At 71.8% G+C, this 114333-nt stretch carries 102 protein-coding genes and 4 pseudogenes (2 of these 106 cut by a window edge); 45 read left to right on the forward strand and 61 right to left on the reverse strand.

Annotated elements, in window-relative coordinates:
• Together BR98_RS14450 and BR98_RS14455 are read right to left on the reverse strand one after the other, a co-directional pair.
• On the reverse strand, window positions 1-1450 hold the 5' portion of the coding sequence (locus BR98_RS14450) for an RICIN domain-containing protein (RefSeq protein ID WP_035844954.1). 215 nt of this gene lie to the left of the window's left edge; 1450 of the gene's 1665 nt are visible here — the first part of the coding sequence; its start codon is at window positions 1448-1450; its stop codon lies off the left edge, out of view.
• Between the two features lie 65 nt (window positions 1451-1515).
• Window positions 1516-4056, reverse strand: a complete 2541-nt coding sequence (locus BR98_RS14455) for an RICIN domain-containing protein (protein ID WP_232247419.1) — start codon at window positions 4054-4056, stop codon at window positions 1516-1518.
• Window positions 4057-4795: 739 nt separating this feature from the next.
• Between BR98_RS14455 and BR98_RS41280 the strand changes: the two genes are divergently transcribed.
• Together BR98_RS41280 and BR98_RS37950 are read left to right on the forward strand one after the other, a co-directional pair.
• A complete protein-coding gene (locus BR98_RS41280; RefSeq protein ID WP_157537771.1) occupies window positions 4796-5572 on the forward strand; it encodes a hypothetical protein in 777 nt (258 codons plus the stop codon).
• Window positions 5509-6102: a ricin-type beta-trefoil lectin domain protein gene (locus BR98_RS37950; RefSeq protein ID WP_035844959.1), complete on the forward strand. Its 594-nt coding sequence runs from the start codon at window positions 5509-5511 to the stop codon at window positions 6100-6102. Before BR98_RS41280 ends, BR98_RS37950 begins: the two co-directional genes overlap by 64 nt.
• A gap of 34 nt (window positions 6103-6136) precedes the next feature.
• On the opposite strand, the gene BR98_RS14470 is transcribed toward BR98_RS37950, so the two are convergent.
• Window positions 6137-6745 (reverse strand): TetR/AcrR family transcriptional regulator, encoded by a 609-nt coding sequence (locus BR98_RS14470; RefSeq protein WP_232247420.1) that lies wholly within the window; start codon window positions 6743-6745, stop codon window positions 6137-6139.
• Window positions 6746-7114: 369 nt separating this feature from the next.
• On the opposite strand from BR98_RS14470, the gene BR98_RS42020 reads away from it, so the two are divergent.
• The 7 genes from BR98_RS42020 to BR98_RS14500 all read left to right on the forward strand — a co-directional run bounded on the left by BR98_RS42020 (window position 7115) and on the right by BR98_RS14500 (window position 13496).
• On the forward strand, window positions 7115-7249 hold the full coding sequence (locus tag BR98_RS42020; protein WP_267886067.1) for a hypothetical protein: 135 nt from the start codon (window positions 7115-7117) through the stop codon (window positions 7247-7249).
• Between the two features lie 56 nt (window positions 7250-7305).
• Window positions 7306-8775 (forward strand): radical SAM/SPASM domain-containing protein, encoded by a 1470-nt coding sequence (locus tag BR98_RS14475; RefSeq protein WP_157537776.1) that lies wholly within the window; start codon window positions 7306-7308, stop codon window positions 8773-8775.
• Window positions 8776-8786: 11 nt separating this feature from the next.
• Complete coding sequence (locus tag BR98_RS14480; RefSeq protein WP_051969766.1) at window positions 8787-10097, forward strand: YcaO-like family protein; 1311 nt, start codon at window positions 8787-8789, stop codon at window positions 10095-10097.
• A 2-nt stretch (window positions 10098-10099) separates the two neighbouring features.
• On the forward strand, window positions 10100-10891 hold the full coding sequence (locus BR98_RS36320) for a TfuA-like protein (RefSeq protein WP_051969767.1): 792 nt from the start codon (window positions 10100-10102) through the stop codon (window positions 10889-10891).
• A 5-nt stretch (window positions 10892-10896) separates the two neighbouring features.
• Entirely contained in the window at window positions 10897-12165 is a 1269-nt protein-coding gene (locus BR98_RS14490; RefSeq protein ID WP_035844964.1) for an MFS transporter, read from the forward strand.
• Window positions 12166-12168: 3 nt separating this feature from the next.
• Window positions 12169-12900 carry a JmjC domain-containing protein gene (locus BR98_RS14495; RefSeq protein ID WP_035844966.1) on the forward strand — a complete coding sequence of 244 codons (732 nt, stop codon included), beginning with the start codon at window positions 12169-12171 and terminating at the stop codon, window positions 12898-12900.
• Window positions 12901-12995: 95 nt separating this feature from the next.
• Entirely contained in the window at window positions 12996-13496 is a 501-nt protein-coding gene (locus BR98_RS14500) for a hypothetical protein (RefSeq protein ID WP_035844968.1), read from the forward strand.
• On the opposite strand, the gene BR98_RS14505 is transcribed toward BR98_RS14500, so the two are convergent.
• Both BR98_RS14505 and BR98_RS14510 read right to left on the reverse strand, forming a co-directional pair.
• Window positions 13459-14013 (reverse strand): GNAT family N-acetyltransferase, encoded by a 555-nt coding sequence (locus BR98_RS14505; protein WP_035844971.1) that lies wholly within the window; start codon window positions 14011-14013, stop codon window positions 13459-13461. The two genes, BR98_RS14500 and BR98_RS14505, sit on opposite strands and share 38 nt — an antisense overlap.
• A gap of 162 nt (window positions 14014-14175) precedes the next feature.
• On the reverse strand, window positions 14176-14757 hold the full coding sequence (locus tag BR98_RS14510) for a TIGR03086 family metal-binding protein (protein ID WP_035844973.1): 582 nt from the start codon (window positions 14755-14757) through the stop codon (window positions 14176-14178).
• Between the two features lie 103 nt (window positions 14758-14860).
• On the opposite strand from BR98_RS14510, the gene BR98_RS14515 reads away from it, so the two are divergent.
• Window positions 14861-15814, forward strand: a complete 954-nt coding sequence (locus tag BR98_RS14515) for a helix-turn-helix transcriptional regulator (RefSeq protein ID WP_035844975.1) — start codon at window positions 14861-14863, stop codon at window positions 15812-15814.
• A 67-nt stretch (window positions 15815-15881) separates the two neighbouring features.
• On the opposite strand, the gene BR98_RS14520 is transcribed toward BR98_RS14515, so the two are convergent.
• Both BR98_RS14520 and BR98_RS14525 read right to left on the reverse strand, forming a co-directional pair.
• A complete protein-coding gene (locus tag BR98_RS14520) occupies window positions 15882-16520 on the reverse strand; it encodes a hypothetical protein (protein WP_035844977.1) in 639 nt (212 codons plus the stop codon).
• Between the two features lie 225 nt (window positions 16521-16745).
• Entirely contained in the window at window positions 16746-17084 is a 339-nt protein-coding gene (locus BR98_RS14525) for a cupin domain-containing protein (RefSeq protein WP_035844979.1), read from the reverse strand.
• Window positions 17085-17321: 237 nt separating this feature from the next.
• On the opposite strand from BR98_RS14525, the gene BR98_RS14530 reads away from it, so the two are divergent.
• Together BR98_RS14530 and BR98_RS14535 are read left to right on the forward strand one after the other, a co-directional pair.
• Complete coding sequence (locus BR98_RS14530) at window positions 17322-18536, forward strand: IS110 family RNA-guided transposase (RefSeq protein WP_035844981.1); 1215 nt, start codon at window positions 17322-17324, stop codon at window positions 18534-18536.
• 316 nt (window positions 18537-18852) lie between these two features.
• A complete protein-coding gene (locus BR98_RS14535) occupies window positions 18853-20094 on the forward strand; it encodes a cation:proton antiporter (protein WP_035844983.1) in 1242 nt (413 codons plus the stop codon).
• A 29-nt stretch (window positions 20095-20123) separates the two neighbouring features.
• Here the strand turns inward: BR98_RS14535 and BR98_RS14540 are convergent, their stop codons facing one another.
• Window positions 20124-20585 (reverse strand): MarR family winged helix-turn-helix transcriptional regulator, encoded by a 462-nt coding sequence (locus BR98_RS14540; RefSeq protein ID WP_232247421.1) that lies wholly within the window; start codon window positions 20583-20585, stop codon window positions 20124-20126.
• A gap of 110 nt (window positions 20586-20695) precedes the next feature.
• Between BR98_RS14540 and BR98_RS14545 the strand changes: the two genes are divergently transcribed.
• Entirely contained in the window at window positions 20696-22006 is a 1311-nt protein-coding gene (locus BR98_RS14545; RefSeq protein WP_035844985.1) for an aldehyde dehydrogenase family protein, read from the forward strand.
• A 14-nt stretch (window positions 22007-22020) separates the two neighbouring features.
• Window positions 22021-22824 carry a maleylpyruvate isomerase family mycothiol-dependent enzyme gene (locus BR98_RS14550; protein WP_035844987.1) on the forward strand — a complete coding sequence of 268 codons (804 nt, stop codon included), beginning with the start codon at window positions 22021-22023 and terminating at the stop codon, window positions 22822-22824.
• 25 nt (window positions 22825-22849) lie between these two features.
• Here the strand turns inward: BR98_RS14550 and BR98_RS14555 are convergent, their stop codons facing one another.
• From BR98_RS14555 to BR98_RS14565, 3 genes are all read right to left on the reverse strand, one after another.
• Window positions 22850-23698 carry an S-methyl-5'-thioadenosine phosphorylase gene (locus BR98_RS14555; protein ID WP_407639450.1) on the reverse strand — a complete coding sequence of 283 codons (849 nt, stop codon included), beginning with the start codon at window positions 23696-23698 and terminating at the stop codon, window positions 22850-22852.
• Between the two features lie 62 nt (window positions 23699-23760).
• Window positions 23761-24303 carry a DUF4383 domain-containing protein gene (locus BR98_RS14560; RefSeq protein WP_083976577.1) on the reverse strand — a complete coding sequence of 181 codons (543 nt, stop codon included), beginning with the start codon at window positions 24301-24303 and terminating at the stop codon, window positions 23761-23763.
• A gap of 316 nt (window positions 24304-24619) precedes the next feature.
• Window positions 24620-24799, reverse strand: coding sequence for a hypothetical protein (locus tag BR98_RS14565; RefSeq protein WP_035844991.1), 180 nt, complete (start codon window positions 24797-24799; stop codon window positions 24620-24622).
• Window positions 24800-24922: 123 nt separating this feature from the next.
• Here BR98_RS14565 and BR98_RS39365 point away from each other — a divergent pair, with 123 nt between their 5' ends.
• From BR98_RS39365 to BR98_RS14575, 3 genes are all read left to right on the forward strand, one after another.
• The gene (locus BR98_RS39365; RefSeq protein WP_157537778.1) at window positions 24923-25063 is read left to right on the forward strand and encodes a hypothetical protein; all 141 of its coding nucleotides are present in this window, start codon (window positions 24923-24925) and stop codon (window positions 25061-25063) included.
• A gap of 92 nt (window positions 25064-25155) precedes the next feature.
• On the forward strand, window positions 25156-28608 hold the full coding sequence (locus BR98_RS14570) for an AfsR/SARP family transcriptional regulator (RefSeq protein ID WP_051969768.1): 3453 nt from the start codon (window positions 25156-25158) through the stop codon (window positions 28606-28608).
• Between the two features lie 109 nt (window positions 28609-28717).
• Window positions 28718-29113: an RDD family protein gene (locus BR98_RS14575; protein WP_051969769.1), complete on the forward strand. Its 396-nt coding sequence runs from the start codon at window positions 28718-28720 to the stop codon at window positions 29111-29113.
• Between the two features lie 19 nt (window positions 29114-29132).
• Here BR98_RS14575 and BR98_RS14580 read toward each other — a convergent pair whose 3' ends face one another.
• Window positions 29133-30260: a hypothetical protein gene (locus BR98_RS14580; RefSeq protein ID WP_157537779.1), complete on the reverse strand. Its 1128-nt coding sequence runs from the start codon at window positions 30258-30260 to the stop codon at window positions 29133-29135.
• A 232-nt stretch (window positions 30261-30492) separates the two neighbouring features.
• Here BR98_RS14580 and BR98_RS14585 point away from each other — a divergent pair, with 232 nt between their 5' ends.
• Window positions 30493-31377 carry an alkaline phosphatase family protein gene (locus tag BR98_RS14585; RefSeq protein ID WP_035844993.1) on the forward strand — a complete coding sequence of 295 codons (885 nt, stop codon included), beginning with the start codon at window positions 30493-30495 and terminating at the stop codon, window positions 31375-31377.
• Window positions 31378-31404: 27 nt separating this feature from the next.
• On the opposite strand, the gene BR98_RS14590 is transcribed toward BR98_RS14585, so the two are convergent.
• Window positions 31405-31947, reverse strand: a complete 543-nt coding sequence (locus BR98_RS14590; RefSeq protein ID WP_035844994.1) for a GNAT family N-acetyltransferase — start codon at window positions 31945-31947, stop codon at window positions 31405-31407.
• Window positions 31948-32103: 156 nt separating this feature from the next.
• Between BR98_RS14590 and BR98_RS14595 the strand changes: the two genes are divergently transcribed.
• From BR98_RS14595 to BR98_RS14620, 6 genes are all read left to right on the forward strand, one after another.
• Complete coding sequence (locus tag BR98_RS14595; protein WP_035844995.1) at window positions 32104-33231, forward strand: hypothetical protein; 1128 nt, start codon at window positions 32104-32106, stop codon at window positions 33229-33231.
• A 33-nt stretch (window positions 33232-33264) separates the two neighbouring features.
• Complete coding sequence (locus BR98_RS14600; RefSeq protein ID WP_051969771.1) at window positions 33265-34704, forward strand: pyridoxal phosphate-dependent decarboxylase family protein; 1440 nt, start codon at window positions 33265-33267, stop codon at window positions 34702-34704.
• 93 nt (window positions 34705-34797) lie between these two features.
• Window positions 34798-36210 carry a GNAT family N-acetyltransferase gene (locus BR98_RS14605; protein ID WP_083976579.1) on the forward strand — a complete coding sequence of 471 codons (1413 nt, stop codon included), beginning with the start codon at window positions 34798-34800 and terminating at the stop codon, window positions 36208-36210.
• Between the two features lie 243 nt (window positions 36211-36453).
• Entirely contained in the window at window positions 36454-37725 is a 1272-nt protein-coding gene (locus tag BR98_RS14610) for a MurT ligase domain-containing protein (RefSeq protein WP_051969772.1), read from the forward strand.
• 224 nt (window positions 37726-37949) lie between these two features.
• Entirely contained in the window at window positions 37950-38678 is a 729-nt protein-coding gene (locus BR98_RS14615; RefSeq protein ID WP_035844998.1) for a type 1 glutamine amidotransferase, read from the forward strand.
• Window positions 38679-38972: 294 nt separating this feature from the next.
• The gene (locus BR98_RS14620) at window positions 38973-39998 is read left to right on the forward strand and encodes a 6-phosphofructokinase (RefSeq protein ID WP_035845000.1); all 1026 of its coding nucleotides are present in this window, start codon (window positions 38973-38975) and stop codon (window positions 39996-39998) included.
• Window positions 39999-40058: 60 nt separating this feature from the next.
• Here the strand turns inward: BR98_RS14620 and BR98_RS14625 are convergent, their stop codons facing one another.
• Together BR98_RS14625 and BR98_RS14630 are read right to left on the reverse strand one after the other, a co-directional pair.
• Window positions 40059-40556 carry a peptidylprolyl isomerase gene (locus tag BR98_RS14625; protein ID WP_035845002.1) on the reverse strand — a complete coding sequence of 166 codons (498 nt, stop codon included), beginning with the start codon at window positions 40554-40556 and terminating at the stop codon, window positions 40059-40061.
• Window positions 40557-40624: 68 nt separating this feature from the next.
• The gene (locus BR98_RS14630; protein ID WP_035845004.1) at window positions 40625-41524 is read right to left on the reverse strand and encodes an NAD-dependent epimerase/dehydratase family protein; all 900 of its coding nucleotides are present in this window, start codon (window positions 41522-41524) and stop codon (window positions 40625-40627) included.
• Window positions 41525-41594: 70 nt separating this feature from the next.
• Between BR98_RS14630 and BR98_RS14635 the strand changes: the two genes are divergently transcribed.
• On the forward strand, window positions 41595-42125 hold the full coding sequence (locus BR98_RS14635) for an Lrp/AsnC family transcriptional regulator (RefSeq protein WP_083977448.1): 531 nt from the start codon (window positions 41595-41597) through the stop codon (window positions 42123-42125).
• Here BR98_RS14635 and BR98_RS14640 read toward each other — a convergent pair.
• Genes BR98_RS14640 through BR98_RS36325 form a run of 5 tightly spaced genes read right to left on the reverse strand, consistent with a single transcriptional unit; the run spans window position 42115 to window position 50612 of the window.
• Window positions 42115-46674 carry a NaeI family type II restriction endonuclease gene (locus BR98_RS14640; RefSeq protein ID WP_035845007.1) on the reverse strand — a complete coding sequence of 1520 codons (4560 nt, stop codon included), beginning with the start codon at window positions 46672-46674 and terminating at the stop codon, window positions 42115-42117. The two genes, BR98_RS14635 and BR98_RS14640, sit on opposite strands and share 11 nt — an antisense overlap.
• Window positions 46675-46680: 6 nt before the next feature.
• A complete protein-coding gene (locus BR98_RS14645) occupies window positions 46681-47718 on the reverse strand; it encodes an AAA family ATPase (RefSeq protein ID WP_035845009.1) in 1038 nt (345 codons plus the stop codon).
• Window positions 47719-47729: 11 nt separating this feature from the next.
• Complete coding sequence (locus tag BR98_RS14650) at window positions 47730-49274, reverse strand: VMAP-C domain-containing protein (RefSeq protein WP_035845011.1); 1545 nt, start codon at window positions 49272-49274, stop codon at window positions 47730-47732.
• A 4-nt stretch (window positions 49275-49278) separates the two neighbouring features.
• Window positions 49279-50208: a trypsin-like peptidase domain-containing protein gene (locus tag BR98_RS14655; RefSeq protein ID WP_035845013.1), complete on the reverse strand. Its 930-nt coding sequence runs from the start codon at window positions 50206-50208 to the stop codon at window positions 49279-49281.
• On the reverse strand, window positions 50205-50612 hold the full coding sequence (locus tag BR98_RS36325) for a CU044_2847 family protein (RefSeq protein ID WP_157537781.1): 408 nt from the start codon (window positions 50610-50612) through the stop codon (window positions 50205-50207). Before BR98_RS36325 ends, BR98_RS14655 begins: the two co-directional genes overlap by 4 nt.
• Before the next feature lie 412 nt (window positions 50613-51024).
• On the opposite strand from BR98_RS36325, the gene BR98_RS41290 reads away from it, so the two are divergent.
• Window positions 51025-52929, forward strand: a complete 1905-nt coding sequence (locus BR98_RS41290; protein WP_232247422.1) for a putative Ig domain-containing protein — start codon at window positions 51025-51027, stop codon at window positions 52927-52929.
• 199 nt (window positions 52930-53128) lie between these two features.
• Complete coding sequence (locus BR98_RS14675; protein ID WP_035845015.1) at window positions 53129-54091, forward strand: cytochrome c oxidase assembly protein; 963 nt, start codon at window positions 53129-53131, stop codon at window positions 54089-54091.
• Window positions 54092-54099: 8 nt separating this feature from the next.
• On the opposite strand, the gene BR98_RS14680 is transcribed toward BR98_RS14675, so the two are convergent.
• From BR98_RS14680 to BR98_RS14705, 6 genes are all read right to left on the reverse strand, one after another.
• On the reverse strand, window positions 54100-54981 hold the full coding sequence (locus BR98_RS14680; RefSeq protein ID WP_407639451.1) for an urease accessory protein UreD: 882 nt from the start codon (window positions 54979-54981) through the stop codon (window positions 54100-54102).
• A complete protein-coding gene (ureG, locus tag BR98_RS14685) occupies window positions 54978-55652 on the reverse strand; it encodes an urease accessory protein UreG (protein WP_035845017.1) in 675 nt (224 codons plus the stop codon). The genes BR98_RS14680 and ureG overlap by 4 nt, the downstream gene beginning before the upstream one ends.
• A complete protein-coding gene (locus BR98_RS14690; RefSeq protein WP_035845019.1) occupies window positions 55642-56340 on the reverse strand; it encodes an urease accessory protein UreF in 699 nt (232 codons plus the stop codon). Before BR98_RS14690 ends, ureG begins: the two co-directional genes overlap by 11 nt.
• A gap of 10 nt (window positions 56341-56350) precedes the next feature.
• Window positions 56351-58102, reverse strand: coding sequence for an urease subunit alpha (locus BR98_RS14695; protein ID WP_051969774.1), 1752 nt, complete (start codon window positions 58100-58102; stop codon window positions 56351-56353).
• The gene (locus BR98_RS14700) at window positions 58095-58406 is read right to left on the reverse strand and encodes an urease subunit beta (RefSeq protein WP_035852230.1); all 312 of its coding nucleotides are present in this window, start codon (window positions 58404-58406) and stop codon (window positions 58095-58097) included. The genes BR98_RS14695 and BR98_RS14700 overlap by 8 nt, the downstream gene beginning before the upstream one ends.
• Before the next feature lie 71 nt (window positions 58407-58477).
• The gene (locus BR98_RS14705) at window positions 58478-58780 is read right to left on the reverse strand and encodes an urease subunit gamma (RefSeq protein ID WP_035845021.1); all 303 of its coding nucleotides are present in this window, start codon (window positions 58778-58780) and stop codon (window positions 58478-58480) included.
• 218 nt (window positions 58781-58998) lie between these two features.
• Between BR98_RS14705 and BR98_RS14710 the strand changes: the two genes are divergently transcribed.
• Window positions 58999-59673, forward strand: a complete 675-nt coding sequence (locus tag BR98_RS14710) for a phosphoribosyltransferase (protein ID WP_051969775.1) — start codon at window positions 58999-59001, stop codon at window positions 59671-59673.
• A 132-nt stretch (window positions 59674-59805) separates the two neighbouring features.
• On the opposite strand, the gene BR98_RS14715 is transcribed toward BR98_RS14710, so the two are convergent.
• Window positions 59806-60513, reverse strand: coding sequence for a GNAT family N-acetyltransferase (locus BR98_RS14715; RefSeq protein ID WP_035845023.1), 708 nt, complete (start codon window positions 60511-60513; stop codon window positions 59806-59808).
• Window positions 60503-60934, reverse strand: a complete 432-nt coding sequence (locus tag BR98_RS14720; RefSeq protein WP_035845025.1) for a GNAT family N-acetyltransferase — start codon at window positions 60932-60934, stop codon at window positions 60503-60505. The genes BR98_RS14715 and BR98_RS14720 overlap by 11 nt, the downstream gene beginning before the upstream one ends.
• A gap of 360 nt (window positions 60935-61294) precedes the next feature.
• Between BR98_RS14720 and BR98_RS14725 the strand changes: the two genes are divergently transcribed.
• The gene (locus tag BR98_RS14725; RefSeq protein ID WP_407639452.1) at window positions 61295-63151 is read left to right on the forward strand and encodes an endonuclease/exonuclease/phosphatase family protein; all 1857 of its coding nucleotides are present in this window, start codon (window positions 61295-61297) and stop codon (window positions 63149-63151) included.
• A 20-nt stretch (window positions 63152-63171) separates the two neighbouring features.
• Here BR98_RS14725 and BR98_RS14730 read toward each other — a convergent pair whose 3' ends face one another.
• The 4 genes from BR98_RS14730 to BR98_RS36335 form a co-directional block, all read right to left on the reverse strand.
• Complete coding sequence (locus BR98_RS14730) at window positions 63172-64344, reverse strand: PP2C family protein-serine/threonine phosphatase (RefSeq protein WP_051969776.1); 1173 nt, start codon at window positions 64342-64344, stop codon at window positions 63172-63174.
• A 156-nt stretch (window positions 64345-64500) separates the two neighbouring features.
• The gene (locus BR98_RS14735; RefSeq protein WP_035845026.1) at window positions 64501-65517 is read right to left on the reverse strand and encodes a substrate-binding domain-containing protein; all 1017 of its coding nucleotides are present in this window, start codon (window positions 65515-65517) and stop codon (window positions 64501-64503) included.
• The gene (locus tag BR98_RS14740; protein ID WP_035845027.1) at window positions 65517-67595 is read right to left on the reverse strand and encodes an alpha-galactosidase; all 2079 of its coding nucleotides are present in this window, start codon (window positions 67593-67595) and stop codon (window positions 65517-65519) included. The genes BR98_RS14735 and BR98_RS14740 overlap by 1 nt, the downstream gene beginning before the upstream one ends.
• A gap of 182 nt (window positions 67596-67777) precedes the next feature.
• Window positions 67778-69775, reverse strand: a complete 1998-nt coding sequence (locus BR98_RS36335) for an Ig domain-containing protein (RefSeq protein WP_157537783.1) — start codon at window positions 69773-69775, stop codon at window positions 67778-67780.
• A 302-nt stretch (window positions 69776-70077) separates the two neighbouring features.
• Between BR98_RS36335 and BR98_RS14755 the strand changes: the two genes are divergently transcribed.
• The 6 genes from BR98_RS14755 (at window position 70078) to BR98_RS14780 (ending at window position 75255) form a co-directional block, all read left to right on the forward strand.
• Window positions 70078-70989 (forward strand): pseudouridine-5'-phosphate glycosidase, encoded by a 912-nt coding sequence (locus BR98_RS14755; protein ID WP_035845028.1) that lies wholly within the window; start codon window positions 70078-70080, stop codon window positions 70987-70989.
• Window positions 70986-71906: a carbohydrate kinase family protein gene (locus BR98_RS14760; RefSeq protein WP_035845029.1), complete on the forward strand. Its 921-nt coding sequence runs from the start codon at window positions 70986-70988 to the stop codon at window positions 71904-71906. The genes BR98_RS14755 and BR98_RS14760 overlap by 4 nt, the downstream gene beginning before the upstream one ends.
• Before the next feature lie 149 nt (window positions 71907-72055).
• Window positions 72056-72484: a hypothetical protein gene (locus BR98_RS14765; protein ID WP_035845031.1), complete on the forward strand. Its 429-nt coding sequence runs from the start codon at window positions 72056-72058 to the stop codon at window positions 72482-72484.
• On the forward strand, window positions 72478-72711 hold the full coding sequence (locus BR98_RS14770; RefSeq protein WP_035845033.1) for a helix-turn-helix transcriptional regulator: 234 nt from the start codon (window positions 72478-72480) through the stop codon (window positions 72709-72711). Before BR98_RS14765 ends, BR98_RS14770 begins: the two co-directional genes overlap by 7 nt.
• The gene (locus tag BR98_RS14775) at window positions 72708-73679 is read left to right on the forward strand and encodes an NAD(P)-dependent alcohol dehydrogenase (protein WP_035845035.1); all 972 of its coding nucleotides are present in this window, start codon (window positions 72708-72710) and stop codon (window positions 73677-73679) included. The genes BR98_RS14770 and BR98_RS14775 overlap by 4 nt, the downstream gene beginning before the upstream one ends.
• Before the next feature lie 85 nt (window positions 73680-73764).
• Complete coding sequence (locus tag BR98_RS14780; RefSeq protein WP_035845037.1) at window positions 73765-75255, forward strand: amidase; 1491 nt, start codon at window positions 73765-73767, stop codon at window positions 75253-75255.
• 33 nt (window positions 75256-75288) lie between these two features.
• On the opposite strand, the gene BR98_RS42560 is transcribed toward BR98_RS14780, so the two are convergent.
• The 3 genes and pseudogenes from BR98_RS42560 to BR98_RS14790 all read right to left on the reverse strand — a co-directional run.
• Entirely contained in the window at window positions 75289-75438 is a 150-nt protein-coding gene (locus BR98_RS42560; protein WP_407639453.1) for a hypothetical protein, read from the reverse strand.
• 152 nt (window positions 75439-75590) lie between these two features.
• Window positions 75591-75920, reverse strand: a pseudogene (locus BR98_RS42565) (Na+:solute symporter); the annotation flags it as partial.
• A 109-nt stretch (window positions 75921-76029) separates the two neighbouring features.
• Window positions 76030-76200: pseudogene (locus BR98_RS14790) on the reverse strand (aldehyde dehydrogenase (NADP(+))); the annotation flags it as partial.
• 166 nt (window positions 76201-76366) lie between these two features.
• Here BR98_RS14790 and BR98_RS14795 point away from each other — a divergent pair.
• Window positions 76367-77152 carry an IclR family transcriptional regulator gene (locus BR98_RS14795; protein WP_035845043.1) on the forward strand — a complete coding sequence of 262 codons (786 nt, stop codon included), beginning with the start codon at window positions 76367-76369 and terminating at the stop codon, window positions 77150-77152.
• A 135-nt stretch (window positions 77153-77287) separates the two neighbouring features.
• On the opposite strand, the pseudogene BR98_RS14800 reads toward BR98_RS14795, so the two are convergent.
• Both BR98_RS14800 and BR98_RS14805 read right to left on the reverse strand, forming a co-directional pair.
• A pseudogene (locus tag BR98_RS14800) lies at window positions 77288-77767 on the reverse strand (hypothetical protein); the annotation flags it as partial.
• Between the two features lie 20 nt (window positions 77768-77787).
• The gene (locus tag BR98_RS14805; protein WP_035845045.1) at window positions 77788-78711 is read right to left on the reverse strand and encodes a 5-dehydro-4-deoxyglucarate dehydratase; all 924 of its coding nucleotides are present in this window, start codon (window positions 78709-78711) and stop codon (window positions 77788-77790) included.
• Between the two features lie 198 nt (window positions 78712-78909).
• On the opposite strand from BR98_RS14805, the gene BR98_RS14810 reads away from it, so the two are divergent.
• The gene (locus BR98_RS14810) at window positions 78910-79710 is read left to right on the forward strand and encodes an NAD-dependent epimerase/dehydratase family protein (protein ID WP_035845046.1); all 801 of its coding nucleotides are present in this window, start codon (window positions 78910-78912) and stop codon (window positions 79708-79710) included.
• Window positions 79707-80987 (forward strand): enolase C-terminal domain-like protein, encoded by a 1281-nt coding sequence (locus tag BR98_RS14815; protein WP_035845048.1) that lies wholly within the window; start codon window positions 79707-79709, stop codon window positions 80985-80987. Before BR98_RS14810 ends, BR98_RS14815 begins: the two co-directional genes overlap by 4 nt.
• Window positions 80988-81018: 31 nt before the next feature.
• On the opposite strand, the pseudogene BR98_RS14820 reads toward BR98_RS14815, so the two are convergent.
• A pseudogene (locus BR98_RS14820) lies at window positions 81019-81453 on the reverse strand (sugar kinase); the annotation flags it as partial.
• A gap of 124 nt (window positions 81454-81577) precedes the next feature.
• Here BR98_RS14820 and BR98_RS14825 point away from each other — a divergent pair.
• Together BR98_RS14825 and BR98_RS14830 are read left to right on the forward strand one after the other, a co-directional pair.
• Window positions 81578-82453 carry an AAA family ATPase gene (locus BR98_RS14825; RefSeq protein ID WP_035845050.1) on the forward strand — a complete coding sequence of 292 codons (876 nt, stop codon included), beginning with the start codon at window positions 81578-81580 and terminating at the stop codon, window positions 82451-82453.
• A complete protein-coding gene (locus tag BR98_RS14830; protein ID WP_198042225.1) occupies window positions 82450-83763 on the forward strand; it encodes a vWA domain-containing protein in 1314 nt (437 codons plus the stop codon). Before BR98_RS14825 ends, BR98_RS14830 begins: the two co-directional genes overlap by 4 nt.
• Before the next feature lie 16 nt (window positions 83764-83779).
• On the opposite strand, the gene BR98_RS14835 is transcribed toward BR98_RS14830, so the two are convergent.
• The 21 genes from BR98_RS14835 to BR98_RS14935 all read right to left on the reverse strand — a co-directional run bounded on the left by BR98_RS14835 (window position 83780) and on the right by BR98_RS14935 (window position 106557).
• Window positions 83780-85048, reverse strand: a complete 1269-nt coding sequence (locus BR98_RS14835) for a sugar ABC transporter permease (protein ID WP_051971065.1) — start codon at window positions 85046-85048, stop codon at window positions 83780-83782.
• A gap of 77 nt (window positions 85049-85125) precedes the next feature.
• A complete protein-coding gene (locus BR98_RS14840; protein WP_035845051.1) occupies window positions 85126-85905 on the reverse strand; it encodes an ATP-binding cassette domain-containing protein in 780 nt (259 codons plus the stop codon).
• A 13-nt stretch (window positions 85906-85918) separates the two neighbouring features.
• Window positions 85919-87025, reverse strand: coding sequence for a sugar ABC transporter substrate-binding protein (locus tag BR98_RS14845; protein ID WP_035845052.1), 1107 nt, complete (start codon window positions 87023-87025; stop codon window positions 85919-85921).
• Between the two features lie 141 nt (window positions 87026-87166).
• Window positions 87167-87388, reverse strand: a complete 222-nt coding sequence (locus BR98_RS14850) for a hypothetical protein (protein ID WP_035845054.1) — start codon at window positions 87386-87388, stop codon at window positions 87167-87169.
• On the reverse strand, window positions 87385-89352 hold the full coding sequence (locus BR98_RS14855; RefSeq protein WP_035845056.1) for a hypothetical protein: 1968 nt from the start codon (window positions 89350-89352) through the stop codon (window positions 87385-87387). Before BR98_RS14855 ends, BR98_RS14850 begins: the two co-directional genes overlap by 4 nt.
• Before the next feature lie 86 nt (window positions 89353-89438).
• Window positions 89439-91103, reverse strand: a complete 1665-nt coding sequence (locus BR98_RS36340; RefSeq protein WP_051969779.1) for a phage tail protein — start codon at window positions 91101-91103, stop codon at window positions 89439-89441.
• Window positions 91104-91132: 29 nt separating this feature from the next.
• The gene (locus tag BR98_RS14865) at window positions 91133-93349 is read right to left on the reverse strand and encodes a putative baseplate assembly protein (RefSeq protein ID WP_035845060.1); all 2217 of its coding nucleotides are present in this window, start codon (window positions 93347-93349) and stop codon (window positions 91133-91135) included.
• Entirely contained in the window at window positions 93346-93735 is a 390-nt protein-coding gene (locus BR98_RS14870; RefSeq protein WP_035845062.1) for a GPW/gp25 family protein, read from the reverse strand. Before BR98_RS14870 ends, BR98_RS14865 begins: the two co-directional genes overlap by 4 nt.
• 9 nt (window positions 93736-93744) lie before the next feature.
• Entirely contained in the window at window positions 93745-94104 is a 360-nt protein-coding gene (locus tag BR98_RS14875; RefSeq protein ID WP_157537785.1) for a hypothetical protein, read from the reverse strand.
• A 17-nt stretch (window positions 94105-94121) separates the two neighbouring features.
• Entirely contained in the window at window positions 94122-95771 is a 1650-nt protein-coding gene (locus BR98_RS14880; RefSeq protein ID WP_035845065.1) for a phage baseplate assembly protein V, read from the reverse strand.
• Window positions 95768-96502, reverse strand: coding sequence for a CIS tube protein (locus BR98_RS14885; RefSeq protein WP_051969780.1), 735 nt, complete (start codon window positions 96500-96502; stop codon window positions 95768-95770). The genes BR98_RS14880 and BR98_RS14885 overlap by 4 nt, the downstream gene beginning before the upstream one ends.
• A gap of 54 nt (window positions 96503-96556) precedes the next feature.
• Window positions 96557-97483, reverse strand: a complete 927-nt coding sequence (locus tag BR98_RS14890) for an eCIS core domain-containing protein (RefSeq protein WP_035845067.1) — start codon at window positions 97481-97483, stop codon at window positions 96557-96559.
• A 2-nt stretch (window positions 97484-97485) separates the two neighbouring features.
• Window positions 97486-97623: a DUF6760 family protein gene (locus tag BR98_RS37965; protein WP_198042407.1), complete on the reverse strand. Its 138-nt coding sequence runs from the start codon at window positions 97621-97623 to the stop codon at window positions 97486-97488.
• A gap of 11 nt (window positions 97624-97634) precedes the next feature.
• Complete coding sequence (locus BR98_RS14900; protein WP_035845069.1) at window positions 97635-98018, reverse strand: hypothetical protein; 384 nt, start codon at window positions 98016-98018, stop codon at window positions 97635-97637.
• Window positions 98015-98455, reverse strand: a complete 441-nt coding sequence (locus BR98_RS14905) for a phage tail protein (RefSeq protein ID WP_035845070.1) — start codon at window positions 98453-98455, stop codon at window positions 98015-98017. The genes BR98_RS14900 and BR98_RS14905 overlap by 4 nt, the downstream gene beginning before the upstream one ends.
• Window positions 98456-98496: 41 nt before the next feature.
• The gene (locus tag BR98_RS14910) at window positions 98497-99642 is read right to left on the reverse strand and encodes a phage tail sheath family protein (RefSeq protein WP_035845072.1); all 1146 of its coding nucleotides are present in this window, start codon (window positions 99640-99642) and stop codon (window positions 98497-98499) included.
• A 52-nt stretch (window positions 99643-99694) separates the two neighbouring features.
• Window positions 99695-100519 carry a Pvc16 family protein gene (locus BR98_RS36345; protein ID WP_051969781.1) on the reverse strand — a complete coding sequence of 275 codons (825 nt, stop codon included), beginning with the start codon at window positions 100517-100519 and terminating at the stop codon, window positions 99695-99697.
• A 58-nt stretch (window positions 100520-100577) separates the two neighbouring features.
• The gene (locus BR98_RS14920) at window positions 100578-102800 is read right to left on the reverse strand and encodes an AAA family ATPase (RefSeq protein WP_051969782.1); all 2223 of its coding nucleotides are present in this window, start codon (window positions 102798-102800) and stop codon (window positions 100578-100580) included.
• A gap of 200 nt (window positions 102801-103000) precedes the next feature.
• Window positions 103001-103753 (reverse strand): hypothetical protein, encoded by a 753-nt coding sequence (locus tag BR98_RS14925; RefSeq protein ID WP_157537787.1) that lies wholly within the window; start codon window positions 103751-103753, stop codon window positions 103001-103003.
• A 134-nt stretch (window positions 103754-103887) separates the two neighbouring features.
• Entirely contained in the window at window positions 103888-105702 is a 1815-nt protein-coding gene (locus BR98_RS41295; RefSeq protein WP_051969783.1) for an eCIS core domain-containing protein, read from the reverse strand.
• A 159-nt stretch (window positions 105703-105861) separates the two neighbouring features.
• Complete coding sequence (locus BR98_RS14935) at window positions 105862-106557, reverse strand: transglycosylase SLT domain-containing protein (RefSeq protein ID WP_157537790.1); 696 nt, start codon at window positions 106555-106557, stop codon at window positions 105862-105864.
• A gap of 68 nt (window positions 106558-106625) precedes the next feature.
• Between BR98_RS14935 and BR98_RS14940 the strand changes: the two genes are divergently transcribed.
• A complete protein-coding gene (locus BR98_RS14940) occupies window positions 106626-107447 on the forward strand; it encodes a methyltransferase domain-containing protein (RefSeq protein WP_051969784.1) in 822 nt (273 codons plus the stop codon).
• Here BR98_RS14940 and BR98_RS14945 read toward each other — a convergent pair.
• Together BR98_RS14945 and BR98_RS14950 are read right to left on the reverse strand one after the other, a co-directional pair.
• Window positions 107416-108498, reverse strand: coding sequence for a monodechloroaminopyrrolnitrin synthase PrnB family protein (locus tag BR98_RS14945; protein ID WP_035845076.1), 1083 nt, complete (start codon window positions 108496-108498; stop codon window positions 107416-107418). The two genes, BR98_RS14940 and BR98_RS14945, sit on opposite strands and share 32 nt — an antisense overlap.
• A 249-nt stretch (window positions 108499-108747) precedes the next feature.
• The gene (locus BR98_RS14950; protein WP_051969786.1) at window positions 108748-110070 is read right to left on the reverse strand and encodes a serine hydrolase domain-containing protein; all 1323 of its coding nucleotides are present in this window, start codon (window positions 110068-110070) and stop codon (window positions 108748-108750) included.
• Window positions 110071-110587: 517 nt separating this feature from the next.
• Here BR98_RS14950 and BR98_RS14955 point away from each other — a divergent pair.
• From BR98_RS14955 to BR98_RS14970, 4 genes are all read left to right on the forward strand, one after another.
• Window positions 110588-111157, forward strand: a complete 570-nt coding sequence (locus BR98_RS14955) for a YceI family protein (protein ID WP_035845078.1) — start codon at window positions 110588-110590, stop codon at window positions 111155-111157.
• 119 nt (window positions 111158-111276) lie between these two features.
• Window positions 111277-111816, forward strand: a complete 540-nt coding sequence (locus BR98_RS36355) for a DUF3515 family protein (RefSeq protein ID WP_051969787.1) — start codon at window positions 111277-111279, stop codon at window positions 111814-111816.
• Window positions 111817-112082: 266 nt separating this feature from the next.
• Window positions 112083-114110: a glycoside hydrolase family 6 protein gene (locus BR98_RS42025; protein ID WP_324606673.1), complete on the forward strand. Its 2028-nt coding sequence runs from the start codon at window positions 112083-112085 to the stop codon at window positions 114108-114110.
• 66 nt (window positions 114111-114176) lie between these two features.
• Window positions 114177-114333 carry the start of a cellulase family glycosylhydrolase gene (locus BR98_RS14970; protein ID WP_157537791.1) on the forward strand. 1346 nt of this gene lie beyond the right edge of the window, so 157 of the gene's 1503 nt are visible here — the first part of the coding sequence; its start codon is at window positions 114177-114179; its stop codon lies off the right edge, out of view.

The following is a 114333-nucleotide window of genomic DNA, read 5'->3' on the forward strand; positions in this document are numbered from 1 at the left end:
TGTAGTAGCCGGCGCCGTTGTAGGGAAGGATCGTGCCGCCGAAGATCTTCACGCCGGCCGCGTTGGCCTTGTCGATCACCTTCAGCATGCCGTCCTCGAGGTCCGCGGCGGTCAGGGGGGTGGATCCGTTGGAGCCGGTGTTGCCGCCGATGTCGTTGATGCCCTCGAGCAGGATCACGTCCTTGACGTTGGGCTGGCCGAGCACGTCGTGGTCGAATCGGCTCACGAGGGAGGGGTTGGTGCCGCCGACGGCTGTCAGGACGCGGTTGGAGCCGATACCGGCCTCCACCACGCCGAGGGCGGGGCCGCTGGGGGCGGAGTTCATGCGCCGGGCGAGGTAGTCGGGCCAGCGGTGGTTGGCGTTCCAGGTGGAATGGGCGCCGTCGGTTATGGAGTCCCCGACGCACACCAGGGTTCCGGCGGCGGTCCGGGAGGTGACGTCGAGGCCCTCGAGGAAGTACCAGGATCCCCGCTGGTTCGGGTAGTTGCCGGTACCGTCGTCGGTGACGTGGTTGCCGGCGGTGGAGACCCAGGTGGTTTGCGCGGCCTCGGAGTGCCAGGTGGTGCCGGTGGGCGTGCCCGGCAGGTGGACGCTGACCAGCTGGTCCGCGTCCGCCGCCACCACCATCGGGATCGGGTCGCTGGAGAAGTCCTTCCCGGCGGGGATGGTGACGGAGGTGCTGCCGTTGAAGGTGGCGGTGTGGTGGGTGCCGGCGACGGCGGTGCCGGGGGTGCCGCTCTGCTGGGCGATGTCGACGGCATCGAAGGTCAGCGGTCCGGTGCCGTAGAGGTTGCTCAGTCGGATGCTGAGCATGGAACCTGCGACGGTGGTGTGCGCGACCATGCGGATGCTCTGGTTGGTGAAGGAAGGTCCGCCGTACATCAGGCCGGCCGCGTAGGTGCCGACCCGGGTGAGCTGGGTGAGCCTCCAGCGCTGGTTGGCGCTGCCGCCGTTGCTCGGCCACTGGATGATCGGGTTGGCATCGGCCGTCGACGACCTGGTGTCGTCGGCGAGCAGGCCGGTGGCCACGTTGGCAAGGGTGTAGGTGCCGGAGCCGTCGTTGACGGGCTGGATGTTCCACTGCTGGTCGGCGGTGCCGTTGCAGGGGTTCTGGACGAGCTGGGCGGAGGTCTGCGGGTTCGGGGCGGAGTTCAGACACAGGCCGCTCTTGGCGCTCCTGATGGTGTACGCCCCGGAGCTGGTCCGGGTCAGTAACCATTCCTGATTGGCGCCGTTGTTCGAGTGGTACTGGATGACGGGCGCGCCGGGGGCGGTCGAGCCGAACTGAACGTCCATCAGCTCGTCGCTGCTCGCGGCGTTCGCCAGGGTGTAGACGTTGCCGGACACGGGGGCCGCCGTGGCCGCGTGGGCCGTAGCCGTGGTCCCGGCGAGAGCACAGGCCGCAAGGCCCAGGGCGACCGGAACGGCGAGGGGTCGGAAGGTTCGCATGGGCACTTCTTCCCTTGAGCATGTGTCGGACGAAGGGGGCGGGCGCAGGCGTGGTGGGCGGTCCCTCAGCTGATGGTCCAGTGCTGCAGGGAGGAGCCGGTGTCCGGCTGCTGCGTGAGCGCTGCGCCGTTGGAGGTGGACGCGGTGGTCAGGAGGTGTCCGGAGTGGAGGTTGGTGATGGTGTAGGCGCCGGAGGGCAGTTGGGTGATGTTCCACTTCTGGTTGTCCCGGTCGCCGCAGTCGTACTGGATCACGCGGGCGCCGGCTTGCAGGCTCTGCAGCTCGTCGTCGGCGCACTGGTTCGAGTAGGCGTTCTTGACCGTGTAGGAGCCGTCGGGCTGCTGGCTGAGGACCCAGTTCTGGTTCTGGCCGTGGTTGCTCGGCCAGGTGTCGAGCTGCGGGTGTGCGGTGGAGAAGTCGGGGTCGTCGAGAGCCTGGCCGGAGATGGTCAGCAGATGGGTGCCGTTGAGGGTGGCGGGGGTGGTCGCGGTGAAGGTGAGGGTCTGTGCGGAGGCGGGGCGGGTGTCGCCGCTGGTGCCGGCGTTGTCCCAGCCTCGCTGGGGGGAGGTTGCCGCGGGCAGGCTGCCGCCGGTGAGGCTGAGAGCGAGGTCGCTGTAGCGGTTGACCAGGCGGTACGTGCCCGCGGGGGTGGAGGCCCCGCTGGTCCGAGGGCTTTGGACGATGGTCTGGATGGACCACTGCTGTCCGACCGCAGGGGTGGCGCCGAGGGTTCCCAGGCCGACGGAGGCACCCCAGGACCGGGCGCTGTCGCCGGTGCCGACACCGAGTGCCTGGCCGGAGGAGAAGTTGGTGATCGTGTAGAAGCCGTCGCCGGTGGGGGTGAACGTCCACAACTGCGAGGTGGCGTTGCCGTCGGCGCTGGTCGTGGTGAGGCTGGAGCCGCTCTGGGCCAGGTGTTGTCCGTTGCCGGCGGCGATCTGGTACGTGGTACCGGTGACCGGAGTCGGCAGCGACGTCGAGGTGATGGTGACGGGGGTGTACTGGGAGTCGTTCGGGCGGCAGTCGACGGCGCAGTAGGTGCGGAAGGTCTTGCCGACGATGGTGGAGCTGGTGAGGTTTCCGGAGTCGAGCAGCCACCGGTACCAGGAGGACTGGGCGTTGCCGGTGGAGCCGATGTCGGTCCACTGCTCGGTGGCGAGGTCGTCGGTGACGTAGAAGTGCTGGGGCTGGTCCGCGCCCGTCTCGTTCTCCGGCGTACCGATGTACTTGCCCAGGTAGGCGTCCCAGGCGATGTTCATGACGGACAGCTGGGAGGACGGCGGAGTGCGGCCTGCGGCTATCTGGCTGCTGATGCTGCCGGTGGTGTTCGGCGAGTAGTCGTCGCCCGGGGCGATGTAGCCGGGGCCGACCCCGTTGGAGGGGATGATGTCGCTCTCGGCGCCTGCCGCACCGGCCGTCGACCAGGAGCCGTCGTACCACTTCGTCCATGACGCGGGTGCCATCTTCTGCGAGATGGGCGCCCGGGCGACATGCTCGGAGAACCCTCCCCAGGTACCGGCCTTGTCCACCAGTCGTGCCAGGTAGAAGACGTAGAAGTAGCCGGACCGGTAGTCGACGAACAGCCGCGGGTCGCCGTCACCGTAGTAGTACGTCTGGTTGGGGAACTGGCCCGTGTCGCCGCGCTTGGTGCTGTACGGGGAGGTGATGGCGTGGTCCTGGATGGTCCACGTCGCACCCTTGTCCTTGGAGACGGCGTAGTCGATGGCGTCGTAGTGGTAGCCGTCGCCGAACGGTTCGGGTGTGAACTCGTTGTGGACCAGGCCGTACCACCAGCCGGTGTCCGGGTCGACCCAGACGCCGACCAGGTCGCAGAAGTTGCGCTGGGAGTGCTGGGACCGGGAGGGAGCGTAGCTGGCGTCCACGCCGGTCGGGCTGTTGTTGCACAAGGCGGTGGTGTCGGGGTTGGTTCCGCTGTTGCTGATGGACGCCTTGGTCGCCGTGTCGAAGTTCGTGCCGGTGAAGAAGTTCCAGTGGCGGGGCCCGGTCTGGAGGTAACCGCTGTTTGCCGACTGGTAGTTGAACCTCCCGTTCTGGTCGGTGTAGACCGTGGAGGGGGTGTCGTCGACGCGCTGGAAGTAGGCGGGTACCCCCGAGGTCAGGGTGTACGGCGAGGCCGGGGCGGGCGTGGCGTTCCACTGCTGGAGGCTGTTGGAGGTGTTGCACGGCTCCAGCCCGATCCCCGGGGGCGGGGTGGCGCCGAGGGCGCCTTGCACCTGCAGGCACTTTCCGGACTTCGCGCTGTAGATCGTGCCGTCCGGCAGCCGGCTGAACTTCTGGCCGGCGGCTTGGGAGTTGCAGCCGTTCAGCCCGACCGGTGAGCCGTTGGCGTTGGACGACCCGGCGATGTCCAGGCACCTGCCCAGGACCGTGACGCTGCCGTCGCCCTGCCAGCTGAAGTTCTGGTTCGCGCCGCCGTTGCAGCCGTAGATCTCAAGGGCGGTGCCGTCCGCCGTACTGAACGCGGGGTCGTCCAGGCACTTGCCGCCGATGGTGATCGTCCCGCCGGCCGCGCTGTCGGCGTGGGCGTGCGAAGGCCCGGTCACCAGCGACACACACGTCGCCGCCACCAGTGCCAGGGTGGTCACGAGGGCACCCGACCTCCCAGCGGTTGTCCGTCCCATGAGAACGCCCTTCCTTCGGTTAACTCGGGATGTGGGGTGTTGCCGCCACGACGGCGGGGCGGCTTGATGAGTTCAACCTGCTTGCGAACCTGAGCAGACGCTCCCGTGGTGGGCGGCCTCGGCTTCGCGGCACAGCAAATCGCCCGGCATTGCAGGGAGTTCGGTTCTTCTGGATCAAGAGGTCGCAGCCCGGTTGCGTCACCCGGCTGCCTCTTTGGCAACGAGCACCCCGGCCCGCCTCGCCGCCGGGCCTTCAGGGGTTCACCCGACTCCGGCGCCGCGCTTCCCCGATCGCCGGCCGCGCCCAGTGCCGTAGTTCTACCGCGTCCCCACAGACGACTGTCAAGACCTCGACGAGTTAGTTCTGAACGAAACCGATCGCGATTGAACAACTCTCAACATCGAGGAGCGCCGCCGATCCCCTTGTCAGGCAGTGCCCGTGACGCTCCTTCAGTGACTGAATCCATGGCGCGGCGAAGTCGGGGGCGCTATTGTCACGCGGTAGAGCGACCGGTCTTCCTACCCTTGGCCGGCGCCATGGGCGACCACACCTCTGCCACGACCCTGAATCGGCCCACCCCCGACCGGCACACGCGTCAGCAACTCCTCGCCCAGTCAGCCGACTTGATCGACGATACCGACGAGCCAGGCGGCCCCGCCCGTGTCCACCCAGAGCTTGCACTTCGCTCACTGATGCTCAATCATGACTGAACATCCGGCATTTCGCTCAGAACAAGTCATCCTGCCGTGGTCCGGCTGCCATCCCTCCCCCACGGGTGTGACGAATGGACCTGCATCGACTCATGGCTGTGCCCCGATCAGCCATGACACGCAGGGCAGTTCACCGCGCCCGCGACAGCACCGCCAACCGGCATCACCACACGGCCACTCGTCGAGCCCCCCTTACCCCCTCAAGGACGCGAACCCCTACGAACGGATCGCCTACGAGATGAAAGCCAGACTGAAGCCACTGATCATCGTGTTGGCACTCGCGGCGCCGCCGGCGATCGCCGTGCCGACGGAAGCCCGCGCCGCGGGCTGCCCATGGGTCGGCTCGACAGCCACCGCGGACCGGCGGGCCGACCAGGTCATCGCGCAGATGAGCCTGACCGACGAGGTCAACCTGGTGAGCGGGAAGAACACCCGTGGCGAGCAGACGCCTTACACCGGCGAGATCGCCGCGAACCCGGCCCTGCGCATCCCCGCCCTCAACCTCATGGACGGACCGGGCGGCGTCGGCCACTCCTGGTCCGGGGTCACCCAACTGCCGGCCCCCGTGGCGGGCGCCGCGACATGGGACCCGTCGCTGGAGCAGCAGTACGGCACGGTCGTCGGTCAGGAGGTGGCCGGCAAGGGAGGCAATGTCTCGCTGGGTACCTGGGTTCGCCGTCCGCCAGCGGGGAGCAGGCACTGCGGATGCGCGGGTTCTCCAAGCTCACCCTCCAGCCCGGGCAGTCCACCGCGGTCACCTTCGCGCTGACCCCCTCCGACCTGGCGGTGTGGAGCACCGCCGACAAGAACTGGACCACCCCGGGCGGCACTTACCAGGTCTTCGTCGGGGACTCCGCCCGCCGCAGCGACCTCCCGCTGCACGCAACGTTCACCCTCAGCGGCGCCGACCCGACCGGCGAGACCGTCGCGGGCGTCGCCGCCAACCTCTGCGTCGACAACAAGTGGGGATCCACCCAGGACGGGAACCCCATCACCCTCCACGCCTGCAACGGCACCGACGCTCAGAAGGTGGCGGCGAGCAGCGACGGCACGCTCCGCATCCAGGGCAAGTGCATCGACGTCGTCGACGGCGGCACCGACAACAAGACCCTGGTGCAACTGTGGAGTTGCACCACCGACAACCCCGATCAGCAGTGGGTGCCACAACCCAACGGCGCACTGCGCAACCCCCGGTCGAACAGGTGCCTGGACGACCCGGGCGCGACCCTGACGCAGGGAACCCGACTGCAGATCTACGACTGCAACGGTTCCGCCGCGCAACGCTGGCGCATCCCCTGACCACGTAGCGCGGACTGCCAACCAGGCAGGGGACTCAGCCGTCCGATCGGATCAGCCGGACCGCGTTCAGCAGGGTCTTGCGGGCGGCCTTCGAGTCGTCCAGGTAGCCGGCGGCCATCGCGCCGTCGTACAGCATCAGCAGCGCACCGGCTGCCGACTCCGGGTCGGCGTGGCCGAGCCGGGTGAGCAGGTCCTGGAAGAGGGCGCGGATCCAGTCCCGGTGGGACGCGACCAGGCCACGCACCGGGTGGCCGGCGTCCGGGTACTCCGCGGCCGCGTTCATGAACGGCGATCCGCGGAAGCCGCGTTCGCGGGCGTGCTCGGCGATCGCCTCGAAGATCAGGTCGATCGCCTCCGCGGGCGGGTGCGCGGCGGCCAGCGGTTCGGCCACCGCCTTGTAGTAGGTGTCCTTGGTCAGCAGATAGGCCACGACCAGGTCGTCCTTGGCGGCGAAGTGCCGGTAGAAGGTGGCCTTCGTCACGCCGGCCTCGGCGATCAGCCGCTCCACACCGACCGCGCGTACGCCCTCGTAGTAGAACAGCCGCGAGGCGGCCCGGACCAGGCGCTCGCGAGGTGGCAGGTCCGCCTCGACCGTGGTCACCTGATCGTCGGCATTCATCGTCTTCTGCTGAGTAGCGCTCACGTCCCCATTCTGCCCCTGGCCCGGCGCTGAGCAGCCTCCCCCCAGTACGGCGCCACCCTCAGGACGATCTCCTGGACCGGGCAGTGCAGTGGTGGCTGCTCGAGCGAGCGTGGCCGCCGCGGGAAGGGAGCATGCTGCTCCGACCATCCAATCTCCGCGCACGGTCCATCGACTGCATAAGAGCGTGGATGCATTCCGCTTCTGTTGGTCCGATGCGTCGGATGTGGGAGAGATGTCGCTCATTTCCTCTCTTGACCAATCCTCGAAAATTCGGGCATTTCGCCAGCAACACGGACCATTGATCGGCATGCGTTTGCGTGCGAAACAGCCCGGGTAGGTCGGTTGGCGAACCGAGGAGGTGAACCAACTATGTCCGCAGCAGTGACCACCGCAGAGATCATCGAGCAGGACGTCGAGCTCGTTGACCTGAGCAACCTCGTCGAGGAGCTGTACGCCGAGGATCAGGCCGAGCGTCCTGGGATCATTTGCGAGATCGCCACCTGATATTCGGGCTGATATCTCGCTGACAAACCCCCGGGTTCGCACGGCACCGTTCCCGATTGCGGACCCGGGGGCTCATCGGAGATCTACTTTCACTCTCGAAAGGTTCCCTGGTCGACATGGCCACCGATAAAGCTGTGGTTCTCCCCAACGCAGACGGCTCGCGTGCCACGCTCTATGATCCGGACCGAATGTCGTTCGCCACGCTTCCGCCCCATCTCGTGGAGCGGGCCCGGCGGTTCGCGGCAGCCAGCCATGGAGCCGGCGATCTGACCGCCGACGAGCGCCGGGAATGGGACGAGTTGACCCGGATCATCTCCGCCCCCTCCTTCCCGGTCCCGGCGGACAACAACAGCACCACGATCAACCAACTGGTGATCGGCAACACCTACCACTGCAACATGGGCTGCACCTACTGCTACAACGAGCTCGAGACCAAGGAGAAGAAGGGCTCCGAGGTGCCGCAGGGGATGGCCTGGGAGACCGCCCGCAGCAGCATCCAACAGGTCCTCGACCAGGCGGACCCGAGCAAGCCGGTCCGGATCTTCTTCATCGGCGGCGAGCCGCTGCTGGAACGCGAGATCCTGGAACGCAGCGTGGAGTACGCGGAAGCGTATGCCGCACCGCTGGGCGTCAAGGTGCGCTTCAACGTCTATACGAATGGCACGCTTCTCACTGCCAAGGTCCTCGACTGGTGCGAGGCGCACAAGATATCGCTGATCATCAGCCTGGACGGGCCGCCGGCTCTGAACAGCGAACGGGTCCTGCTCTCCGGACGACCGACCAGCAGGGTCGTCCTGCGCAATATCCGGCGCATCATGGATTCCCAGACCTCACCGATGCGCCGAGTGCGCGCGGTCGGCCGTCCAGGGACTCCGCTGGTCGCCCTGCACAAATACCTGGTCGCGCTGGGGTTCAACGAGGTCCACGTGCAGCCGATGTACAACAACGAGGGAATCACCGCCACCAACGAGTCCGAGATGATCGAACTCCTGGACTGGTGGACGGGCAATCTGGAGAACGGTGTCATTCTTGACATCATGCCGTTCGGCTCGTTCTTCCAGAAGATTCTCCACCAGGGGCGGGCGGTCAGCTCCTGGTATCCATGCCAGGCCGCGCGAAATGCTGTCACCGTCGGACCCGACGGCCGGGTCTACTCGTGCCATCATGCGATCGAGGAGCCGGCTTTCGAGCTGGGCCACATCACCAAGGGCCTGCCGATCGTGGAAATCCGCAGCCGGCATTTCAAGCGTGTCGACGAGCGCGAACCGTGCCGCAACTGCTGGGCGAAGCACATTTGCGGCGGCGAGTGCTACCACCGGTCCCTGTCCGCGGGTGCGGGCGAGTTCGGCACGCTCCCGGCCGCCTGCCAGGAACGAAAGGCCCTGATCGGCTTCGCCCTGGATGCCTTCGCCCGGATCGCCAGGACGAACCCGCAGGCGCTGCGCCGGCTGGCCCTCGGAGACCTGTCCCGCCCCGAGCCCCAGGAATCGGCTTATGAAGCGGCCGACCTCCGCGACTTCGTGTGAGGTACCACCGCATGACCACGACGGCAGCCCTCGACAGCCTGTTACCGGATGCGGATGCGATCCTGGCCGACCCGGATCCGCGCTGCGACCACGACCTCTACCCCACGACCGGACGCCACCGGTCCCTGGACGACAGCATCCGGGCCGCCTGGAACATGCGCGTGGTCTCCGGCGTCTCCCGCGTCGCCGACATCACCGGCCTCGACCGGCTCGGCATCCCCGTCTTCAACACCTACCGGACCACCGCGGCCCCCGGGAACCTGACCGTGACCTGCGGCAAGGGCCGTACCCGCAAGGCCGCCCTGGCTTCCGCCCTGATGGAGGCTCACGAGCGCTTCTGCGGTGAGCAGCAGGGCCGGCACGGCCCGGTGCTCACCGTGGCCCAGGCCCGGGATCGGTTCGCGGAGGTCCTGGACCCCCGCGACCTCGTCCTCGACACCAGGACCAGGTGGGAGCCGGACGCCCCGCTGGAGTGGGTTCCCACCCGGGACCTGGTGAGCGGCGCTGTGGTCCAGGTCCCGGCCGACGCCGTGTTCTCGCCCTATGAAGCACACGGTGCACGTCTCTTCGCCAACCACTCGGACGGCCTCGCCTCCGGCAACTGCCTCGCCGAGGCGGTCCTGCACGCGCTCTACGAACTGGTCGAGCGCGACGGCCGTTCCTTCGGCGAGGTGCTCCGGCTGGGCCATCAAGTCGCGCTCGACTCCCTGCCGCCGGACCTGCGCCAACTCGGCCGGACCTTCGAGGAAGCCGGTGTCTCGGTCTCGCTGTTCGCCTTCCGGTCCTCGCTGGAGATCACCAGCTTCTTCGCCCTCGGCGACGACCGCCTGGCCGAGAACCCGATGCTGGTGAACGCCGGAGCCGGCTGCCATCTGGATCCTCTGGTCGGTGTTTCCCGAGCGCTGACCGAGCTGGCGCAGTCCCGACTGAGCGTCATTTCCGGCGCCCGCGAGGACTTCAGCACCCGCTACCGCGATCGCCGGGAGGAGACCTATCAGGCAGCGCACGAGCGGGCGGCCCGGTGGTCGCGCGGATGGCAGCGAATCGACTTCGACGAGATCCCGAACCGTTCGGCAGGCGATCTGCGGACCGATCTGGAAACGGTGCGCCGGAGTCTGTGCGGAGCCGGCCTGCGACGCATCCTCGTGGCCGACCTGACCTTGGCCGGCCCGGCCCGGCCCGGTGGCAGGCAGGAGGTCGGCGACGGCCTTCCACGCGTCGTGAAAGTCATCGTCCCCGGGCTGGAGTTCGCCGCCAACGAGCCCTCCCGGATCGGCAGCCGTTTCTACCGGTTCTACAAGCAAGCCCGAGGAGCGCGCTAGGCATGCACGGAGTACCACAGCTCGAGGACCCCGACCTGCGTGGTGTCCTCGCCGGGCTCGACCGAACGGATCTGGTCGTGTTCGCCGGACCGAGCCTGGTCGGCTCTCCGCTTGCCGAACTCGGGGGGCACCTGATCCTCCCGCCGGTACGGGACGGCGACCTGACCGCGGTGATGGGCCGCCCCGACCCGCCCGCTGCCGCCCTCGTGATCGACGGCTACTTCGGCGCCGGCCAGGCGGTGAACCTGACGGAGATTCAGGCAGTGCTGCGCCAGGGGGTCCGCCTCTACGGCTGCAGCAGCATGGGGGCACTGCGGGCGGTGGAGGCCCGCCCCTGGGGGATGATCGGCCTCGGCGCGATCTTCCTCGACTACTTGACCGGCTCGCGGACCTCGGACGAGAACGTCGTCCTCATGCACGACGACCGGTTCCGCGCGTTGACCGTGCCCATGGTCAATGTTGACGCGCTGTGTACCCTGCTGGAGTCCCACGGTGTCGACCCGGCACGCTGCGGGGCCTACCGTCGCCGCTTGGGCGAGCTCTACTTCGGCGACCGGAGCTTCTCGGCGCTTCGCGTCCTGGCGAAGGAACTCCTCAGCGCCGAGGGGGAAGGGTCGGAGCTGGGTCTTGCTCTGCACTACCTGGCTCCCGCCCGGCACGCGGCCTGGGACGCGAAGCGACGCGACGCGGAAGCCGCCTTCTGTGACATCGTCCTTGGGCGGGCGCCGCTGCAGGTGCCGACCAGACTCGTCCCGGTGCCCGAGGACGTCAGTGCGCTCCTGGCACAGGAGTAGCCGACGTGGTTCGCACTTACGGGTCCCGGTTCGAGAAGCTCCACGCCGCGGCGGTGGGCACCCGGCTCGGTGACTCCGCCCGGACCTCGGCGGTCGCCGTGCTGGGGGCGCAGCTGACCGCGAGCCCGACGATGCTCTCCCTGGTGTCAGCCATGTCGTTCGCGCCGTGGCTGGTCTTCGGGCTGCCTGCGGGAGCGCTGGTCGACCGGTGGGACAAGCGCCGGGCCTTTCTGCTGTCGGACAGCGTCCGCTGCGTGCTCGCGGCCGTTCTCGTCGTGGCAGCGCTAGCCGGCCAGGTCTCGATCCCGCTGCTGATCGTCTTCGTCTTCGCGCTCACCAGCCTCCAGACGGTCTCCGACAGCTGCTTCTCCAGCCTGCTGCCGTCCACCGTCCCCGAGCAGGACCTGGGGACCGCCAATGCTCGACTCAGCGCTTCCCAGTCCACCGTCGGGATCGTTGCGGCACCGCTGGGAAGCTACCTCGCGTCCGTCGGGAACGCGCTGCCGTTCCTGCTGAACGTCCTGACGTTCGGCGCGGCCGCCGGCTGGGTCACCGCGCTGCCGACCGACATCGACCGGAAGGCCGGCAGCTCCGAAGTGGCCGACGGTCCCGAACCGGCGACAGCGGCGACGCGCGGCATCCTCCGCGGCATCGTGCGTGACGTCCGCGAAGGGCTCGAGAGCGTGCGCGGCCACGGCCTCCTCACCCTCCTGCTGCTCTGCGTCACCGTCAACAACTTCTGCAACGGCCTCAACAGCGGTGTGCTGCCCCTGCTGGCGATCCGCGGTGTTGGTGTCCACCCCAGTGGTTACGGTCTCCTGACGGGTGCCAACGCCGCGAGCATGGTCCTGGGCAATCTGGCCGCGGGCAGGCTGGCGGCTCGTGACACTCCCCACCGCCATGTGGCCGGCCTGGCGATCGCCTTCAAGATCCCCGGATTCCTGCTGATCTTCTGGGCGCATTCGCTGACGGTCCTGGTCCTGGGAATGGCCGCACTCGGGCTGGCAGCGGGACTGTGGAACGTGCCGTCGTCCACACTCCTGATGACCTCCGCGCCACGGGCCACGATCGGCCGGACCATGGCGCTGTTCCGGACGCTCTCCGTCGCGGGCATGCCGCTGGGCGCCGTCGCGAGCGGACTGCTGGCCTCCGCTGCCGGTGTCCGGGCCGGCGCTTTGGCGGCCGCGTTCCTGACCGCAGCCGTCCTGGTCGGTTTTCTGCGACGGGCCCAGCGCCTGTCCCCGCTCCCTGTCGCCTCGCCTGGAAGGACCTGACCTGTGCTTTCCGTCCCGGCTGCGGCCCTGGACCGCATCTCGGAGTGCTGGAACGATCGCCACTGGATCGGCCGCGCAGCACTCTCACCCGAGATCAGCGCCGAAAGGGTCCTGAGCCTGCTCACCGATCCGAATCTCCACTGGCCCTACCTGACCCTGGTCCGCTCGAGCAGTCAGCCGGCCGTGAAGGAGTTCACCGACGCGGTTCCCGGATTCCGCCAGCGGGTGATCGATCCCGACCGGCTCAGGGAGCTGGTCGGGCAGGGGTACACCATGAAGTTCCAGCGGCTGGAGGACTTCGACGGCGCCGTCCGTGCCGAAGTCGCGGCGTTCCAGGCCCATTTCGGCCTGGCCACCACGGCCTACGCGTTCGTGACCCCGACTGAGTCACGGGGGTTGAGCTTCCACCGGGACGCCTCCCACGTGCTGGCCGTCCAGCTGGAGGGCCACAAGGAGTGGGAGATCGTCCGCCCGACGGCAGGCGCCAACCCGAACGCGGGACTGGAGCCCGATCCGCAGGGCGAGCGGTTCAGCTTCGTGCTGGCTCCGGGCGACATGTTGTACCTGCCTCACGGCTGGCCGCACCGGGCCCGCACCGCCTCGGACCGGTCGACGCACCTCACCTTCACGCTCTCCCGTCCCCACCCGTACGCCCTCGCCTCGCAGTTGCTCGGCTCGGGTGCTGTGGCTACGGAGACGATCGCAGCCGCCGCCACCGACCGACTGGGACTCTGACCATGACACAGTCCGACTTCGTGGAAGCAGTCGCAGGACTCCTGAGCGTCCCGAGGCTGGAGGGAAGCTTCCGGGTCCTGCAAGGTCGGCAGGACATGACGGACGAATACTCCGAGATGCGGTTCAAGGATCCGCGACTCGGCGGATACCTCGACCGGACCCGGGTCGAGCAACATCTGCTCGGCGCACCACTGACGGTCTGGATCCGCGGCGCGTGGGCGCAGCACCGGCAGGGCCTCGATGTCCCGCCGGATCGCAACCGCTGGATCGTCGTCCTCCCGCCCGGGGCACAGCTGACCGTGAGCAGCCCGCGGCGCTCGTTCGCCGTCGTGAAGGCGGTGGTCGGCAGCATGGAGAACGGCCGCCCGCTGTCCTCCAACGGCACTCTCGCAACGGGCCTGACGGTCGAGTTGACGGCTGCGCCGAGCGGTCTGATCCTCCAGCTCGACTGGCTCTGCGAGACCTCGGAGGTCAACCTGGCCCACGCCGCCGGCGCGGATCTCACGCACAGCCTGGAGGACTGGCACAGCGCGCCCTTGCCGGAGCTGGTCGAGCGGATCAGGCAGGCGGTGCCGGGGAGCGGTGGGCGCCCATGAGGATGCCCTCCCCGGCAGTGAAGGAGACTCCCTGGAAGCTGCCTCCGGTGCGCACCGGCGTGAAGCCGAGCGCGCTGTGCAGGTCGAGCGAGGCGCGGTTCTCCGTGGAGACGAAGCACCAGATGTCCCTGGCACGCTCCCATGCCCAGCCCATCCGCCACTGGGTGAGCAGTCGGCCCAGCCCCTGTCGCCGCCACGGGTGGTCCACCGTGACACCCGTCAGGTAGTAGCCGCCCGGTGCCCGGTCCACCGGATGCTCGGGCAGGAACGCGACGTTCGCATAGCCGGCAACCACCCCGTCGACCTGGCAGAGCACCACGGTGCCGCGCTCGCTGTCGAGTGCTTTCGCCAGGCGGGTCACCCATTCCCGCTCCTCGCCACCACGCACCCTCACCTGCACGGCGGCGAGCGCGGTGAGGTCCTCGGCTGACGCTTCGCGCAGAGCGGCGTCCACCGAAGTGCGGCGTTCGGCGAGGTGGGGCTGATACTCCGCGAACGGGTTGGTGTGATCCGACACCGCCTCATGGTACCGACGGACCGTCAGGCCGCCGGTCGGCCCGGCCCCGGGTGGGGGTCGGGCCGACCGGCACCCGCATCGGACCGCTGAGCAGCGCGAGTTCACCGCTGCGGCCGACCGCCGCCGCAGCTCCTACTGCTGCTGGAACAGGCCGATCCCGAATCACCGCCCGGCGAACGCCACCTCGCGGCCCAGCCAGCCCGCGAGCCGGGCGTATGCGCTCGCGTCGGCGGGCACCTCACGGGCCGGCCCGAACGGGAGCCCCTCGCGGCTGCGCTCGGCCGGCAGCGCCTGCTGGGCGATGCCCAGCGAGATCTGCGCCAGCTCCTCGTCCAGCGCCAGCCCCGGGGCGACCACCTGCACCAAGTCCCAGGTGTGGGTGGTGGCCTCCATCGCATAGCCGCCCAGCGCCATCGCCCCGGGCATCTCGCCCCACGGGACCTCGACGATCCGCTCCAGCTTGGCCTCGTCCGCCCAGGCGGCGGTCACCCGGACCCGGGCCCGGTCGAGCGCGCCGGGCCAGTCGGTGTCGTCCACCCGGTCGACCATCGGGGCGATGTCCAGCCCGCGCCCGCCCTCACCGATGTAGGCGATCCGATGGATTCCGCCGATCACGTGGCCGAGCAGCGCCCGCAGGTCGTACTCGGTGCACGGGGTGGGGCGGTCCAGGTCGGCGGGGGTGACGGCTGCGAAGACCTTCTCCAGCTGGTCGAGGGTGCGGGTGTAGAGCGAACGCGGGTCCATCGGAGCAACTCCTGGGGTGTGGCGGGATGTTCTGCCTTGCGTGCTTGCGAGGGACACTCTTCCGGCAATACCTGACAAGGAACGTCAGGTTTAATGGGATCCTGTGAAATCCGACCGCCTGCTGTCGATCCTGCTGCTGCTCCAGACCCGCGGTCAGGTGCCCGCCACCGAGTTGGCCGAGCGCCTTGAGGTCTCGGTCCGCACCATCTACCGGGACGTCGACGCCCTGTCGGCGGCCGGGATCCCGGTCTGGGCCGAACGCGGCCGGCACGGCGGGATCAACCTGCTGCCCGGCTACCGCACCGACGTCACCGGGCTGACCGGCGACGAGGCCCGCGCGCTCTTCGTACTCTCCACCCAGGCCTCGCACGAGGCGCTCGGCCTCGGCGACGCCCTCGCCTCGGCGCTGCGCAAGGTGATGGCCGCGCTGCCGGCCCCGCACCGCCCGGCCGCCGAGCGCACCAGCGAGCGGATCCTGATCGACCCGGCCCGCTGGATGCAGCAGCCGGTCGGGGCGAGCGCGCTGGGCGAGCTGCAGCAGGCCGTCTTCACCGACCGGCGAGTGCTGCTGACGTACCGGCACAGCGGCGCCGCGGAGGCCAACGAATACACGGTCGACCCGTACGGCCTGGTGAGCAAGGCCGGCGTCTGGTACCTGGCGGCCGACCTGGACGCCGCGCCCCGCCTCTTCCGGGTGGACCGGGTGCGGGCCGCCGCCATCGGCGAGGACCCGGTGCTCCGGCGGGCCGGCCAGACCCTCGCGAGCGTGTGGGCGGTGCTTCGCGAGCAGGTGGAGCGGGTGCCCGATGACGTGCTGCTCCGGGCTCGGGTGCGCCGCAGCCGACTCGACATGCTGCTGCGCATCCACGGGCCCCGGGTGTCCGAGCCGCCCGCCCCGGGTGACGGCGAGTGGGCCGAGCTGACCCTCGCGTTCCCGGTCGTCGCGGCTGCCCGGGCCCTGCTCAGCTTCGGCGCCGACCTGGAGATCCTCGCCCCGTCCGAGGCCCGCGCCGAACTGGCCCGCGCGGCGACGGAGGTGGCCGAGGTGTACCGCTAGGGCCTGTCCGGCCGATCTTGCCGGGCGCGCGACGCCGGACATCCAGGAGCAGAGGCGACCCCCGCGGTCAAGGCCGGCTCGGCACCCAGGGCGCTGCGGGGCCGGCCGATGGCATGTACCGGGCAGCGTGTTCCGCAAGCCGGCCGGCCGCCCGGCCGGGGTCCCCGCCGCTGAGCTCGACCAGCGCGTCGGCCGCCAGCCCGGCGCAGGCGACGACCAGCTCGAGAGTGTCCTGGCGGTGATGCCCGTCCCGGACGTATGCCTCGCAGCGCTCCTCGATCCGCCGGTAGTGCTCCGGCCCGCCGTCCTCGGCAAGCGCCCGTACGGCGTGCCAGAGCAGCGTGCAGGCCGTGGGCTCGGCCGGGTGCGCCGTCCCCTCCCGGCAGGCCTCCTCACGGGCCTCGGCCGCCCGCCGGCCCAGCGCCTCCAGGACGTCCGGCTCCTCGCCGTGGTGGACCGCGAGCAGCAGCTCCGCGGCCCGGCACAGGAGTGCCCGCAGCACCGTCCCGGCCGGCGCCCGCAGCCCCGGCGCCCACGAGTCCCCGAAGGCCAGCCATGCGTCCGCGAACGCCCGGGCCTGGGAGCGCCCGCCCGGGCCGGTCGCCGCCGCGTCGGGCTTCTCCTCCATTGCCAGCCGCACCAGACCGACGGCAGCGAGCTCCGCCGCGTCGCCGTCCAGCCCGACCAGCCATCCACTCCTCAGCACGCTGTACCCCCGGCAGAGCGACTCGTTTGACCGTGAGCGCACATCTCACCACATCGGAGCGTGGGCGAACCAGACGGGTGGCCGCCTTCGCCGGGATTGCCGTCCGGTCCCCCAGCGGTCCGGGGTCGTCCGAGCCGGACTTCTGCGCCCGGGCACACCCAGGCACACCTGGGCGCGCCCGACCGGTGTCCCGGGCAGCGCCGGGTCCGCCACCCCGAGATGTGGTCAGAGCTTGAAGATCGAGACGTACCGGACGGCCGTCTCAGCGACGAAGTCGGTGTGCGCGGACCCCGCGGCGGCCGCGAAGACGTCACCGACGGTCATGGTGCGCCCCTGGTTGCTGAGGGTGCCCTCGATGACGTAGAGGAACTCGGCGTGCTCGTGCACGTGCGGATCGGTCCGGTATCCGGGCTCGGCCTCCACGATGGCGACGTGGTAGCCGTCCGCCCGCGCGGCGATCCTGGCCCGCGCCTTGCCCTGCGAGCCCCAGGGTATCCAGGGCCGTTCGTCACCGCCGTCGACGCCGGCGATGTCCCAGCCTTCGAGCGAGGGGGTGGAGTCCATGCTTCCATACCTTTCATCGTGGGTTGATTCGGATCACTCGTAAGATCGGGACGCCCAGGGGTCCCTGGTGTGGCTTCCATGCTGTTGCCGCTGATGTGGCTTAGGAGGATTGGCCGCCGGGACCCCGCGACGACTCGGCCGCTGATTGGGATGCGCGGAACAAGATCGCTCGTATGGACACGTCGGCGAGGTCGTCTGCTGGGACCGTGAACACGCACGTCGAGCGAGGAGGACCGGGTGCCCGAACTGTGGGCCGGGACAGATGCGGGTAAGGGCGAGCACCACTGCACGGCGATCGACACGGACGGGAACAAGGTCCTCTCCCGGCGGGTGCCGAACAACGAGCCAGAACTGCTCGAACTGCTCGGCGACGTCCTGGAGTTGGCCGACGGAGGCCCCGTTACCTGGGCGGTCGACCTCAACTCCGGCGGCGCCGCCCTGTTGATCGCCCTCCTGGTCAGCCACGAGCAGAAGCTGCTCTACACCCCCGGCCGGACCGTGCACCACGCCTCGGCCGCCTACCGGGGCAGCGGGAAGACGGACGCGAAGGACGCCTTCGTCATCGCCGACACCGCCCGCATGCGGCGTGATCTGCAGCCGCTGACCGAGACGAGCGAGATCGCGGTGGACCTGCGGATCATGACGGCCCGCCGTATGGACCTGTCGGCCGACCGCACCCGCGCCATCAACCGGCTCCGCGCCCAGCTGCTGGAGTACTTCCCCGCCCTTGAGCGGGCGTTCGACTACAGCACCTCCAAGACCGCGCTCATCCTGCTGACCGGCTACCAGACGCCCTCCGCGCTGCGGCGGATCGGCCGGGCCCGGCTGACGACCTGGCTCAAGAACCACGGCGTCCGCACCGTCACCAACGCCAAGAGCGCCGCTAACACCGCGCTCACCGCCGCCGAGGCCCAGCACACCGTCGTGCCCGGTGAGAAGACCGCCGCCAGGATGGTCCGCACCCTTGCCATGGAGGTGATGGCCCTCGATGAGGAGATCGACCAGCTCAACACCCTCATCGAGGAACGGTTTCGCGAGCACCCCGACGCCGCAGTGATCACCAGCATGCCCGGCATCGGCGACACGCTCGGAGCCGAGTTCATCGCCGCCACGGGCGGCGACATGGCCGCCTTCGGCAGCCCCGACCGGCTCGCCGGCGTCGCCGGTCTCGCCCCGGTTCCCCGCGATTCGGGCAAGATCAGCGGCAACCTGCAACGCCCTCGCCGCTACAGCCGGCGCCTGCTGCGGATGTGCTACCTCGCCGCCCAGGCCGCCGCAATCCACTGTCCCGAGTCTCGGCGCTTCTACCAACGCAAACGGGCTGAGGGGAAGTCCCACAAGCAAGCCGTGCTGGCCCTGGCCCGCCGTCGTCTCAATGTGCTCTGGGCCCTCATACGCGACCACCGCACCTTCGAGACAGCCGCTGACCGGCAAGCAACTGCCGCAGCCTGATGCAGTCACCTGGAGTCACCACTCCGGCTTGACAACATCATTGGGAATCCTCCTGAACCACGGAGCAGGTCTGTTTGCACGAGTCACGCACCAGTATCCCTCTGTCGCAAGGCAGTTCGGGCCACCCGGCGCCAAGATGATCCAGCGATGTTCGCCGCACCCAGCCGCACCCAGTCGGCCCCTGACGGCCCCTGACGGCTCCTCAGGGCGGGACACGCGGGCAGCCCGGTCGCGCGACTCCCGGGTGCGGCGGAGCCTACGATCAGCAACGCCGGGTCAGCATCCGATCACGCTCCGGGGGAAGACAGGTGCACGGGTGATCGCGCTGGTCGTCAGCATGGGGACGCTGTTCGCCTGGGCCCTGGTGGCCGGGCGGCTGGCCCGCTGGAGCGTCACGGCGCCGGTGGCGATGACGGCGGCGGGCGTGGCGCTGACGGCCGGGCCGCATCCGCTGGTGCGGATCAGCCTGACCACCTCGGATGCCGAGCGGGCCGTCGAGATCATTCTCGCCGTCCTGCTGTTCACCGATGCCACCGACGTACCGGCCCGGGTGGTCCGGGAGCAGCGTCGCGTGTTGACGCGACTGCTGGTGCTCGCGTTGCCGATGACGCTGGCTGCCGGGACACTGCTGGGCCGCCTGCTGTTCCCGTCCGGCGGTTGGTGGTTGGCGGCACTGTTCGCCTCGGTGACGGTGCCGGTCGACCTGGCCCCGGCCGCCGAGCTGATCCGCGACTCCCGCCTGCCGTCCTGGCTGCGCGCGGTGCTCACGGTGGAGAGCGGGCTGAACGACGGCATCGTCGCGCCGGTCTTCCTGCTCTGCCTCGCGGGCGTCGAGGCGCGCGGGGCGGCCTCGGGGTCGGTCGGCGACGCGCTGCGCAGCGCGGTGGGGGCGCTGCTCTGGGCGGTCCTGGCGGGCGTCCTGGTCGGCAAGCCCGGTGGCTTGCTGCTGCGGCGCTCCTGGCTGGCCGGTTGGACCCGACCCGCCGCCGTCCGGCTCGGGATCCTCGCGCTGCCGTTGATGGCGTACGGGCTGGCGATCGTGCTGGGCGGCAGCGGCTTCATCGCCGCCTTCGTGGCCGGGCTGTGCTTCGCCCCGGACTCCCGGGCCCTGCCACCCAAGGCGCTGCGCCTGGTCGAGGACACCGGGACGCTGCTCTCGTTGGCGCTCTGGTTCGTCTTCGGCGAACTCGTCACCCAGGCGTTCACCGGTGACTTCGACGGCCGGGTGGTGGCCTACGGGGCCTTGGCGCTGACGGTTTTCCGGATCGTCCCCGTGCTGCTCAGCCTGGCCGGCAGCGGCCTGGGCCGCGGCGACCGGCTGCTACTGGCCTGGCTCGGGCCGCGGGGCCTGGCGACCATCGTCTTCGGCCTGCTCGCCTTCGTCACCCTCGCCCCCGCGCACCCGCACGCCGCCGATCTGATCGGCCAGGTGATGACGATGACCGTACTGATGAGCCTGCTGCTGCACGGACTGACGTACGGGCCGCTGGCGGCCTGGTACGCGTCGGCCCGGCAGCGGGCCGACGGCTGCCAGCGGCGGGCCGGGAACCCGTCCTGACCAACCGGTACCGTGCGTGTCCGCTCCGCCTACGCCGGGAAGACCTGCCCCAGCAGTCGCTGCAGCGCGCGCCGATCCCCCTCCTCCAGGCTCTCCAGGCCACTGAGCTCGGACATCAGCTCGGCGCGGATCTGCGCGACAGCCCGCTCCCCCTCCGCCGTGAGCAGCACCAGCTTGACCCGCCGGTCCGCAGGGTCGCTCTCGCGACGGAGCAGCCCGCGCGACTCCAGCCGGTCGACGATCCCGGTGACATTGGAGGCGTCGCACGCGAGCAGTTCGGCGAGGGTGCGCATCGGCATCGGCCGGCGGAGCAGGCTGAGCATCTTGCCCTGCATCAGGGTGAGGCCGCGCTGCGCCGCGACGGTCGCGAAGTTCCGGTAGTAGGCGGCCGCCGCCTGGGCGAGCTGGTCCATCAGCTGCGCCGGCGTCGGCGCGACGGCATCGGCGGCGGTGACGGCGGCGGTGATGGCTGCGGGCGGTGGCGAGGTCATGCGTCCAGCCTACGGGAGATTGCTTGACATCATTAACCATTGAGGTCTACCTTCAACACATTGGTTGACAACCTCAACCATCTATCACTTCAATCTCCCGGAGTACCACCATGGCCCCCACCGACCCCGGCACGGTCGTGGCACACCTGCGCGCCACCTTCGACACCGGCCGCACCAAGCCGCTCGACTGGCGCCTCGGCCAGTTGCAGGCGCTGCGCACCCTGCTCACCGAGCAGCAGGACGTCTTCCTGGCAGCGCTCCACGCCGACCTGGGCAAGGGGCCCGCCGAGGCGTACCGCACCGAGATCGGCTTCACCCTCAACGAGCTGGACCACACCGTGGCGCACCTGGCGGAGTGGCTGCGTCCCAAGCCTGCCGGCCTGCCCGACGCCTTCCTGCCCGCCGAAGCGCGGGTGGTCCGGGACCCGCTGGGCGTCGTGCTGGTGATCGCCCCGTGGAACTACCCGCTGCAGCTGGCCCTCGCCCCGCTGGTGGGCGCCCTGGCCGCCGGCAACACCGTGGTGCTCAAGCCCAGCGAGCTGGCCCCGGCCACCTCGGCGGCGATCGCCGAGCTGCTCCCCCGCTACCTCGACCCGCAGGCCGTCGCCGTGGTCGAGGGCGCGGTCCCGGAGACCACCGCGCTGCTGGAGCAGCGTTTCGACCACATCTTCTACACCGGCAACGGCGCGGTCGGCCGGATCGTCATGGCGGCCGCCGCCCGGTACCTCACCCCGGTCACCCTGGAGCTCGGCGGCAAGAGCCCGGTCGTGGTCGAGCCCGGCGTCGACCTGGCCGCCACCGCCCAGCGGCTGGTCCGCGGCAAGTTCCTCAACGCCGGTCAGACCTGCGTCGCCCCCGACTACGTGCTGGCCGTCGGCGACAGCGCCACCGAGTTGGAGGCGCAGTTGGCCGCCGCCGTCGAGGCGACCTACGGCGCGGACCCGGCGGCCGACCCGGAGTACGGACGGATCGTCAACGAGCGCCACTTCGACCGGCTCACCGCCCTGCTCGACAGCGGCCGGGTGGTCACCGGCGGCGGCCACGACCGCGCCACCCGCTACCTGGCTCCGACCGTGCTGGCCGACGTCTCGCCGGAGGCGCCGGTGATGCGGGAGGAGATCTTCGGCCCGATCCTGCCGATCATCGCGGTGCCCGACCTGGACGCGGCGATCGCCTTCATCAACGGGCGGGAGAAGCCGCTCGCGCTCTACGCCTTCACCGACTCCGAGCAGACCAAGCAGCGGCTGACCATCGAGACCTCCTCCGGCGCGCTCGCCTTCGGCCTGCCGGTCTCCCACCTGGCCGTTCCGGAGCTGCCGTTCGGTGGCGTCGGCGAGAGCGGCATGGGCCGCTACCACGGCGAGTACTCCATCGATACCTTCAGTCACGCGAAGGCCATCCTCGACAAGCCGGTCAGCTGAAAGGCCACCATCCAATGAACTCCCCCCACCTGCCCGACCACCGCGCGGCCGTCGCCGCCGAGACCGCCCGGTTCGCGGCCCTGGTCAAGGGCGCCGACCTGGCCACCCCGGTCCCCAGCTGCCCGGGCTGGACGCTGGCCGAGCTGGTCAAGCACGCCGGCAGCGTGCAGCGCTGGTTCTCCGTCCTGCTGCACGCGCGGATCCAGCAGCCGCCACGCAGCCGTGACGTGGACCTGCGGCTGCCGGCCGAGCAGGACGGCTACCCGGACTGGCTGGCCGAGAGCGCGAGTGTGGCGGCCGAGGCGTTCGCGGTCACCGAGCCCGACTTCCCGATGTGGGCCTGGGGCGCCGACCAGCACGCCCGGTTCTGGGCCCGCCGGATGCTCTTCGAGACCCTGCTGCACCGCGTCGACGCGGAGCTGGCCTTGGGTCTGCAGCCGCGGATCGACCGGACGCTCGCGCTGGACGGAGTCGACGAGTTCCTGGTCAACCTGCCCTTCGCCGCCTTCTTCGCGCCCAAGGTGGCCGAACTGCGCGGCACCGACCAGAGCATCCGGTTCCACGCCACCGACGCAGACCGGGACGGGGACGGGGACGGGGACTGGCTCATCCGGCTGCGGCCCGACGGCTTCGGGCTCGAGCCGGCCGCCGAGCTCGCCGCCGGGCTGCCGCACACCACCGCCGACGCGACGGTGCACGGCAGCGCGGCCGATCTGCTGCTCCTCGTCTACGGGCGACTGCCGTACGGCGCCGAGGTGTTCAGCACCGAGGGCGACCAGGACCTGCTGGCCCGCTGGTTCGCCAACTCGGCCTTCTGACTCAGGCCGCTGCGAACTACCCGGGCTACCCGGGCACTCCGGGGAGCCCGGTCGGCATCCCGTCCAGGGCGTGCGAGCAGACGCAGTCGCGGTCGGCCGGGAGCGACTCGACGGTCTTGAACAGCACGCCGCGCAGCCGGTCCACGTTGCGCGCGAAGACCTCCAGCACCTCGGCGTGGGTGACCCCCTCCCCGGTCTCCACCCCCGCGTCGAGGTCGGTCACCAGCGCCAGCGAGGTGTAGCACAGGCCCAGTTCGCGAGCGAGCACGGCCTCCGGATGGCCCGTCATGCCGACCACCGACCAGCCGTTGCCGCTGTACCAGCGGGACTCGGCCCGGGTGGAGAAGCGCGGGCCCTCGATCACCACCAGCGTGCCGCCGTCCACCGGCTCCCAGTCCTGGGCGCGGGCGGCGGCCAGTGCGGCGGCCCGTCCGGGCGGGCAGTAGGGGTCGGCGGCGGAGACGTGGACCACCTCGGGGATGCTGCCGTCGGGCAGCGGCAGGCCGTCGTAGTAGGTCTGCGCCCGGCCCGAGGTGCGGTCGACGAACTGGTCGGGGATCAGCAGGGTGCCGGGCCCGTACTCGGCGCGCAGTCCGCCGACCGCGCAGGGGGCGACCACCTGGCGGACCCCGAGCGCGTGCATCGCCCAGAGGTTGGCGCGGTAGTTGATCCGGTGCGGCGGGAGCTTGTGGCCGCGCCCGTGCCGGGGCAGGAAGGCGACCTTGCGGCCGGCGATCTCGCCGAGGAAGAGCGAGTCGCTGGGCGCGCCGTAGGGGGTGCCGACGGTGATCTCGGTGACCTCGTCCAGCAAGGCGTAGAGACCGGAGCCCCCGATCACTCCGATCTCGGCCCGCTGCTCAACGTGGGTATGCATCATGCCTCATGATGCACATACCGGCTGCCGTCCCCGATCACCTGCCCGGGGTCTGTCCGGCGCTAGTGACGGACGGTCGGGCGCAGCACGGTCTTGAAGGCCGGCACGTGCCAGCGTCCCGCGATCTCCTCCTCCTTCGCGCGCTCGCCGCTGTGCCGTTCGCGCCAGTACGGATTGTCGTGCGGCAGATGGCCGCTGACTCTGCCGTACATGCCGAAGGTGGCGATCACCAGACCGAAGACGAAGCTGAAGATCACGTTGGCCATCCGGAAGGCCAGGTGGTTCCAGCTGCTGTCGAGCGCGACGAGGCCCACGAAGCCCGCCACGAAGAAGATCAGGCCGACGGCCATGTTGAGCCAGGAGGCGAAGTTGCCGCCGATCACGGCGCCGATCATCAGAATTCCGCCGAAGACCACCGACAGCACGCTGAGCGCGCCGTTGCTGGACATGCCGGCGATGTTCTTGCCGTTGGTGGACAGGTAGCCGGGGTCGCCGGCCAGGCCGAAGCAGCCCCAGATCAGCAGCAACAGACCGGCCAGGCCCGCGCCGTACCGGTAGACCTGGGCCAGCCGGTGGTCGACCGGAAGTTCGTCCTGCAGTCTCATGACGACCTCCACTGGAGGAACGGGAGTGCCCGATCTGCACTCTCGATCCACGCTACGCCCGGCCGGTCGCAGTGGCGCTCCAGCGGAAGTGCCCGGGCGCCGGGCGATCTTCGGCCCTTTCCGTCATGCCCATGGCCTGCCGCGCCACCGCGTGCGTAGCGTCACGATCCGCATACGGAACGACATGGCCCCCTGACGATGACGGTGGAGCAGGACGGCGGCTGCTCGCCTCGCTCGGCTGCAGCGGCGCGGTCTACCGGCGAGATCTACCGGCGACGTCTACAACAGTGCCCGCGCCGGCCTGCGTCTGCGCAGGTCAGCGCGGGTACTCGTCGTCGTCGACCGGGACTTGCCGGGTCTGCTCGAAGGCGTCGGCCACATCGGCGGCGGCGTCCAGCGGGAGCTCGGCGCGCGGAGGGAGCAGCTCGTCGGCGCCGGACTCCAAGTCCTCCGGGTCCAGCGAGTCGACAGCGAATTCAGTGGCGTTGTCGGTCATGACCTCACCCCTCACGGCTCCGGGGCCACAGCAGCCCCTGCTGTTTCCAACACTTACCCGACCAGCGGCGTCCCACTCGGGACCGTCGGCCAAGCGTCGGCGTGTTGCCGAGTGGGTGCCGGGGTGATCGTGCTGGTCGGGATGATCGGGACCGGACTGGTGGACCTTCAGATCCAGGCGGTGTCGCGCCGCTTACTGGACGACTGGGTGGTCATGGGTGTTACCTCCCTCGTGAACCGGGTGAAGCCGACTCGGACCGGCTGAGTCGGTGCCCTCCCCTGTTCGGCACCGACCCAGCCGGGCTCGGTCGTGACGAGTCTGCAGCAGGCCGCTCACGGCCGGGTAACATCCGGATAATGGACCATCAACAAGGGCCCCGAACGGCCTTCCCGAGCCCCTCGGCGCAGCACGGCGAAGCGCTGCGGTTCGGCTTGCTCGGGCCCCTGACGGTCCAGGACGAGACGGGCACGGCGCTGCCGGTCAGCTCCCCGAAGTGCCGGGCACTGCTGGCCATGCTGCTGCTGGAACCCAACCGGGTGGTCTCCCGGGACCGGCTCACCGCGGCGCTGTGGGGCGAGCACCCGCCGGCCACCGCACCGACCTCGCTCAACAACCACGTGGTCCAGCTGCGCCGGCTGCTCGGCCCCGGCGGCCCGGCCCGACTGCGCACCGTCCAGCCGGGCTACCTGCTCCAGGTCGGCCCGCAGGAGCTGGACAGCGAGCTGTTCACCGAGCGGCTCGAGGCGGCCCGGGCGGCCCGTCGGGCGGCCGACTGGCAGGACGTCAGCACGCTGGCCGGCGCCGCGCTGCGGCTGTGGCGGGGCACCCCGCTGACCGACCTGCCGACCCTGGCCGAGGAGGCCTCGCCGTACCTGCAGCGGCTGCAGGAGCTGCGGCTGCAGGCCCTGGAGTGGCAGTTCGACGCCGAACTCGAGCTGGGCCGGCCGCAGGGGCTGATCCCCGAGCTGAGCCGGCTGACCAGCGAGTACCCGCTGCGCGAGTCCTTCCACCGGCAGCTGATGCTGGCGCTGCACCGCACCGACCAGCGGGCCGAGGCGCTGGCCGCCTACCAGCGGCTGCGCCGCACGCTGATCGAGGAGCTCGGCATCGAGCCGGGGCCGAGCGTGCGCGCCGCGCACCAGGAGGTGCTGCGGGCCGAGCAGCACGCCGAGGCCGCGGCACCGGCCGAGCCGGACCTCGCGGTGCCGGCCGGGGCCGGGCTGCCCCGGGACGTGGCCGGCTTCACCGGGCGCTGCGAGGAGCTGGAGCACCTGCTGGCCGCCTGCCGGGCGGGCGGCGCCGACGGCGCGGTGGTCGGCATCCACGCGGTGGACGGGATGCCGGGGGTCGGCAAGAGCGCGCTGGCCGTGCACGCCGCGCACAAGCTCGCCCAGGACTTCCCCGACGGCCAGATCTTCCTGCCGCTGCACGCCCACACCCCCGGCACCCCCGCCGTGGAGCCGGCCGACGCGCTGGCCGCGCTGCTGCTGACGGTCGGCGTCGCACCGCAGCAGATCCCGCGCGACCTGGACGCCCGGGCCAACCTGTGGCGCAGCCGGCTGGCCGGCCGACGGATGCTGCTGCTGCTCGACGACGCCAGCGGCAGTGAGCAGGTCCGCCCGCTGCTGCCCGGCACCCCGGGCAGCCTGGTGCTGGTGACCAGTCGGCGCCGGCTGCCGGCGCTGGGCGACGCGGTGCCGATGACGCTGGGCGTCCTGCCGCCGCACGAGGCCGCCGAGCTGTTCACGGCGACCGCGGGCCGGGCCGATCTGACGCCCGATCATCCGGCGGTGGTGGAGCTGGTCCGGCTCTGCGGCTACCTGCCGCTGGCCATCCACCTGACCGCCGCCCGGCTGCGGCACCGGCGCGCCTGGTCGGTCGCCGACCTGGTGCCGGACCTGGCCGCGGCCACCGGCCGGTTGGCCGCGCTGAGCGCCGAGGACGTCTCGGTGGCGGCGGCCTTCGACCTCTCCTACCGGGACCTGACGCCCGCCCAGCGCCGGCTCTTCCGCCGGCTGGGCCTCTACCCGGGCGACCACTTCGACGCCCGGGCGGCCGCCGCGCTGGACGACACCGACCTGCCCACCGCGCGCCGGCTGCTGGAGGAGCTGGAGGACCACCATCTGGTGGACGAGCCGGTGCGCGGCCGCTACCGGATGCACGACCTGATCCGCGAGCACGCCCGGGTGCTCGGCGGCGAGGACGACCCGCAGGTGCGGCACGCGGCCGTGGCCCGGCTGCTGGACGCCTACCTGGCCACCGTGGTGGAGGCCGGCCGGCACTTGGCCGGCCGCCGCAGCGCCGTCCCCGCCCAGCGCTCCGCCGGCTCCGAGTCGGCCAGCGAGCGGGAAACCAGTGCCTGGCTGCGGGCCGAGCGCGGCAACCTGCAGGCGGCCGTCGAGTACGCCGCCGCGCACGGGCACCCCGAGCACGCGGTGCGACTGCCGGCCGCCCTGCACGACCTGCTGCGCACCCACGGCCACTGGGGCCAGGCCCGCGAGCTGCACCTGATCGCGCTGGAAACGGCCCGGCGGACCGGGGACCGGCTCGGCGAGGCGGAGGCGCTGACCCACCTGGGCACCTTCCAGCGCCTCACCGGCGGGCACGAGGTGGGGCGTCGGCACCTGCGCCAGGCGCTGGACCTCTTCCGCGAGCTGGACAACCGGACCGGGCAGGCGGCCGCGCTGGTGCAGCTCGGCGCGATGGAACGCACCTTCGGGGACAACCTGCGGGCCCGCGAGTACTTCGGGCAGGCCCTCGCGCTGGCCCGGCAGGCGGGCGACCTGCCCGGCGAGGCGCAGGCGCTCAGCCAGCTCGGCATCCTCGGCCGGATCACCGGCGAGTACGCCGAGGCGACCGAGCACGCCACCCTGGCGCTGACCCTCTTCCGGGAGCTGGGCAACGCCACCGGGCAGACCGCCGTGCTCAGCGAGCTGAGCCTGATCCAACAGCTGACCGGCGACCCGACGGCGGCCGAGGCGAGCCTGCAGCAGGCGCTGGAGCTCTGCCGGGACCGCGGCGACCGCCCCGGCGAGGCGTACGCCCTGGCCAGCCTCGGCTCGCTGCAGCAGCTGACCGGCCGCTACCCGCAGGCCGAGGCGACGCACCGGCAGGCCCTGTCGCTCTACCAGGGCCTGGGCAACCGGATCGGCCAGGCCAACGCGCTGATGGCGGTCGGCGCGGTGCGGCTGGTCACCGGCCAGTACCAGGCGGCCGAGCAGGACCTGCTGCGGGCCAGCGAGATGTACCACGAGCTGGACGAGGCCCGGGGACGGATGAACACCGTCGCCTACCTGGGCGTGCTGCGGCACGCCACCGGGCGGGACGCGGAGGCGGCCGAGAACCTGCGGGCCGCGCTGGCGCTCTACCGCGAGCAGAACGACCAACTCGGCGAGTCCCGGGTGCTCGCCTACCTGGGCGATGTGCTGCTCGCGCTGGGCGACCACGCCGCCGCCGAGCAGCATCTGCGGGCGGCGCTGGTGCTCTGCCGGGAGCGGGCGGACGTGGTGGGCGAGGCCGAGGCCCGCAACATCCTGGGCCGTCTGCTGGCCGCCACCGGCCCCTTCGAGCGGGCCCGCGCGGAGTTCGCCGCCGCGCTCGAGGCGGCGCTCGCGGTCGGCTCACCGTTGGAGCAGGTCCGGGCCAGGACCGGCCTGGCCGAGGCAGAGCTGCGGGCCGGCCGGCTCCCCGAGGGCGCGGCCCAGCTGCGCGAGGCGCTGACCCTGGCCCAGCTGCTCGGGGTACCGGAGGCAGGGCGGATCCGGGAGCTGCTGGCGCACGCGGCGGCGGGCGCCGCAGCCGGCTGCTGACGGGGCGTCAGAGGCTCTGACGGACCGTCAGCCGGGCGGCCCAGCAGCGGTTGCGGCGACCTGGTCGACTGGCAGGCTGGTGCGCAGGTCAGCCCTGAGGAGAGTCGCGGTGAGCTACGCCCACTGGTCGGTGCGAGTGGTGTCCTTCCTGATCGACTTGATGGCCTGTGCGGCGCCCAACATCGTCGCCGGCGTGGTGGCCCCCGAGAACATCGCGCTGCAGGTCGGCCTCGGCTTCCTGTCGCTGCTGCTGTTCGGCTACAACCGCTGGTACCTGGCCGGCCGGACCGGGCAGAGCTGGGGCAAGCACCTGATGGGCCTCCACCTGGTCCTGCTGGACGCCCCCGACACCCCGGTCGGCCCGCTGCGCGCCTTCCTGCGCGATGTGGCGCACATCCTGGACTCGCTGCCCTGCTTCCTGGGCTGGTTCTGGCCGCTGTGGGACCGCCGGCGCCAGACCTTCGCGGACAAGGCGGCGTCGACGGCGGTGCTGGACTCCCCCTGACGCACCGCGTGGCGGGCGGCTAGGCGGTCGCCGCGTCGTCCGACGCGGTGGTGGCCGACGCGGCGGTGGCCGGGCCGCGCACCGAGTCGAGCACCGCCTGGCCCTGCTTGTCGACGAACTTGGTGAACAGCTGCTGCGAGTACCCGAAGATCACCGCCCAGGCGATGATCTGCGCGGAGGAGTCCAGCGCGCTGAGCCCCGGCACGAAGCCGCCGCGCATCAGGACCAGTCCGAGGACGGCGGTCAGGGCGCCGGTGGGGAGCTTGAGCCAGGCGAGCGAGACCGGCACCGGGTACGGGGTGGAGGTCCCGTTGATCCGCCGCAGCGCGGTGGCGGCCGCGATGCCGGCGGCCACCAGCCCGACGATCTCGACCGACAGGTAGTCCGCACGGGACGCGGTGGCCGCCATCGCGTGGTCGACGTCCGTGGTGGTGGGCGCGGCATTGCTGCCCACCGGGCAGACGATGGTGAAGCCGGTGCCCGAGTGCCCGGTGGGCGTCTGCGGCGCGAAGCAGAGCGGCACGAACTGCGGCCAGAAGAGCCCGATGACGGCGATGCCGACGGCCGCGAACCCCAGCCCGGCGGCCACGAACCTGACGATCCGCACGAAGCTGCCCACCCGCAGCTGCTCGCGCAGCGCCTCCAGCCGGGCCGTGCCCACGGCGTCGGCGATCAGCTCGACGTCCGCGCAGGTCGGCGTCTTCCCTGTCTTCCAGATGTTCTCGACCGCGACCCGCCGGGGATCGCGCTTGTCGAGATGCTCCCTGATGAGCCCGATCAGGCCCGGCAGCAGCGGCGTGACCTCCTCGACCGCGACCAGCCGCAGCATCATCGCGCGCGCCGCATTGACGTGGACCAGGGCCACGGTCAGCCGGGAGCTGGCCAGGCGCTTCGGGCGCTGACGGCGGTCGACCTTCTCACGGGCTCTCTGCAGCTCCGCCTCGATGTCCTTGCGCAGTTCTGGCTTCGCATTCGGGATGCCCCGGAGCTTGGCCTCCAGCTCGCTGATGGTGGCGAGCATCGCCTCCCGCAGCTCCCACTCGCCGACTTCGCACGTACTGTCCTGGCGCTTCTTCCACAGGCGCCGCTTCTGCGGCCCACTGTCGTTGCCGGGCAGCCCGGATGTTCCTGATGCGCTCTGCGTCATGCCTCGACTATCACCTTCGGTGGCGGTTCGTGTACAGCATGCTGCCGCCCCGGGCGCGCCCCGACCGGAACCTGGACCGACCCGTCAGCGAACATTCGCCACCGGCTGGGCAAACACTCGGTGTCGCCGGGTAAGCCCGCACTGCCCGGCCGGTCACCAAGCAGTAGTGGCCTGTCCTGGCGGCGGTTAGGGTGCCGGTCGGAGCCCGTCCACCCGAACGATCGGAGTACCTGTGTCCTCGTCCAGCCTCTGGCCCGCCGGCCCGCGTCGTGTCCTGGTGGTCGGCGTCGACGGGGTGCGCCTCGATCTGCTGGCGGAGCTGGCGACGCCCGCGTTGGACCAGGTCGCAGCCGCCGGGTTCCTGGCGCCGGTGGAGGTGGACGAGGCCACGCCGACCATGTCGGGACCGTGCTGGGCGACCATCGTGACCGGCGTGACCGTGGCCAAGCACGGCGTCTACGGCAACCACTTCGGCGGCAACCGGCTGGACGTGTTCCCGGACTTCACCACCCGCCTGGCCGAGACGCACCGCCGCCGCACCTTCGCGGTGGGCGGCTGGGAGCCGCTCTTCCTGGCCCGCCGGGGCGGTCCGCTCTTCGCCGCGCCGGGCCGGCTCTCCTACATAGCGCCGCTCGAGGACACCCCCGGGGCCTGGGAGGTCTGCGACGAGCGGGCCACCGCCGAGGCGGTCACCGTGCTGACCGGCGACGACGACCCGCAGGCGACCTTCGTCTACCTCGGCGCGGTGGACGAGACCGCGCACTTCCTGGGCTGCGGCGAGCAGTACCGCCGTTCGATCGAGACGGCCGACGCCCGGCTCGGGCGGCTGCTGGCGGCGGTGCGGTCGCGCCCGGGCTACGCCGAGGAGGAGTGGACCGTCATCGTGGTCACCGACCACGGCCATGTCGACCAGGGCGGGCACGGCGGGCGCAGCACCGTGGAGCGCACCGCCTGGGTGGCCGCCTGCGGGCCCGGTCTGGAGCCGGGCGCGCCGGTGCTGACGGTCCGTCATGTGGATGTCGCCGCGCATGTCTACGCGGCGCTGGAGATCGTCCCGGACCCGCACTGGACGCTGGACGGCCGCCCGTTCACCCCCGCCGGGGTGCTGGTCGCCTAGGGCCTTGTCGGTCCAAGGGCTGTTCGCCTAGAGGGCCTTGACCAGGGTCTCGAAGGCCAGGTCGGGGCGCTTGGGCAGGCCGAACCGCTCGTCCCCGTACGGGAACGGCGAGAGCTCACCGGTGCGGCGGAAGCCGCGGCGCTCGTACCAGGCGATCAGGTCGGCCCGCTGGACGATCACCGTCATCTCCAGCGAGGCCGCGCCCCACTCCTCGCGGACGTGGCGCTCGGCCTCGGCCAGGACCGCGCGGCCGACCCCGCCGCCCTGCTGGGTGGGCCGCACCGAGAACATGCCGAAGTAGGCCCCGGCGCCGCGCCGCTCCACCGTGCAGCAGGCGAGCAGCTCGCCGGTGGCGGCCCGCTCGGCGAGCAGGATCAGCGTGTCGGGGCGGGCCAGCGTCTCGGCCACCGACTCGTGGTCGGTGCGCTGCCCGTCCAGCAGGTCCGCCTCGGTGGTCCAGCCGGTGCGGCTGGCCTCGCCCCGGTAGGCCGACTCCACCAGCTCGACCAGGGCGGGCACATCGCCCTCGGTGGCGGGGCGAAAGACCAGGTCAGGGGTGGCGGTGGCCATGCGGGGCTCCCGGGCGGCTCGGCAACAGGGCGTCCTGGCATGGTGCCACAGACCCCGCCACCCCCGGATGGCTCACCTGATGTCAGGATTGGGTGACCGACGGGCGAGGATGTGGGGGTGCCCGTCCACCATGATCACCGGGGGATCTGACCAGCCATGCATCCGCGCGTCTTCGCGATCGTGACCGCCGTCCTGCTCGGGGCGCTCGGCCTCGGCGCTCTCGCCGTCACCCAGTGGGTGCCGCCGACCGCACCGGTGGCCGCCCAGTCGGCGGTGCCGACCGGCTCCGCGGCCGCCGGCCCGTCGGCCTCGACCTCGGCCGCGGCCGCCGCCTCGGCCTCGCCCACCGGCGACCCGGCGGTCTGGACCCGCAGCACGCTGCGGAACAAGCTGATGGCCGAGATGGACGCCACCGATCCCGGCGTCGCGCTGGCCGATCTGGACCGGATCACCAAGGCGAAGCCGTACACCGTCCGGTTCTGCCACCCGATCGCGCACGAGATCGGTCATGCGGCGGTCAAGCGGTACAACCACGACTTCCAGAAGGTGCTGTCCTACCCGCACGACACCTGTGCGGCGGGCTACCTGCACGGCGCGGTGGAGGAGATGCTGATCGCCTCCGCCGACCCGGCCAGCGACCTGCTGAAGCTCTGTCAGCCGCAGATGACCGGCCCGTGCGTGCACGGGGTGGGCCACGGCACCATGTTCGTCGCCAACCAGGACGTGGCCAAGGCACGCGACCTGTGCAGCAAGTTCGGCTCGCAGAACCGGATCGTCACCTGCTCCGAGGGCCTGTTCATGCAGCTCTTCGGCCCGGACGAGGAGGACGAGAAGGCCAAGGCGCTGGTCCCGGCGGACAAGCTGGCCGCCGAGCCGCTCTATCCGTGCCCGGAGCAGCCGGCCCTCTTCCAGTCGGCCTGCTTCTTCTACGCACCGACCTTCTACCTCTCCTCGCACGACTACCCCAACCACCCGGAGATCTACGCCCAGGCGCTCAAGTGGTGCCTGAACGCGCAGGCCAGCGGTGGGGCGAACGACTGCAGCCGGGGAGTCGGCTCGCGGCTGATGAAGTACAACCTGGACCGCGAGGACTGGGTGGGACAGCAGTGCGCGACGGCCTCCGACACCTGGCAGAAGAAGGCCTGCACGGACGGGATCGTCAGCTACTACACCGTCAACTACACCGACCCGGGGGCGGCGGGCCGGCTCTGCGCCAAGCTGACCAACCAGGAGATCGCCCGGTACTGCAAGGCCTCGGCCCACCTCTCGGGCTCCCTGGACTGAGACCGAGCGGATCGACCTCGTAGGATCACCACCATGTCCGCCACCTCCGATCAGAGCTTCCGCAGCTCCGCCCACACCACCGCCGACCTGGTCGCCGACTACCTCGCGGCGGTGCCCGCGGGGCCGGTCTGGCAACCGATGGACCCGGCCGCCCGGCAGGCGCTGCTGAACGCCCCGCTGCCGGCCGAGGGACGGAGCCTGGACGAGCTGCTCGGGGTGATCGCCACCGACGTGCTGCCCGCGCCGATGGGCAACGGGCATCCGCGGTTCTTCGGCTGGGTGAACTCCGCCCCCGCACCGGCGGGTGTGCTGGCCACCCTGGCGGCCTCGGCGATGAACCCCAGCTCGGCCGGCGGCGACCACGCGGACGTCCACCTGGAGCGGGCGGTGGTGCGCTGGATCGCCGAGCTGGTCGGCTTCCCGCATCCCCCCGGCGGCGGGCTGCTGACCTCCGGCACCTCGATGGCCACCATCGTCTGCCTGGCCGCCGCCCGCGGCCGGGCCGCCGCCCGGGCCGGCTGGGACGTCCGCGAGGACGGCCTGTACGGGCTGCCGCCGCTGGTCGGCTACGTCACCGGTGAGACCCACTCCTGCGTGCGCAAGGCCGCCGAGCTGCTGGGCCTGGGCAGCCGGCAGCTGCGGACCGTACCGGCCGACGCCGAGGGCCGGATGGACCCGGTCGCGCTGCGCGCCGCGATCGCCGAGGACCGCGCGGCCGGCCGGCTGCCGTTCCTGGTGGTGGCCTCGGCCGGCACCGTGAACACCGGCGTGGTGGACCGCTTCGAGCCGATCGCCGACCTGTGCGAGGCCGAGCAGCTGTGGCTGCACATCGACGGGGCGTACGGCGCCTTCGGCGTGCTGGACCCCGAGATCGCGCACCGCTACGCGGGGCTGGACCGGGCCGACTCGATCGCGCTGGACCCGCACAAGTGGCTCGGCGTGCCGGTGGACTGCGGCTGCGCGCTGGTCCGCGACGCCGAGCAGCTGCGCGGCACCTTCAGCCTGGTGCCGTCCTATCTGCGCGACGAGGAGGCGGGCGGGCTCGGCTGGTTCTCCGAGTACGGCACCGAGCAGACCCGCCCGTTCCGCTCGCTCAAGGTCTGGGCCACCATCGCGCACCGCGGCCGGGACGGCATCGCGGCCGACATCGCGCACTGCACCCGGCTGGCCCGCCGGCTCGGCGAGCTGGTCGCAGCCGATCCCGAGCTGGAGCTGTTGGCGCCGGTGGAGACCTCGATCACCGCCTTCCGGGCCCGCCCGGCCGGACTGGACGAGGCCGCGCTCAACGCGCTGAACCAGGCGCTGCCGCTCGCCGTCCAGCGACGCGGCCAGGTTTTTGTTACGGGCACCGTGCTGGCCGGCCGCGAGGCCCTCCGGGCCTGCCTGCTGAACGCCGCCACCACCGAGGCCGACTTGGCCGTGCTGCTGGCCGAAGTCCGGGCCGCGGCAACCGAACTGACTACCCGACAGTAGCCACAACCAGCGTGAATGCATCAGCCGGAGACATTTACCGGGCGGTCATAACAGATTCGTGATCGTGAAACACCAGCGCGTCATGGTGGTGGCATGACTCAATCGCCGAACACTGCCCAGACCACCCGGCCCACCGCCGCGAACGGCCCCTCCCGGGCCGAGCGGCGGCTGACCAGAAGCGACCGCTGGCGCCACTCCACCGTGGAGCTGGCCGCCGTCTTCCTCGCCGTGGCCACCGCCGACCTGGTCGCCAACGTGGTGGTGCACGGCCACGACGGCCCGGTGCTGCTCGCCGCCTCGGCGCTGGCACTGTTCGCCACAGCGGTGTTCCACGCCTGGTGGGCCCATCGCCATCCGCACGGACCGCCGGGCCCGCAACCGGACCCGGGCACCGATCCGGGCGCCGAACCGGGCGAGGACCGGCTGCCGGAGGAGACCAGGCTGTGGCGGCTGCGCGCCACCGTCTCGGACGCGCCGGGCAGCCTGGCCACCGTCTGCGCGGCGCTGGCCACCCTGCGGGTCAGCATCATCTCGCTGCAGACCCACCCGCTGCCGGACGCCACGGTGGACGAGTTCCTGCTCCGGGCGCCACGCTCGCTGCCCCGCGCACTGCTCACCGACGCGGTGGCGCGGGCCGGCGGCCAGGAGATCTGGACCGACCCGGCGGACGCGCACGACCTGGTGGACGTGCCGACCCACGTGCTGGCCCTGGCCACCAGGACCGCGCTGGACGCCGCCGAGCTGCCGGTCGCGCTGCGCCAGCTGTTCGGCCAGGTGACCATCCGGTCGTTCCCGACCAAGCAGGCCACCGCGGCCACGCCGAGCCTGGAGGGCACCCTGATGCGGCTGCCCGCCCCCTCCGGCGACCTGCTGGAGCTCTCCCGCCCGTACCTGCCGTTCACCCCGACCGAGTTCGCCCGCGCCAAGGCGCTGGTCGAGCTGGACGCGGTGCTCGGTCCCCGGGTGCCCAAGGTGGCGGACCAACTGAGCCTGCCGGCCGGCACCGACCTGACGGTCCGTCGGGCCGACCCGGGCGACAAGGCGGCCGCCCTGGCGATGCACCACCGCTGCTCCGCCGCCACGCTGCGCAAGCGCTACCACGGCCCGGTGGCCGACGCCGACCGCTACCTGGACCACCTGCTGGACCCGCGGCACGGGCAGACGCTGGCCGTCGAGACGGTGGACGGTGAGCTGGTCGCACTGGCCCATCTGATGTGGGACGACGACAGCGCGGAGCTGGCCGTGCTGGTCGAGGACGGCTGGCAGCGCCGCGGCCTCGGCCTGGACCTGCTGCGCCGGATGGCCGCGCTGGCCGCCGAGGCGGGGGTGGCCACCGTCTACGCCGTCACCCAGGCCGGGAACACCGCGCTGATCGGCGCGATGCAGCGGTTGTCGATCCCGCTGGACTACCAGGTGGAGAACGCCACCCTGGTGATCACCGCCCACCTGGCGGGCGCCGCCGAGCAGTTGCCGAGCCCGTGGCCCACCGTCCCGGGCTGGTCCTGATCACCTGACCCACCGTGGGTGGCCGCCCCCGACCCGGGGGCGGCCACTCGCGCGCTCGCGGTCAGAGCCTTCGTCAGAGGCTCCGTCAGAGGTTCAGCCAGGGCTCCGTCAGGGCGCTGAGCACGGACAATGGGGGCCGTGGCTCGGTCCGGCGGCGGGGAGCGGTTAGGCTGGCCCCGTCCCTGCCGCCCGACGGCCGAAGGTCAGCCGGGGGGTCGTCAGCTAGAGGAGGAACTCCTGAGCATGCCAGGCACCGGATCGGAGGCCGCGGCCACCGGCGCGCGCGACTCCTCACTGCCCGCCCGCTCCAAGCTCGCCGTCACCGCGGGGCGGATGGCCGCCGCCGCGTCCCGGTCGGTCGGCCGCGGCAGCGGCTCGGTGATCGGCGGCAAGGTCGCCCTCAAGCTCGACCCCGACCTGCTCGCCCGGCTCGCCGAGCACCTGGACGTGGTCCTGGTCTCGGCCACCAACGGCAAGACCACCACCACCCGGCTGATCGCGGAGGCGCTGCGCGCCGCCGGCCCGGTCGTCTCCAACGCGCTCGGCGCCAACATGCCGGCCGGCATCACGGCCGCGCTGGCCGGCGGCTCGGACGCCCGCTACGGCGTGATCGAGGTGGACGAGAAGTACCTGGCCGGCGTGGCCCGGGACACCAGCCCCAAGGCCATAGCGCTGCTGAACCTCTCCCGCGACCAGCTGGACCGGGCCGCCGAGACCCGGATGCTGGCCGAGCGCTGGCGCGAGGGCCTGCAGCACACCGAGGCCGTGATCATCGCCAACGCGGACGACCCGCTGGTGACCTGGGCCGCCTCCTCCTGCAAGCGGGTGGTCTGGGTGGCCGCCGGGCAGGCCTGGAAGGAGGACGCCTGGTCCTGCCCGTCCTGCGGTGGCGTGATGCAGCGGCCCGGCGACGACTGGTTCTGCCAGGAGTGCGGGTTCCGCCGGCCGCAGCCGCACTGGGCGCTGCAGGGCGGCCATGTGATCGACCCGAACGGCGCCGCCTGGCCGATCCAGCTGCAGCTGCCGGGCCGGGCCAACCTGGCCAACGCCACCAGCTCGGCCGCCGTGGCCGCGGTCTTCGGCGTGCCGCCGCAGGTCGCGCTGGAGCGGATGCAGTCGGTTGCCGCCGTGGCGGGCCGCTACGACGTGGTCAACTACCAGGGCCGTGACGTGCGCCTGCTGCTGGCCAAGAACCCGGCCGGCTGGCTGGAGACCTTCTCGCTGATCGACGGGCCGCCGGCGCCGGTGATCCTCTCGGTGAACGCGCTGGACGCGGACGGCACCGACACCTCCTGGCTGTGGGACGTGGACTACGAGCGGCTGCACGGGCACCCGGTGTTCGTGATGGGCCAGCGACGGCTGGACCTCGCGGTCCGGCTGGAGGTCGCCGGGCTGCAGTTCCACGTGGTGGAGTCGCTGGAGGAGGCGGTCCGGATGGCGCCGCCCGGCCGGATCGAGGCGATCGCCAACTACACGGCGTTCCAGCAGCTGCGCAAGGTGGTGGCGGGCGGATGACGACTCCTCCTGGGTACGGTCCCCCGCCGCCGGGGTACGGTCCGCCGTCGGGCTATCCGGAGCAGCAGCCCGGGTACCCGCAGCAGCCGGGACACCCGCAGCAGCAGGCCGGCTATCCGCAGCAGCAGCCCGGGTACCCGCCGCAGGGCTACCCGCAGCAGCAGCCTGCCCCGCAGGCCCAGCAGCAGCCCGAACCGCAGCAGCAATACGGAAGGTCATCTCGGATGAGCGACAGCAGCCTGCGGCTGGTCTGGATCTACCCGGACCTGCTCAGCACCTACGGCGACCGCGGCAACGCCCTGGTCGTCGAGCGCCGGGCCCGCCAGCGCGGGCTGAACGTGCAGCGGATCGACGTCCGGTCCGACCAGCCGGTGCCGACCAGCGGTGACATCTACCTGATCGGCGGTGGCGAGGACCGTCCGCAGCGGCTGGCCGCCGAGCGGCTGCGCCAGGACTCCGGGCTGCCGCGGGCGGTGGACAACGGCGCGATCGTCTTCTCGGTCTGCGCCGGCTACCAGATCCTCGGTCACGAGTTCATCAACGACCTGGGCCAGCGCGAGCCGGGTCTGGGCCTGCTGGACGTCTGGTCCACCCGCGGCGAGGGCGCCCGCAATGTCGGCGACGTGCTGGCCGAGCCGGACCAGCGCCTCGGCCTGCCGACCCTGAGCGGCTTCGAGAACCACCAGGGCGTCACCCACCTCGGCCAGGGTGTGGCCCCGCTGGCGCAGGTCACCGCGGGTGGCGGCAACGGTGACGGCAGCGGCACCGAGGGCGCTTGGCGGGACACCGTCTTCGGCACCTACCTGCACGGCCCGGTGATGGCCCGCAACCCGGCCGTCGCCGACCTGCTGATCAAGCTGGCGCTGGACGTCAACGCGCTCCCGCCGGCCGACACCACCTGGTACGACGCGCTCCGCGCGGAGCGGATCGCCGCCACCCGTCAGCCTGCCTGACCGGGCCTCGGCCCCGCTGATTGAACATTGTCCGGCCGCCGGGTGTCCAACATCCGGCGGCGGGAACGCCCCCGTCGTGAAAGTACGACAATAGGCACCGTCGGATGCAACCCTCCTCGGCAACCGGCAGCACCATTGCGCGGGCGCGCCGACGACGCCGCCCCGCGCCTGCTCCCGCCCGGCCGGAGGTGGGGGCCGCTATGATCAGCTTCGGAATGGAATGTCCGATCCTGGTCCCGCCCTTCCAAGGTGGTGTTCCGGCCGTCCGGTTCTCCTCGGGAGTTGCAAAGAACGATGCGTATTGGTGTGCTGACCAGCGGCGGCGACTGCCCCGGCCTGAACGCCGTGATCCGCTCCGTGGTCCACCGGGGGGTGGTCGACCACGGCGACGAGATCATCGGCTTCCAGGACGGTTGGCGCGGACTGCTCGAAGGTGTCCACCGCCCGCTGACGCTGGACTCGGTCAGCGGCATTCTGGCCCAGGGCGGCACCATCCTGGGCTCCTCCCGGGTCCAGCCCAGCCATCTGCGTGATGGTGTCGAGCGGGCCAAGAAGTACTGCGAGGACCTCGGGATCGACGTGGTCATCCCGATCGGCGGCGAGGGCACCCTCAAGGCTGCCAAGCTGATGAGCGACGGCGGCATGCCGGTGGTGGGCGTGCCGAAGACCATCGACAACGACATCGCCTGCACCGACGTCACCTTCGGCTTCGACACCGCGGTCTCGGTGGCCACCGACGCGCTGGACCGGCTGAAGACCACCGCCGAGTCGCACCAGCGGGTGATGGTGGTCGAGGTGATGGGCCGGCACACCGGCTGGATCGCGCTCAACGCGGGCATGGCCGCCGGTGCGCACGCGATCGTGGTGCCGGAGCGCCCGTTCCACATCGACAAGCTGACCGAGGTGGTCCGCGAGCGCTTCGACCGGGGCAAGAAGTTCGCCATCGTGGTCTGCGCCGAGGGCGCCAAGCCCGAGCCCGGCACCATGCACTGGGAAGAGGGCACCCGGGACATCTACGGCCACGAGCGGTTCACCGGCATCGCCACCCAGCTCTCCGGCGAGCTGGAGCACCGGCTCGGCAAGGAGGCCCGCCCGGTCATCCTCGGCCACACCCAGCGCGGCGGCACCCCCACCGCCTACGACCGGGTGCTGGCCACCCGGTTCGGCTGGCACGCCGTGGAGGCCGCGCACAAGGGCGCCTTCGGGCACATCACCGCGCTGCACGGCACCCAGATCAACCTGGTGCCGCTGGCCGAGGCGGTGGCGGACCTGAAGACCGTGCCGGCCGAGCGCTACGTCGAGGCCGAGACGGTCATCTGACCGTCCGTCGGACATACCGATGCCCCGCCGGTTACCCGGCGGGGCATTCGTTCGTGCGGACTACTCCGGGACGATCCCGGAGGCGGCGACCTTGATCTTCGCCTTGGTCGAGCCCGAGCGGCTGCCCAGCTTCTCGACCGCGTCCACGACCTCCTTGCCCTCGACGACCTCGCCGAAGACCACGTGCTTGCCGTCCAGCCAGGAGGTGACGACCGTGGTGATGAAGAACTGCGAGCCGTTGGTGTTCTTGCCGGCGTTCGCCATCGAGAGCAGGTACGGCCGGTCGTGCTTGAGCGTGAAGTTCTCGTCGGCGAACTTCTCGCCGTAGATGCTCTTGCCGCCGGTGCCGTCGCCGCGGGTGAAGTCACCGCCCTGGAGCATGAACTCCGGGATCACCCGGTGGAACGGCGAGCCCGCGTAGCCGAAGCCGTGCTCGCCGGTGGCCAGCTCGCGGAAGTTCTGCGCCGTCTTGGGAACGACGTCGTCGTAGAGCTTGAAGACGATCCGACCGCTGGGGACGTCGTCGATGCTGATGTCGAAGTAAACGTTGGAAGCCATGCGCGTAGCCTGCCACGATCCGGACCGGAAACTCGACAATGGGGGGTCATAACGCCGACCTGGTCACCTTATCGGTTCGCGGCGAGCAGGTCCGGCAGCCAGTCCCGGGTGTGCGAGAAGGCGAAGCCGAGCCGCTCGGCGCGGGAGTTGTCCATGCCGTAGTAGTGGCCGAAGGAGAACGGCGAGGCCGACTCGCCGTCCGCCGGTGCCGCGGTGCGGTACGGGCGGCCGGCGGCCAGCAGGTCGCAGATGTCGGTGGCGGTCAGCTCGCCGTGCGAGGAGGCGTTGACGGCGCCGGTGAAGTCCGCGCCCGCTGCCCAGAACAGGAAGTCGGCCATCTCGACCTCGTTGGTGTACGAGGAGGGCAGGTTCGCCGGATGCACCAGGACCGGGCGGCCCGCGTCGATCCGCTCGGTGTAGTGCTGCAGCCGCCCGGTGAAGTCCTCGGCGCCCAGCACGTGCCCGCAGCGGACGGCGGCGAACGGGAACGGTGCGCGCTGCGCGAACACCGCCTCCGCCTGCCGCTTGCCTTCGCCGTAGGAGAGCTCACTGACCGAACCGAGCGACCCGAGCGACCCGAGCGGCGCGACCGGCCAGCGCGCCGGGTCGACGGCCGCCTCGGTGAGCGGTGCGCCCGTGCTCGCGAGGCGGGCCTCCTCGGTGTCGTACACCTCGATGGTGGAGGTCATCAGGTAGCGGCCCACCCGGCCGTGGAAGGCCCGCAGGGCGGTCTGTGCGGCCTGCGGGGTGTAGCAGACCTGGTCGACGACCACGTCGAAGCTGCGGTCGCCGAGCGCGGCCGTCAGGGCCGCTCCGTCCTCGCGGTCCGCCACCAGGTGCTCGACGCCTGGCGGCGGCGCCGCCGACCCCCGGTTCAGCACGGTGACGTGCGCCCCCGCATCGCGCAGCAGCAGCACCAGCCGCCGCCCGAAGTACCGGTTGCCGCCGATCACACAGACCTCTCGCATGGCGCCCTCTCCCGTGGGTTTCGTCAACCCCAAGTGTTACGGTGCGGCGCGGCGATCTGAAGGGGAGATGATGGGCGTTCAGGCGGTTCGACCGAAAGACCAACGGCAGTCACGAGCCCTGACCGATGATTCGTCAGCGGGCCTGGATCCGGTCGATCTGCAGCTGCTCGAACTCGTCCAGACCGACGGCCGGATCACCTTGAGCGAGCTGGGGCGACGGGTGAACCTCAGCCCGGCGGCGGTCGGCGAGCGGATCCGCCGGCTGGAGGGCAGCGGCACCATCACCGGGTACGCGGCTCAGGTCGCCCCGGAACGTCTGGGCTACGGCATCAGCGCCTTCGTTCGGGTCTCGCCGCACGCCCGGATGACGGTGCGTCACCTGCGCAGCCAGGAGCTGGTCCGGCGGCCGGAGATCCTGGAGGTGCACCATGTGATCGGCGAGGACTGCTGGATCTTCCGGATCGTCGCCCGCGACACCGGGCATCTGGAGGAGCTGATCGAGCTGATCTCCACGCTCGGCCGCACCACCACGTCGATCGTGCTCTCCTCTCCGGTGGACCGGCGGGTCGTGCTGCCTGCGGGTGCGGGGCTCAGGGAGTGAAGCTGAGGAACTCCCCCGGGCCGGGAACCGGAAGGCCCAGGCTCCTGGCCTGCTCGAGGTCCCCGGGATCGTCGCCGCTGAGGATCGTGATGCCTTCGGCGCCGAGCGCCACCCGGGCCTCCTGGACGCGGCGCATCACGTCGCCGCGGCGGGTCAGGGTACGCAGCGCGGACATCCGGATCGGGCGGCCTTGGACCTGGCGGAAGAGCTTGACCAGGGCGGGCTCGGCGGTCGGGGCGAGGATCGAGGTCCGCACGTCGTCGGGCAGGTGGAGCAGCAGGTTCTCCGGCAGTGCCTGTTCCTCGTACAGCCGGCGCGTGCTCGCCGCCCGCCCCCGCCAAGCGGCCGAACGCCGGTCGTCCGCGACGCGGACCAGCTCGGCGGACCAGCGGGACCATTTCTCCTGGACGCTGACGTGCAGCACCAGCCGCCCGGCGGACCGGACCGGGAACACCGCCTGCTCACCGTCGAAGGAGCAGTGGAGGTCGAAACCGATGCTCCCGACCTCCAGGTCCGTCCCGTACCCGGGGTTCAGACCGAGTTCGCGCTGCAGCGCCCTCGCCAGCTCCCGGGTCAACAGGTGCAGCTCGGTGCTGCTCAGCTCGGCGGGGTCGTAGCGGCCGGTGTTGCCGCCGTCGAGCACCGCATCGATGCCGGCGCGCAGCAGCTCGGCCACTCGGCCTGCGGCTCGGCCGCCCAACCTTCGGTGCAGCAGGGCGAGTTGCCAGTCCGCCGGCGTCTTCTCGAAGGACGGGCGGACGACCAGCGGGCCGCCGGTCCAGCCGGGGCTGTGCAGCCAGGCGGCGCCCGGGGCCCCGCCCCTCGCCTGCAGCCCGACCCTCAGGAACTGCTCGGCGAAGCCGGCGGCCGAGGGGTCGCCGGTGAGCAGCTCGTGCAGCCGGTCCGAGGCGAGCAGCACCCAGGCCGCACCTTGGCCCACCGGGTGGCCGAGCGGGTCCGGCGAGTCGAGCAGGTGGGACACCGTCATGAGCTGCTCACCGGGCAGGCCGTGTTCACCATCGCTGACCGGGCCCGCGTGGGCCACCACCCTCAGCGCGATCGTGTTGGCGTCCGAGCGGCGGTTGTGCTCCTTGACGCCGCGTCTGATGTCCTCGATCAGGCCTGGCAACTGGCCGTCGAGCAGCCCCGCGCGGTCGATGACGAGCAGGTCCGCGTTGCCCAGATCACTCAACCGGTAGCGCTCGCGGGCGATCCCGTTGGCGCTGAGGGCCCCGCGCACCAGTGACCACACGGCCTGCCGGGCGGCGGCCCGCCGGTACTCGGCGAGGGCACCGAGACCCCGGATCGCCACCGCGAGGATCACCGAGTCGAGCTGCTGCGCCGGCTCCGTCTCGGTGTCCGGCTCCGGCACCGCCCACAGCCGCACCACCTGGTCGTACCCGACGGTGGCCAGCACGCTGGTGCCGTCCGGGCGGCTGAATCCCGCCATGGCCAGCACCCGGGGCGGATCGATGCTGATCGTCTGCCGCGGCAGGACCCGCCCGCCCGTCTCGCCGAGGTCCGCGAGGTCCCAGAACTGGACCGCTCCGGTGTAGTCGGCAGTGGCCCACCAGCCGCCGGTGCCGCCGCGGACGGTGGTCATCGCCCGACCGAGGTACCGGCCGGTGTTGGCCTCGACCCATCGGACCGGGTCACCGGAGACGATCTGCCAGCCTCGAACGGTGCCGGCGTAGTCGGCGGTGATCACGAAGGCCTGGCGATCTCCCTCGTAGGTCGTCATGCTCAGCACCTCGCCGTGGTCGAGGTGGAGCGGCGGCTCGAGTTCCGCACCGTCCACCGGGTCCCACAGTCGCAGCGCGCCTTCGTAGTTGACCGTGGCCAGCACGCTGCGCCCGTGGTAGAACGGCATTTCGCCGATCGCCACCGTGCCGGGTGCGTCGATCCTGAGGGTCCGGTGCAGTTGCTCGCCGGTGAACGCGTTCCAGAATCGCAGTGTGCCGTCGGGGCTGTAGGTGATCAGGACCGTTCCCGCGTCCGGGTCCGGCACCGCCACCATCGCCACCACCGGTTCGGGAAGGCGGAATTCGCCCGCTGTCCGATCCGTCGCGGGCTCCGGTTCCGCGGGCTCGGTCGGGAGCGGCAGCGGTTGGCCCGTCAGCCGTTCCAGCTCCGCTCGCAGATCCACCGCCGCCAGTTGCTCCGGCACCCGCGGCAGCCGGTCGGCCAGCCGTTCCATGGTGGTTCGCAGCTCTCCGGTCGGTTCGGCCCCCAGCCAGTCGTGCAGGTAGCTCAGCACCTCGTCCCGGGTGAGCGGGCCGAGCCGGATCACCGTGGTGCCCTCGGGATAGCGTGCCTCGGCCTGGTCTGTGGTGACGATGACGCACCCTTGGCCCCCAGTGGGCAGCAGGCTCTCGGTCCACTCGGCCGCCAGTCCGTCGAGGACGATCAGCCAGTCCCGACGGCCCGCCAACCGCAGCCACAGTTCGGCCGGCGAGAACCGCCCGTCGGTGGGGCCGAGCGCCTCCCAGAGCCGGCCCAGGCCGTCCTGCCGGGTACTCGACCAGCGTGCGTCGATCCAGTGGACGAAGGAATGCCGTCGCCGGAAGCGGCTGGCGTACTCCTGGACGAGGCGGTTGCGCCCCATCCCCGGGGTGCCTTCGATCACCGCGACGGCAGGGCGGCTGAGGCCGGCGGTCCGCGGCGCCGCGAACGCCCTCTCCAGCGCGGCGAGCTCGGCCTGGCGTCCGATCAGCTGCCAGGGCTCCGGCGGACTGAGCACCTCCCGCACCGGCGTCAGCAGCTCGTCCCGTACCGGCGCCATCAACAACTCGTCCCGTACCGGCGGCTCCGGCGTCCGGTCCGCTTCCGCGCCGTCCGACACCGCCAACAGACGTGCCAGCGACGCGTGTTGACCGCCCGCCCCGCTGAGCACCGCGACCGCCACCTCGGCGAACGGCAGGCTCCGCTCCCGCAGCGCCCGCCCGCCGAGCGTCCCGGCCCGCGCCGCCAGCGCCCGGAAGTCCAGCGTCCCACCGAAGGTCGCCGCCACCCGTCCGGAGACCTTGGCGATCACGTCCAGCACCCGCAGCGACTCCGTTCGAGTCAGCTCCGCGAGCAGCTCCTCCCGTACGCCGGCCCGGAAGTCGTACACCACCTCGTCCGGGTCGACCGAGTCCTGCTGCCCGCAACGCCGTTCCAGCAGCCCCGACACGAACAGCTCCGCCAGCTGGGTCGTCCCCGACTCCGGCACCACGGACCGTTGCACAAGCCGCATCACCGGCAGGCTCAGCGGCGCCGCCGCCAGGTGGCAGGCCAGCCGGAACGCCTCCGGCGAGCTCCCGCTGCGCAGCTGCGCGACCAGTTCGGGCCCCGACAACTGCTCGAGGTCCGCGGCCGCGGGTCGCGGCGGCCGCGGCACCCCGGCCACCGGTGTGCCGAGCATCGGCACCCAGCCAGGGCGTCGACCGGCCACCTGCTCGGCCCAGGGCGCGAGCCAACTCCCCGAGACCTCCAGTACGGGCAGCCAGCAGACCCGCGCCCGTCCCTCCGCTCCGCGGCTGCCCCGGGGGATTCCGGGCAGGCCGGCCCGGGTGCGAAAGGCCGGCACCGGCCGCTCCGGGTCCGCCACACAGGTCTCCACGGGGACGCTGTGCAGCGCGGTGCGGTGCCAGAGCCGGCGCGGCAGCACCTGCAGTACGGCACAGGGTCGGGCCGCGCTGGCAGCGGCCAGGAAGGCGGGTAACTCCCGTCCGTACCACGCGGGCCCGACGCCGTCGGTGAGCACCAGCAGCAGCCGGCGGCCGGTCGGGTCGGCCAGCGGCCGGTGCCAGTGCTCGGAGGCGGGGCGCTCGTCCCCGGCGAACGGCCGCCGCCGGTGGAACGGTCCCAGCCCGGGCCGCTCGCCGTCGGTGTCCATCGCCCAGCACCGGACGTCCGCGAAGGCGCCCTGACGCTCCAGGATCGTGTACAGCTCACCCGCCAGCCGGTGCCAGACCGCCATGGTGGATCCGGTGTCCACCACCAGGTCCACCGAGAAGCGCCGCTGCCGGGCCGACCGCCAGACCGGCAGCAGCCGCCGGGCCTCGCTGCTCGCCTGTGCGGTGGCCACCTCGTCCAGACTGGGCAGCCCCGCGGAGTCCACCGACTGCCGCAGCGGCCGCAGCGCCCTGGCCAGTGCCAGCCCGCCGGACAACGCGGCGGGCTGGGCGACCTGGACGACATGGGCCGGCCCGACGGCTCCGGACTCCGGGCCTCCACCGGTGAACTGATGCATCGTCAGAGTCTGCTCGGTGGCGTCCGGACCGGCCGCCGGGTTCGGCCGTGGCGGCGGCTGTGGCGGCACCTGACGCGGTGCGGTGTCCTCGACGACCGGCGGTACGCGCTCGCGCGCAGCCGCCGGGGCCGGCTCGGCGGGCGGCGCCGACGGAGCAGCCGTCGACGAGGCGGGCGCTGCCGAACCCAGCCCGGTCAGCCGGGTGATCAGCAGCACGTCCGCCAGGTCCTCGGGCAGCGGACCGCCGTCCTCGCCGGTGAGCAACCGGACGAGGGCCTCGCGCAGTGCCCGCTCACGCGGCGTCCGTCCGCCCATCGCGGCTCAGCCGTCCCCGAGCGGGCGCAACAGGACTTCCTGGACGAGCTGCTGGCCGCGCTTGCTGTCCCAGAGACCGCGTTCGGCCATCAACAGGGCGTTCAGCAGCTGGTCGTTGGCCAGCGCGGCGCCCTCCTCTCGCTGCCGGCGCAGGAATTCGCCGATCAGGTGGCTGCGCATCGAGCTGGTCCGCTCGTCCGTCCCGAGGTGGGCTGCGACCATCGCGGCCAGCCGCCCCGGCTCGGGCGGGCTGATCTCCAGCCGGACGCAGCGCCGCAGGAAGGCGGTGGGGAACTCGCGCTCGGCGTTGCTGGTGAGGACCACGAAGGGGAACTGCGCGCAGCGGACCAGGCCGCCGGCGATCTCGGCTGTGCCGCCGGGGTCGACGGTGCGCACCTGACGCAGGTCGGGGCCGAGTCGGGAGAGCTCGGGAATCTCGAACTCCCCCTCCTCGAAGACGTTCAGCAGGTCGTTGGGCAGGTCGATGTCGCTTTTGTCGATCTCGTCGATCAGCAGCACCCGGGGGTGGCGCCAGGGCAGCAGGGCGGTTCCGAGCGGGCCGAGGCGCAGGAACTCCCCGATGTCGGGCGCGCCCTGCTCGGAGCCCTGGATCCCGGTCTCGTGGAGGCGGCCGATCGCGTCGTAGGAGTACAGGCCGTCGAGCAGCGCCGAGCGGCTGGTGATCGACCAGCGCAGCACCGGCCCGAGCCCCAGCTCGTGGGCGACGGCGTAGGCGACGGTGGACTTGCCCACGCCGGGTTTGCCGGTGATCAGCAAAGGGCGGCGCAGGTGCAGGGCCAGATTGATCAGCTGCACCTCCCGCTCGTCCGCCTGGAAGGCGGCGGCCTGCCGCTCGCGGCCCAGGCGCCGCGCGCTGCCGCGCTCGGCCGTGTCCTCCGGTGGCAGCGGGAGGCTGTCCTGGTCGGGTTCGCCGAAGGTGCGCCAGGCGGGCGCCGCCGGCAGCCGGGTGATGCCGTCGTGCGGCGTGCCGACGCCGTGGTACACCCACCAGTCCTCGGGCGGGTGCGGTGTCGTCTCGGTCATCCGGCTCTCCCTCATACCATCCCCGCGTAGCGGCGGTCCGCCGCGGGATCGACGCAGTCCGGGTCGTCCCAGAACAGCGTGATGTTGTTGCGGACGTCGTCGGCGCCGACCAGCCGACCCTTCCTGCGGCAGCGGTGCACGGTCTCCGGCAGCTCGGTCAGACATGCCGGTTCGTGCTCGCGCAGCGCGGCCAGCAGGGCCGACGGGTCGCCCTGGTCGCGCCGCCAGAGCAGCACCGGCATGCCCTCCTCGAAGAGCACCTCGTCGACCGCGCCGCGCAGTTCGGGCTCGAGGCCGTCGTAGGGGATGCTGAGCCCGAGGCAGGCCAGGGTCGGCTGTTCGGCCACCCAGCGCTGCAGCTCCGCCGCCTTCTCGACCAGCAGCGGCGGCCAGCCGATCAGCCCGATCGGGTCCTCGGCCGGCGCGCCGCCGCACAGCTGGCTCCACCGGTCGCGCCACGCCTCGTCGTTCAGCCAGCGGTCCTTGTAGCGTTCCAACGATCGCACCACCACCGGGTGGTTGCGGCCCAGCGGCCTGCGGGTGTCGCCGACCTCCCAGAGCTCGGCGGGGTGGCCGAGCAGCGGGGTCGGCAACAGGAACTCGATCCGGACCCGGCCGCCGGCGGCGTTGACCTGTTCCTGGGTGAACTGCTCCCAGGCGGTCAGCCGGGCGCTGCCCGACTGGATCAACTCGCTTCTGGTGAAGGACTCGACCGGGCCCAGGGTGTCGATCCACTCCAGCGGCCCACCGGTCGGCGACTGGCGGTAGCAGGAGGCGCGGAGCAGGTACCGGCCGTTCTCCAGGTGCTCCGCCTCCTGCGCCTCCAGCCGGATCTGGACGATCAGCCGGCCGGCTTCGGCGGCCTCGGCGCGCTCGTCGACAGGCACCTCGAAACCGGTCAACAGCACCTTCAATGCTGCGAGTTCATGATGGCTGGGATTGCTCTCGTCGGCCGTCAGGGCGGTCAGGAAGCGCACCAGCGGCCCCGGGTCCGGGGCGCCGCGCCGGTCGGCCAGCCGGAGCATGATCTCCGGCAGCGTCGCCTCGGGCCGGAGCAGCGCGACACCCTGACGTTCCGTCAGATATCGGCGCAGCCGCTCCGGCTGCTGCGGCGGGATCCGACGCAGCCGGTCGATCAGCGCCAGCATGGTCTCGACCGGCAGCGGCGCCCGGCCGCGCATGCTGTGGACGGTCAGGCGCAACCACGGCAGCGCACCCTCGTGCGGTGCCAGGTCACCGAGGGCCGCGCAGAGCCAGTCCAGCGGCTCCAGCGGGTCCGGGCGAGCGGCGAAAGAGCGCAGCATCTCGCGCAGATGGGGAGTCGCCGCGTCGCGATGGCCGACCTCGGCGTCGATCCGCTGCCCGTCCGACACCACGACCAGCTGCGCCAGGAGCGACTGGCGGAACTCGAGCGTGGCCATCTGCCGGAAGCCCAGCAGCACTTCCAGCAGCAGAGCGGTGCCCTGCAACGGCGGGCGCGCCGCCTCGGCGGGCTGCAGGGGTGCTCCGTCCAGCCCGTCCCGCCAGGGTCGCCTGCCCCATCCGAACCGACCCATGCCGCTAGACGCTCCCCCACCCGCCGATGGCCCGTCCGACGAGTTCCTGGAACCCGGAAAGCGCACCGTCGTACGGTACGAGCTCCTCGAGCGCGGTGTACAGCGCCCGGAAGGCCGCGTGCGGGTCGCGGTAGTGCCGGCAGCGCCGCACGATCCGGTAGAGGTGGTCGCGCCGCTCCGGCGCGTCCTCGGCCTCGAACGAGTAAGGCAGGCCCAGGTGTCGGCCCATCTTCTCCAGCAGGTCGTACCTGCTCTCGGTGCGGGCCATCGCCGGGAACCGCATCAGCCCCTCGACGAGGTCCGCGTCGTTCACTGATCGGTCCACGGTTGATGGAGCCTGACTGACCGTCAGACCCAGGAAAGCGCGCAGCGCGGTGACCGGGACGAACCAGCCGCCCTGGTCCTGACGGTACGAGCGGCTGCCCTTGAGCACTCCGTGGACCAGGCCGTCCGGGCCGGCCAGCATGCTGCCGCTGTGGCCGTCCCGCACCCCGTCGCCGAGCACTCGGACGAAGGCGCCCGAGCGGCCCTCGACGCGCAGCGCCAGGGTGTCGGGCTGGACGCCTGGTGAGGGTGTCCAGGTGGAGTAGCCGAGCGCGGTGACCGGTGCGCCGGGCGGCGGGTCCGCCTGCGCCAGGGCCGCCACGGGGTGGTCGGGCCAGTCGGGGACGGTGAGTGCGGCGAGGTCCGGGAACGGGTGGAAGAGTCCGCCGTCGCCGCGCGGCGGCTCGGCGCGGACCTCGGCCACCGGGTGGCTGCCCGAGGCGTGCCCGACGGCGAGCACCTGCTTGCCGGTGACCACGTGCGCGGCGGTGACGACCAGTCCGGGCCCGGCCAGGAACCCGCTGCCGAGGAACTCGCCGCCGGCCGTGATCCACACCGCGCAGTGGTGCAGGGCCTCGCTCTGGGCGAGCCCGAGTCGTTCGAGGGTCACTCAGCAGCCGCCCGCCGGGCGGCGAGGTCCCAGGAGAGCTTGACGGTCAGGCTGGCCTCACTGCCGGCCTCGGCGATGATCCCCATCAACTGGCCGGATTTCACCGCGAGCTTGAGCCCGAACTTGACCTCGAAGGAGTCCGGCGCGCCGGCCGCTCCGCCCTCGGTGATGGTCTCGGCGGCCCACTGGCCGATGCCGCGGACCGTGCTGCGGACCTGCTCCATGGTCAGGGCCACCGCTGACCCCAGTTGCGCCGCCCGCTCCCCGCCGCCGAACCGAGCGTCGCCGAAGTCGCCCCCCTCGCCCCAGCGAGCCGGTGCCGGCGACTGGAACGGCAGCTCGCCGATCACCTCGGCGGTGACGGTTGAACCGTTCCCCAACTGGATCTCTACTGTCTCTGGCACCAATTCCCCTCCCACCCACATGGGTTAACCCAACGTCAGGATAGTCCCGTGCCGTCCGCGCCGGAGCGGTTCCCGAAGAGATCATCTCGACCGATCGGTCGGTCGGTAGACGAAAAGCCTGCCCGCACCGTTGACCGCACTTCGCCAACTCTGCTTTGCTTCACGGCAGCGAACGGCGCACCACCTGTCAGACCGCCAGAGACCGTGTGTTTCCTCACGGTTGGTACCAACTCCCCCACCGGAGCAGCAGGCCGAGAGTGCTGCGCGGAACAGCGTGACCTTCGCCCTCCCCGCCATGTGTGCATGCCCCGGACGTACCACCGGTGCGCCCGAACGCCCCTGTCCCACGCAACCGACCCCGCCCACGCCAACCGGCGCGGGGCGATCGGCAGGAGAGAGGAACCCCCACACCATGGGCACCCCCCGTATTCGCGGCGTGGCCCGAGTCGCCTTCACCGGCCTCGCGTCGCTGTCGCTCGTCACTGGCGTCATGCTCGCCGCCGCCGCACCCCAGGCGGTGGCCGCGTCAGCGAGCTCGACCAACTCGGTCGCCAACCCGTACAGCCCGGCCAACGGGCACGCTTACCGGCACGGCGTGATGCCGACCCTCGAGCAGAACAACCGGATGAAGGAGTGGGCGGCCAGCCAGCCGGCACCGCACGCCGCGACCGGGCCGCAGACACTGTCCTACGGTGGCGGCATCGACGGGATCGGCGTCGAGACCGGCCACAACAAGGTCTACCTGGTCTTCTACGGTAACCAGTGGGGCACGCAGAGCACCGACAGCAACGGGAACGCCAAGTTCTCCGGCGACTCGGCCGGGGCCGCGGGCGCCACCCAGCAGATGTTCAAGGGCATCGGCACCAACAACGAGCTGTGGTCCGCCGACCTGACCCAGTGGTGCGAGGGCGCCGGCGTGGCCACCGGCGCCACCAGCTGCCCGGCCGGCGCCAGCTTCTTCCCGTACCAGACCGGCGGCGTGCTGGCCGGCGTCTGGTACGACAACTCCGCCGCCTCCCCGGCCGCCGCCAGCGGCCACCAGCTCGGCCAGGAGGCGCTGAACGCGGCCCACCACTTCGGCAACACCACGCCGGCGGCCAACCGTGACGCCTACTACGTCATCCTCTCGCCGCACGGCACCAACCCGGACAACTACCAGAACCAGTACTGCGCCTGGCACGACTACAACGGTGACACCACCCTCACCGGCGGCGCGGTGAGCTCGGACGTCGGCGACTTCGCCTTCAGCAACCAGCCCTACAACATCGACTCGGGCGCGGGCTGCGGCGTCGGCTTCGTCAACTCCCCTGGCACCCTTGATGGTTGGACGATGACCCTCGGCCACGAGTGGCACGAGACGATGTCCGACCAGAACCCGGCCGGCGGCTGGACCAACCACGTCTCCGGCAGCTCGTACAACGGCCAGGAGAACTCCGACGAGTGCGCCTGGCTCTCCCCCGGCACCGCCGGCGGCGCGGCCAACATCTCGTTCGGCTCCTTCGGCACCTACGCCGAGCAGGCCAGCTGGTCGAACGACACCAACTCCTGCGCCATCTCGCACCCGATCGTCGGCGGCCAGCAGGGCAACACGGTCACCGTGACCAACCCGGGCAGCCAGAGCGGCACCGTGGGCACTGCGGCCAGCCTGCAGATCCACGCCACCGACTCGGCCTCCGGCCAGACGCTGACCTACTCGGCCACCGGTCTGCCGGCCGGCCTGTCGATCAACTCCTCGACCGGTCTGATCTCGGGCACCCCGACCACCGCCGGCACCTCCTCGGTGACCGTCACGGCCAAGGACACCACCAACGCCACCGGGTCCACCAGCTTCTCCTGGACCGTCTCCGGCACCGGCGGCGGCTGCAACGCGGCCCAGTTGCTCGGCAACGCCGGCTTCGAGACCGGCTCCGCCGCCCCCTGGACCGCCTCCGCCGGCGTCGTCGACAACAGCTCCTCCGAGGCCGCCCACAGCGGTAGCTGGAAGGCCTGGATGGACGGCTACGGCAGCAGCCACACCGACACCGTCTCGCAGAGCGTGACCATCCCGGCCGGCTGCAAGGCGACCTTCAGCTTCTGGATGCACATCGACACCGCCGAGACCACCACCAGCACCGCCTACGACAAGCTGACCGTGGCCGCCAACAGCACCACCCTGGCCACCTACAGCAACCTCAACAAGAACACCGGCTACGTGCAGAAGTCCTTCGACCTCTCCTCCTACGCCGGCCAGACCGTCACCCTGAAGTTCACCGGTGTGGAGGACTCCTCCCTCCAGACCAGCTTCGTGATCGACGACACCGCGCTCAACGTCTCCTGATCCCGAGCGCCCCGCACGGGCCCGTGGCCTCCCGCCCAGGCGGGGGGCCACGGGCCCGGTCGCGTACCCCGCGCGCTCGGCGCCCCACCCCCGCACGTACTGTGGAGCCCGACGAAAAACGGACGAACCGGACCTGAGCAGCGCCGGACGTCCCCGGGCACGAGGGAAAGCGGGACCGCCGATGGACGGTATGACGGGGATGCACCACCACGGTGGCGGGATGCTCGGCCCGTTCTCGCTGCACTCGGTGCTCACCTGGTCCCCCGACTGGCCGTTCCTGCTCGGCAGCCTGGTGGCGCTCGGCCTGTACGGCGCGGGCGTGCTGCGGCTGCGCCGGCGCGGCGACTCCTGGTCGATCGGGCGCAGCGTGGCCTGGCTGCTCGGCGTGCTGACGGTGGTCGCGGTCACCTGCTCGGGGCTGAACGACTACGGCATGGTGCTGTTCAGTGCGCACATGATCCAGCACATGGTGCTCAGCATGCTGGTGCCGATCCTGCTGCTGCTCGGTGCGCCGATCACGCTGGCGCTGCGCGCGCTGCGGCCGGCCGGCAAGGGCCGTCCGCGCGGTCCGCGTGAGCTGCTGGTGGCGCTGCTGCACAGCCGGTACGTGAAGGTGGTCTCGCACCCCGCGTTCACCATCCCGCTGTTCATCGCGAGCCTCTACGGCCTCTACTTCACCCCGCTCTTCGACTCGCTGATGCAGTCGCGGATCGGGCACATCGCGATGATGGTGCACTTCCTGGCGGCCGGCCTGCTCTTCTTCTGGCCGATCATGGGCGTGGACCCGGGCCCGAACCGGCCGGGCCATGTGATGCGGATCATCGAGCTCTTCATGGGGATGCCGTTCCACGCCTTCTTCGGTGTGGCGGTGATGATGGCCACCAGTGAGCTGGTCACCACCTTCACGGCGGCCGGCGCGCCGCCCGGCACCGATCTGATGGCCGATCAGAAGATGGCCGGCGGGATCACCTGGGCCTTCGGCGAGATCCCGACCGCCGTGGTGCTGATCGCGCTGGTCTTCCAGTGGGCCCAGTCCGAGCAGCGCCATGCGACCCGCACCGACCGCGCCGCCGACCGGGACGGGGACGCGGAGCTGAACGCGTACAACGCGTACCTGGCCGCGCTGGAGAAGCGCGGCAACCGACCGGCCCAGACGGGCTGAGCAAGCGCTCAGTCAGAGGCTACCCAAGCGTCAGAGGCTACTGACGTGTCAGAGGCTACTGAAGTCCCGCTCGCCCCTGCCGGGGCGGGCGGGACTTCCGCGTTCCCGGCTTCCAGCAGCCTGCGCAGGGCGAGCGCGTCCGGGGCCAGGGCGACCAGCAGCTGGGCGTCCTGGCCGGGGAGAGCGAGCGCGGCGGAGTCGCTGTCGGGGACGGCGGGGGCGGCGGGCAGCCCGACGGTGAGGAGCTGGCCGGCCGCGCGGTGCGGGCCGAGCACGGCAGGGCCGTCCCACCCGGGGGCGCCGGGGCCCAGGTCGGTCTGCTGGTCGAGGATCACCAGGCCTCCCTGACGGACCGTCAGATGAGAGGTGAGCCGCCCCGGCTCGCCGTGCGCCGTCCAGTCGTGGTGGCGGCCGAGGATCTGCTCCTCGCGCAGCCGCAACCCCGCCCCGGGCGCCAGCGTGACCCGGGTACGGAGCAGCAGGTGGCTGCCGGCGGCGGCGACCACCGGCTCCGGCAGCCACTCCAGCACCCCGCCGGCCGCCACCTCGAGGTCCAGCTCGTACCACGCCGGGCCGTCCCCGGGCAGCGAGATGGTGGCCGCCACGCTGGTCACCCGCAGCCGCGCCCCGGCGCCGACCAGCACCCGCACGCCCAGCTGGTCCCCGCCGAGCGGCGCGGCCATCGCCCCCACCATCGCCACCTCGGCCACCGCGCCGCCGCGCAGGCGGCGCAGCGCGATCGGGCCGGCGCCGGCCAGGACCGGCAGCGCCGTCTGCCCGCGCTCGTCGAGCACGGCGTGGATCCGCGCAGGGGCGTGGATCCGTCCGGGGGCGTCGAACCGTGCGGGGGCGTCGACAGCGGTCGCGACCGGCTCGTCGAGGATGGTCACACCCAGGCCGCCAGTCGCTCGCGGACCCAGGCGGTCACCGGTGCCACGCCGTCCTCGGCCGCCAGCGAGGTGAAGACCACCGGCAGGTCACCGCGCTGCACCTTGGCGTCCCGCGCCATCACCTCCAGATCGGCCCCGACCAGTGGCGCCAGGTCGGTCTTGTTGATCACCAGCAGGTCGGCGCTGGACACCCCCGGGCCGCCCTTGCGTGGGATCTTGTCGCCGCCGGCCACATCGATGACGAATATCTGCGCGTCCACCAGCCCCCGGCTGAAGGTGGCCGTCAGGTTGTCGCCGCCCGACTCGACCAGCACCAGGTCCAGCGGCCCGACCGCCGCCTCCAGATCCTCCACGGCCTCCAGGTTGGCGGAGATGTCGTCGCGGATCGCGGTGTGCGGGCAGCAGCCGGTGGCCACGGCGGTGATCCGCTCGGGAGGCAGCACGGCCCGGCGGAGCAGGAACTCGGCGTCCTCGGTGGTGTAGATGTCGTTGGTGACGACGCCCAGCGAGAGTTCACCGCGCAGCACCCGGCAGAGGGCGGCGACCGTGGCGGTCTTGCCCGAGCCGACCGGGCCGCCGAGGCCGATCCGCAGCGCCCGCCGGCGTCCGTCGGGCAGCACGGAGACCGGTACCGGTGCGCCGAACTCGTCTGTCGCATGGTCACGATGCAAAGAGCTTTACCTTCCACGAGTGGTGCCGCTCGGCGTAGACGTCGAGCAGCGGAGCTGATGCGCTGGGGACGCGGCCGGCGTCCAGGGCGCAGACCGCCTCGGCGGCCACCGCGTCCACCTGCGGCGCCAGCCGGGCCAGTAGGGCGACCACCTGGTAGGGGTCCAGGCCGAGCAGCCGCACGGCCGCCGTCGCGGGGCCGTTGACGGACTCGTACGCGGCCACGCCGGCCGCCTGACGGTCCGTCAGTCCGGCGGCCCGCGCGGTGATGCCCAGGACGACGGGGTGGTGCGCGCCGCCGGGGAACTCGACGGCCAGCCGGCCCAGCACCGGATCCGGCCAGCAGGCCTGGGCAGCCCGCAGCAGTTGCCGCCCGAGGCGACGGCTGGCGGCACGCAGTGCGGGTGAGGCGGTGCGGGCCTCGGCCGCCTGGTCGAGCTCGGCGAGGTCGGCGAGGTCGGCGAACTCGGCGGAGTCCGCAGCGTGAGCAGTCTGAGCAGCTCGCGCGGCGGCCGCCGTGAGCCCGGCCGCGGTGAGCCCGGCGGTGTGCAGCCGGCCGGTCAGGAAGCGTTCCAGCGAGGCCGCGTCGCGCACCGCACCGGCGGCCACCGCCGCCTCCACCCCGCCGGAGTGCGCATGCCCTCCGGCGGGGAACCGGCCGTCCGCGAGCAACAGCAGTGCAGCGTTCATCACAGGCCGATCAGAAGAGGAAGTACCGCTGGGCCAGCGGCAGTTCCACGGCCGGTTCGGGCACCACCGGCTCGCCGTCGATGGTCACCCGGAAGCTGTCCGGTGCCACCCGGACGTCCGGCCGGGCGCTGTTGTTGACCATGTGGTCCTTGGTGACCCGACGGGTGTCCCGGATCGCACTGAACGCCTTGCCGAGGCCCAGCCGTTCGGGCAGCCCGTCGGCGATGGCCTGCTGCGAGGTGAAGTTGACCGAGTTGGCCGCCGGTGCCCGCCCGAAGGCGCCGAACATCGGTCGGGGCAGCACCGGTTGCGGGGTCGGGATGGAGGCGTTGGCGTCCCCCATCTGGGCCCAGGCGATCTGGCCGCCCTTGATCACCAGGTCCGGCTTCACCCCGAAGAAGGCCGGGGTCCAGAGCACCAGGTCGGCCAGCTTGCCGGGCTCGACCGAGCCGATCTCGTGGTCGATCCCGTGCGCGAGGGCCGGGTTGATGGTGTATTTGGCGACATAGCGTCTGGCCCGCGTGTTGTCCGCCCGGCCGTCCCCGGGCAGCGCGCCGCGCCGCAGTTTCATGCAGTGCGCGGTCTGCCAGGTACGGGCTATCACCTCGCCGATCCGCCCCATCGCCTGCGAGTCGGAGCTGATGATCGAGATCGCCCCGAGGTCGTGCAGGATGTCCTCGGCGGCGATCGTGCTGGGCCGGATCCGGGACTCGGCGAAGGCCAGGTCCTCGGGCACCGAGGGGCTGAGATGGTGGCAGACCATCAGCATGTCGAGATGCTCGTCGATGGTGTTGACGGTGTGCGGGCGGGTCGGATTGGTCGAGCTGGGCAGGATGTTGAGCTCGGAGACGATGGTGATGATGTCCGGCGCGTGCCCGCCGCCGGCCCCCTCGGTGTGGTAGGCGTGCACCCCGCGCCCGGCGATCGCCGCCAGGGTGTCGGCGACGAAGCCGGCCTCGTTCAGGGTGTCCGTGTGCAGCGCGAGCTGGACTCCGCTGGCCTCGCAGACCCGCAGGCAGGCGTCGATCGCGGCCGGGGTCGCGCCCCAGTCCTCATGGATCTTGAACCCGAGGGCGCCGGCCCGCAGTTGGGCATGGAGCGCGGCCGGGTTGACGGTGTTCCCCTTGCCGGTCAGGCCGATGTTGACCGGGGTGGAGTCCAGGGCGGCGAACATCCGGCCCAGGTGCCAGCCGCCGGGGGTGATGGTGGTGGCCTTGGTGCCCTCGGCCGGTCCGGTGCCGCCGCCGATCATCGTGGTGATGCCCGCACCGAGTGCCTCGTCGGCCAACTGCGGGGCGATGAAGTGCACGTGCGCGTCGATCGCGCCCGCCGTCAGGATCCGCCCGTTGCCGGAGATCACCTCGGTCTCCGGGCCGATCACCAGCGCGGGGTGCACACCGTCCATGGTCTCGGGGTTGCCGGCCTTGCCGAGCGCGACGATCCGGCCGTCCCGGATGCCGACGTCGGCCTTGACGATGCCCCAGTGGTCGAGCACCACCGCACCGGTGATCACGGTGTCCGGCGCGCCCTCGGCCCGGCTGGTCCTGGCCTGTCCCATCGACTCGCGGATCACCTTGCCGCCGCCGAAGACCGCCTCGTCGCCTCCGGCGCAGCGGTCCTCCTCGACCTCGATCAGCAGCGCGGTGTCGGCGAGCCGGATCCGGTCACCGGCGGTGGGCCCGTACAGCTGGGCGTAACGCTCGCGCGAGAGGGTCAGCTCGCGGCCGGTCACAGCACGGCCCGTCCTCGGATCGTCAGCCATCGAGCCCTCCCGCCACCGCGCCGCGCAGCCCGTGCACCTCGCGCCGCCCGCCCAGCGGGACCAGCGCGACCTCCATCGGGATACCCGGCTCGAAGCGCACCGCGGTGCCCGCCGGGACGTTCAGGCGCTGCCCGTAGGCGGCCTCCCGATCGAACTCCAACCCCGGGTTGGCCTCGGCGAAGTGGTAGTGCGAGCCGACCTGCACCGGTCGGTCCGCGACATTGCGGACCACCATCACGGTCACCGGTCGGCCGACGTTCAGCCTGATCTCGCCTTCGCCGTACAGGATCTGGCCAGGCGTCAGGGCCGCCGTCGGATCGGTCGCGGCCTCGGCCTCGGTCGCCGGATCGGTGCCGGCCACGGGATCGGTGCCGGTCACTGGATCGGTCCGTGCACGGTGACCAGCTTGGTGCCGTCCGGGAAGGTCGCCTCGACCTGGACGTCCGGGATCATCTCGGCGATCCCGTCCATCACGTCCGCCCGACTCAGCACCCGTCGTCCGGAGTCCATCAGCTCGGCGACGCTGCGTCCGTCGCGGGCGCCCTCCAGCAGGTGGGAAGTGATCAGCGCGACCGCCTCGGGGTGGTTCAGCCGCAGCCCGCGGGCCCGCCTGGCGGCGGCCACCTCGGCAGCGACGTGGATCAGCAGGCGTTCCTGCTCATGGGGGGTGAGCCTCATCTGCGCGCACCTCGGGGGGAGTTCAGAGGGCGCGGACACAGCGCTGTGCCGCGTGGGGGGTCCCGGGCAGACAGCGATGACGTCGTTGGTCACTGTCCGATACCCGGGAGGGGGGATCTCGTGACGGTTACCGTATCGGACCAGCGGCTTCCTGAGGAGAGCCCAGCGCATCGTGTCGTCCGGATCACGCCGTGGCAGGCTGGAGAAGGGTGAGGACGATGACCGTGTTCCACGAGCAAGGCCACCACCAGCCGCGTTTCCGGGACCGCGGGACGGCCGGGCGGCTGCTCGGCAAACGGGTGGCGAGCTGGGCTGCCGACGACCCGATCGTGGTCGGCCTGCCCCGCGGCGGGGTCCCGGTCGCCTATGAGGTAGCGCGGGCCCTGAAGGCGCCGCTGGACATCCTGGTGGTCCGCAAGATCGGCGCACCCGGACAGCCGGAGCTGGCGCTGGGCGCCGTCGGCGAGGGCGGCATCCGGCTCTACAACCACGACATCATCGCGGCACTCGGCATCACCGCCGAGCGGCTGGAGCGACTGGCCGACGCCACCTCCGCCGAGGTCGCCGAGCGGACCACCACACTGCGCGGCCCGCTGCCCCCGCTGGAGCCGGCGGGCCGCGCCGTGGTGCTGGTGGACGACGGCATCGCCACCGGTGCCACCGTCCGGGCGGCGATGGCGGTGCTGCGCCGCCGCGAGGTGGGCCAGCTGCTGCTCGCGGTACCGGTGACCGCGCCCGAGGCCTTGCGGGTCCTCGGCCCGCTCGCCGACGACCTGGTCTGCCTGAGCGCGCCGCCGGCGTTCATGGCCGTCGGGCAGTACTACGACGACTTCGACCAGACCAGCGACCAGGAGGTTCGACGCCTGCTGGACTTGGCGAGCCGCTCCGCGTAGCCCTCGGTCCGGAGCGGTGCAGGCGCAGCTGGGCGGGCCCAGGGTCAGTTGGGCAGGCGCAGCTAGGCCAGGCGCAGGCTCAGTTGGGCAGGCGCAGCTAGGCCAGGCGCAGGCTCAGTTGGGCAGGCGCAGCTAGGCCAGGCGCAGGCTCAGTTGGGCGCCCAGTTCGCGGAAGCCGAGCGCGGCCGCGACCCGGCGGGAGGCCGGCGGTCGGGCTCGCCACTGCGGGAGCAGCCCGGCGGCCAGGGCGTGGGCGACGGCGGCGGAGGCGGCCGACCGGGCCAGGCCGCGGGAGCGGTGGTCCGGGTCGGTGAAGACGTTGAGCTGAGCCGCTCCGCCGGGCCAGCGGTGGTAGCCCGCCGCGGCGAGGGCGCGGCCGTCGTCGAGGACGGCGAAGGTCAGATCGGCGAGGTCGGTCTCGTCCGCCTCGGCCGGAGTGGCCCGGTCCCGCAGGGCACACAGGGCGGGGTGGTCCGGGGCCAGTTCTTCGGCCCGGTGCTCGTGCGCCGGGCCGAACTCCTCGGGCGCCAGGTAGGCGAGCGTCGCCGGGCCGAGCACCTCGGTCGGCCGGAGCACGGCGCCGAGCGCCTGCGGGTCGGCGAGGGCCTGCGGGGTGAGGCGGCCGGCCGCCTGGCGGAGCCGCTCGGCGACGGGCTCGGTGGGAGCGGTGACCAGCGCGGCGCCGCCGAGCAGCACGACGCCGACCCAACCGGGCGGGCAGAGACCGGAGTCGGGCGAGACCAGGACGGTGGGGTTCTCGGCCGGGTAGTCGCTCGGCACCTTGGCCAGGCCGGCCCAGAGGCGCTGGGCGCGGGTCAGCAGCTGGTCCTCACTGGGCACCGAGCACCATCCACTTCTCCGGTGTCGCCAGCGGCTCGAAGCCGACCTTGGCGTAAACGCCGTGCGCGTCGTGGGTGGCCAGCATGATCCGGCGCAGGCCGAACGGCGCGAGGTGGTCGCGAACGGCGCCGGCCAGCGCCTTGCCCAGCCCACGGCCGCGGGCGGCGGGCGCGATGTAGACGTCGCAGAGCCAGGCGAAGGTGGTCCGGTCGGTGACCACGCGGGCGTAGCCGACCTGCGTGGTGGTGGCCGTGTCGTAGACGCCGAAGTTGAGCGAGTGGGCGATCGCCCGGTCCTGGGTCTCGCGCGGCCGCCCGAGCGCCCAGTAGGCGTCCTCGGAGAGCCAGCGGTGGACCAGGGCGCGGTCCAGGCGGGCAGGGTCGCTGGAGATCTCGTAGCCGTCAGGAAGCTCACTCGTCATGCCGGGATCCAAGCAGGCGGAAGCAGGAGCGGGCCAGTGGTTTAGGGGGCGCCCCGAGAGTGCCGTTGGCGCCGACAGTGCCGTTGGCGCCGAGGATGCCGAGTGGAAGGTCGGCGGCGCGCATCGAGCCACCCCGGCCGGTCCGAACGAGACAGATCGTCAACTGTTCACGTCGGCACTCTTGTCCGGCCATTTTCTACGCGCGTATCCTCGGCCGGTGTCTACGCGGGTAGCCCTCGGCGTTCACCGTCCCTGGATCGACGACCCGCCTTTCGCTGCCTTGTCCTGCGCTGCCCTGCCGTTCGCTGCCCTGCCGTTCGCTGCCTGCCTTTCGCCGACTCGCCAAGGAGCCCCGTCCCGGTGACCACCGCATCCTCCTCGTCCGCCTCCCGCCGGTCCCTGTTGCGTGCGGCGGTGCTCCCCAGCGCCGTCGTCGCCTCGCTCGTGCTCGCCCCGCTGCCGGCCGCCGTCGCCGCCGTGGCCGGACCGACCGCCCCCGGCACCGTCCGGATCCACGACATCCAGGGCCACACCCGGATATCCCCGCTGGCCGGCCAGACCGTCGAGGGCGTGCCCGGCATCGTCACCGGGGTGCGGACCTACGGCTCCTCCAAGGGCTTCTGGCTGCAGGACCCGACCCCGGATGCCGACCCGGCCACCAGCGAGGGCGTGTTCGTCTACACCGGCGCCAACCCCACGGTCGCCGTAGGCGATTCGGTCCTGGTCAGCGGCAAGGTCAGCGAGTACTACCCGGACTTCGCGGGCGGCTCGCAGTCGGTCACCGAACTGTCCAAGCCGGCCGTCACGGTGCTCTCCGCCGGCAACCCGCTGCCTGCCCCGGTGGTGATCAGCGGCCGCAACGTCCCGGGCCACTACGCCCCGCCGACCGCCGGGTCGATCGAGGCGCTCACCCTGCAGCCGGAGGAGTACGCGCTGGACTTCTACGAGTCGCTGGAGGGCATGCGGGTCGAGGTCGACAACACCCGGGTGGTCGGTCGGACCGACGCCTACAGCGAACTGTGGGTGGAGACCGACAAGGGCGACCAGAAGAGCAAGCGCGGTGGCGCACTCTACGAGTCCTACCGGGAGCCCAACTCGGGCCGCCTGCAGATCCAGTCGCTGGTCCCGCTGGCCCAGCAGCCGTTCCCCAAGGCCAACGTGGGCGACCAGCTGACCGGCGCCACCGTGGGCCCGCTGGACTACAACCAGTACGGCGGCTACACCCTGGTGGCCACCCAACTGGGCGCGCTCCAGGACAACCACCTGCAGCGCGAGGTCACCGCGCAGGCGAGCGAGCGCGAGGCGACCATCGCCACCTACAACGTGGAGAACCTGGCCCCCGGGGACTCCGCCGCCAAGTACGCCGGCCTGGCCCAGGGGATCGTCACCAACCTGCGCTCCCCCGACGTGGTCACGCTCGAGGAGATCCAGGACAACAGCGGCGCCACCAACAACGGTGTGGTGGACGCGAGTGCGACCATCGCCAAGTTCGTCGCCGCGATCCAGGCGGCCGGCGGCCCGGCCTACGACTGGCGCTCGATCAACCCGGTGGACGGCATGGACGGCGGCCAGCCCGGCGGCAACATCCGCCAGGTCTTCCTCTTCAACCCGCAGCGGATCTCCTTCACCGACATCCCGGGCGGCGACTCGACCACCGCCGTGGACGTCACCGGCACCGGCGAGGCCACCTCGCTGACCGCCTCGCCCGGCCGGATCGACCCGGCCAACCCGGCCTGGAACGCCAGCCGCAAGCCGTTGGTGGGGCAGTTCGACTTCCGCGGCCACAAGCTCTTCGTGATCGCCAACCACTTCGACGCCAAGCTCGGCGACCAGGGCATCGACAGCCGGTTCCAGCCACCGGCCCGCGGCTCCGAGGTGCAGCGGGTCCAGCAGGCCACCATCGAGCAGGCGTTCATGGCCAAGCTGCTGGCCGCCGACCCGCAGGCCCAGGTGGTCTCGCTCGGCGACTTCAACGACTACCAGTTCTCACCGGCGCTGGCCACCCTGACCGAGGACGGCGTGCTGCGCGACCTGGTGGACGAACTGCCCGAGACCGAGCAGTACTCCTACGTCTACCAGGGCAACTCCCAGGTGCTGGACCACATTCTGGTCAGCCCCGAGGTGGGCAGCGCCAAGTACGACGTGGTGCACATCAACAGCGAGTTCGCGGTGCAGTCCAGCGACCACGACCCGCAGGTGGTCCGGATCCGACCGTGAGCCGTGTGGTGCTGTGCCGCTCAGACCTCGGCGTCCGGGCGGTACAGCACCACCGTGGTCATGTCGTCCTTGAGGCTCGGCGCCCACCGGGTGACGTCCGCCTCGACGAAGGCGGCCACCTCGGCGGGCTCCGGGAGCTTCGGACCGCTGAACCGGGCGGTCAGCCGCGCGGCCAGCGGATAGAAGAGGCCCGCGTCGTTCGCAGCCTCGGTGACACCGTCGGAGTAGGCGATCAGCAACCGGCCCGCCGGCAGCGGTCGCAGCACCTCGCCATCGGCCCCGCCGGCCTCCGGTGCCGCCAACTCGCCCAGGCCCAGCGGCAGTCCGAACGGCACCTCGATCGGCTCGGCGCCGTCCGGTCCGAGCAGCAGCACCGGCGGGTGGCCCCGGTTGAGCATCCGCACCCGGCCCGGCTCGGCCGGGAACTCCAACAGTGCCGCAGTGACGAAGAGTTCGGAATCCCCGGTGCCGGCGACCTCCAACTCCAAGGCCCGTTCGATCCGGCCCGCGACGGCCGACAGGCTCTCCTGGACCTGGGCCGCCTCGCGGAAGGTGGACAGCACGGTGGCGACCGTGGCGACCGCGCCGATGCCCTTGCCCCGTACATCGCCGACGATCACTCGGACCCCGTGCGAGGTCTGCTGGGCGCTGTACAGGTCGCCGCCGACCAGCGCCTCCGCGTCGGCCGCGTGGTAGAAGCCGGCCAACCGCACCGGACCGAGCCGGCTCGGCACCGCCCGCAACAGGGCCCGTTGCGCCGCCTCGGCCACCGCTCTGACCTGGTGCAGGCGGCGCTGGATGCGCGCGCGGGCGATGGCGAACGCGATCGCCAGGCCGACCACCAGGACGAGCGACCCCACGTCGACTCCGCTGCGCGGATCGCCGGTCGGACCCAGTTCGTTGGCCAGCCAGAGCCCGACCATCGCGGCGACGCTGACCACCCCGACCACCACCGTCCAACCGGGACGGTAGAGCAGGGCGGCCAGCGGCACCGCAGCGCTCATCAGCGAGCTGTAGGAGTAGTCGGCCGGTGTTCCGACCTCCAGTGCCACCGCGGCGGCGATCAGCAGCCACGGCAGCGGCAACACCCAGCGCGGGGCCCACGTACCGTCCGAGTCGGCCGCCGGCTGCGCGGTGATGTCCCCGCTCGGCGACGGGACCGGCCTGGCTTGCAGCGGGTTGGCACTGGACACCGGCCCATGCTGCGGGCGGCCGGGGCCACAGACCGCGCCGCCGCTCCGTCAGGGCGGTCGCACCACTCCGATGGCGTACGTCAGGCGTTCCCACTCCGCCCAGGAGCGCCCACTCCGTTCAGGCGCTCCCACTCCGCTCAGCAGCACTTCACTGCCTCAGGAGCACTTCACTCCGGACGAGGTCCAGTTCGTCGGGTCGACCATGGTGGTCGGCGCGAACGCCTCCTGCGGGAACTCCTTTCCGTCCTGCAGGAGGTCGACCATGGTCTGCACCGCCAGCGCCCCTACGTCGCTGCCGTTGATGAACAGCGCCGCCCGCATCCCGCTGGGTTTGCCGGCGGCCCAGTCCTTGCAGGCCAGGTAGGCGCCCAGGCCGACGCCGATCACGTTCTCGGCGCCGATCCCGGCCTGCTGCGCCGCCGCGATCCCACCCTGCACGTTCTCGTCGTTGCAGCCCCAGACCACCCAGTGCTTGACCGCCGGGTTGGCGGACAGCGCCGCGGCGATCCGGGTCTGCGCGCCGGCCACGGTGTTGTCGGTCGGCACGTCGATGGTCCGCACCTGGCCGACCGCCTCGAAGAACGCCTCGTCCGCCGCCTTCACCCGGTCGCCGCAGACCGTGACGTCCTGCTTCCAGGCCGAGACGATCCGGGTGTCGGCGGCGTTCCAGCCGGCCTTCTTGAACTCCTCGGCCGCCCGCTTGCCGACCTGGGTGCCCAACTGCTCGCCACTGAAGCCGACTCGCGGCACCAAGTTCTGCTGCGCGCAGACCACCGGGTCCCCGCTGACCGTGCAGACCTGGTCGTCGGAGCTGAGCAGTGCGACCTTGGCCTCCTTCGCGGCCTGCACCAGCTGCGGTCCGACGGCCGGGTCCGGCACCACCACGATCAGGCCGTTGCTCCGCTGGGCGATCGCGCCCTGCGCCTCGCTGACCGTCCGGTTGGCATCACTGCCCAGGTTGACCACCGTCAGCTCCACCCCGAGTTGCGCGGCCCGGGCCTTCGCCCCGGCCGCCTCGGCGATGAAGTACTGCTGGTCGCCCTGCTTCTGCAGATAGGTGATGAGGATCCGACCGTCGGCCGTGGGCGGCTCGGGCGCGGTGGAGCAGGCCGTCAGCCCCAGGGCGAGCAGCAGGCCGGCGGCGAGGACGGCGGGGGCGGGTGCGGTGCGCATCAGGAGACGGTGGTCCAGTTCTGGCCCGACACCGTCGAGTTGGCCGAGTTGGTGACCACCGTCGAGCCCGCCGCCGAGCCCCTGACGTCCAGCACCAGACCGCTGCCCACATTGGTGATGGTCAGCGCGCCGGTCGAGGTGTTCTGCACCACCCGCCACTTCTGCCAGGCGTTGTTCGGGTCCCAGCTGCTCTGGACCGTGACCGCGTCGCCCGGGTTGGCCGGGCCGGCGAGGGTGGTGTGGATCTGGGTGCCGGTGTAGCAGTTGTCGGTGATGTGGACCGTGCCGTCGGGGTTCGCGGCGAAGTTCCACTGCTCCGAGGTGTGCGTGTTCCACCAGGTGTTGATGTCCGCGGCGCCGCCCGCAGCGGCGCTGCAAGTGCCCAGCACCTCAAGGACGTTGCCGTTGGTGCCGCCGGCCGCGAGGCTGTGGTACCTGCCGTCGTTCACGATGCCGGCGGGGACGGTGGTCGCCAGCGGGGTCAGGCGGTACATCGCGATCCCGTGCGGCGCCACCCAGTTGCCGCCCACGGTGCCGGTGAACTGGCCGGTGGCACCGCTCCACAACTCCTTGTAGCTGTAACCGGAGCCACCGAGGTTCAGCGCGCCGAGGCTGGTGGAGATGGTCTGCCAGTTGTTCGGGTCCTGGTTGACCAGCAGCACGGCGGTGTCACCGTTGGCCAGTTGACGCTTGAGGACGACCGGCGCGGTCTGCGAGTTGGGTGCGCTGCCGACCAGGGTGGCGGGCTTGGCCAGGCTGTCCTGGTCCACCGCGATCACATCGGTGTTCTTGTAGATCGCCAGGCTGGAGGCGTTGATGCCGGTGGAGAAGGTGTAGCCGCTGACGGTGGTCTGCGAGTCGGCGGTGCTGCGGAAGTCGGCGCCCGAGATCAGCGGGGAGGCCATCATCGACAGGATCGACATCTCGCTGCGCGACTCGTCGTCGGTCATCGACTTGTGGCAGGTGCAGTTGTCGGTGACCCCGTAGATGCCCCAGGTGTAGTTCCACCCAGCGAACATCATGTCCATGTCGTTCCAGCTGCCCGGACGGACGTTGCCCGGGTATTGCAGCGCGGTCTGCAACTGCTGCCCGTACAGCACGCCGTTCAGGTCGCTGCCGCGGTCGCCGCCGATCCGGCACAGGTTGGCGACCTGGCCGCACCACACCCCGGTGGGCGCGTAGCCGGGAGCCTGGTACTGCGGAGTGCCGGCCGCGAGGATCTTCGGGTCGGTGCGAGCCGGGTCGTTGGCGTTCAGCAGGTACGGCACACCGGTGTGCACCGGCTGCGCCGAGACGCTCAGCGCCACCTTCGGCTTGCCCTGGGCGGCGGAGGCCGCGTCCAAGGCGCGCTGGAAGGTCTGCACCCGGGCGTACATGGACTGGGTGAGCTCCTTGCCCTCGCCCTGGGTGTAGTAGTTGTGGCCGTCCGGGCCGATGATCTGCGGGCCGTAGGGGCAGTCGTCGTACTTGACGAAGTCGACGCCCCAGGAGACGAAGTCGTTGGCGTCGATGGTCTCGTGGCCCAGGCTGCCGGGGTGGCTCTGGCAGGTGGTGTAGGTGTCGGTGCCGTAGAGCCCGAGCTTCATGCCCTTGCTGTGGGCGTACCAGGACAGGTACTGGATCCCGTTGAGCGTCTGCCCGTTGACGACCTGGGACGGGAAGCTGCTGTTCGGGATCAGGTGACCGGAGGTCGGGTCGTTGCCGGTGCCGTCGAGTCCGAGGACCGGGTTGCCGTTGTTGTCGTACAGCTGCATCGCGTTGTCGGCGGTCTTCACCAGGTCGGTGGTCTGCCCGGTGCGGTGCCAGAGCGACCAGCCGTCGTCGATGGTGACGGTGTTGTAGCCGGCCGCCACCAGGCCGTTGGCCGACATGAAGTCGATGGTCTGCTTGACCTGCTGCTCGGTCACCGCGGTCCCGAGGCTGTTCCAGGAGTTCCAGCCCATGGGCGGGGTGAGGGCGGTGCCGTTGTCGAGGGCGGCGGCCGGGGCGGCGGTGCTCAGTGTGAGGGCGCCGAGACCGGAGGCGGCCAGGGCCAACGCGGCGAGGCCGCTGGAGAGACGGTTGAGCGAAACGCGCATGGGGGCTCCTCGGGGGCGCGCGAGTGGGTGGGTGGGGTGATGGGTGGGGGTGGATGGGTGGGGTGGGGTGGGGCGGTGGGGCGGTGGGGCGCTGACTAAGCGCTCGGTCAGCGAGCGAGCGCTTAGTCAGCAACGAACAGGCACAAAGGCGGTGAGCGAGCACTCAGTCAGTAAGCAAGCGCTCAGTTCTCGCGTGCCGAGGCATCGTCGATCAGGAACGCCGTCTGCGGGGTCGAGCCGCTCTCGTGCGAGACAAGCTTCAGCCCGATGGTGGTGCCCCAACCGACCTGGCCGATGAACGGGCTCAGGTCGACCGACTGGTACTGGTAACCGCTGTTGGCACCCTGGTTGCTGCTCCAGGTGCGGACCGTGCCGAGCACCTGCCCGGTGTACTGCGAGACGGCCACCAGCGAGAGCGTGTCCGGCGCGCCGCCCGAGCTGTTGGTCGACTCGGTGTCCAGCCAGAACGAGAAACTCGCGCCGTGGTAGCCCGGGTAGGTGTTGAGGTAGGTGGTGATCGAGTCGTCGGTCGCGCTGTTCTGGCCGAGCCAGGCGTACCAACTGCCCGAGTGCGCCGAGTGCAGGCTGGACGGGGTGATGATGTTGTAGTCCGAGGGACCCCAGGAGTCGGTCATCACGGTGTGGTTGACGTCCGCCGAGCCGTTCTCGAAGCCCGGGTTGATCAGCTGCTCGATCGCGTTGCAACCGTGCTGGCCGGCCGAGCTGACGCTCTCCCAGAAGCCGGTACTGGCGCTCCGCCCGCCGGCGTCGGTCGCGTTGACGGTGACCCGCTGCCAGCCGTTGGTCCCCGTGCTGGTCCCGGAGATCACGCCGCTGCCGGCGTCGATGCTCAGGCCCTGCGGCAGACCGGTGGCGCTGTACGTGACGGTCGAACCTGCACTGTCGGCGGCGACCGCCGGGATGGTGACCGGTGCCCCGGGCGCGTCGGTGCGGTCGCACATGGTGCTGAGCGTCAGCGTCGGCCCGGTGCGGATCGGGTCCGAGGACTGGCAGAGGTGGTCGGTGTTGGACCACAGCGTCTGCAGCGGGAAGGATCCGGTGGAGAGGCTCTCGAAGAAGAGTCCGCCGTTGGCCCCGTACGGGATCCAGGCGCACTTGTCGGCGATCTCCTGGCCGGTGGCGTCGGTCCAACCACCGGGCGTGTTCGGGTCGGTGAGGGTCTCGGCGTACTCGTGGCCGCCGATGATCCCGTAGCCGTCGAGCCGGCCGCGCGCGGTGTTCTCGCCGAACCAGTTGGTGCCGCAGCCCGCCACGTCGGTCAGGTAGGGCATGTTGGTGTAGGCGAGCTGGCCGTACGAGGAGCGCTGGAAGTCGTGCCAGGCGCAGTAGCCGAGTTCGCGCCACTTGTCCGGGTCGGTGCCCTGCGGCGAGTCGATGATGTACTGCACGTTGCGGTTCTGCGCCTCGGTCAGGTTGCCGAAGTGCTTGGCCGCGGCCGCCGCCTCGTCGCCCAGCTGCGGCTCGGTGGCCGACTGCGGGGCGGGGGCGCTGTTGTCCACCCAGACGCCCGCCAGCACGCTGCCGGCCTGCGGGTACTGGATGTGGGCGGCACTGGACGGGCACTGGACGGTGCCGGCCTGGGTGCCTTCGCAGTACTGGGTCAGCACCGCGCTCCAGCCGTCGCCCGCGCTTCCCAAGCCCTTGAAGAAGTCCTGCTGGTAGGGCACGGCCTGGTCCGCGTCCTTGGAGAGCACCACGTCACCGCCGGCATTGGTGGACGAGGTGCCCCACTGCGAGCCCCAGACGACCAGGTACACCTTCGGCGGACCGGTGATCACACCGGTCGACTCCTGACCGCCCTTGTAGGTCATCTGCAGGTCGTACTGGTTCGACACATAGCCGTCGCCGCCCTTGCCCGGGTCGGCTCCGTCGGCCAGCTGCGGGCCGTTGCGGCCGGTGGTGACGGTGGCGGGCGCCGGACGGCTCGCGCCGACCTTGCCGGCGGTGGCCCGGCGCGGACCGCCGGCGGTGCTGCCCTTGCCGGCCTGCGGGGTGCCGGGGAGGGCCTGCGCGGCCTTGGTCCAGTTCTGCGCGGCGGAATGCGGGTCGGCCATCGCGGACAGCGGGCTGGCCAGTCCGGCCGCGGCCAGTGCGGCCGCGAGGCCGACCATGACGGTCCGTCTGCTGCTGCGCAGCAGACCGGTACGGAATCTGAGCACGTGTCACATGCCCTTTCGGGTGGAGGGATTCAAGTGATGGGGGAACACGCGGACAGTGCTCGGCACGGGCGCCGCGGCGAGGCTCAGCGAGGAGTGCGGCCGCTGGGGGGCGGCGGCAGTGCCATACGATATTGCACTGACTGACAGATGGACAAGAGTCAACGCAAACGCTCACACAGGGCTGGGCAAGCCTGTTTATTTGTGATCGATTTGCCCTCGCGGTAGGCCCGACGGGCCGTCAGTCAGGTTTGAAGGCATCGGTGCGACGTCAGATATCGAGGGTGACTCTCTCCCTACCGAACGTGTTGCAGTACTCCGACGAGGTGCGGGACGCGCTGGACCGCGGCGCGCCGGTGGTCGCCCTGGAATCGACGATCATCGCGCACGGCCTGCCCAGGCCCCGCAACCTGGCGGTGGCCGACGAGCTGGAGGGGCTGGTCCGGGCCGCGGGCGCGGTACCGGCCACCATCGCGGTACTTGACGGTGTGCCACGGATCGGCCTGGATCGGGCGGCGCTCGACCGGGTGGCCAATGACGACGCGCTGCGCAAGTTCGGCTTCCGCGACCTGGCCCCGGCGTTGGCCACCGGGGCCAGCGGTGCGACCACCGTGTCGGGGACGGCGTTCCTCGCCGCCCGGGCCGGACTGCGGGTCTTCGCCACCGGCGGGCTGGGCGGGGTGCACCGCGACTGGGTGAGCACCCAGGACGAGTCCGCCGACCTGGCACTGCTGGCCCGGACCAGGATCACCGTGGTCTGCGCGGGCGTGAAGTCGATTCTGGACGTGCCGGCCACCCTGCAACGACTGGAGACCCTGGGGGTCGGCGTGATCGGGTTCGGCACCGCCGAGTTCCCCGGTTTCTACCTGTCCAGCTCGGGCTGCCCGGTGGACTGGACACTGCGCGAACCGGGCGAGGTGGCGGCCGCGATGCGGGCCCAGGACGCGCTGGGCGGCCCCGACTCGGCCCTGGTGGTGGCCAATCCGGTACCGCCGGCGGAGCAGTTGGACCCGCTGCTGCACGACCAGGTGCTCGCCGACGCGCTGGCGGCCGCCGACCGCGAGGGCGTCACCGGGCAGGCCGTGACACCGTTCCTGCTCGCCTACCTGACCGAGCACACCAAGGGTGCCTCGCTGGAGGCGAACCTCGCGGCGGTGCGCGGCAATGTGCAGCTGGCGGCGCGGATCGCGGGCGCCTGGGCGGGACTTGGCGAATGACCGGGGACGGCGGCGTGCTGGTGGTGGTCGGCGACGTGGTGACCGACATCGTCGCCCGGCACGCCGGTCCACTGGCGCAGCACACCGACACGGCCGCCCGGACCACCGTGCTCCCGGGTGGCGCGGCGGCCAACCTGGCGTGCTGGGCGGCCAGTTCAGGTGCGGGCGAGGTGCGCCTGCTGGCCCGGGTGGGGGCCGACTCGCTGGACTGGCACCGGGACGCCTTGGTGGCGGCGGGCGTGCGGCCGCACCTCGCGGTGGACCGGGAGGTGCCCACCGGGGTGGTGATAGCCCTGGTGGACAGCGCGGCGGAGCGGACCTTCGTCACGGACGGCGGGGCCTCGGTGCGGCTCGGCGTCGCGGACTGGGCGGCGGCCGTCCTGGACGACGAACTGCTCGCGGGGGCCGACTGGTTGCACCTGTCGGGGTACCTGTTCTTCACCGAGGCGGGGCGACGGGTGGCGGCCGCGGCGATGGCGGCGGCGCGAGCGCTCGGGGTGCCGGTGAGCGTGGATCCGGCGTCGACGGGGTTCATCGAGACGCTCGGGGTGGAGCGGTTCCTGGCAGCGGTCGAAGGGGTGGACCTGCTGCTGCCGAACCAGGCGGAGGCAGCGCTGTTGGCGGGGACGGATGACGCGGTGGCGGCGGCGAAGTGGCTGAGCGAGCGCTCAGTCACCGTGGTCGTGAAGCTCGGCCCCGCCGGTGCACTCGCCGCGCGCGACGGCGCGCTCCTCGCCCGGACGCCCGGCCTCGCGACCACTCCGGTCGACAGCACCGGCGCCGGCGACGCCTTCGACGGTGGCTTCCTCGCCGCCCAGCTGACCGGCGCCCCACTGGCCGAAGCCCTCGCCGCCGGCTGCCGCGCGGGCGCGGCAGCGGTGGCGCTGATCGGTGGACGGCCGCCGATCGACGCCTAGCAGCGCCGCGCAGCAGCGCGTCACCGAGTCGCCGCGTCACCGAGCCACCGAGCCACCGAGCCACCGAGAGCGATGTACAGAAAACTTGACACCGTGTTGGGTCTGCTTGACACTCTCGGGTGTCAGGTTTTCTTTACATGGGAGCGCCGATGGCGATCGAAGAGAAACGCGCCTGGATCCTGCTGCTGGTCACCATCGCCTCGTACGCGGCGTATCTGACCGTCATCCTCGGGCACCCCGCAGGCGAGCCGCTCACCCAGGCGCGCTACGCACCGGCGCTGCTCTGGTCGGTCGGCGCCGCGATCGCCGCGTCGATCCTGCTGCACATCACGGTGGCCGCCTTCTCCCCCAAGGAGGCGAACACCAAGGACCAGCGCGACCGGGAGATCCACCGCTTCAGCCAGTACATCGGCCAGTCCTTCGTGGTGCTCGGCGGTGTGGCCGGCCTGGTCCTGGCGATGGCCGGCCTCGACCGGTTCTGGATCGCCAACGCCATCTACCTGGCCTTCGTTCTCTCCGCCCTGCTCGGCTCCACGGCGAAGATCGTCGCCTACCGGTTCGGCTTCCACCCGTGGTGAAGCCGACCAGGGTCACCAACACCATCCGCGCCCTGCGCTTCGCCCACGGCGAGCTGACCCAGGCCGAGCTGGCCCGCCGGATCGGCGTCACCCGACAGACCGTCATCGCCATCGAACAGGGCCGCTACTCGCCCTCCCTGGAGATGGCCTTCCAGATCGCCAGAGTCTTCGGCGTTCCGCTCGACGATGTGTTCCAGTACCCGGAAGCCGAGGAGAGCACCTCATGAAAGCCATAGTCCAGGACGTTTACGGACCGCCCGAGGTCCTGCGGCTCGAGGAGATCGACCAGCCGGTGCCCGGCAGTGGCGAGGTGCTCATCCGGGTCCGGGCGGCCGCCGTCGACCTGGGGATCTGGCACCTGATGACCGGACTGCCGTACCTGGTCCGCACCGTGAGCGGCCTGCGCGCGCCCAAGGTCCGGGTCCGCGGCATGGACCTCGCCGGGGAGGTGGCGGCGGTCGGGCCGGGCGTCACCCGCTTCCAGCCGGGTGACGAGGTGTACGGCTCCTGCGAGGGTTCGTTCGCCGAGTACGCGTGCGCCAAGCAGGACCGGATCGCACCCAAGCCGGCGAACCTCACCCACGAACAGGCGGCCGCCGTCCCGGTCTCCGGGTGCACCGCACTGCAGGCCCTGCGCGACGCAGGCCAACTGCTCGAGGGGCAGAGCGTTCTGGTGATCGGCGCGGCGGGCGGTGTCGGCAGCTTCGCCGTTCAGCTGGCCAAGGCCTACGGCGCTCGGGTCACCGGCGTCTGCAGCACCGAGAAGGCGGAGCTGGTCCGCGCCCTCGGCGCCGAGGAGGTCGTCGACTACACCCGCGAGAACCCCGTCGACGGCAGCCGCCGATACGACCTGGTGCTCGACACCGCAGGCAACCGCCCGCTGACCGCGCTGCGCCGCGCCCTCACCCCGCGCGGCACCCTGGTCATCGTCGGCGGCCAGACCGACGGCAGGTGGCTCGGCGGTACCGACCGGCAGTTGCGGGCGATGCTGCTCTCGCCGCTCGTCGGCCAGCGGCTCACCAGCCTGGTCGCCAAGCAGCCCGACCGCGACCTGCGAATCCTGGCGGGCCTGATCGAGGCCGGCTCGGTGACACCCGTCATCGACCGCGGCTACCCGCTGGCCGAGGTCCCCGATGCCGTCCGGCGCCTGAAGGAGCGACACGCCCGCGGCAAGATCGTCATCCGGGTGGCCTGACAGCGCCTCTCCCGTCGGGCGCTCCCCGCGTGTACTGTCCGGTAACCGGGTCGCGCGAGGGCCCGCCTCAGCACTGGGAGGATCAGTGGAGTACGCCGAGTACCGGCGGTACGACGCCGTCGGGCTGGCCGAGTTGGTGGCCAAGCGCGAGGTGTCGCCGATCGAGCTGCTGGATGCCGCGATCGCCCGCGCCGAGGCCGTCAACGGCAAGGTCAACGCGATCATCACTCCGATGTACCAGATCGCGCGCGAACGCGCCGCCGCCGAGGCGGAGTCGACCGGACCGTTCGCCGGCGTCCCGTTCCTGCTGAAGGACCTCCACCAGGACTATGCGGGCCTGCCCACCGGCAGCGGCTGCCGCGCTCTCGCCGCCGGTCCGGTACCCACCGAGCACAGCGAGGTGGTGCGCCGCTGGCTGGACGCCGGGCTGCTGGTCTTCGGCAAGACCAACACCCCGGAGTTCGGCGCCAAGGGCATCACCGAGCCCGAGCTGACCGGGCCGACCCGCAACCCCTGGGACCTGTCCCGCACTTCGGGCGGCTCCTCGGGCGGGGCGGCGGCAGCCGTCGCCGCGGGGATCCTGCCGATGGCCGGCGCCAGCGACGGCGGCGGCTCGATCCGGATCCCCGCCGCCTGCTGCGGACTGGTCGGCCTCAAGCCGGGCCGCGGCCTGGTACCGGCCGGACCGCAGTTCGCCGAGTACCTGCACGGCGCCGCCACCGACGGCGTGATCTCCCGCACCGTCCGCGACAGCGCGGCGATGCTCGACGTGCTGACCGCCGAGCCGGACCCGGGTGGCCCGTTCCTGGCCGCCCGCTCCGCCCGCCCGTACGCCGAACTCGCCCGCCAGGCCCCCGAACGGCTGCGGATCGGCTTCAGCACCCGCTCGCCGCTCGGCACCGAGGTGCACCCGCACGCGGTGGCCGCCGTCGAGGACGCCGCCGCGCTGCTCGCCGGGCTGGGCCACGAGGTCGAGCCCGCCGAGACCGGCATCGACGAGCACCGCCTCGCCTTCGACTTCCTCACCATGTGGTGCACCCAACTCGCCTACACCGTAGGCGAGATCCGCCGCCGTACCGGCGCCGGGCCCGATGCCTTCGAGCTGGACACCCACCTGCTCGCGGCCGCCGGCCGCAAACTCAAGGCGCCTGACTACTTCGCGGCGCACGACCGGTGGAACGGCTACAACCGGTCACTGGCCGCCTTCCACCGCCGCTACGACCTGCTGCTCACCCCGACACTGGCCCGACCGCCGGTGCGGATCGGCGAATTGGACACGCCGAAGCCGGTGCGCGCCGTCGCCAAGGTGTTGCTGCGGCTCGGGCTGCTCGGCACCCTGGCGGGCACCAAGGCCTGGGAGAAGGCGGTGATCGAGAACCTGTCGGCCACCCCGTACACCCAACTGGCCAACATCACCGGTCGTCCGGCGATCAGCCTGCCCACCTACCGAACCCCCGAGGGCCTGCCGCTCGGCGTCCAGTTCGTCGGACCGCTCGGCAGTGAGGGGCAACTGCTAGCCCTGGCAGCCCAGTTGGAGGCCGAGCGGCCATGGGCCCAGCTGGAGCCGCAGCTGTGATTCGGTGTCTCAGTGCTCGGCGACGGCGCCGACTCACCGCCCCTGAGCGGGCACGGTCGCGCCGCCGCCGTCCTGGTTGACCAGCGCGAGCAGCGCGTCGCGCTCCGGGGTGGCCTCCGACCGGAGCAGGCCGAGCACGGTGAAGAGCACCAGTGAGGTGGCCACCGGCGCCGCGATCTGCACCTGGGTACTCTGGCCGCTCAGACCGTAGTTGGTGAGCCAGAGGACGAACAGGCCCGGCCGCCCAGGAGGTGAGCGCGGCCGTCGGGCCGCTGCGCCGGAATAGCGGGAGCATACCGAGCAGCAGCGGGATGCTGATCGGGCCGATCAGGCCGGCCACCCACTTGGCAGTAGACGGCGGTAGTCGCACCGGTGATGCCGGTGATCAGGATGCCCCGGCCCAGGCTCAGGCCGGTGAAGACCGAGAGCAGGGTGGCGATCGCGGCCCACTTGGCGCCGACGTCCACGATCTTCAGCAGACTGCCGCTCCAGGCCGACACCTGCTGGGTGGTGACGTTGTAGCGGGCCGCCAGGAACTCCAGCGGTGAGGCCACCCCGAGCCGGGAGCGGACCCGGTTGAGCCGTGGCGCGAAGAGCCGGGCGCCGATGCCGATGCCGATGCCGATGCCGACCACGATCGGGAACGACCAGGTGACCGCGTACGTGCATCACACTGCAGCACCGACCAGCAGTCAAACTCCTGAACCGAATTCACAGATGCGAATCACCGCGAGTCGCAGTGGATCGCAGCGGATCGCCGACGGGTGGGCCTGCTCAGCGTTGGAGCACTCCGTCGACCCGGCGGAGCAGACCGAGCGGGTTGTCGTCGTGCAGTTCGGGCGGCAGCAGGTACTGCACGACTCCCTGGTAGGCGACCGGCCGCAGCCAGCGCTCCATCGCGGTCGCGCCGACCGAGCTGGCACTGCCGGTGGCCGCCGGGTACGGGCGGGTCCGCTCGCCGGTCCGCACGGCTACGCGCCACACGGGGACTGCCATGGTGACTCCTTCTGAGCTGTGGGTTCTTGAAGATGCATTCCGGTGGCTGAATGGCAGCCGTTATGCTGAAGACGGGTGCGAACCTGCGTACCTGCGAAAAGGGGGGTCAGACCTCATGGCACAGCCCACGCCTGCCGAGTCCGGCTCCGGCGGCGCCCAGGTGAAGTCCGCGGTCCGCACGGTCGAGCTGCTGGAGTACTTCGCGAGCCACCCGGGGATGCACAGCCTGGCCGAGGTTCACGAACAGGTCGGCTACCCCAAGAGCAGCCTCTACATGCTGCTGCGCACCCTGGTCGAGCTGGGCTGGGTGGAGACCGACGCGACCGGCACCAGGTACGGCATCGGCGTGCGGGCACTCCTGGTCGGCACCTCCTACATCGACGGCGACGAGGTGGTCTCGGCCTCCCGCCCAGTGCTGGACAAGCTGGCCGCCGAGACCACCGAGACGGTCCACCTGGCCCGCCTCGACGGTCTGGACGTGGTCTACCTGGCCACCCGCGAATCGCAGCACTACCTGCGGCCCTTCGCCCGGGTGGGTCGCCGGCTGCCCGCGCACACCACCTCGCACGGCAAGGCGCTGCTGGCCACCTACTCCGACGAGCAGGTGCGCGCGATGCTGCCGGCCGAGCTGGCCTCGCTCACCGAGAACACGATCACCGACCCGGCCGTGCTGATCGAGGAACTGCACCAGGTCCGCGAGCGCGGGTTCGCGATCGACAACGAGGAGAACACCCTCGGCCTGCGCTGCTTCGGCATCGCGATCCCGTACCGCACACCCGCCCGGGACGCGATCAGCGTCTCGGTCCCGGTCGCCCGGCTCACCCCCGGCCGGGAGCAGCTGATCCGCGAGGCGCTGCTGGAGGCCCGCAACCGGTTGCTCATGACGGTCCGTCACCTCTGAGCCCCAGCCCTCTCCGATCACAGCGATCTCCGAGCCCGGCCAGCCGGGCCGGCCGTCCACCGAGCCCGGCGACCACGGTCAGGTTGGCCACACCCCGGCCTGCGGGTACCCGGCCCTCGGCCTCGGGGCTGGCCGGCCCACCGCCACCCGGCGCAGCGCTGCCTCGACCGCCGACTCGACCAGGTAGTCCACTACTTCGGGCTGCGCAATGCACGGCGCCCACGGAAGCCGGTCGCCGTAGGCATTGCGCACGCAACTGCCCGGATGCTCGGACCCGAGCCGCGAGTTGTGCGCCAGGACCACCCAGGAGTGCACCTCGAGACCTGCCTCGACCAGCGCGGCGGCGGCCGTACCGAAGGGATCGGGCTCGGCCATCCAGCCCTGCGGGTAGGGACGCAGCTGCCGCGCCGACCAACGCCGCCGGTCCACCGGGTAGTAGACGGCGCTGTGTTCGGCGGTGACGATCCGGTCCTGCGGATGACGGGGCGTCAGTGCGCGGGTGCTGTGGTAGGCGGCGGCCAGCGTGACACCTCGGACGCCGAGATCGGCGATCCGAGCCGGCGCCGCGGGATCGCCGAGCACGTCCCACGGGTAGAGGTAGGCAGCGGTACGCATGGTCGCGACTCCTGCCCGGATCAGATCAGGGTCCGGCCGTGGTCGATGAGTTCGGCCAGCCGCTTCAGATGCTCCGGGGCCGGTTCGCTCAGCGGTGGCCGGACCGTGCCTACGTCCAGCCCTTGCAGCCGCACCCCCGCCTTGACCAGCGAGACGGCGTACCCACGGCCCAGCCGGCGCAGCTCCACCAGTGGGCGGTAGAAGCCGTCGATCAGGCGGTTGACGGTCTCGTCCGCTCCGCTGCCGAGCGCCCGGTGGAAGGCCAGCGCGAGATCCGGCGCGAAGCAGAACACCGCCGAGGAGTACCGGCTGATCCCGATGCTGCGGTAGGCCGGCCCGGTCAGTTCGGCGGTCGGCAGGCCGTTGAAGTAGAGGAACGGACGTTCCGGCACCTCGGTGCGCACCGCGCTGACGATCCGCTGCATCAGCTCGAGGTCGCCGACCCCGTCCTTGAGACCGATCACCGCGGGGATGCCGGTGAGCTCGACCACCGAGGCGGGGGTCAGCACCGCGTTGTCGCGCTGGTAGACGATCAGTTCCAGCGAGCTGGCCTCGACAAGTGCGCGGTAGTGCCGCAGCAGCCCGTCCTGGTCGGGCTTGACCAGGTACGGCGGCATGGCCAACAGGCCGTCCGCGCCGGCACGTTCGGCGCGTTCGGCGAAGCGGGCGGCGAGCGCGGTGCCGTGGCCCACCCCGGCGACCACCGGGACCTGCCCGGCGGCCTCGGCGACAGCGGCCCGCACCACCTCCTCGTACTCGTCCAGGTCGAGCGCGTGGTACTCGCCGGTGCCACAGGCCGCGAAGACGGCGCCCGCACCGGCCGCGACGCCCTGGCGGACATGGACCCGGAAGGTGGGCGTGTCGAGCCCGCCGTCCGGTGCGAAGGCGGTGACGGGGAAGAAGAGCAGTCCGTCGAGGCGGTCGGCGAGGGAACGTTCGGGCATGGCTTCCTCACTTGATCGATATACACATACATGAACACGACCTTGACCGTATGGGTGCCACCGAGTTCCGGTCAAGACTCCGCTCCGGGGCAGCTCAGTCGCTATCTGAAGGGGAGTTGCGATCCTTGACAGCACCCGGTCGCACTCATAGCGTGCCGAGCATAGATTCATACATGTGAACCAGGAGAGGGAGTCGCCTTGACCGAGCCCCGCACCGTCCTGCTCACCGGCGCCGCCGGCGGCGTCGGCACCATCCTGCGCACCGAACTGCCCAGCTACGGCTACCGCCTGCGCAACTTCGACCGCGCGCCGGTGCCCGGCGATCCCGAGGCGATCACCGCCGACCTGCTGGACTCCGAGGCCCTGGCCGCCGCGATGGCGGGCGTCGACGCCGTGGTACACCTGGCCGGGATCCCGCTGGAGGCGGAGTTCGCCGACCTGCTCGCCGCCAACATCGACGGGACCTACCGCGTCTACGAGGCGGCCCGGGCAGCCGGCGTCCGACGAGTCGTCTACGCCAGCAGCAACCACGCCGTGGGCTTCACCGAGCGCCCCGAACCGGGCGAACTCGTACCGGTGGAGACCGAGTTGCGGCCCGACACCTACTACGGTCTGTCCAAGTGCTTCGGCGAGAACCTGGCCTCGCTGTACGCCGACCGGCACGGCATCGACACCGTCTCGATCCGGATCGGCTCCTGCTTCGAGCACCCGGAGACGGTCCGGCAGCTGGCCACCTGGCTCAGCCCCGGCGACTGCGGCCGCCTGGTGCACGCCGCGCTGAGCGCCCCGGTCAGCGGCCACCGAGTGGTCTACGGCATCTCCGCCAACACCCGCGCCTGGTGGGACCTGGCCCCGGCCCGGGCGCTCGGCTACCAGCCGCAGGACGATGCCGAGGTGTTCGCCGCCAAGCTGATCGCCGAGTACGGCGAACTCTCCGAGGACGACGTGGAGTTCCGCTACATCGGTGGCGACTTCACCCGGATGGAGCCGCCCAAGTGACGTCCTCCCCCACCATCGCCGCAGTCCGGCTGACCCCGGTGCTGGTCGCCGATCCCCCGCTGCTCAACACCCAGGGCGTGCACCAGCCGCAGACCCCTCGGCTGGTGATCGAGGTCGAAACCACCGGCGGGGTGGTGGGACTGGGCGAGACCTACGGCGACGGACACTGTCTCGCGCTCGCCGCACGACTGGCCGAGGCCCTGAAGGGTCACCCGGTGGCGAACGTCAATCTGCTGCTGCGCATCGCCGAGAGCCTCGCCGCGTCGGACGGCGGCGACCTCGACGAGTCGGTCAGCGCCGGCGGCCTGCGGGGCGCGCAGAGCCTGCACAAGCTCGTTCGCTCGGTGGTCTCCGGCTTCGAGGTCGCCTGCCTGGACGCCTTGGGCAGGACCCTCGGCCTACCGGTGCACGTCCTGCTCGGCGGCAAGGTCCGCGACCAAGTCCCCTACGCGGCCTATCTGTTCTACAAGTGGGACCGGCACCCGGGCGGCCCCGTGGACCACTGGGGCGCGGCGCTGGACCCGGCCGGGCTGGTCGCGCAGGCCCGGCGGATGGTGGAGCTGCACGGCTTCGACTCCTTCAAGCTCAAGGGCGGGGTCTTCCCGCCCGAGCAGGAGGTGGCCGCGATCCGCGCGCTCGCCGAGGCCTTCCCCGGCCGACCGCTACGGCTGGATCCGAACGGCGCCTGGTCGGTCCCGACCGCCCTTCGAGTGGCCGAGCAACTCTCCGATGTGCTCGAGTACTTGGAGGACCCGACGGCCGGCACTGCGGCGATGGCCGAGCTGGCCGCCCGCAGTCCACTGCCGTTGGCCACCAACATGTGCGTGACCGGCTTCGAGGAGGTTCGCGAGGCGTTCACGGCCGGCGCGGTGCAGGTGGTGCTCTCCGACCACCACTACTGGGGCGGGCTGCGGGCCACCCAGCAACTGGCCGCCGTCTGCCGCACCTTCGGAGTGGGCCTGTCCATGCACTCCAACACCCATCTGGGCATCAGCCTAGCCGCGATGACCCAGGTCGCGGCCACCCTGCCCAACCTCGACCACCCCTGCGACAGCCACTACCCGTGGCTCACCGAGGATGTGATCACCAGTCAGCATCGGTTCCACAGCGGCTCCTTGACCGTCACCGACACCCCCGGCCTCGGCGTCGAGCTGGACCGAACGGCGCTGGAACGGCTGCACCGGCGCTGGACCGAGGACGACGGCACGCTGCGCGAACGGGACGACACGGCGGCCATCCGCCGCGCCGTCCCGGGCTGGACCAGCTCCACCTGGTGAACCGCCCTGAAAGCCAGCCAGTCAAGTACTTGAACAGCCCGCGCCGCCCCCAACCGGGCAGCTGCACCGCATAGTGCACCCGCTGCTGCTTCTCGTCCTAGACGCCGGGCGAGCCGATCACCGCGTGCACCACCTGGGCGGCGCGAGCCCGGCCGATGTCCACCCCGAGCACGTGGCCGGCCGTCGGGTCGGGCGCGTAGAGCACCGCGACCCGCCCGCGCTCGGGCGCCAGCAGCCCGGCCTCGCGGACCAGCCCGGCCTGCTCCAGGATCGCCGGCGCAGCCCACACCGCCGGCTTGGACAGGCCGGTGTCCCGCGCGAGTTGGGCACGCGAGACCGGATCGTCGGTACGCAGCCGTTCCAGTAGCAGCCACTCGTTGTTGCTGCGCATCCGCTGCCTGCTCCAGGGCTGCACCGCACCCGGCCCGCCCTCCGGACCGGGAACCGTCGCCGGGCGGGAGTCCATCCGTACCTCGGGGCCGTCACCATTCCTGTGCCACCGCCGCTCTATGGGCCGCCCACCCACCGGCGATCATCGCCCGCTTGGATAGGCTGGCCGCCGGAAGCGACAACGGGAGGGGGTCGGCGCCATGAGCGGTGCGGACGGGACGGGGATCTTCGCCACGGTCGACGAGGTCGCCACGCGCCTCGCCGAGGTCGGCTACCTGGCATCGACGGCGGTGGCCACCACCGTCTTCCTGGCCGACCGGCTCGGCAAGCCGCTGCTGGTCGAGGGCCCTGCCGGAGTCGGCAAGACCGAGCTGGCCAAGGCGGTGGCCGCGGTCGCCGGCGCCCGGCTGATCCGGCTGCAGTGCTACGAGGGCGTGGACGAGTCCCGGGCTCTGTACGAGTGGAACCACGCCAAGCAGCTGCTGCGGATCACCGCCGGCCGCGAGGAGAGCTGGGACGAGGCCCGCAGCGACATCTTCAGCGAGGAGTTCCTGCTGCCCCGCCCGCTGCTCACCGCGATCCGCGGCAACCAGCCGACCGTGCTGCTGGTCGACGAGACCGACAAGGCCGACGTCGAGGTCGAGGGGCTGCTGCTCGAGGTGCTCAGCGACTTCCAGGTGACGGTGCCCGAGCTCGGCACCATCACCGCCGAGCGCCGTCCCTTCGTGGTGCTGACCTCCAACGCCACCCGGGAGCTCTCCGAGGCCCTGCGCCGGCGCTGCCTGTTCCTCCATCTGGACTTCCCCGACGCCGAGTTGGAGCAGCGGATCGTCCGGCTCAAGGTGCCGGGCCTGGATCGGGCGCTGGCCGAGTCGGTGGTCAAGGTGGTCGGCGCGCTGCGGGCAATGGAGCTGCGCAAGCTGCCCTCGGTGGCGGAGACCATCGACTGGGCCCGCACCCTGCTGGCGCTCGGCGCCGACACGCTGGACGAGGCCGTGGTGCGCGACAGCCTCGGGGTGATCCTCAAGCACCAGGAGGACATCCGCCGGGCGGCCGAAGAGCTGACCCTGTCGTGACCGTGACCGGCGGAGTGCCCGAACGGCTGACCTCCTTCGTGCACGCGCTGCGCGGGCACGGGGTGCGGGTCGGCCCGGGCGAGACGCTGGACGCCGGCGCGGTGGTCGCGGTGCTCGGGCTGGAACACCGCGAGCGGCTGCGGGCCGGTCTGGCCTCCGCGCTGCTGCGCGGAGAGGGCCAACGAGCCGTCTTCGACGCCACCTTCGACCTGTACTTCCCGCTTCGGGTCGGCGCGCCGCAGGGCGAGTCGAGCGTGGCCGAGCTGCGCGAGCGACTCGCCGAGGCGCTGGCCGCCAACGACCGGGCCGCGCTCGCCGGTCTGGCCGCCGAGGCTGTGCAAGCGCTTGGTCAGTTCGGCAACCCACCGGGCTCGGGCGGCTGGTCGGCCGCCCAGACCCTGGACCGGCTGCGCCCGCAGACCCTGCTCGCCCGGGTGCTCGCCGGGCAGCGCCAGGGCCGCAGCGTGCCCGAGTTCACCGACCGCCTGGAGGCCGAGGAGATCCGCCGCCGGATCGGGGCCTTCCGCGCCCAGGTCGGCACCGAGGCCCGCCGCCGGGCCGCCGAACTGAGCGGGACGGACGAGATCGCCCGCCGCGCCGTGGCACCCAGCGTCGACCGGACCGACTTCCTCTTCGCCAACCAGGCCCAACTCGCCGAACTGCGCCGCACCGTGCAGCCGCTGGCCCGCAAACTCGCCACCCGGCTGGCCGCCCGTCGACGCCGGGCCGCGCGGGGGCAGATCGACCTGCGCCGCACCCTGCGGCGCTCGCTCTCCACCGGTGGCGTCCCGCTGCGGCCCGCCTACCGCCGGCGGCGACCGCAGCGACCGGAGCTGGTGCTGCTCTGCGACGTCTCCAGCTCGGTGGCGGGCTTCACCGACTTCACCATGCTGCTGGTCCAGGCGCTGCGCGACCAGTTCAGCAAGGTGCGGGTCTTCGCCTTCGTCAACCGCACCGACGAGGTGACCGACGGCGACCTCGCGCGGGCCACGGTGACCGGCCACCATCCGTACAGCGACTACGGCACCGCCCTCGGCGAGTTCACCGAGCGCTACCTGGAGGCGGTCACCCCGCGCACCGCGGTACTGATCCTCGGCGACGCCCGCAACAACCGCCGCGACCCGAACCTGCCCGCGCTCAAGCTGATCGCGGACCGGGCGCGCCGGGTGTACTGGCTCAACCCGGAGCCGCCCGCGCTCTGGTCCACCGGCGACTCGGCGGCCGCCGAGTACGCCGGCGTGGTGACCATGCGTCCGTGCCGCAACGCCCGCCAACTGGGCCAGTTCATCGAGCGCCTGCTGCCCACCTGACCGCCGCTCCGGATCCCTAGGCGCGACCTGCGGCCTTCTGGGTGCGGCGGGCCAGCGAGTCGATCACCACGGCGGCCAGCAGCACCGCGCCGGTGATCATGAACTGGATGGCGTTGCTCAGGCCCTGGATGTTCATGCCGGACTGGATCGAGCCGATCACCAGGGCACCGAGCAGCGCCGACCAGGTCGAGCCGCGACCGCCGAAGAGGCTGGTGCCACCGATGACGGCCGCCGCGATCGCGTTCATCAGCAGGTTGCCGCCGCCGGAGGTCTGGCTGGCCGACTGGATCTGCGCGGCCAGGAAGAGCCCGCCGATCGCCGCCATGGTGGAACAGATCATGAAGACCGTCATCCGGATCCACGGCACGCTGACACCGGCACGCCGGGCGCCCTCGATGTTGCCGCCGACCGCGAAGATCTTGCGACCGTAGCCGGTCCGGCGCAGCACGAAGTCCAGCACCACGATGAAGATCAGGAAGACCAGCAGGGCCAGCGGCAGCCCCTTGTACTGGTTGAGCGTGTAGGCCGCGAGATAGGCGATGATCGCCAGCAACACGGTGCGCAGCGCGATGTCGCTGATCGGGCGGAACGGCACCCCGGCGGCCCGTCGCCGCCTGGCGTCCACCAGCGCGGCGCCCAGGAAGAGCGCGACACCTGCGGTGGCGAGCCCGTAGGCGGCGCCCTGCTGGCCGTAGATGGTGCTGTAGAGGCGGGAGACGATGTCCTTGCCGCTCAGGTTGACCGTGCCGCTGGCGCCCAGGACCTGCAGCATCAGGCCGTTCCAGCCCAGGTTGCCGGCCAGGGTGACGACGAAGGCCGGCACCCCGACCCGGGCGAAGAAGAAGCCCTGGATCAGACCGACGACCGCCCCGCTGACGACGGCGGAGAGCAGCGCGACCCACTGGTTGACCCCGTGGGTCACCTCCAGCACCGCGTAGATCGCCGCGCAGAGGCCGCTGACCGAGCCGACCGAGAGGTCGATCTCGCCGAGCAGCAGCACGAACACCACGCCGATCGCGATCAGCCCGGTGCCGACGATCTGCTGCGACAGGTTGGACAGGTTCTGCGCGGACAGGAAGCTGCTGTTCAGGCTGCCGAAGACGGCCCAGATCACGATCAGCGCCAGCACCACCGGCACCGAGCCGAGCTCGCCGCTGCTGAGCCGACGCTTGAACTCGCCGAGGTAGCCCTTGACGCCCTCCTGCCGGACGATCAGGCGCGGGTCGACGGCGGGGGTCGCCTCGGCCGCCACCGGCACCGGCGCGTTGACCCCGCCGGTGGGCATGGTGTCCTCGGGCAGGTGATGGCGCTCCGAGCCGTCCTCGAACCGGCCTTCCTGGCGCGGGGTGTTGGGGTCGTCGGTCACTGGGTGCCCTCCGTGCCACGGGCCTGACGGCGGGTCACGGCGTTGTCCGTGGCGCCGGTGATGGCCGAGATGATCTCTTCCTGGGTGGTCGAACTCCGCTCGAAGACACCGTTGTTGCGACCGAGCCGCAGCACCGCGATGCGGTCCGCGACGGCCATCACATCGGCCATGTTGTGGCTGATCAGGATCACCCCGAGGCCTTGACCGCGCAGCCGCTCGACCAGATCGAGGACCTGCGCGGTCTGCTCCACACCGAGCGCCGCGGTCGGCTCGTCGAGGATGACCACCTTCGGCGAGCCGATCAGCGAGCGGGCGATGGCGACCACCTGGCGCTGGCCGCCGGAGAGCGAGGCGATCGGGATCCGCACGCTCGGGATCCGGATCGACAGCGTGTCGAGCAGGGTGCGCGAGCGCTTCTCCATCTCGACCTCGTCCAGCACGCCGAAGCGCTTGATCTCGCGACCGAGGAACAGGTTGCCGACCACGTCCAGGTTGTCGCAGAGCGCCAGGTCCTGGTAGACCGTCGCCACGCCCAGGTGCTGGGCGTCCTGCGGGCGGTGGATGGCGACCGAGCGGCCCTGCCACTCGATCACGCCCTCGTCGGGCTGGTTCACCCCGGCGATCGCCTTGACCAGGGTCGACTTGCCGGCGCCGTTGTCACCCACCAGGGCGACCACCTCGCCACTGTTCACCTCGAGCTCGATGTCGGTCAGCGCCTGGACGGCGCCGAACCGCTTGGAGACCCCGCGCAGGGCCAGGACCGGACCGGCTTCCATGGTGTGCTCCCCGTTACTGGAGGCCGGCGGCGGTGCAGGCGGCGGCGTAGTCCGGGGTGCAGATCTGGGCCACGGTATAGAGACCGTCGGCCACCACGGTGGTCTTGATGTTGTCCTTGGTCAGCACGATCGGGGTGATCAGGTTGGCCTTGACCTTGACCCCGCTGCCGCTGGTGGCGGTGGTCGGCGCGACCGAGGCGTTGAGCTCGCTGCCCTGGGCGTAGGCGACCGCCATGGTGCCCGCGGTGTTCGCCTCCGGCTTGTAGGGCTTGTAGATCGACATCGTCTGGGTGTTCACCAGGATCCGCTGCACCGCGTCCAGCTGCGCGTCCTGACCGGTCAGCGGGACGCTCAGATTGGCGGACTTGAGGGCCGTCGCGATACCGGCGGCCATGCCGTCGTTGGCCGAGTAGACGCCGACCACATTGGCTCCGCCGATCGCGGTGATGGCGGCGCTGGCCTCCTGGTTGGCGTTGTTCGGGTCCCAGTTCGGCGTGTCGTACTCCTTGCCGATCTTCAGCTTGCCGTCGATCTCGCTGTGCGCCCCGGCCTTGAACTCGGCGGCGTTGGGGTCGGTCGGCGAGCCGTTGATCATGATGATCTGGCCGCTGCTCGCCTTGCCGCCGACCGCGGCGACCAGGGCCTGGCCCTGGAGCTGCCCGACCTTGCGGTTGTCGAAGGAGACGTAGGCGTCCACCGGGCCCTGGGCGAGGCGGTCGTAGGCGACCACCTTCACTCCCGCGTCATGGGCCTTCTGCACCGAGGACTGGATCGCCTTGGCGTCCACCGCGTCCAGGATCAGCACCTTGTCGCCCTTGGTCAGCGCGGTGTCCACCTGGGTCTGCTGCGTCGTCGCGTCCTGGTTGGCGTTGTAGTAGTCGATCGTCGCGTTCGGGGCCAGCGCCTTGATCTGCGCCTCGATCAGCGGACGGTCGAACTGCTCGTACCGGGTGGTCTTGGTCTCCGGGAGCAGGAGTCCGATCTTGATCGCGCCGCCGCTGCCGCCGGCCGAGCCGCTGGCGGGACTGCTGGCCTGCTTCGCGCTGCTGCAGGCAGCGGCGCCCAGGGCGAGGGCGACCGCGGCGGTCGCCAGAGTGGTACGGCGCAGAACCAGGTTCATGAGGAAGCCTCCAGAGTCGGGTCCACCCCCGGATCCGAGTCTGCGAACCGTTGGCCACCACCACGAGGCAGGCTGGGCCGAACGAGGGTCGAGTCCCCCCGTCCGGCCCAGCGCGAGCCTTGATGGATCGTCAGTTCCCGGCTAACCGACCACCACCTGTGGCGGCAGCTCGGCGCTCTCCGCAGGGGTCGCCAGCAACTCCTCCAGCACCTGGACGGCACCGGCGATCCGCAACAGGGTCTGCCGCAGCACGACCTCCTGCTGGGTCAGCACCAGCAGCTGCTCCTCGCCCACCTGGTACTCCCGGCGCAACTCGGCGAGCCGGTCGCGCAGCTGGCCGGCCAGCTCCTGGCCGCCGGTCATCGCAGCCCCGCCAACCGGTCGCCGACCAGCGGTGCCCAGACATGGCGCTCGATCGGCTGGTCGTGCACCTCGGGGTGCAGGTAGCGGTCGCGCTCCTGCTCCGGCTTTGGTTCCGCCACCGGGATCCGGTTGGCGTTGGCCCAGGGGTCCTGGCGCACCCCGGTGAGCTGCCAGCTGACCCGAATGCCGGGCTTGTCGGAGCGGATGGTGAAGCTGTCGTCACGCACCTCGCGGGCCACCGACAGCTGGGCGGTGTCGCCGATCGGGGTCAGCTGGTAGCAGAAGTCCCGGTTGAGGGCGGCGAACCAGTCGGGCAGCTCGACCGTCACCTCGCCGTCCGGGCCGATCACCGCCGTGCCGTTGTAGAGGTTGAGCATCTCGGGCGACTCGACGAAGGAGTGCGAGAGGTACTGGTTGGCCGGGTCGAGCGGATGGTCGATCTTGAAGCCGCCGCCGGGCTTGGAGATGGCGCCGGAGACGTAGACATTGCCCCAGAAGACGCCGGCGTTGTTGCTGCCGATGGCGAAGATCCCGTCGTTGGGGCTGGTCGCGACGACGCCGTAGTTGCTGCCGTCCGCGATCACACCGGTGCCACCGCCACCGACCTCGATCGCGTTGCCGCTGTCCGCCACCACCTGCAGGCGGCTGGACGGGGTGGTGGTCCCGATGCCCACGAAGTCCTTCTCGACGGCGACCACGTTGCCGCCGCTGCGCAGGAAGAGCACGCCGTTGCCGACGTCCCCGATCCGCGAAGCCCAGAGCGAGAGCGTGGACGGCCCGTTCGGCGTGCCGTAGTCACTGGAGAAGGTCAGGGCGCCGGAGTTGCTGTCCATCTGCAGACCCCAGCCGATGCCGGTCCCGTAGAACCCGACCGAGGTGTCCGAGGCCATCCCGACGAAGGCGCAGTCCTGGTCGATGTCGCTCTGGTGGAACCAGATGCCCGCCGACGCGTCCGCGCCCTGGCGCACCCGCATCCGGCGTGAGACGTCCAGACCGCCGCCCTCGCCGCTGACCCCGACCGTCAGTTTGTCGTCCCCGGACCAGAGCCGGGCCACGCCGTTGGCCGCGTACCAGACCCAGCGCTCGCCGGAGCCCGGCTGGTCCACCAGTGTTTCGACCGCGCGGTCGGCGAAGGAGAAGCCACCGCCGCCGCCACCGCTGTGCACCTCGGAGCCCTCCACGTGGACGATCCGCTGGGCCGGTGCGGAGCCGATCCCGATCCCGAGGTTGCCGGTGGCCCCCTGGATCGTCAGGGCCGGTCGGCGCCCGCTGCCACCGCCCGTGACCAGGTCGATGTCCAGGCCGCCGTCGCCGCGCGGCGCCAGCTCGGTGACCGGGAGTTCGCCGACCCCTGGTCCGGTGACGGGCTGCGGGGTGCGCAGCGCCAGTCGGCCGGTGGCGAGCGAGACCGCCCGGCGCAGGCCGGGCAGCAGTGCGGTGATGTTGCCGGTGGCGTCCAAGGTCGCCTCGGCCAGCACCAGCTGCTGGCCGAGGTCCTGGAAGCCGGCCGCCGCCACCAGCCGCAGCCACGGGGCGTGCAGCAGCAGGCTCGGGCTGTCGGGGCTGATCACCTCGCGCCAGGTCAGGGTGAGCAGTTGGTCCCCGGTCAGGCCGGCGGAGCCGAGCTGCACGCCGTTGGCTCCGACCGGGACGGTGGGGATGTTCTGCTGCTGGTTGGGATCGGCGTTCGGGTCGACCACCGCGACCGAGCCGGCCGCCAGCACCACGGTGTGGCCGGCGGCGTCCAGTGCGCAGCCGGTGGCCACGGTGAGCCCCGGCTGGCCGAGGGTGGCGCTCACCTGCAGCCCGGAGGCCACGCCCCAGCCGTACAGGGCGGCGGCCCGCAGCTGCTCCATCGGCAGCAGGAAGCTCTCCATGTCGTCCAGGCTCTCGCCGTGGCCGGTGGGGCCACTGCGGACCGTTCCGGTACTGAGGTTGGTGTACTCGGTGCGCATCAGTGCCATGCCATCACCACAACTCCGGTCGGGAGATCGCGTGCGGATCTCGGGTCGGCTCCCGGGCCGGGTCTCGGGCCGGGTCCAGTGCTGCGTCAGATCTCGGTGATCAGGTTGACCAGGGTGTGCGCCGGGCGCTCCTGCTCGACGATGGTCCTGATGTCCCCGTACGCCCGGTTGAGGGCCAGCTGACGCTCCGTCGGATCGCTCGGCAGTCGCGGGTCGGCGAAGTGGATCACGGCGTCGAAGCGGTACGGGCGCACCCGCGGCCAGAAGGTGTCCAGGTGCGGCACCTCGTGCTGGCCCGGGTCGCAGACCAGCAACCGGTGGCCGTCGGTGGCCATCCCGGTCGGGTAGACGAACCGGCCCGGCTCGGTCACCCGGACCACGGTGGGCACGGTGGCGCCGAGGTCCACCCGGTGGACGGCGGCCGGTTCGGCCACCGAGAGGACGAACGGCGCCGTCTGGCCGGCCGGCCAGATCGGTTTCAGCCCGGCGTCCAGCACGTAGAGTCCGCCGTCGGGCAGCAGCGCCAGGCCGGTCGGCGCGGTCAGCGGATTGGCGGCGGGCAGCAGCGGGGTCTCGGTCCAGCTCGCCGGGTTGCTCCGGTCGACCAGCACCAGGTTGCCGGGGTACTGGCCGGCATCGGCCGGGTCCTGCGGGCCGCCGTCGCCGACCAGCAGCGAGCCGTCCGGGCGGACCAGCAGGGAGAGCGGCTCGACCACGGTGTGCAGTGCTGTTCTGCTGACGGTGGGTCCGGCCAGGTCGACGGTGATCACCGTCGGCGCGCTGGGGAAGCCCTGGGCCGCGCCGCGGTCGAGGACCAGCAGGTTGCCGTTGCCGTCCACGGTCATCGCCACCGGCCAGCTGACCGTACCGGACGCGGCCACTGAGGTGACGGCCACCGCCGGGACCCCGACGTAGGGCGCGGCGACGGCGGACAGCTTGCCCGGACGGTCCAGCACGTACAGGGTCTCCGGCCGACCGGACCGCGCGGGCCGGACCGCCACCGCGCAGACCTGACTGAGCGCCAGGGTGTCCACGGCCAGCGGGCGCGGGGTGGCCTTGGGCGGCGGGCCGAGGTCGTAGTGGCCGGCCGGGCTGATCCGCCAGACCCGGTTCCGGATCGGCAGTGCGACCCCGGCCGGCACCCCGATGTCGCCGAGGAAGACGCTGCCGTCGGCGCCCACCGCCGCCGTCCAGGGGCGCACCACGCCCTCGGCCCAGAGCGCCGTGCCCTGCAGCACCGGGCCCTGGCTGACCAGTGCGGCCACCGGTGCCGGCGCGGTCGGCGCGACCGGGTCCGGGGTGACGGTGAGCACCCGGCTGCCGTCGTCCAGGGCGATCCGGGGGCGGATCGCGGCCGAGGAGTAGAGGTCGAGGTAGTCGTTGAGGCCACCACGCAGCCCGCGCCGGCGGTAGATCCGCACCATGGCGGCGATCGCCCGGCGCTGCTGGTACTCGTCCCAGAGCGGCTCGCCCTGCAGGGTCGGGAACTCCAGCGCGACCCAGGAGGCCAGGTACGGCAGGAACGGCGCCGGGGTCTGCCACGGGTCGAAGAGCCGGTCCAGCCGGTCGATCTGTTCGCCGATCGGCGGGTGGGTGTGGCCGCCGTGCCGGATCACCGCCCCGTCCGGGACTCCGGTGAGGAGCTTCTCGAAGATCCGCAGCAGGCCGCCGAGCGAGAACTCCGGATCCTGGGGGTCGTCCCGCCAGAGCACCGGCGGGAGGTACTGCAGGTAACTGCTCTTCTGGGCCATCGCGACTGCTCCTCTCCGCTGTGCGCCGGTCAGACCGGTGGCACGGTCTTGCCGATGACGTGCTTGGCGGGGTCGGCCGAGCAGACCAGCTCGTAGTCGGCCAGCCGGACCGAGGCACCGGCCGACTCCAGGTGGAACGGGCGTTCCAGCAGGTCGTTGAAGTTGGCGGCGGTGCCGGCCGGATTGAGCGGCGGGAAGTGGTAGAGCGGGATGTCCGCCTTGACCGTCAGGCCGGCGATGTAGCCGAGGTCCTGGCTGGGCATCACCGCCTGGAACAGGTCCGAGGTGTAGACGGCCTGGCCGACCTGCCAGCCGGTGCCGTCCGGCCCGCCGCGGGTGGGGTGCAGGAACGCGACCACCCGGGCTCGGGTGTCGGCGACGATCGCGTCCGGGTCGGCGCCCGCGTTGATCGCGTGCTGCCAGATCACCAGGTCGACCTCGGCGATGATCGGCAGGTAGCGCGGTTCCAGCACGGTCAGCGCGCAGGTGACGTCGCGCCGCTGGTCGAGGTGGCCGCGCACCGCGTCGAGCACCTCGCGGGTCGGGGTGGGGCGGGGCACCGAGGCGCCCTGGTCGGGGACGATCACCACGTTGACGCTGCCCGGGGAGCGGTCGATGCCGCCGAAGGCCCAGGGGTCGCCGACGTTCCACGCCGGGGCGCTGCCGCCCGGTGGGGTGGGGCCGATCGCGGACTGCAGTCGCGGGGTCAGGCAGCGGCTGGTCTTCACATCGGCGCTGGCCTCGACGGCGAGGTACTCGTAGTCGTCGGCGGTGACGGCGCGGTCGCGGATCTTCAGCGATTCGGGGGCCCGGCGCAGGGTGTCCTCGATCGGCTCCTCGTCGGTGCCGTCGAAGCCGCTGCCCAGGTTGGTGACGGCGGTGATCCCGGCGGGCAGCGCGCCGGCCGGAGTGGTGCCGACGCCGGTGATCCGACCCGGCGCCACATTGCCGCCGGCGCCCGCGTCCACATAGCGGTAGCGAGCGGCCCGGATCCGGGCGCCGGCCGGCGGCACCGCGCCGTTGCCGCGGGTGCTCTGCGGGTCGTAGTCGCCGAAGCTGATCTCGCCGGTGACCGGGTCGAGGCGGTAGACCTGTCCGGGGCCGGGCGGCAGGGTGTCCGCCTGGGTCCACGGCTGCCAGCTGGTCGGGGAGCCCGTGCCGACCTCGAGGGCGAGGTCCGCGTAGGGCGCGGTGAGGTCCGGGCGGCGGTAGAGCGGGCGGTGCTGCAGGGCGAAGGTCTGGAACGGCGCGCCGGTGCTGGTGCCGAGCTCCTCGGGCACCCGGATGCTCAGCGCACTGTGCGCCGAGGCGGAGTTGAAGAGCACCCGGTCGAAGCCGACGGCGGTGGCGGAGGCGGAGGTGTTGGTCAGCCGGACGGCCACCCAGGCGCGGGCGTCGGTCACCGGGGCACCCGGGTCCTGCGGGGTGACCGTGGTCCAGCCGGTGCCGCCGGCCCCGCCGGGCTTCGGGCTCGGCTGCTGGGCCGCCCAGTCGCTCGGCACCGTGAACCGCACGCCACCGTCCCTGGTCAGCCCGCTGGTGGCGTCGCCCAGCAGGGACACCGCCGGCCAGTTCTCGGGCTCGACGCCGCCCTGCGAGTAGACCCAGGCGGCGGTGACCGCGGCCGGGTCGCGCACCGGCAGGTAGAGCCGCAGCTTGAGCTGCAGCTCGGCGGTGGTCGGCTGATCGAAGCCCAGGCAGAGCTCGGCGCTCTGACCGGGCGCCAGCTCCAGCAGGTGCTTCTCGGCGGGTGGGCCGACCAGAGTGGCGGTCAGATCGGTGTACCGGGCGCTGCCCGCCCCGGCCGGGTACGGGCCGACCAGGACCGCGCTGCGCAGGTTGACCGGCAGCACGGTGACGTCCTCGTCGGTCTCGAAGACCACGGGCCGACGACCGTCGTCGGCCTGACTGTGCGCCTGGGTGCCGGTCGGGACCAGCACCGGACCGGCACCCGAGGTGAAGGTCAGTTGGCTCGCGGCCGGGGTGGCGGGGGCCCGGGTGACGCCGAGCAGGTTGAGGAAGGCGAGGTAGTTCTTCTCCGGGACCCGGTTGAGGCGGTAGATCGTGCCCTCGACCAGCCAGGCGAAGAGCTCCAGCAGGGTGGTGCCGAGGTCGCTGGGGTTCTGGTCGGTCCAGGCCGGGGCGTAGGTCGGGATCAGCGCGCGCAGCTCGTCGACCAGGTCCTGCCAGGTCCGGTCGTCCAGGTTCGGCGGGTTGATCCGCCCGCGGGTGGAGTCGAGGGTCACTGTGGCCGCTCCAGGTAGAACGGGAAGACGAGGTTGTGCACGTCCCCGGTGGTCCGCAGACGGTAGGTCAGGTCGATCAGCAGGGCGTCGCGCGGAAGGTCGTTGGCGACCTCGACGGTGAGCAGGTCGATCCGCGGCTCCCAGCGGGTCAGCCCCTCCTGGACGTAGTAGCGGGCCAGGTTGGCGGTGGAGTCGTTGTTGGGGGCGAAGGCGAGGCTGCGCAGGTTGCAGCCGAAGGTCGGGCGCATCACCCGCTCGCCGTACTGGGTGCCGAGGATGAGCCGGATCGACTCCTCGACCCGCTGCACGCCCGCGGACCGGGCCAGGCCCAGCACGCCGAGCCGCAGCGGGAAGGCGATCCCCTGGCCGTAGAGGTCGGTGGTCATCGCGGCCGCCTACGAGGCCTGCAGCTTCGGCTCGCCGGTGGGGGCGGCGAGGTGCGTCTGCGGCGTCGGCGGCACGTCGGTCGGGATCGAGCCGTTGGTGCTCCCGCTGAGGGTGTCGAGGACGACCGGCTCGCCGCCCACCGAGAGCTTGGCCGCCGCACCCTGCTGGACCTGGACGACGGCTTTGCACGCCACGGTGCCCTGTGGCGGGGGCAGCAGCGGGCAGCCGGTCACCGGCATGTCCCCGATGCTGCTGGGGAGCAGTACCGGGACACCGGAGACCGTCAGCTTGGCGCTGCTCGCCGTGGTGACCTTGCCGGGGGTGTGTCCGCAGGTCACCGTGGTGCGCACGGTCAGTACGTGGGGCATCCTCGCCTCCAGCTTCATCAGGTGACGTCCACCTTGGTGGCGTCCATGGTGATCTTGGTCAGTCCGCCGGCTGCCTCCAGGCTGAGCGTCCGGCCCGCCGAGATGGTCAGATCGCCCTTGGCGCTGATGGTGATCGAGCCGTCGGTGGCGTCCAGCGAGATCGTGCTGCCGAGCTTGTCCTCGATCACCAGCGCGCCGAGGTCGGCGGTGTCGTCGAAGGTGATGGTGTGGCCGGCCCGGCTCCTGATCACGCGTCTGCTGTTGGTGTTGTCCGTGTTGGTGGTCGGCGGTGGCTGCTGGGCGGTCCACAGGCCGCCCAGCACGTACGGCTTGCTCAGGTCGCCGTGTTCGAAGGCCACCAGCACCTGGTCGCCGCGTTCGGGCAGGGCGTAGAAGCCCATGCCGTCGCCGGCCATCGGGCGGGCGCAGGGGGCCCAGCCGCTGGTGAACTTGTCGGACAGGCCGGGGTACCGGACCTTGACCCGACCCAGCGGCAACTGGGGTGGCATGTCCAGCAGTTCGTTGTTGTCGGTGACCTCGGCGAGCACCACGCCGTAGAACCGCTGGGCCTCGTTGGGCGCGGGCTCCTCGACCAGCTGCTTGCGCAGCATGCCGAGCAGGCTGGAATGGCTGCGCTGGGTGATCGAGAACTCGGTGGTGAAGCCGGAGCCGTCGATCCGGTGGGTCACCTTGCGCAGCCGGTAGGTGCCGCTGAACCGCTTGCCGACACCCTGGATCCGGACGTAGCGGCCCGCGCTGAGATCCGGCAGGCCGATGCACGAGCCGGTGCCCTCGTACAGCCCCTCCAGCAGGTTGCCGAGCAGCGACTTGGCCAGCACCAGGGCGTCCAGCGGGTTCTCGACCGGCTCGGTGCGGACGCCCTCGCGGACCAGCGTGCCGAGCAGCTCCATGGCGCCGCTGCCGAGCCGCTCGACCAGGTTGTCGAGGTCGAAGTCGGCGGCCAGCGCGGCGCCGTGGATGGTCTGCGCGAGCTCCTGGTTGTAGCCGCGCACCACCTGCAGGCCGGCCAGGCCGGCCGAGGAGATCCGCGGCGCGAAGCTGGACAGGTTGTGCCCCCACTCCAGCACCCGGGCGGCCAGTTGCGGCCGGGGGAACTCGAAGTGCAGCCGGTCCCACTCCACGTAGACGTCGAAGAAGTACTGCTGGGCGCGGGACTTGAGGAAGGCGAAGTCGTTCTCGACCTTGATGGTCTTGGCCGGGAAGCCCGGGGTGGGGTCCACCACCGGGATCAGGCCGTTGAGGGCGGCGAGTTCGGCGGCGATCAGGCTGTCGTTGACCAGGGTGTACTGGGCGGCCTCGGTCTGCGCCCGGCGCATCCGGTAGGACTTGTCGTAGCCGGAGACCGCGACGGTGGGCGGGCCGTCCTGCGGGAAGGAGGGCTCGATGGCGGCGATCTCGCCGAGGAAGGCCGGGGTGAGCCGGTCGCCGTAACCGAGGTGGATCTCCACGGTCTTGCCGAGGTCCAGCAGCGGCGAGTCCAGCAGGGTGTTGTCGGCGTTGCGCAGTACCAGGTGGAAGGAGCCGGCCAAGTCCAGATCGGTCTCCACGGTCAGGCTCAGCGCCTGCTCGGTGAGGTCGGCGGCCATGGTCAGGCCGGCGATCCGCAGCTCGAAGCGCGGGGCGTAGAAGGTCTCGGTGACGGTCATGGCACTCCCCCTCCCGCCGGGACGCCGGCGGACGTGCGTGGCGGGATCACCAGCGGCCGACCGGGCACCAGCGCGAACGGATCGTCCATCCCGTTGACCCGGGCGATCTCCCGCCAGCGGCCGGCATCGCCCAGGTACGTCCCCGCCAGCGCGCTGAGCGTGTCGCCCTGGATGACGGTGTGCACGGTGCCGGTACCGGTGGGCGCGGCGGCCCCCACCGAACTGTCCGACACCGCGCCGACCACGGTGTTCACGGCGGCCGAGACGATCGGCGAACCGAAGAACAGGCCACCGCTGACGGCGATGTCGACCTGCACGTACTCCTGGAAGCGCACCGAGAGGACGGAGCGCACCGGCGTGCCGTCCCGCAGGAACATGGTGAACCGCTGGCCCGCGTCGACCAGCACGCACGGGAGCTGGAACCGGCCGAGCGAGAAGAGCAGCACCGGCGGGGCCTGGCCGGCGGGGTCCTTGTCCAGCAGGGCGACGATGGGCGCGGTGTGCTCCCGCACGTCCGTACCGGTCTCGTAGCTGTCGAAGAACAACTCCATGGCCAGCGTGCGGGTGCGACCACGGACGTACTGCACGGGTGAGGCGTTCAGGCCCGGGATGCCGATCTCGGCGAAGTTGTTGCCCTGGTCGAGCTTGAACTCCTCGGGGTTGTACATCACCGGGAAGCCGACCCCGGTCGCGGTGTTGATCACCAGGGCCTTGGCGAGTTCGTTGCCCATCGGCTCAGCCTCCCCGCTCGAACTCGGTGCGCAGGCGGCGCATCAGATCGTCCATCAGGTCGCGGCGCAGCGCGGTGAGGTCGAGTTGGGGCACCGATGCCGACGGTGCGTCAGGTTCCGGTGAGGACAGGTCGCGGTCCTCGGCGGCGCGCATCGGTGGCGCACCGGCGGGCGCCGGGGAGGGGGCGCCCGCCGGAGGGTGGGGTGGGTGCGCGAGGGGCGCGACGGCGTGCCGGTGCGTGGCGCCCCGGGACGGGGGCGCGCGTCCGGAACGGCGGTGGAGCGGCCAGGGGTGCCAGGGGTACCGCCCGACCGCAGCACGGCGCGCTCGACCGCCAGCGCCTCGCGCTCCTCCTCCTGCTGCCCCGCTCCGGTGGCTCGCCGCCAGGCCGCGCCGGGGCGCAGCAACGCCATGACATGGGTGGCCTCGTGTGCCAGCAGGGCGAAGCCGTCCCGCTCCTGCGGGCGGTAGCGACCGGACCGGAAGTGGATGTCCCGGCCGATGGTCACCGCCTCGGCCCGGTGGGAGCGGGCGAGTGCGTCGGCCTCCGGGCCGTCGTGGATGCGCAGCAGATCGGCGGCCGGGCCGGCCACGGCCCGCAGTCGGCCGCGCAGTTCGCCGGGGAGCGGCCGCCCCGCAGGGGCGGTGCGGCCGCCGGATACCCCGGCCGGGGGCGAGGCGGGGGTAGCGACGGGGACGCGAGCGGGAAGCACGGCCGGGACCGGCGCCGGGAAGCCCTGACCGTCCTCCGGCGGTGCCTGTTCGATCCGTTCGTAGCGGCCCGCCAGCGGTTCGGCCCGGGCCAGCGCCCGCTCGGCCGCCAGCCGCAACGGGCCGGCCCAGGCCAGTGGTTGCAGCCGGCGCGCGGCGAGCACCCGGGCCTGCGAGTCGAGGCGCTCACCCAGGGTGGGTGCTGCCTCCGGCGCGGCGGCCCCAGGCTCCTCGGCCGCAGGCTTCTCGGCTGCGGTCTCCTCGGTCATGCTCAGTCACCTCCTTCGACCTGCGCGGCGATCTCGCGCACCCAGAGCCGACGCTGCTGGTGGTCAAGGCTCAGCAGCTCGGCCAAGGTCCAGTGGACGTGTCGTCCGAGATAGGCCACCTCCTGGTGGACCCGTTCCACGGGGTAGCCTGCTATCCCCCCAACAGCGGTACCTCCGCGTCGTGTTGATGGCCGCAGCTCGGGCACTGAGCGGGGACGAGGCTCGGTGCCAGGCCGTTGATCCGGTTGTAGAGCTCCTGCAGATGGGCCAGGTCCTCGGAGAAGAGGCCCTCGATCACCGCAGGAGTGACCTCGCCGACCTCGCCGAGCCTGGTCACCACCCGGGAGAGCAGCAGCACGATCAGGTAGGCGGGCCAGCCGCGGACCCGCGGGTCCTTGAGGGGGTAGATCTCGTCCGCCGCCGTGGCCAGGCGCATCACGCCACGGCGGTGCAGGGTGCCCGCCGGGTCGACATAGCCCTTCGGCAGCTCGAAGTCCACCTCAGTGGTGAAGCCGGGCGGGGCCGCGCCGGTCACACCCGCACCAGACCCTCGTGGGCGAGCACCAGGGTGTCGATCGCCACGTCGTTGCCCTTGGCGTTGAACGCGGCGCCCTCCCACTTGGTCGGCCAGGCACTCACGAAGTTCCACCGGGCCACCTCGGTGTGGTTGGCCAGGTCGAAGACCACGATCGAGCCGTTCTTCCGGAGCACCGTGCCGTCCACGATCTGCTGCCGCCAGGCCCACAGCTCGGTCGAGTCGGTCAGCCCCCACTTGAGGGTGATGTCGGAGTAGCTGGTCCGCCCGGGGAGCTTGCGGGTGGTGCTGTTGTTGCCGCCCTCGAGGTGCTCGACCACCGCCGTGGTGGAGCCCAGGCCGGTGCACTCGGTGAAGCTGGCCTGGGCGATGCCGTCGAGCTCGACCAGGAAGTTGAAGTTGCGGAACGGGTCGACCCGCTGCGCCGTCTGTGCCATCTCGGGGTTCTCCTCCTGCTCTGCGCGCGGGACGGGGCGCGCTAGCCTTCGCTGAGCTGGGCGCCGCCGGCCCACAGGCCCAGGCGCACGATCACGAACTCGGCGGGGCGGGTCGGCGCCACCCCGATCTCGACGATCACCTGGCCGAGATCTCGCACCGCCGGTGGGTTGAGCTCCTCGTCGATCTTGACGTAGAAGGCCTGCGCCGCCGTCCGGCCGAAGAGCGCACCGGCCTCCCAGGCCCGGGTGAGGAACTCGCTGATGGACCGTTCGAGGCCCTTCCAGAGCGCGGTGTTGTTCGGCTCGAAGACCGCCCAGCGGACGCCCTGGAGGATCGAGGCTTCGAGGTAGGTGACCAGCCGCCGCACATTGACGTACCGCCAGGGCGTGCCGTCGGTCAGCGTGCGGGCTCCCCAGACCAGCGGCGGACCGCCGGGGAAGCGGCGGATGGCGTTGATGCTGGCCTGGTTGAGCAGGCCCTGCTCGCTGTCGTTCAGCGGGTACCCGAGGTCGATCGCGCCGCGCACCGGTTCGTTGGCCGGGGCCTTGTGCACCCCGCGCTGGGCGTCACTGCGGGCCATCACCCCAGCGAGGTGGCCGGAGGGCGGCACCGTCACGGTGCCCGGGGTGGCGGCGGGCGCCAACGGGTCGCTGATCACCAGCCACGGCCAGTACAGCCCGGCGTAGCCGTTGTGCGAGAGCAGTCCGGCGCGCTGTTTCTGGAGCGGGCCGTCGGCCTTGAGCGGGTTGCTGTCCGGTGCGCCGTCCAGGATCGCGAAGCGGTTGCGCATGTCCTCGCAGTGCGCGATCACGGTGCTCTGGGCGGCCGGGTCGACCAGGCCGGGCACGGCGACCAGGCTCACGTCGGGGACTCGGGTGAGCTGGTCCAACGCGCCGGGCAGGCCGGTCATGTCGGTCACCGGGACGATGTACGCGGTGGTGCCGCCGTTCTCGAAGAAGCCGCGCACCGCGTAGGGCAGGTTGAGACCGGCCTGCCAGCCGCCGAAGTTGGCGGTGTACTGCGTCCAGTTGGTGACCAGCACCGGCTTGCCCATGGTGAGGTCCGGCGCCAGGCTCGTGGTGGTGCCGATCAGGGCGGGGGTGCTGGTCCCCACGCCGGCGATCGGGCCGGCCGGCGTGATCTCCTCGATGTACACGCCTGGCGCTTTGTTCTGGTAGTCGACCATCGGCTCCTCCAGGAGGACTGTTCGGGCAGGAGGACTGTTCGGTTGAGCGGGCTCACGGACCCGCCAGGACCACGTTGTGCAGCTGGTTGTCGGCCGCGTAGCTGACCGGCTGTCGCAGGTCGGGACGGCCGGTGATCCGGACCAGCAGGGTGTAGGGGCCGAAGGCCAGCGCCGGGAAGGCGAAGCCGCCGAGCAGGTCGGTGGTGGTCTGCTCGCCCGCCTCGACCACGGTGACCTGCGCCGCCGCGACGGGCGCCAGCGCACTGGTCAGCACCCGGCCGGCGAGCGCCGGGAAGGTCAGCGAGGTGGACTCCAGTTGGACCGCCTGGACCGCCGGGTACCGATCGGCGGTGTCGAAGGGCTGCAGACCGATGGTGACGGTCAGTGAGAAAGCTGGTCGGGGGGCGATCCCCAGCGCCGTCCAGAACTGGCCCATGCTCTGACCCTCCTTCAGCTGGGCCACCATCGCGGGCAGCGGATGCAGCTGAGGCGGGTTCAGCAGACCGCCTTGCAGGTAGCCCGGGTCGATCTCCGGGAACCGGCTGAGCCAGAGCAGCGCCTGACCGAGCAGCCGGTGCTCCTCCTCGGCCTTCAGGCCCGCCGCCTTGGTCGACCAGGTGGTGACCAGGTACCCGCAGTCCACCCGTAGCGGCGGCCGGGTAACGGTGACGCTGCCGTTGGCCCGGGTGAGCAGCGGAGCATCGTCGCGCAGGGTGCGGTTCTCCTGGACGTCGTGCAGGAAGAGGTTCACCGTGGCCTGGGGCGGGGTGAAGGACTTGTCGGGCGTGTCGAAGCTGATGTCGGCGGCTCGCAGGTCGGCCGGCGCGGCGGCGTCGGCCAGCATCGCCTTGAGCGTGGCATCCAAGTCCTGGAACATCGGCACCTCCCTCGGTCGATCGGCTCGCGGCGGGCTGTCGTTCGTCAGCGGAGCGGCGTCAGGGCCGCTCCGCGCCGGTATCGGGGATCGGCGCGGGCCTGACCTTGCCCAACTTCCGGTACTCCCGGTCGGCCGCCTGCTGGAGGTGGGCCACGCCGATCGGGGTGTCGGCGGCGGCTGCCAGGTAGGCGGCGTGCAGCACGATGTTCTTGATGTTGCCGCCGGGCAGCGGGAACTGCCGGGCCAGCGCGGCCAGGTCGAGCGCGGGCGAGCGCGGTGCCTCGGACGGGAAGCAGCGCTGCCAGATCCGCTCGCGCTCGGCCTCGCCGGGGAACGGGAACTCCACCACGAACTGCAGCCGCCGGGTGAAGGCCTCGTCCAGGTGTCGGCTCAGGTTGGTGGCCAGGATCGCCAGGCCCTCGTGCCGCTCCATCCGCTGCAGCAGGTAGGCGATCTCCAGGTTGGCGTAGCGGTCGTGCGCGTCGCGGACCTCGGAGCGCTTGCCGAAGAGCGCGTCGGCCTCGTCGAAGAAGAGGATCGCGTCCGTCTCGGCGGCCGCCGTGAAGACCCGCTCCAGGTTCTTCTCGGTCTCCCCGATGTACTTGCTGACCACCGAGGAGAGGTCGATGGTGAACAGGTCGAGGCCGAGCTCGCCGGCGATCACCTCGGCCGCCATGGTCTTGCCGGTGCCGGGCGGCCCGGCGAAGAGCGCGGTCAGGCCCTTGCCCTGGGAGAAGCGGCGGTCGAAGCCCCAGTCCGCCAGCACCCGGGGGCGGTGCGCGACCCAGGCGCAGACGTCCCGCAGTTGGGCGAGCGGCTCCTCGGGCAGGACCAAGTCCGGCCACCGGTACCTCGGCTCGATCAGGCGGGCCAGCAAGGCCAACGCGTGGCCGCCCTGGGCCCTGGCCGCAGCGAACAACTCGGCGCGTTCGAGTCTCTCGGGCTCGGCCTCGTCCACGGCGGCGGTGCGCAGCCGAGTGGCGGTGAGCGCCGTCAGCACGGCGTCCTCGATCTGCTCCGGCCCGAGCCGGAACCGCCCTGCCAGCGCGTCCAGTTCGGCGGGGTCGGCGCTGACGCCCTGCGCGGCCAGCGCCCGCTGCCAACCGCGGCGCCGCATCGGGACGGCCGCCGTGCCCGGCAGCGCGGCCTCGAACCGGATGCTGTGCACGCCCAGCGGCTGAGCTGCGAGCGGCGCCCACGGCCTGGTGCCGGACAGGATCACGGCGCCTTGGTAGTCGGCCAGCCGCCGGGTCAACGCGCGTGCGGTGGCCGCGTGTTCGGCGGCGTGCAGCTGGTCCGCACCGTCGAGGTGCAGCAGCGCGCCCTGCAGGCCGGCCTCGCGCAGCAACAGCTCCACGGTGGTCTCCGGCGCGGGCTCCGGGGCCTGCAGCAGCAGCTCGAGGTCGACCAGCAGGAGCGGGATCTCGAGGGCGGCGGCCAGCGCCTGCGCGGTGCGCGACCGCCCGGCGCCGCGCGGGCCGTGGAAGAGCAGCCGCAACGGGTGGCGGCCCCAGGAGCGTTCCAGCAGGCGCAGCAGTGCGCCTGCGGTGTCCGGGGTGAGCGGCCCGTCCGCGAGATCGGCGGGCTGGTGCCGGTCCGGGGTCAGGAGGCGGCAGCAGAAGGCCAACCGGCGGTCGAGGCCGGCCTGTCGGAGCAGCACGTCGATGATCTGGGGGTCCACGGCCAGACCGTGGCTGAGCAGCGAGGGAGTGACCGCTCGCTGGTCCGATGACAGCGCCAGCACCCGGTGGCGCAGCAGCGGGGCGGCCGGGCCGAAGCAGCCGCGGGCGGCCAGCCGCTGTTCCGGACTGCTGGTCAGAACGTCCAGGGCGAGGTTGACGGTGAGGTGACGGCGAGTCATGTCGTCCTGCAGGAAGCCGAAGAGCCGCTCGTAACGCAGGTCGACCTCGGGGGCGAGGGCGAGCAGGACGGTGTCGAGCTCGAACTCCGACAGCCCGTAACCGGCGCGCAGCCAACGCCAGGCCGGCTCGAGCTCGACGATCCGCTCCCAGCCCGGCTCGATCGGCACGGCGTCCCCCGGCTGCTCCGACGGCAGCAAGGCATCGCCCGCGGGGACCGCGAAGAGGCGCTCGGCCTGCTCGGCGGTCATGTAGAGCCCACGGAAGGCGTCCGCCTCGGCGCCGAAGCGCTCGCGGGCGGCATCCATCGCCCGGGCGAGGAGCTGGTCGAGGCGACAGAAGGCGGGGCGGGTGGACGTGCGATCGGACGCGCGCTCGGACGAGCACTCGGACGTGCGAGCGGAAACCAGGGATTCGGACATACGCGCACCTCCTTTTGGCAGAGCATGGCATTGAAGCCCGGCCCTGCCACTGCGCCGATTGGATCACGATCCTGCCATTAGGAGTATGTAGTCTCTGCGCGAAGTGTCAATGGGTTATCAGGGATATTCCAGGGCCCCGAGAATTGGCTCACTCGCGCGAGTGACATACCAATGAAAAGCCAATTTGTCAGCTCATCAGATTAGGGCTTCGGCTTATAGAAATTCGCATAGGGAAGAATGAGTTCCTGTGCGGGATCGAGGCCCAGCTCGATGAACATCTCGTCCTGCAGACGCAGCTGCAGACTGGCCTTGACCCCCGGTGACAGGTGCGCGGCGGCACCGATCGACTCCGACACCGCGTTATGGACCTCCCAGGCAGTGGCGGTGGCTCTGCCCTCGGCCTGCATCCGCTGGAAAGCCAGTTTCCAGCCGGCGTCCATCTCCGTGTTGATGGCCCTCGGCTCCAGCAGGACCAGTGCGGCGTCCTTCTTGAACCCGGGGATGTGCTTACCCACCGCGTCCGGGAACAGGTGCAGTCCCTGGGTGCCGGGCGGCGCACCGATCTCGGCCCTGGCTTCCGCCGCCTTGGCATACGGCGCCAGCGACAGCCGCTCACCGGCGGCGACGACCTCTCCGGTGGCGCCCTCCTCCCGAAGCATCGCCAGGAAGTCCTGGTACTCGTCCTCGGGGGTCCGCGCCACGGCCTTCTTCGGTGCGCGTGGCGGCCGGGCCGGCGGTGCGGCCGTGCGCGGCCCGGCGGCCGGCAGGTCGGCCGGGGGATTTCGGCCTCCCTGCACAACCCGCAGTGGAGGCTTGCCGCCCGGTGGCTTGGCCGAGGCCACCGTGGGACTCGGGCCGCTCGGACCGCTCGGACCGTCGTAGGTACCGGTCGCGAGCTCGACCTGCTCGGCGGGGACGGCCTCGGGCAACGCCTCGGGGATCTCCTCCGCCACCGGAACTTCCTGCTCGGCCGGGGCCGGGGCCGGAGCAGGCTCGACGGCCTCCACCGGCCGCTCCGCCGGCCGGAGCGGCGTGACCTCGCGCTCCCCCACCGGCCGCTTGGCCAGCCCGCGCTGCTGAGCCTTGGTCAGCTCCGAAGTAGGCGGCCGCCGCACCCCCTTGAGCTGCGGCACCGCCGGTGCGGGCGCGGGCGCGGCCAGCGCAGCTGGGGCCGGCGCGGCCGGCGTAGGCGCAGGCTCCGCCCCGGGTGACCGCCCAGCCGCCTCGTCCGCCAGTCCCCCGCCGCCTTCCCGGCCCCCGCCGCGGCCGCCGCGCCCTCGTGCTCCACCACGCCCAGCAGCCGGCGCAGGAAGAGCCGGAAGCGTTCGAGCAGTCTGCCCAGCGGCCCGGCCACCGCCTCCAGCGGCTTGGCCAGCTTGATCCCGCCGGCGATCACCGCGGCGATCGCCCCCTCCACGACCCTGACGGCCTGTCCGAAGCCGGCGAGCGCCCGCGCGCCGCCGGCGGCCAGTCCGCCCAGGCGCCCCAGCTTGTCGGCGATCGCGATGATCGCGTTCCCGGCCCCGTCGGTGAGCGCGAGGATCAGCAGGTTGCTCACCACGACGCCGAGGGCCTTCCCGAGGTCGCGGCCGAACCGACTCCACCGGCCGGTGAAGCCGGTGTCCACGAGCCGGCCCGCCTTCGAGGCGAGGAAGCTGGCGACACCGCTGGTCTCGCCCTCGACAGTGGTGGTCAGCACGTGCCAGACGCTCTCGGCGGGCTTCTCCTCCTCCTTCTTCTCCGGCCCCTCCTTCTTGCCGGTGAAGAAGCCGACGATCTTCGCGGCCGCCTCGCGCCCGCTCTGGCCCGCCGCCGCCTCCAGCCGCGCGCTCAGTTCCGTGCCCTTGGACTCCAGCAGTTCGAAGACCGCCGTACGGTCCTCCTTGAGCTTCTTCACAGCCGCCCACAGCTGGCCGGCGAACCCCGAGACCTCGTGGCCCAGGCTCGTGGCCTCGTCCGCCAGCCACTTCGCCTTCGCGCCGAGCCAGTAGCCCAGCCGACTCCCCAGCTCCGGGAGTCGCTCGACCAGCGCGGCGAGCGAGAACAGGTCGGTCACCGGACTCACCAGACCGAGGGCAAGGCCCGCAGCGGCTCCGCCGAGCATGGGGCCGAGGTTGCCCGGCTTGCGAAGCTCCGCCAGGTCGGCCTGGATCCGAGCCGCTGCCTCGCCGGAAGCGGCCTCACGTCGCAGCTGCCCGACGAAGCCGCGTACCGCCGCCTTCATCGCGCGTTGGGCCAGACCGCTGCCCAGCGGCGCGGTGGCGAGGTCGAGTGCCGCCTCGCCGAGGGTTCCGAACCGCTCCTCGGCGGGCGCCTGCCCGGGCACCTCCTCCGTCTTCCCCTGCCGGGCCACCCCGACGGCCGCGCCGACCGCCACCGGGGCCGGCCTCTGACCCGCCGTCAGGCTCGCCGCCCCCGCCCGCGCGGCTCGCTCGGCGCCCGGCGACCCCGCCGCCGTGGTGCCGCCGCGGGCCTGCTGGGCGGCGTGGGTCAGCTCATGGGCCAGCACCGCCCGGCCGACCGGCTCGCTCGGACGGTACTCGCCGGGGCCGAAGACGATGTCCTGCCCGACCGTGTAAGCCCTGGCATCCAGCGCGCTCGCGGCGGCTTCGGCAGCCGGGCCGGTGTGCACCCGGACCCGGGAGAAGTCGGCGCCGAGGTGGGCCTCCATCTCGGCCCGCACCGCCTGGTCCAACGGCCGCCCCTCGCCGGCGGCCGGCTCGCCGGTGACCCTGGTCGGGTGCAGCAGTGCCGCCACCGCCCGGTTGCCCGCACCGGAGGCGGCGATCCACTCCACCGAGCCCACCAACGGCCCGGGGGCGGCGGCCCGGCCGCTCTGCTGGGACCGGCGCCGGACGGTCCGTTGCTCCCGCGCCGCCGCTGTCGTCTGCTCGACCTCCACGGCTCACCGCCCGATTCGGCTCCCCCGACCAGCTCTGACCAGGTGTCACCAGGGTAACCGGGCATGTCAGTTCGTGGTCTGTCGAACAATGGGGGCGCGCGAGACATTCGACGGTAGTTCGGCCACGCTCCGCACGCCCCCGGTCAGCCGGTCAGCCGGTCACCCACTCGCCAGCGCCCGACCGGCCTTCTCCCAGTTCGCGTGCAACTGGTCCAGATACGACCGCGAAGCCGAACCCAGCGAGGTTCCGCGCGCGAACGCGAGCATGTTCCCGGCTCCCGCGTTGTACCCGAGGGCCAGCAGTTCGTTCTCGTTCAGCCCGCCCGACCGGTTCGCGGGCAGCTGCGCGGCCAGATCGTGCAGGAACCAGGCGGCCGCCTCGATCGCCAAGTCCCGGTCGTCCGGCAGCTCCTCCCAGCGACGGTCGGCGAAGTCACGGCCCGCCTTGGTGTCCTCGAAGGCGGCCCGGTGCATGTTGGCGATCCCGAAGGCCGAGTCCGGCTTGAGCCGCTGCCAGGCCCGCTCCAGCGCCGGGTCGTGCGGCTTGTACGACTCGTTGTACAGAATCGCCATCAGCAGCTGCGGATCGATCCCGGCCTGCCCCGCCCGCGACCTGACCTGGGCCGCGAACCGCGCCGGATCGTAGTCCGCAGCGGCAGCCGACGATGCCGACGGCGACGCGGCCGACGGCGATCCGGACCCCGCCGGCCCGGCGCTGGGCGAGCCGGTGCCGGAGGCCGTCACACCGGGCCGCTGCGGCAGACCCCCGCCCCGCACCCCGTGCACCACGAACCCGAGCACCAGCACCGCCGCCGCCCCGGCCACCGCCCGCCCGTACCTGCGCACCCGCACCATCCCCTCCCGGCTCTGCCTCCTCCCACAGTAGACTCGAAGATCCACTCATACCCGGAAAGGGCCCGTCCTTGCCGCATCCCGCACAGCCGCCGCAGGCCGACGGCTATGTCTTCGACCGGTCCTGGGCCCGCGAGCACGAGCGACTGGCCGCCCTGGAGCAGGTTTTCGACGAGGCGACCACCGAACGCCTCACCGCCCTCGGCGTCGGCGAGGGCTGGCACTGCCTGGAGGCCGGTTGCGGCGGCGGCAGCACGGCCCGCTGGCTAGCCCGCCGGGTCGGGCCGACCGGCGAGGTGCTGGCCACCGACCTCGACCCGCGCTTCGCCGAGGGCCACGGCCTGCCCAATCTGACGGTCCGTCGGCACGACCTGCTGGCCGACCCGCTGCCGAGCGCGGCCTTCGACCTGGTGCACGCGAGGGCGCTGCTCGAGCACCTGCCGGGCCGGGCCGAGGCACTGCGCCGACTGGTCGAGGCCACCCGGCCGGGCGGTTGGGTGGTGATCGAGGACTTCGACATCGAGGGCCCTATGGTGGCGGCGATCGCCCGCTACTGGCCCGCCGGGCACCGCGCCCTGGCCGACCGGCTGTACCGGGCCCTGGAGGCCGGCTTCACGGCGGCGGACGCGGACGCCGGGTACGGCCGCCGGCTCCCCGACGCGTTGGACGAGGCCGGTCTGACCGAGGTCGGCGCCCGCCTGCACGCACCCCTGCTGCCGGGCGCCACGCCGTTCCTCGTCCTCACGCTGCGCCAGCTGCGCACGCCGCTGCTGGCCACCGGTCTGATCACCGCTCAGGAACTGGACGAGGCAGTCGACCTGATCCAGCGCCAGGACGTCCGCTACGTCCCCAATGTGATGGTCACGGCCTGGGGGCGCCGCCCGCCGCGTTGACCGGCACCGCCAGCCAACGCTCGCAGGCCCGGGTGAGGTCGAGCAGCAGCCGGACCACCTCGGGCGCGGCGCCGGCGCTGCCCGCCTGGAACGGCGTGTCCTCCGTGTAGGCCTCGCGGACCAGTCGCAGGTGCCGGCCACGGAAGACCACCAGGGCGCGCAGCAGTTCGGCCACCCCGTGGGCCGAGCGCAGCAGGGTCGGTGAGGCCTCGGGGCCTGCGGCGTGCAGCGCGCGGACCACGGCCGTGACGGCCGACTCGCCGCCCGCCCGCTTGTGGTAGAGCAGCGCCCAGTCGGGCAGGCCGTAGTCGAGCAGGTCGTTCTGGAGCGCGAGGTGTTCGGGGTCGGTCCGATCGCTGGACCAGAGCAGCTGGTCGATCAGGTGCAGCGGCAGGTGGGCGGCCGCCGGGCCGTAGTACAGGTGGCCGCCGACCCGCACCTGCTCCATGTAGGGCCGTAACCGGGCGGTGAAGAAGGCCGCCGGATCGACTCGCTCCGCGACCGCCCCGATCACCTCGGGCAGCGGCGCGAACTGCTCGGCCGCCACCACGAGCGCCTCGGCGTACTCCGGCCGGGCCGGGTCGAGCTCGGCCAGCCGGGCCAGCGCCAGGGCGGCCCGCTCAACGGCTGGGGCACCGACCCGGACGGAGTGGATCAGCACGTTCTCCTCGGCGGCCCCGGTGTACATCCGCTGTCGCGGGCCCGGCGGGTTCCATGCCCCGTAGTGCAGCACCGTGTCGCGCGGCACCATCCCCACCGACTCGCCGAGGCGCAGCAGGACCGGCTCGGCGGAGGGCAGTGCGGTCAGCGGCTCGACGCCGTGGCGGCGCAGCGAGCCCAGCGGCATCCCCAGGTCCCGGAGGGCGGCCAGCCGGTCGATGGTGCCGGCCAGCGGCGCCCGGGGCACCGCGTCGAGCAGTTGCGCGAACAGGCCGACCAGTCCTGGTAAGTCGGCCCGCCGGTTCAGCTCGGGCAACCGCGCGAGCTGCCGGTCCGCGCCGAGCGGATCGGCGTCGGCCACCTGTCTGCAGAACGTCTCGCTGAGTCTCATGAGCCCTACCTCACAGATCAGTCCCACTGTCGCACGGGTGCGCGACATCCCTTGCCGGTCAACCGGGCGGCCGGACCATTCCCAGGTCTCGGCCAGGACGGCCCGTTCGGCCCGGATCCAGGCCTCGTCGATCCCCGCCCCGGCGTCGGGATCGGTCTCCAGCCAGGCGGCGAGCTGGGTGCGGCCGAGTTCGGCGGTGTCCTGTTCGTTCCGCGGCGTCCTGTTCGTTCGGCGGCTCGACCAGCAGGGTCATGCCGGGCCCAGCTCGCAGCGGTGGGTGAGGAAGTTGCCCAACCACCCGCCCTGCTCGCCGTCCTGGTAGGTCCGGGCCACGCCGACCAGCCGTCCGTCCTCGGCACGCAGCTCCAGGCCGAGGACCGGGCCGGCCACTCGCGCGTCCGCAGTGGGCAGTTGCAGCGGCAGCGAAGCCCGCAGCGCCCAGCTGGGGGAGGCGGCCGCGGCGGCGGTGGCCGTGGCGCCGCCGAGGCCCGCCTCGATCCGCCGGTCCGCCAGCACCCGCAGTCGCAGCGGGATTTCGCCCTCGGGGGTGTCGATCGTCCCGGCCCACTCCCCCGGCGGCAGCTCCATCGGCCGGGCCGGCTGCGTGGTGTCGACCAGGTACCGCTCCGGGCCGCAGCCGGGCACCAGCTCGCTCAGCAGGTGGTGCAGGATCGCGTCCCGGGCCGTCTTGTTGGTGCTGTTGCAGAGCACCGCCACCGAGAGCTCCCGCTCGGGCACCGCGACCAGCATCGCCGCGACACCGCCCATGCCGCCGCCGTGGCTGTGCACCACCGGGCCGGCGCCCCGCGAGACGGACCAGCCGAGCCCGTAGTCGAGCGGCTCACTGATCGGCAGGCCGGCGTGCATCGCGGCCACCGTCTCCGGGCGCAGCAGGGAGCGGTAGCGCTGGGCGAAGAGCGCGAGGTCGCCGGCCGTCGCCCAGGCGTCCGAGGCGCCGGGGTGCGGAGTGGAGCAGACCGGGTAGACCCGGCCGTCGGCGGTGTACCGCTGGGCGACGGGGGCGCTGCCCGGGTACTCGGCGGCGAGGTGGCTGTCCGCCATGCCGAGCGGCTCGAAGAGACGCTCGCGCAGGTAGCCGCCGAGCGACTGCCCGGTCGCGGCCTCCAGCGCCCTGCCCACCAGGTAGTAGCCGAGGTTGGCGTACTCGAATCCACTGCCGGGCTCGCGCAGCCGGGTCAGATAGCGGGCCGGGTCGATCGGGGACTCGCCGGCACCGTAGTGGAAGGCGTAGAAGGCGCCGAACCCGCCACGATGCTGCAGCAGTTGACGGATCGTCGGGGATGGTTCGGGGTCCCGTCCGGGCACCGGCGCGTCCAGCTCCAGCAGGCCGGCGTCGGCGGCCAGACAGGCGCCAGTGGCGGTGAGGGTCTTGGCGACCGACGCGAGCCGGTAGGCGGTCTGCGGGGTGGCCGGGCGCCGTGCGGCCACGTCGGCCCAGCTGTGTGCCTGCTGCAGCACCAGCTCGCCGCGCTCGGCGACCGCGATCGAGACTGACGGGCAGTCATGCTCCGCCAGTGCCTTGGTACAGAACTCCGCCAGTCCGTCCAGCATCCTCACCCTCCCGCGCCATGATCGGATCGCCGTTCCGGACTCTACTGCTGTGCGTTCGAACAAAGGTCGGCGCCCCTGACCAGCGGCCGTCCCGGACCCCGTGCCGCAGGCCGCCGGCTCCTGGCCGCAGACCGCAGGCGCCGACTCCCGGCCGTCCGGAACTACCCTGGGTATCCGAGGTGAGGACCATGACCATCCCGTTCCCGTCCGACCCCGACGCGGCGCCGCCGCGGCCCCCGTTGCCCCCCGAGCCGCTGCCGCCGGAGCCGGGCCCGCCGCCCCGCACCCGCCGGTGCCACCGCCCGACCCGGTCGGCCCGGACCCCGACGGCCCCGAGCCGCCCAGCCCGCCGGTACTGCGGTAGGAGCGGTCCGGCACTGTGGCAGGACCGTCCGATCTCAGACCGAGGTAGGCCATCCCGGGGACCTCGGCCGACTCCGCGCGGCGGACCCGGCCGGCGGGCCGAGCCGCTGCCTACCGTGGAGACACCGACCCGGATCGATCCCCAGGAGGGCGCATGACCGCGATCCCGCTCAGCGAACTGTCCGGAAGCTACGTCTTCGATCCGGCCCACACCAGGATCGGTTTCGTCGCCCGCCACGCGATGGTGACCAAGGTCCGGGGGCAGTTCAAGGAGTTCGAGGGCACCGCGACGATCGACGGCGACGACCCGGCGCGCTCCTCGGCCCGGGTCGTGCTCAAGGCCGCGAGCATCGACAGCGGCGTCGAGCAGCGCGACAGCCACCTGCGGACCAACGACTTCCTGGACGCGCCGCACTTCCCCGAGATCGTCTTCGAGTCCAGCGGGATCGAGGCGCTCGGGGGCTCGAACTACCGGCTGAACGGCAACCTGACCATCAAGGAGACCACCCGGCCGATCAGCCTGGACGTGGAGTTCGACGGCAGCGCCCGGGACCCCTACGGCAATCTGCGGCTGGGCTTCGAGGGGTCGACCACGATCAACCGCAAGGACTTCGGGGTCAACTGGAACACCGCGCTGGAGGCCGGCGGGGTGCTGGTGAGCGAGAAGGTGGTGCTGGAGTTCGACGTCTCGGCGATCCGGCAGGACGAGGCCGGCCAGAGCTGAGCCGCCCGGGGCCGCCGCCTTGGCCTCCGGCGTAGGCGCGACCAGGGGCGAGGTCCGCGGGGCCGAGCCGGCCGGGCCCGTCGAGCAGGCCGCCCGGCCCGCCCGGTTACCATCGGTCGGTGTCCCGACTCCGACGCCCGCTGCGCACCCTGCAGGCCCTGCCCGCCCCCGTCCGGTGGCTGGCCGCGCCGGCGGCGCTGCTTGCCTGCACCGGAGCCGTGCTGCTCAGCGACGGGACCTACCAGCCGCCGCTGACCGCGCCGACGCCGGACGCCAAGGCGGCGGCACTCTGCCGGACGCTGATGGGCGCCCTGCCGCCGGACCTGCTCGGGCGGTCGCGCACCACTCCCTCCCCGTACGTGGCCGTCTGGCCGACGAAACCCCGCACCGTGCTGCGCTGCGGGGTGCCGCGGCCGAAGTCGCTCGACCAGCACCAGGGCGACCTCGGGCCGAACATCGACGGCGTCCAGTGGTACCTGGAGGGCGACGGCCACGGCGGCCACCGCTTCACCCTGACGCTGCACGCGCTCTACGTCGAGGTGGCCGCTCCTGCCGGAGCCACCCCGTACCCGACCGACGCGCTGGCCGCTGTCTCGCCGGCGGTGCTCGCCACCATCCCCGACCTCAGCGGCGAACTCGGGGACCAGCAGGACCAGTGACCGTCCGGCTCGTTGCGCGCGGGCGATGGTTGCTTGGGTGCGCCGTGGGAGCGCGCCCACTTTTGCGCAACGGCTGCTGCGCTAGGTCTTGACGGAAATTGCCAGCCCTGGCTTCATGTCTTTCGGCACCGGCATGACTGCCCTTGCCCAAAGTGGAAGCGCTCCCACGGATCTTGAGCGCTCCGCGCACCTCAGCAAGGCGCAACCCGGGCCCACCCCCACCCAGCCGAAGGGACCCGAAAGTGCCCCACCCCCTGCACCCCCCCGTGCCCCGTCCGCTCCCCCGCCCGCTGCTCCGCCACCCGCTGCTGCGGCGCCTCCGAACGGCGGCCGCAGCGGCAGCCCTCGGAGCCGCCGCCCTCGTCCCCGTGGTCGGCGCGCAGAGCGCCCAAGCCGCCCCCACCCACGTCACCAACCCCTACCTCGGCGCCGCGCCGTTCCTGAACCCCGACTTCGTCGCCGAGGTCAACGCCCAGGCCGCCGCCGACGGTGGCGCGACCGGCGCGGCGGAGGCCAAGGTCGCCTCGAACCAGACCGCGATCTGGCTGGACCGGATCGGCGCCATCACCGGTGACAGCACCCACCGCGGCCTGCAGGCAGAACTCGACGCCGCCGAGGCCCAGGCCGCGGGCAGCGCCAACCCGGTGCTGTTCGAAGCGGTGATCTACGACCTGCCCGGTCGGGACTGCGCGGCGCTCGCCTCCAACGGCGAGATCCCCGCCACCGCCGCAGGACTGACCCAGTACGAGTCGCAGTACATCGATCCGATCGCCACCCTGCTGGGCAACAGCAAGTACAGCAACCTGCGGATCTCCACCATCATCGAGCCGGACTCGCTGCCCAACGCGGTGACCAACCAGAGCAAGCCGGCCTGCGCCACCGCCACCCCGTACTACGAGACGGGCGTGGAGTACACGCTCACCAAGCTGCACGCGATCCCGAACGTCTACACCTACCTGGACGTCGGCCACTCCGGCTGGCTCGGCTGGTCGAGCAACATGGGCCCGGCCGCCCAGGAGTTCGCCAAGGTCGCCAAGGCCACCCCGGCGGGCTTCGCCAGCGTCGACGGCTTCGTCAGCGACACCGCCAACACCACGCCCACCGACGAGCCCTTCCTGCCCAACTCCACCCTCCAGGTCGGCGGGAACCCGCTCGACTCGGTGAACTTCTACCAGTACAACCCGTACTTCGACGAGCACACCTACGACGAGGCCATGCACGCCGCCGTGGTCAGCGCGGGCTTCCCGAGCACCGTCGGCATGCTGATCGACACCTCCCGCAACGGCTGGGGCGGCTCCGCCCGGCCCACCTCGCTGAACTCCAGCCCGACCACGGCCACCGCCTACGTGGCCGCCAACAAGGTGGACCAGCGCCCGTTCCGCGGCGACTGGTGCAACATCAACGGCGCGGGCATCGGCTACCGTCCGCAGGCGCAGCCGTACGGCGCCGCCGACCCGATCATCGCCTACGTGTGGATCAAGCCCCCGGGCGAGTCGGACGGCGACTACCCGACCGCGACCCACCCCCACGGCGACCCGCACTGCGACCCGGCCGGCACCCAGACCGACGGCAACGGCGGCACCTACCCCACCGACGCGATCCCCGGCTACAACGTCGCCGCCGGCGACTGGTTCCCCGCCCAGTTCCAGCAGTTGGTGCAGAACGCCTACCCGTCCTTCGGCGCCCCCACCGGCGGCGACACCACCCCGCCGAGCACCCCGACCGGCCTGACCGTCACCGGGACCACGGCGAGCAGCGTGTCGCTCTCCTGGACGGCGGCCACCGACAACGTCGGCGTCACCGGCTACAACGTCTACCGCGGCGGCAGCAAGGTGGCCACGGTGACCAGCACCGGCTACACCGACACCGGGCTCACCGCCGCCACCGCCTACCAGTACACGGTCAGCGCCTTCGACGCGGCGGGCAACGTCTCGTCGGCCTCCGCGGCGGTCACGGCGACCACCGCGAGCAACGGCGGCGGGGGCGGCAGCAGCGGCTGCAAGGCCACCTACGCGATCACGAATGACTGGGGTGCCGGCTTCAACGCCAATGTCACGGTCACCAACACCGGCACGGCGGCCACCAAGTCCTGGACCGTCAGCTGGACCTGGGCCGGCAACCAGCAGATCGGCAACGCCTGGAACGCCACCGCCGCCCAGACCGGGAGCTCGGTGAGCGCCGCGAGCATGAGCTACAACGGCGCGCTGGCCGTCGGTGCCAACACCAGTTTCGGCTTCGGTGCCAGCTACTCCGGCAGCAACACCGCGCCCACCCTGACCTGCACCGCGAGCTGACCCACCGATCGGGGCCGGCCGGGACCACCCACCCGTCCGGCCCTTCTCTCCCCCCAGGAGCTCTCCATGACCTCCCGCACCATGCTCGCGGCCGCCGCCGTCGGGGCGGGCGCGCTCGGCGCTGCCCTGCTACTGCCGCCGGGCACCGCCGCGACCGCAGCCACCGCCGTTGCCTGCAACGTGAGTTACAGCACCAACGACTGGGGCAGCGGATTCACCGCCA

The sequence above is a fragment of the Kitasatospora azatica KCTC 9699 genome, from assembly GCF_000744785.1.
GTDB classification, from domain to species: domain Bacteria; phylum Actinomycetota; class Actinomycetes; order Streptomycetales; family Streptomycetaceae; genus Kitasatospora; species Kitasatospora azatica.

What these genes read in the sequence shown, in the direction of transcription:
- BR98_RS41280 (WP_157537771.1), top strand. Translation starts at nt 4,796, where the DNA reads ATGACTGAACATCCGGCATTTCGCTCAGAACAAGTCATCCTGCCGTGG.
- BR98_RS37950 (WP_035844959.1), top strand. Translation starts at nt 5,509, where the DNA reads ATGCGCGGGTTCTCCAAGCTCACCCTCCAGCCCGGGCAGTCCACCGCG.
- BR98_RS42020 (WP_267886067.1), top strand. Translation starts at nt 7,115, where the DNA reads ATGTCCGCAGCAGTGACCACCGCAGAGATCATCGAGCAGGACGTCGAG.
- BR98_RS14480 (WP_051969766.1), top strand. Translation starts at nt 8,787, where the DNA reads ATGACCACGACGGCAGCCCTCGACAGCCTGTTACCGGATGCGGATGCG.
- BR98_RS36320 (WP_051969767.1), top strand. Translation starts at nt 10,100, where the DNA reads ATGCACGGAGTACCACAGCTCGAGGACCCCGACCTGCGTGGTGTCCTC.
- BR98_RS14500 (WP_035844968.1), top strand. Translation starts at nt 12,996, where the DNA reads ATGACGGACGAATACTCCGAGATGCGGTTCAAGGATCCGCGACTCGGC.
- BR98_RS14510 (WP_035844973.1), bottom strand. Translation starts at nt 14,757, where the DNA reads ATGGACCCGCGTTCGCTCTACACCCGCACCCTCGACCAGCTGGAGAAG.
- BR98_RS14525 (WP_035844979.1), bottom strand. Translation starts at nt 17,084, where the DNA reads ATGGACTCCACCCCCTCGCTCGAAGGCTGGGACATCGCCGGCGTCGAC.
- BR98_RS14540 (WP_232247421.1), bottom strand. Translation starts at nt 20,585, where the DNA reads ATGACCTCGCCACCGCCCGCAGCCATCACCGCCGCCGTCACCGCCGCC.
- BR98_RS14545 (WP_035844985.1), top strand. Translation starts at nt 20,696, where the DNA reads ATGGCCCCCACCGACCCCGGCACGGTCGTGGCACACCTGCGCGCCACC.
- BR98_RS14550 (WP_035844987.1), top strand. Translation starts at nt 22,021, where the DNA reads ATGAACTCCCCCCACCTGCCCGACCACCGCGCGGCCGTCGCCGCCGAG.
- BR98_RS14555 (WP_407639450.1), bottom strand. Translation starts at nt 23,698, where the DNA reads ATGCATACCCACGTTGAGCAGCGGGCCGAGATCGGAGTGATCGGGGGC.
- BR98_RS14560 (WP_083976577.1), bottom strand. Translation starts at nt 24,303, where the DNA reads ATGAGACTGCAGGACGAACTTCCGGTCGACCACCGGCTGGCCCAGGTC.
- BR98_RS14565 (WP_035844991.1), bottom strand. Translation starts at nt 24,799, where the DNA reads ATGACCGACAACGCCACTGAATTCGCTGTCGACTCGCTGGACCCGGAG.
- BR98_RS14570 (WP_051969768.1), top strand. Translation starts at nt 25,156, where the DNA reads ATGGACCATCAACAAGGGCCCCGAACGGCCTTCCCGAGCCCCTCGGCG.
- BR98_RS14580 (WP_157537779.1), bottom strand. Translation starts at nt 30,260, where the DNA reads ATGACGCAGAGCGCATCAGGAACATCCGGGCTGCCCGGCAACGACAGT.
- BR98_RS14590 (WP_035844994.1), bottom strand. Translation starts at nt 31,947, where the DNA reads ATGGCCACCGCCACCCCTGACCTGGTCTTTCGCCCCGCCACCGAGGGC.
- BR98_RS14595 (WP_035844995.1), top strand. Translation starts at nt 32,104, where the DNA reads ATGCATCCGCGCGTCTTCGCGATCGTGACCGCCGTCCTGCTCGGGGCG.
- BR98_RS14600 (WP_051969771.1), top strand. Translation starts at nt 33,265, where the DNA reads ATGTCCGCCACCTCCGATCAGAGCTTCCGCAGCTCCGCCCACACCACC.
- BR98_RS14605 (WP_083976579.1), top strand. Translation starts at nt 34,798, where the DNA reads ATGACTCAATCGCCGAACACTGCCCAGACCACCCGGCCCACCGCCGCG.
- BR98_RS14610 (WP_051969772.1), top strand. Translation starts at nt 36,454, where the DNA reads ATGCCAGGCACCGGATCGGAGGCCGCGGCCACCGGCGCGCGCGACTCC.
- BR98_RS14615 (WP_035844998.1), top strand. Translation starts at nt 37,950, where the DNA reads ATGAGCGACAGCAGCCTGCGGCTGGTCTGGATCTACCCGGACCTGCTC.
- BR98_RS14620 (WP_035845000.1), top strand. Translation starts at nt 38,973, where the DNA reads ATGCGTATTGGTGTGCTGACCAGCGGCGGCGACTGCCCCGGCCTGAAC.
- BR98_RS14625 (WP_035845002.1), bottom strand. Translation starts at nt 40,556, where the DNA reads ATGGCTTCCAACGTTTACTTCGACATCAGCATCGACGACGTCCCCAGC.
- BR98_RS14630 (WP_035845004.1), bottom strand. Translation starts at nt 41,524, where the DNA reads ATGCGAGAGGTCTGTGTGATCGGCGGCAACCGGTACTTCGGGCGGCGG.
- BR98_RS14635 (WP_083977448.1), top strand. Translation starts at nt 41,595, where the DNA reads ATGGGCGTTCAGGCGGTTCGACCGAAAGACCAACGGCAGTCACGAGCC.
- BR98_RS14640 (WP_035845007.1), bottom strand. Translation starts at nt 46,674, where the DNA reads ATGGGCGGACGGACGCCGCGTGAGCGGGCACTGCGCGAGGCCCTCGTC.
- BR98_RS14645 (WP_035845009.1), bottom strand. Translation starts at nt 47,718, where the DNA reads ATGACCGAGACGACACCGCACCCGCCCGAGGACTGGTGGGTGTACCAC.
- BR98_RS14650 (WP_035845011.1), bottom strand. Translation starts at nt 49,274, where the DNA reads ATGGGTCGGTTCGGATGGGGCAGGCGACCCTGGCGGGACGGGCTGGAC.
- BR98_RS41290 (WP_232247422.1), top strand. Translation starts at nt 51,025, where the DNA reads ATGGGCACCCCCCGTATTCGCGGCGTGGCCCGAGTCGCCTTCACCGGC.
- BR98_RS14675 (WP_035845015.1), top strand. Translation starts at nt 53,129, where the DNA reads ATGCACCACCACGGTGGCGGGATGCTCGGCCCGTTCTCGCTGCACTCG.
- BR98_RS14690 (WP_035845019.1), bottom strand. Translation starts at nt 56,340, where the DNA reads ATGAACGCTGCACTGCTGTTGCTCGCGGACGGCCGGTTCCCCGCCGGA.
- BR98_RS14695 (WP_051969774.1), bottom strand. Translation starts at nt 58,102, where the DNA reads ATGGCTGACGATCCGAGGACGGGCCGTGCTGTGACCGGCCGCGAGCTG.
- BR98_RS14705 (WP_035845021.1), bottom strand. Translation starts at nt 58,780, where the DNA reads ATGAGGCTCACCCCCCATGAGCAGGAACGCCTGCTGATCCACGTCGCT.
- BR98_RS14710 (WP_051969775.1), top strand. Translation starts at nt 58,999, where the DNA reads ATGACCGTGTTCCACGAGCAAGGCCACCACCAGCCGCGTTTCCGGGAC.
- BR98_RS14720 (WP_035845025.1), bottom strand. Translation starts at nt 60,934, where the DNA reads ATGACGAGTGAGCTTCCTGACGGCTACGAGATCTCCAGCGACCCTGCC.
- BR98_RS14735 (WP_035845026.1), bottom strand. Translation starts at nt 65,517, where the DNA reads ATGCGCACCGCACCCGCCCCCGCCGTCCTCGCCGCCGGCCTGCTGCTC.
- BR98_RS14740 (WP_035845027.1), bottom strand. Translation starts at nt 67,595, where the DNA reads ATGCGCGTTTCGCTCAACCGTCTCTCCAGCGGCCTCGCCGCGTTGGCC.
- BR98_RS14760 (WP_035845029.1), top strand. Translation starts at nt 70,986, where the DNA reads ATGACCGGGGACGGCGGCGTGCTGGTGGTGGTCGGCGACGTGGTGACC.
- BR98_RS14765 (WP_035845031.1), top strand. Translation starts at nt 72,056, where the DNA reads ATGGCGATCGAAGAGAAACGCGCCTGGATCCTGCTGCTGGTCACCATC.
- BR98_RS14775 (WP_035845035.1), top strand. Translation starts at nt 72,708, where the DNA reads ATGAAAGCCATAGTCCAGGACGTTTACGGACCGCCCGAGGTCCTGCGG.
- BR98_RS14795 (WP_035845043.1), top strand. Translation starts at nt 76,367, where the DNA reads ATGGCACAGCCCACGCCTGCCGAGTCCGGCTCCGGCGGCGCCCAGGTG.
- BR98_RS14805 (WP_035845045.1), bottom strand. Translation starts at nt 78,711, where the DNA reads ATGCCCGAACGTTCCCTCGCCGACCGCCTCGACGGACTGCTCTTCTTC.
- BR98_RS14825 (WP_035845050.1), top strand. Translation starts at nt 81,578, where the DNA reads ATGAGCGGTGCGGACGGGACGGGGATCTTCGCCACGGTCGACGAGGTC.
- BR98_RS14835 (WP_051971065.1), bottom strand. Translation starts at nt 85,048, where the DNA reads ATGCCCACCGGCGGGGTCAACGCGCCGGTGCCGGTGGCGGCCGAGGCG.
- BR98_RS14840 (WP_035845051.1), bottom strand. Translation starts at nt 85,905, where the DNA reads ATGGAAGCCGGTCCGGTCCTGGCCCTGCGCGGGGTCTCCAAGCGGTTC.
- BR98_RS14845 (WP_035845052.1), bottom strand. Translation starts at nt 87,025, where the DNA reads ATGAACCTGGTTCTGCGCCGTACCACTCTGGCGACCGCCGCGGTCGCC.
- BR98_RS14850 (WP_035845054.1), bottom strand. Translation starts at nt 87,388, where the DNA reads ATGACCGGCGGCCAGGAGCTGGCCGGCCAGCTGCGCGACCGGCTCGCC.
- BR98_RS14855 (WP_035845056.1), bottom strand. Translation starts at nt 89,352, where the DNA reads ATGGCACTGATGCGCACCGAGTACACCAACCTCAGTACCGGAACGGTC.
- BR98_RS36340 (WP_051969779.1), bottom strand. Translation starts at nt 91,103, where the DNA reads ATGGCCCAGAAGAGCAGTTACCTGCAGTACCTCCCGCCGGTGCTCTGG.
- BR98_RS14870 (WP_035845062.1), bottom strand. Translation starts at nt 93,735, where the DNA reads ATGACCACCGACCTCTACGGCCAGGGGATCGCCTTCCCGCTGCGGCTC.
- BR98_RS14875 (WP_157537785.1), bottom strand. Translation starts at nt 94,104, where the DNA reads ATGCCCCACGTACTGACCGTGCGCACCACGGTGACCTGCGGACACACC.
- BR98_RS14880 (WP_035845065.1), bottom strand. Translation starts at nt 95,771, where the DNA reads ATGACCGTCACCGAGACCTTCTACGCCCCGCGCTTCGAGCTGCGGATC.
- BR98_RS14885 (WP_051969780.1), bottom strand. Translation starts at nt 96,502, where the DNA reads ATGGGCAACGAACTCGCCAAGGCCCTGGTGATCAACACCGCGACCGGG.
- BR98_RS14890 (WP_035845067.1), bottom strand. Translation starts at nt 97,483, where the DNA reads ATGACCGAGGAGACCGCAGCCGAGAAGCCTGCGGCCGAGGAGCCTGGG.
- BR98_RS14905 (WP_035845070.1), bottom strand. Translation starts at nt 98,455, where the DNA reads ATGGCACAGACGGCGCAGCGGGTCGACCCGTTCCGCAACTTCAACTTC.
- BR98_RS14910 (WP_035845072.1), bottom strand. Translation starts at nt 99,642, where the DNA reads ATGGTCGACTACCAGAACAAAGCGCCAGGCGTGTACATCGAGGAGATC.
- BR98_RS36345 (WP_051969781.1), bottom strand. Translation starts at nt 100,519, where the DNA reads ATGTTCCAGGACTTGGATGCCACGCTCAAGGCGATGCTGGCCGACGCC.
- BR98_RS14920 (WP_051969782.1), bottom strand. Translation starts at nt 102,800, where the DNA reads ATGTCCGAATCCCTGGTTTCCGCTCGCACGTCCGAGTGCTCGTCCGAG.
- BR98_RS14935 (WP_157537790.1), bottom strand. Translation starts at nt 106,557, where the DNA reads ATGGTGCGGGTGCGCAGGTACGGGCGGGCGGTGGCCGGGGCGGCGGCG.
- BR98_RS14945 (WP_035845076.1), bottom strand. Translation starts at nt 108,498, where the DNA reads ATGAGACTCAGCGAGACGTTCTGCAGACAGGTGGCCGACGCCGATCCG.
- BR98_RS14950 (WP_051969786.1), bottom strand. Translation starts at nt 110,070, where the DNA reads ATGCTGGACGGACTGGCGGAGTTCTGTACCAAGGCACTGGCGGAGCAT.
- BR98_RS14955 (WP_035845078.1), top strand. Translation starts at nt 110,588, where the DNA reads ATGACCGCGATCCCGCTCAGCGAACTGTCCGGAAGCTACGTCTTCGAT.